The organism is Ramlibacter sp. GS1-15, from assembly GCF_057785015.1.
Genome location: NZ_JBYNTU010000001.1, coordinates 398,871 through 510,475, shown reverse-complemented (window position 1 = coordinate 510,475; position 111,605 = coordinate 398,871). Strand labels below are relative to the sequence as shown.

Below are 111,605 nucleotides of genomic sequence, written 5' to 3'. Positions count from 1 at the left end.
GGCATCTGAAGCGGCCGGTGAAATGGGTGTCCGAGCGCAGCGAGGAGTTCCTCGCCACCACGCACGGCCGCGACCTGCGCACCCATGCGCAGCTCGCGCTCGCTGCCGACGGCCGCATCCTCGCCTTGCGCCTGCGCTCGCGAGCCAACGTCGGGGCGTACGCCACCGGCGCGGGCGTGGCGATCCAGCTGCTGATCGGGCCATGGGTGCAGACCAGCGTGTACGACATCCCGTTGATCGACTTCCGGCTGCAGGCCGTGCTGACCAACACCGCACCGACGGGCCCGTACCGCGGCGCCGGCCGGCCGGAGGCGATCTACAACATGGAACGCCTGATGGACGAGGCCGCGCGGCAGACCGGCATAGCCCGCGTCGAGCTGCGCCGTCGCAACTTCATCCGTCCGGAGCAGATGCCTTACCGCAACCCGATGGAGCAGGTGTACGACGTCGGCGAGTTCGAAAAGATCATGGACGAGGCGCTCGTGCTCGCGGACTGGAGCGGCTTCGAGAAGCGCTTCGCGCACAGCAAGGCGCAAGGCAGGTTGCGCGGCCTCGGCATCGCGACTTTCCTCGAGTGGACCGGCGGCAATGCGCTGGAAGAGCGCGTCACCGTGGACGTGCGCAGCGACGGCGTGATCGAGGTGTTCTCGGCGGTGAACCAGATGGGCCAGGGCATCGCCACCTCGCTCGCGCAGCTCGTGGTCGACGCGTTCGGCGTTCCGCTCGAGCGTGTGAAGGTGGTGCTGGGCGACACCGACCGGGGCGACGGCTTCGGCAGCGCCGGCTCGCGCTCGATCTTCACCGGCGGCTCGGCCCTGAAGATCGGCGCGCAGAAAACCATCGCGGAAGGACGCAAGCTCGCGGCGCAATCGCTGGAGGCGGCGGAAGCGGACATCGACTACGCCGCGGGCCGCTTCGTCGTGAAGGGCACGGACGTGGCGATCGGCCTGTTCGAGCTCGCCGGCCGCCAGCAGGGCGGGCGCATCCACGTCGAGAGCACGAGTGCGGTCGCCGGCCCGAGCTGGCCCAACGGCTGCCACATCAGCGAAGTCGAGATCGACCCCGCCACCGGCAGCGTGCAGGTCGAGAAGTACACCAGCGTGAACGACGTCGGCCGCGTGGTGAACCCGATGATCGTGCGCGGCCAGCTCGAGGGCGGCGCCGTGCAGGGCATCGGGCAGGCGCTGTGCGAGGGCATCGTGTACGACGCGGGCAGCGGACAGCTGCTGACCGGCACGCTGATGGATTACGCCGCGCCGCGCGCGGACATCGTCGCCTGCGAGTTCGTCACCGAGATGGACCAGACCGTGCCGTGCACGAACAACCCGCTGGGCGTGAAGGGCGTGGGCGAGCTCGGCACGATCGGCGCGACGCCGTGCATCGTCAATGCGGTCGCGGATGCCTTCGCGCGCGCCGGGCATGCGGCACAGGCTTCAAGGCTGCAGATGCCCTTGACGCCGCCGAAGGTGTGGCAGGCGCTGAACGGAGGCGCTTAGCAAGCCGTGCGCATTTCAGAACTCAGACGGCAACTCCGCGAAGCCGGCGCGGGTGCCTCCCACGAATTCCGGGTGTTGCGCCTGTGGTCGCAGGCACTGCCGCAGGACAGCGGCAAGCGCCGCATCGAACACTTCCTGCCCCACTCGCTGCGCGAAGCCCTGCCGGCCATCGAATCCACGTTCGAAGGGCTGGCGCGTGTCGTGTCCGTTCATCCGGCAAGCGACGGCTCCGAACGCCTGCTGGTCGGCCTCGCCGACGGCCAGACGGTCGAAAGCGTCCTGTTGCCGCGCGACGGCTTGTGCGTGTCCTCGCAGGTCGGATGCGCGGTGGGCTGCGTGTTCTGCATGACCGGCCGCAGCGGCCTGCTGCGCCAGCTCGGCAGTGCCGAGATGGTCGCGCAGGTCGTCCTGGCCCGCCGGCGGCGGCCCGTGAAGAAGGTCGTCTTCATGGGCATGGGCGAGCCCGCGCACAACATCGACAACGTGCTGGAGGCGATCGAGCTGCTCGGCACAGCGGGCAACATCGCGCACAAGAACCTCGTCTTCTCCACCGTGGGTGACCCGCGCGTTTTCGAGCGGCTGCCGCAGGGCAAGGTCAAGCCCGCGCTGGCCGTGTCCCTTCACACGACCAAGCCGGAACTGCGCGAGCGCCTGTTGCCGCGCGCACCTCGCCTGTCGCCCGAGGAACTCGTGGCGCGCAGCGACGCCTACGCGCGTGCGACGGGCTATCCGATCCAGTACCAATGGACCTTGCTGGAAGGCATCAACGACGGCGACGATGAAATCGAAGCCGTCGCGCAGCTGCTCTCCGGAAGGTACGGCGTGCTGAACCTGATCCCCTTCAACAAGGCGGACGGCCTGGATTTCCAGCGTCCCTCGTGGGAACGCGCGGCCGCCATGGCGCGCACGCTGCATCGGCGCGGGATCCTCGCGAAGCTGCGGCAGTCGGCCGGGCAGGACGTCGATGGCGGCTGCGGCCAGTTGCGGGCGCGGGCAGTCGAGCGGAAAGTCGTTCAGCTCGAGATCGAGCGTTCCTGATCGCCTGCAGGCCAGCGGGCCGCGCCCGCTTCGAGCGGAAGCCTGAGCGAATTCGTGAGATAGCTCACCGTGCGATAGAAGCCGGCCAGCAGCAACAACTCGAGCATCGCGCCCTCGCTGAACACCGAGCGCAAGTCCTCCCACAGGTCGTCATCGACGCTGCAGGTCGCATGCAGCGCGTCACACAAGCGGATCAGGAGCGCGTCCTGCGGTGACCAGCACGCGTCGGCCGCGGAGCCGTGCACCAGCGAATGAACCTGGCCGGGGTCCAGCTCCGCCTTCTGCCCGAATGTGGCGACGTGCACGCCCCATTCGTATTCCGACCCGCATAGCGCCGTCGTGCGGTCGATGACGATCTCACGCTGGCGCAGCGTGAGATGACCGCGATCCAGGAGCCCGCCGGCGAAGAACTTGTGGAACAGGCGAGGATCGCGTGCCAGGGTCGTGAAGAGCACGAGCGGCGGGCGACCGCGCATCACGGCGTCGAGCGCCGCCTGCACGTCAGCGGGGTAAGGGGTTTCGGCGGGAGCGATGCGCGCGGTCATGGGAAGCCTGTTCAATCCACGAAGAAATCCGGGATGAACTTCTTCGTTCCCGGCTTCACCGCGTACTTGTCCAGGTCCGTCACGCCGTGCGCGGCGAGCAGCTCGTCGTCGATGAAGAAGTTGCCGGTGTTCGCGGACGGGCTGGTGAGGATGTAGTAGGCCGCATCGGCGAGGATCCCGGGCGTGCGGCACAGGTTGACGTCCACGCCCGGAATCATCTGCAGCGCGGCCGTCGCGATCGCCGTGCGCGGCCACAGGCTGTTGACGGCGATGCCGTACTTCGCGAACTCGCCCGAGTGGCCCAGCGTGCACATGCTCATGCCGTACTTGGCCATGGTGTAGGCCGTGTGCGGCGCGAACCAGTGCTGCTTCATCGACAGCGGCGGCGACATGTTGAGCACGTGCGGGTTGCGCCCGGCTTCGGCCGCTTTCTTCAACTGGGGCAGGCAGGCCTGCGTGCACAGGTAGGTGCCGCGCGCATTGATCCCGTTCATCAGGTCGTAGCGCTTCATCGGCGTGTGCTCGGTATCGGTGAGGCTGATCGCGCTGGCGTTGTTCACCAGGATGTCGATGCCGCCGAATTCGGCGACGGCCTTCGCCACCGCGCCGAGCACCGCTTCTTCCTCGCGGATGTCCACCGCCAGCGGCAAGGCGCGCCCACCGGCGGCGCGGATCTCTTCGGCCGCGCTGTAGATGGTGCCGGGCAGCTTCGGGTTCGGATCGGTCGTCTTCGCGGCGACCACGACGTTCGCGCCATCGGCCGCCGCGCGCCTGGCGATCGCGAGGCCGATGCCGCGCGAGGCGCCGGTGATGAACAGGGTCTTGCCTTTCAGGCTCATGGCGTGCTCCTCAGACCTTGGAGAAGTCGGGCGTGCGCTTTTCCATGAAGGCGCCGAACGCTTCGCGCGCAGCGGGCTCGCCCAGCATCCGCGAGAAGGACAGGCCTTCCTCGTCCATCTGCTGCAGCACGCGCTCCTGCTGGCCCTTCTTCATCAGCCGCTTGGTCTCGGCCAGCGACGTCGCCGGCTTGGCCGCGAGCTTGGCGGCGATCTTCTGCGCGTAGGCGTTCACCTCGGTGGGCGGCAGCACGCGGTTGACCAGGCCCACTTCGAGCGCCGCTTCAGCCATGAAGGGCTCGCCCAGCAGCAGCGCCTCGGCCGCGCGGTGGTAGCCCAGCATCTGCGGCACGAGCAGGCTGGACGCCGCCTCGGGGCACAGGCCCAGATTCACGAAGGGCATGGAGAACGCCGCGTTATCGCCGGCGTAAACCAGGTCGCAGTGGAACAGCATGGTCGTGCCCACGCCCACGGCCGGGCCGCACACCGCCGCGACCAGCGGCTTGGGAAAGCTGGCGATGCCGCGCAGGAAACGGAACACCGGCGAGTCCTTGCCGGCGGGCGGCTGGTTGAGGAAATCGCCGATGTCGTTGCCCGCCGAGAACACCGTCTCGTGCCCCTGGATCACCGCGACGCGCACCGCGTCGTCGGTTGCGGCGCGCGCGAGCCCGTCGGCCAGCAGGCCGTACATGGCCGAGGTGATCGAGTTCTTGCGCTCGAGCCGGTTGAACGTGAGGGTCATCACGCCGCGCTCGGTGTTGACGAGGATGTCGCTCTTCATGGTCATGCCTTGCTAAGCTCCTGCTGGACGAAATCGAGCCGGTCCTGGCCCCAGTACATGCGACCCTCCACGAAGAAGGTGGGCGCACCGAACACGCCGCGCTGCACCGCCTCCTGCGTCTGGGCCTTGAGTCGTTCCTTCACCTGCGGATCGGCGGCGAGCGCCACCAAAGCCTCGGGATCGAACCCGGCTTCCTTCAGGACGCCCGCGACGACGGCGGGATCGTTCATGTTGCGGCCCTCCACCCAGATCGCGCGGTACACCGCATCGACGTACGGCACCATCCGCGGCTCATCGCGCATCTGCAGCCCGGTGGCGCCGCGCATCAGCGTGAGAGTATTGATCGGGAAGAACGGGTTGTGGCTGAACGCGACACCGTCGAGCTGGGCGAAGCGTGCGAGGTCCGCCTGCACGTAGCGGCCCTTGGCCGGCACCATCATCGGCGACTGGTTGCCGGTCGCCTGGAACACACCGCCGAGCAGCATCGGCCGGTAAGCGATGGCCGCGCCCGCTTCGGCGCAGAGCCTGGGGAGGCGCTGCCACGCGAGATAGGCCGCGGGGCTGCCGACGTCGAACCAGAACTCCACCGTCTTGGCCATGCGTCACTCCTTGAAGTAGTAGACCTGGCTGGTCGTGACGAGCAGTGTGCCCTGCTCGTTCCACAGCTGGGCGGTGTGGTCGAAATAACCGGAACCGAAACCCTGACCCTGCGCCTGGCCGAGCAGGTAGCCGTTGCCGGTCTCGCGCAGCTGCGCTTCGGTCGCGTGGAAATACGTCGTCATGGTGATCGTGCCGAGCGGCCCGAAGCTCGCGCGGCGCAGCCAGATGCGCGGAAAGAAGATGTCGCTCATCGCGGTGAGCGACGCGAAGTCCAGCGGCCGTGGCGGGTTGTCGCGCACCCACAGGCGTGTGCGGCTCGCACCACTGTCGCTGCCATCCCAGCTGTGCGGACGCGCCCCATCGATGAAGCGCATCTCGTAGCGCTTGATCCATTCCACGCCGGCTGCGATCGTGTTCATCGGCACGTCGGCAGGGCGCGGCACTTGCGGTGCCTGCGCTTCCTTCGCGCCCCAGGTGTCGCGGCGCACTGCAGTCAGCGCCGTGGCCGTCGCGACCACCTCGCCGTTCTGCTCCATCGTGACGATCCAGTGCTGCGTGGAACGATTGGTGCGCACGGGTTTCGCGATCACGTCGAAGCCACCGTCTTCGGTCGCCGCGGCAAAGTTGACCGTGAGCGCGACCGGATCGCCCAGGCGCTGCGGATGCGTGAGCACCGCATGCATCATCTGCGCGGCCGTGAGTCCGCCGAACGGCCCGATGAAATTGCGCCACGCCGGATGCGTCCGGCCTTGCGCGAGGGCTTCGTCGAACAGGTGGACGTCGCTCATTGGATAACCTCCGCCCTGCGGGCTGCGGTGCTATGAGCCTTCGGAACGGCCGGGCGACTCATGCCGCGCGCGCCTGTCCCAGCCCTGCGAGCCACTGCGCGAGCCGCGGCCACAGGCGCTGCTCGTGCTCGCTGCGGAACGGGCCGAAGTGGCCGAGCCGTCGCACGCCGATGTCCGCGGGCGACAGGCGCTCCACCGCGCGCGGCGCATTCTCGTAGAGATCGACGAGGCTGTGCGTGCCGCGCAGCGTCATCAGCTCGTCGTCGGTGATCGACAGCGCATGCACCGGGAAGCGCGCGCTGGCGTAGCGCTGGCGCACCGCCTCGCCTTCGGCGCTTACGCTGTAGCGCGGCGAGAGGCACCACTTGCGCCACTGCATCATCACGCCGGCCGGCAGGTCGCCGACCTTGCGCAGTCTGCGGCCGGGGAAGTAGCCGAACAGGCGCGTGGCGATCGGCACCAGCACGAACCAGAAGTAGAGGATGGAGCGCTTCAGTTGCGGCGCGTTCTCGCGCCAGTAGCCGCTGCCCGCGGCCACGCTCAGCAGCCCGCTCACCTTGTGCTGGTTCTCCAGCAGCCCCGGCAATTGCGCGCCCAGGCTGTGGCCGAGCAGGTACAGCGGCCGGTCGGGCAGCGCGGCGTGCGCGTGGTCGACCACCGCTTCGTAATCGCGCGCCCAGTCGAACAGGTCCGCACGGAAGCCCCGCAGCGACTTCGGCGCCGAATCGCCGGCGCCGCGGTAGTCGAAGGTGGTGACGCGCCAGCCCTGGGTCGCCAGCCACTGCGCGAAGGGCGCGTAGTAGTCCTGCCGCACGCCCATCGCGCCGCCGATCACGACACTGCCGCAGTCCGGGCTGTCGGGTTCGAACACCCGGGCCGCGATCTTCGTTCCATCTTTCGATTCGATGACCTCGGCCCGCATGCCCGTCTCCTTGTCTCAGACCCGCTCGAAGATCCCCGCGGCGCCCTGGCCCATGCCGACGCACATGGTGACCATGCCGTACTTCAGATTCTTGCGCCGCAGCGCGTGCACGACTGTCGCCGACCGGATAGCCCCGGTCGCGCCGAGCGGGTGGCCCAGCGCGATCGCGCCGCCCATCGGGTTGACCTTCTTCGCGTCGAGCCCGAGCGTATTGATCACGGCCAGCGACTGCGCGGCGAACGCCTCGTTCAGCTCGATCCAGTCGATCGCATCCTGTTTCAGGCCCGCGTTCTTCAGCGCCGCGGGAATCGCCTCGATCGGGCCGATGCCCATGATGTGCGGCGGCACGCCGCGGCTGGCGTAGCTCACGAAACGGGCCAGCGGCGTCAGGCCGAAGCGCTTCACGGCCGCTTCGCTCGCGACGATCAGCGCGCCTGCGCCGTCGGACGTCTGCGAGCTGTTGCCCGCCGTCACGCTGCCGCGCGCGGCGAACACCGTACGCAGCTTCGCGAGGCCTTCGAGCGTCGTGTCGGGCCGGGCGCCTTCGTCGAGGTTCACCGTGCGCTTGTTGATCTTCACTTCCGCCGATTCGAGATCGACCGAACGATCCTCGACCTCCACGGCCGTCATCTCGTTCGCGAACTCGCCGGCCTTCATCGCCGCAATGGCCTTCATGTGCGACTGCCAGGCGAACTCGTCCTGCGCCTCGCGCGAGACCTTCCACTGCTGCGCGACCTTCTCGGCCGTCAGGCCCATGCCGTACGCGATGCCGTAGCTCTCGATGTCATCGGGGTTGGAGAAGATCGTCGGCGACAGCGACGGCGAGTTGCCCATCATCGGCACCATCGACATGCTCTCGGTACCGGCGGCGATCATCACGTCGGCCTCACCGACGCGGATGCGGTCGGCCGCGATCTGCACCGCCGCCAGGCCCGACGCGCAAAAGCGGTTGACGGTGATGCCGCCGACCGACTTCGGCAGCCCCGCCAGCACGGCGCCGATGCGCGCGACGTTCAGGCCCTGCTGGCCTTCCGGAATCGCGCAGCCGCAGATCACGTCCTCGATCGCTTTCGGGTCCAGCCCGGGCGCCTGCGCCAGCGCGGACCTCAGCGCCGTCGCCAGCAGGTCGTCCGGCCGCGTGTTGCGGAAATAGCCCCGGTGCGAGCGCCCGATCGGCGTGCGCGTCGCGGCGACGATGTAAGCATCTTGAATTTGCTTGCTCATGTTCAATTCCTCAGGGGCTTGCCGGTGGACAGCATCGCCATGATCCGCTCCTGCGTCTTCTCGCTCGTCAGCAGTTCGCAGAAGGCCTTGCGCTCCAGCGTCATCAGGTATTCCTCGGTGACCAGCGTGCCGGCGTCGACGTCGCCGCCGGTGACCACATTCGCGATCAGCGAGGCGATGCGGAAATCGTGCGCACTGATGAAGCCGCCATCGCGCATGTTCACGAGCTGGCCCTGGATCGTGGCCTTGCCGCTGCGGCCGGCGACGGGGAACAGGCGCTTGTGCGGCGGACGGTAGCCGGCGTCGAACATCGCCCGGGTCTCGCGCAATGCGACGTAGAGCAGCTCGTCCTTGTTCGGCACGATGATGTCGTCGTCCAGCAGGTAGCCGAGCTGGCGCGATTCGATCGCGCTGGTGCCCACCTTCGCCATCGCCGCGGCGGTGAAGCCTTCGGTCAGGAACGGCAGCAGGTCCTTGTGCGTGGACTTCGCCTGATTCTCGGCGGCACGGCGCGCGATGTAGGTCAGGCCGCCCGCGCCGGGCACCAGGCCGACGCCGACTTCGACCAGGCCGATGTAGCTTTCCATCGCGGCGACACGCTTCGCACAATGCACCGCGATCTCGCACCCGCCGCCCAGCGCCATGCCGCGGATCGCGGCGATCACCGGCACGTTGGCGTAGCGCAGGCGCAGCATCGTCCGCTGCAGGAACCCTTCGGCGTCCTCGATCGCGCTGACGCCCACGGCGACGAACGCCGGCAACATCGCCTGCAGGTCCGCGCCGACCGAGAACGGTTCGTCGCCCGACCAGATCACCAGGCCCTGGTAGTCCTTCTCGGCCATGTCGACGGCCAGTTGCAGGCCCTCGGCCACCTCGGGGCTGATCGCGTGCATCTTGGTCTTGATGCTTGCGATCACCACTTCGTCGTCGAGCGTCCACAGGCGGATCGCGTCGTCCTCGTGCAGCGTCTTGCCGGCCGTCTCGTAGCCCGGCGCGTTGCTGCCCAGCACGGTCTCGGGGAACAGCTGGCGCGCCGACACCGGCAGCACGCGCCTCGGCTCGAACTTCTTCGTCGTCGGGTTCCACGAACCTTGCGGCGTGTGCACGCCGCCTGCCTCGGCGACCGGGCCCTTGAACACCCATTCCGGCAGCGGCGCCTTCGAGAGGGCCTTGCCCGCGGCGATGTCTTCCTGGATCCACTGCGCGACCTGCAGCCAGCCGGCTTGCTGCCACAGCTCGAACGGGCCCTGCTTCATGCCGAAGCCCCAGCGCATCGCGAAATCGACGTCGCGTGCCGTCTCGGCGATGGACGCCAGATGCACGGCGGCGTAATGGAAGCTGTTGCGCAGGATCGCCCACAGGAACTGCCCTTGCGGCCCTTCCGATTTGCGCAGCAGCGCGAGGCGCTCGCCCGCAGGCTTCTTCAGCATGCGGCCGTAGACCTCGTCCGCCTTCTCGGCGCCCGGCACGTACGCCTTGCTGTCGAGATCGAAGCGCAGGATGTCGCGGCCGACCTTCTTGTAGAAACCGGCCTTGGATTTCTGGCCGAGGTTGCCCATCTCGAGCAGCGCCGCCAGCACCTTGGGGGTGGCGAAGCTGTCGTAGAAGGGATCGGTGTCCGCGCTCAGGTTGTCCTGCAGCGTCTTGATCACGTGCGCCATCGTGTCCAGGCCCACGACATCGGCGGTGCGGAAGGTGCCCGAACTCGCGCGGCCCAGCTTCTTGCCGGTGAGGTCGTCCACCACGTCGTACGTGAGGCCGAACTTCTCGACCTCCTTCATCGTCGCCAGCATGCCGGCGATGCCGACGCGGTTGGCGATGAAGTTCGGCGTGTCCTTCGCGCGCACCACGCCCTTGCCGAGCGCCGTGGTGACGAAGGTCTCGAGGTCGTCGAGGATGTGCGCCTCGGTGGTCGGCGTCGCGATCAGCTCGACCAGGTACATGTAGCGCGGCGGGTTGAAGAAATGGATGCCGCAGAAGCGAGGCTTGATCTGGGCCGGCAGCGCTTCGGACAATTTCGTGATCGACAGGCCCGAGGTGTTGGACGCAAGAATCGCGTGCTCCGCGACGAAGGGCGCGATCTTCTTGTACAGATCGAGCTTCCAGTCCATGCGCTCGGCGATGGCTTCGATGACGAGGTCGCACTCGCGCAGAAGCTCCATGTGCTCTTCGTAGTTCGCAGGCTGGATGAGGGCTGCATCGTCGGCCACGCCCAGCGGCGAAGGCTTGAGCTTCTTCAATCCTTCAACGGCCCTGGTGACGATGCCGTTCTTCGGCCCCTCCTTGGCGGGAAGGTCGAACAGCACGACCGGCACCTTCACGTTGACGAGATGCGCCGCGATCTGCGCGCCCATGACGCCTGCGCCGAGCACGGCGACTTTCTTCACATTGAATCGACTCATGTCTTTCTCTCTCACTGGGCGCGGAGCCAGGTTTGCGTGCGGTAGAACGGGCCGAAGAAGCCGCGCACCTGCAGCTTCCTGCCGCCTTCGAGGGGCGTGAGCTGCAGGCGGTATTCGCGGCCGTTCTCGGGATCGAGGATGCGGTCGCCGCGGATGATCTCCAGCCCGTTCACCGGCTGGTTCCTGCGATCGTCCTCGCACTTGTCGCAGACGGCGTCGGGTTTGGCGTCCTTCTTCAGGACTTTCTCGATGCGGCCGCGCACACCCGTGGACGTCTCGAGGATGCGGATCTCGGCCTTCACTTCGCCGGTCGTGTCGTCGACGTTGCGCCACAGGCCGGTGGGCGATTGCTGCGCGAAGGCGCTCGCCGCAGCGAGCGCCGCCGCTGCGAAGGCGATCTTCCTCATGCCAGCGCCAGGTCCGTGTCCATCAGCACCTTCGAGCCCGCGCGTGCCGTGCGCATCAGCGTCGCCGTCTCGGGGAACAGCTTGGCGAAATAGAAGCGCGCGGTCTGCAGCTTGGCCGGGTAGAACGGATCGGTGTTGCCGGCGGCGATCTCGCGCAACGCGACCTGCGCCATGCGTGCCCAGAAGTAGCCGAACACCAGGTGGCCGGCGACGCGCAGGTAGTCCACCGCGGCGGCGCCCACTTCATCGGGGTTCTGGAAACCCTTGAAGCCGATTTCGGTGGTGAACTTGGTCATCTGGTCGCCGAGATATGCGATCGGATTGATGAACTCGGCCATCTTCTCGTTCACGCCTTCTTCCTCGACCAGTTGCGCCACGAGCTTGCCGAACTTCTTCAGCGTCGCGCCGTTGTTGCCCAGCACCTTGCGGCCCAGCAGGTCCAGCGACTGGATGGTGTTCGTGCCCTCGTAGATCATGTTGATGCGGGCGTCGCGCACGAACTGCTCCATGCCCGATTCGCGGATGTAGCCGTGCCCGCCGAACACCTGCATGCACGCCGACGTCGCGATCCAGCCGTTGTCCGTAGTGAAGGCCTTGACGATGGGCGTGAGCAGTGCCACCAGTTCCGCGCTCTCCTGGCGCACCTTCTCGTCGGGATGGTGCAGTTCACGGTCGATCAGCAGCGCGCAGTAGAGGGCGAGCGCACGGCCGCCTTCGGCGTAGGCCTTGGCCGTGAGGATCATCTTGCGCACGTCCGGGTGCACGATGATCGGGTCGGCCGGCTTGTCCTTGGCCTTGGGGCCGGACAGCGAGCGCATCTGGATGCGGTCCTTCGCGTAGGCCAGCGCATTCTGGTACGCCACTTCGGTCAGGCCCAGCGACTGCATGCCGACGCCGATGCGCGCCGCGTTCATCATCACGAACATGGCCTGCAGGCCCTTGTTCGGTTCGCCCACGAGCGTGCCGATCGCGCCGTCCAGCGCGATCTGCGCCGTGGCGTTGCCGTGGATGCCCATCTTGTGCTCCAGGCCCGTGCAGTAGACCGGATTGCGCGAGCCGAGCGAGCCGTCCTTGTTCACATTGAACTTGGGCACGACGAAGAGGGAAATGCCTTTGCTGCCCTTGGGCGCATCGGGCAGGCGCGCGAGCACCAGGTGCACGATGTTCGAGACGAAGTCGTGCTCGCCCGCGCTGATGAAGATCTTGTTGCCGGTGATCTTGTAGGTGCCGTCGGCCTGCGGTTCGGCCTTCGTGCGCAGCATGCCCAGGTCGGTGCCGCAATGCGGCTCGGTCAGGCACATGGTGCCGGTCCACTCGCCGCTGGTGAGCTTGGGCAGGTACATCTGCTTCTGCTCGGGCGTGCCGTGCTCGTGCAGGCACTCGTAAGCACCGTGCGTCAGGCCGGGATACATCGTCCAGGCCTGGTTGGCGCTGTTGAGCATCTCGTAGAAGCATTGGTTCACCACGATGGGCAGGCCCTGACCGCCGTATTCCGGGTCGCACGACAGCGCGGGCCAGCCACCTTCCACGTACTTGTGGTACGCCTCCTTGAAGCCTTTCGGCGTGGCCACCTCATGGGTGTTGTTGTCCAGCCGGCAACCCTGCTCGTCGCCGATGCCGTTGAGCGGGAAGGTCACTTCCGATGCGAACTTGCCGCCTTCGTCGAGGATCGCGTTGATCGTGTCGACGTCGACCTCGGCATGGCGCGGCATGGCCTTGTAGTCGTCGGTGACCTTGAGCACTTCGTGCATCACGAACTGCATGTCGCGCAGCGGCGGGTTGTAGACAGGCATGGTTTACTCCTTCGAAGCCTTGCTGGATTTCTTTGGGGGGGCGCCGTACTGGCGCAGGATGTTCTCGAAGCCGCGGTTGGCGCGCGCGATCGCGCCGGCATCCTTCAGGAAGCGCGCTTCGTAATGCAGCGCGAGGATCAGGCCGTGGATCTCGAACAGCATCTGCTCCTCGTCGACGTCTGGCTGGATGTGGCCTTCGGCCTTCGCACCCTGGATGGCCCGCTTCATCGCCGAGTGCCACGTTCTCACGGAACTCGCGAGTGCGTCGCGCACGGGGCCGGGCCGGTCATCGAACTCCACGGCGCCCGAGATGTAGATGCAGCCCGAATCGATTTCGACCGAAGTGCGCTTCATCCAGTTGGCGAACAGCGCCCGCAGGCGTGCCAGGCCGCGCGGCTCCTGCATCGCCGGGTAGAACACTTCTTCCTCGAAGCGCGTGTGGTATTCGCGGATGACGGAGATCTGCAGTTCCTCGCGCGAGCCGAAATGGGCGAACACGCCGGACTTGCTCATCTGCGTGACCTCGGCCAGCGCGCCGATGGACAGGCCCTCGAGGCCGATCTGGGTGGCCAGGCCGAGCGCCGCGTCGACGATGGCGGCCTTGGTCTGCTGGCCTTTCTGCAGCGCACGGCCATCGCGCGAGGCGCGCGCTCCCTTGGTGGGCAGTTCGGTGACGGACATGGACGGGATTCGCGGGCAGCGAAATAAAACGAACGGTCGTTCTATTTTGCATGAAACCATGTCCGCCGTGCGACGGAATGCGCTTCTAGAGCGGAATTCCTAGGCGGATGTCGGGAAAACCCGGATGCCTCAGCCATACCCGGCCTTCACCGCGGTCAGCCCAGTCCTATGGGAGACCGGACGGATTGCACGCGCTGAATCGCCCCTCGCCGAGGGCGACGGTCGGCTTCCGCCGATGCGAAGCCCGGCACGGGCCAACCATCATTCACGCATACCGAACGCAAACGAGCGGAGGCAGGAAATGAACGAGTCGTCCACCCACTTTCAGCTGCGCTTCACGTCGCTGTTCGACCCGGGCCGCGGATTCGCCTTTCCTTGCGACCGGGAAGGCCATGTCGACATGGACTGCATGAGCGAGCAGGCGCGCAACAACTACCTCTATGCGCGCGCCATGATCGGCCGCGAGGTCGGCACACCGTCGGTCTGCGCGACGGTGCATTGAGAGTCGATCAGGCCTTGAAGCCGATCACTTCCTGCCGCTGCTCGCCCAGGCCCTGGATGCCGAGCGTGACCACGTCGCCCTTCTTGAGGTAAGTCGGCGGCTTCATCCCGAGGCCCACGCCGGGCGGCGTTCCGGTGGTGATCACATCGCCGGGCATCAGGGTCATGAACTGGCTCACGTAGCTCACGAGCTTGGCGCAGTCGAAGATCATCGTGCGCGTGTTGCCCTTCTGCATGCGCTTGCCGTTCACGTCCAGCCACATGTCCAGGCGATGCACGTTGTCGATCTCGTCAGTCGTCACGAGCCAGGGCCCGATCGGCCCGAAGGTGTCGCAGCCCTTGCCCTTGTCCCACTGGCCGCCCGGCTTCTCGAGCTGGTACTCGCGCTCGCTCACGTCGTTGATGACGCAATAGCCCGCGACGTGGTCCAGCGCGTCCTTCTTGCTCACGTAGCGGGCCTTGGTACCGATGACGACACCGAGTTCCACTTCCCAGTCCGTCTTGGTCGAGCCCTTGGGCAGCATCACCGGGTCGTTCGGGCCCTGGATGCAGCTGGTCGCCTTCATGAACACCACGGGCTCCTTCGGAATCGGCACGCCCGACTCCGCCGCATGGTCCGCGAAATTCAGGCCGATGGCGATGAACTTGCCGACGCCGTTCACCGGGCAGCCGTAGCGCGGGTTGCCGCGCACCAGCGGCAGCTTCGCGGGGTTCACCTTGCGCAGCTTCGCCAGCGCGGCGCTGCCCAGTTGCGCCGGCCCGATGTCCGGGACGACGCCCGACAGATCGCGCAATTTGCCGTCGGCATCGACGAGGCCCGGCTTTTCCTTGCCAAGGTTGCCATAGCGGACCAGTTTCATTCTTCCTGCCTTTCGTGTTTGTGATTCAGTATGTGATTCAGTAGGTGGAGCGGCCGCCGGAGAGGTCGAACACGGCGCCGGTCGAGAACGAGCATTCCTCGGTGCACAGCCACGCGACCAGGCTGGCGATTTCCTCGGGCGTGCCGAAGCGGCCCATGGGGATCTTCGAGAGCATGAACTGGATGTGCTGCTCGGTCATCTGGTCGAAGATCGCCGTCTTCACGGCGGCGGGCGTCACGCAGTTCACGCGGATCTGCGTGTCGGCCAGCTCCTTGCCCAGCGACTTGGTCAGCGCGATCACCGCCGCCTTGCTCGCGCTGTAGGCGCTGGCGTTGGGGTTGCCGTCCTTGCCCGCGACCGACGCGATGTTGACGATGCGGCCGTACCCCGCATCGCGCATCACCGGCACCACTTCGCGGCAGCACATGAACAGGCCCGTGAGGTTCACCTCCATCACCTGCCGCCAGGCGTCGACCGGGTACTCCCAGACTTTCGTGTTCGGCCCGGTGATGCCGGCGCTGTTGACGAGCGCGGCTATGCGTGGCGACGCCTTCAGCGTCTCCTGCACCGCGCGTTGGACCTGCTCGTGCGAGGAGACGTCCACCGCGACAAAGGACGCGCCCTTTCCCAGTCGCGCGGCGGCCTCGGCACCACTCTTCGGATCGCGGTCCCACAGGGTGGCCGTGCCACCGGAAGCCAGCAACCGCTGGGCAATGGCAAAACCCAACCCGGTCGCGCCGCCGGTGACCACCGCGTGGCGGCCCTTGAAATCGAGCTGATTCATATCGTGATGCCGCCGTCGATGGCGTAGGTCTGGCCCGTGACGAACGTGGATTCGTCGCTCGCGAGGAAGACGACGAGCGGCGCGATCTCCTCGGCTTTCGCAAGGCGGCCCATCGGCTGGCGCGCGATGAAAGCCTGGCGTGCGGCCTCGGGATCGGCGTTGGCGTTGATGCGGTCATGCAGCGAGGGCGTGTCCACCGTGCCGGGGCAGATCGCGTTGCAGCGCACGCCGTCGGCCACGTAGTCCGCCGCGATGCTCTTGGTGAGGCCGATCACGGCGGCCTTGGTCGTGCCGTAGATGAAGCGGTTGGGCAGTCCCTTGATGCTGGAGCAGACGCTGGCCATGTTGATGATGCTGCCGCGCCCGGCCGCGAGCATGCGCGGCAGTGCCGCCTGGATGGTCCAGAACTGCGCCCGCACGTTGATGTTCAGCGCGAAGCTCCACTCTTCGTCGGTCGCCTGCAGCGCGGTGCCGTTGTGCACGAAACCCGCGCAGTTGAAGAGCCCATCCACCGCGGGCATCGCAGCGATGGTCTTGGCGATGGCCGACTTGTCGAGCACATCGAGCCGCTGCGCGCGCACGCGCTCGACGCCTTCGTAGGCCGCGAGCAGCTTCTCGTTCACGTCGGTCGCCCACACCTGCGCGCCCTCGGCCGCGAGGGCCAGCGCACTGGCGCGGCCGATGCCCTGGCCGGCCGCCGTGACGAGGATCGTTTTCCCTTCCAGTCGCATGAGATGCCCTCGGGTTTTGCCGGATGCCCGGCGATGCGTTAGGCTCGATATTAATTGGCCTGACCACTTGGCCAATCAGCGACAACCCGTAGGGTCGCCATTTCCCGCATGCCCATCCAGACTTTAGAGCCGCAACGCCTGTACCGGCAGATCGCCGAGCAGCTGCGTACGCTGATGACGAAGGGCGAATTCAAGCCGGGCGCGCGCCTGCCGGCCGAGCGCGACCTCGCCAGGCAGCTGGGCGTGAGCCGCCCGTCGGTGCGCGAGGCCCTGATCGCGCTGGAGGTCGAGGGCTGGGTCGAGGTGCGCACGGGCGCCGGCGTGTTCGTGCTCCAGCGTGCCCGCCGCCCGATCGTGACGCGCCCGAAGGTGCCCGACAACGAATGGGGTCCGCTCGAATTGATCCGCGCGCGCCGGGTGATCGAGGGCGAGATCGCCGCGCTCGCCGCCACGCACGCCAGGCGCAAGCACCTGCAGGCCATCCGCGACGGGATCGACCTGATGCAGGAAGACACCGAACGCGGCGTCGCGCCGGTGGAGGGCGATCACGCGTTCCACTCCGCGATCGCCGAAGCGGCGGGCAACGCCGTGCTCGTCGACATGGTCCACGCCTTCTGGCGCTCGCGCCGCGGGCCGCTGTCCGAGCGCCTGGGCGACTACTTCGAGAATGTGCCGTCGTGGCGCACCGCGATCGGCGAGCACGAGGCGATCCTCGAGGCGATCCGCGCTCACGACGCCGATGCCGCGCGCGAGGCGATGCAGGCGCACATGGACAAATCACACGCGCGCTTCACGGCGAGCTGGAAGCGCGCGAACCCCTCCTGAACCTTTTCGCATGACACCATTCATCCGCCTCCACCCCCACGACGACGTCCTCATCGCCCGCACCCAGCTGGTGGGCGGCACGATGGTCGAGAACGTCGCCGTCAAGGGCCTCATCCCGCCCGGCCACAAGGTCGCGACGCACGACATCGCGCAGGGCGCGCCGGTGCGCCGCTACAACCAGATCATCGGCTTCGCGAGCAAACCGATCGCCGCCGGCGAGCACGTGCACACCCACAACCTCGTGATGGGCGATTTCGAGCGCGACTACGCCTTCGGCGCCGACGTGAAGCCCGAACCGCCGCTGCGCGAGGCGACCTTCCTGGGCATCCAGCGCCCGGACGGCCGGGTGGCGACGCGCAACTACATCGGCATCCTGTCCAGCGTGAACTGCTCGGCGACCGCCGCACGCGCGATCGCCGACCACTTCTCGCGCCAGACGAACCCGCGCGCGCTGTCCGACTTCCCGAACATCGACGGCGTGGTCGCGCTCACGCACGGCACCGGCTGCGGCATGGACACCGAGGGCCTGGGCATGCGCGTGCTCGAGCGCGTGCTGGCGGGCTACGCGACGCACGCGAACTTCTGGGGCGTGCTGGTCGTGGGGCTGGGATGCGAGGCCAACCAGATCAACGCGTGGCTCGCGCATTCGTCGCTGCGCGAAGGCGAGACGCTGCGCGTCTTCAACATCCAGGACACCGGCGGCACGCGCAAGACGGTGGAGCGCGGCATCGCGATGGTCAAGGAAATGCTGCCGCACGCGAACAAGGTGAAGCGCGAGCCCTGCTCCGCCTCGCACATCACGATCGGCCTGCAGTGCGGCGGCTCGGACGGCTATTCCGGTATCAGCGCCAACCCGGCGCTGGGCGCGGCGGTGGACCTGCTGGTCGCGCACGGCGGCACGGCGATCCTCTCGGAGACGCCCGAGATCTACGGCGCCGAGCACCTGCTCACCCGGCGCGCCGTGAAGCGCGGTGTCGGCGAGAAGCTGATCGAGCGCATCCGCTGGTGGGAGGACTACACGCGCATCAACAGCGGCGAGATGAACAACAACCCGTCGCCCGGCAACAAGGCGGGCGGGCTCACGACCATCCTGGAGAAGTCGCTCGGGGCCGTGGCCAAGGGCGGCACGACCAACCTGAAGGCCGTCTACGAATACGCCGAGCCCGTGAAGGAGCACGGCTTCGTCTACATGGACACGCCCGGCTACGACCCGGTGAGCGCCACCGGCCAGGTCGCGGGTGGCGCCAACATGATCTGCTTCACCACCGGCCGGGGTTCCGCCTACGGCTGCGCGCCCTCGCCGTCGCTCAAGCTGGCGACCAACACGGCCCTGTGGCAGCGGCAGGAAGAGGACATGGACATCAACTGCGGCGAGATCATCGACGGCGGCTGCTCCATCCAGGAGATGGGCGAGCGCATCTTCCGCCTGGTGCTCGCCACCGCGTCGGGCGAGGCGAGCAAGAGTGAGAAACACGGCTACGGCCAGAACGAATTCGTGCCGTGGCAGATCGGCGCGGTAATGTAGGAAAGAAATGACCAAAGTTTTCCAGGCGCAGGCGCTGCGCACCCAATGCGCCGCCATCCTCCAGGCCGCCGGCAGCAGCGCGGACGAAGCCAGGCAGGTCGCATCCAACCTGGTGCTGGCGAATCTCTCCGGCCACGATTCGCACGGCATCGGCATGATCCCGCGCTATGTCGACGCCGTGCTCGAAGGCGGCTTGCATCCGAACGCCAGTGCGAAGGTCGTGCTCGATTCTCAGGCGCTCCTCACCGTCGACGGCCAGCGCGGTTACGGGCAGGTCGTCGGCGAGCAGGCCATGCGGCTGGCGATGGCGCGCACGAAAACCACCGGCAGCTGCATCCTCGCGCTGGCCAACGCGCACCACCTCGGCCGCATCGGCCACTTCGCCGAGATGGCAGTGGCCGAGGGTTTCGTCTCCATCCACTTCGTCAACGTCCAGTCGCGCCCCGTGGTCGCGCCCTGGGGCGGGGCCGACGGCCGCTACGGCACCAACCCGTGCTGCATCGGCATCCCGCTCAAGGGCCGCGATCCCTTCGTGCTCGATTTCGCGACCAGCCGCGTCGCGCAGGGCAAGATGCGTGTCGCGCACAACGAAGGCCGCCGCGTCGAGCCGGGACTCCTGATCGACGAACGCGGTCGGCCCACGACCGATCCGGGCGTGGTGGTCGTGCCGCAATCGAACGGCCTGTTCGGTGCGCTGATGCCGTTCGGCGAGCACAAGGGCTACGGCCTCGCCGTGGCCTGCGAGCTGCTCGGCGGCGCGCTCACCGGCACGGGCACCTGGCACCGGCCGGCCGACGCGCGCCGCGCCGTCATCAACGGCATGCTGGCGATCGTGATCGACCCCGAGCGGCTCGGCACGCGTCCGCAGTTCGAATCGGAAGCGCTCGCCTTCGTGGACTGGCTGAAGCAAAGCCCGCCGGCGCCGGACAGCGAAGGCGTACGGGTCGCCGGAGAGCCCGAGCGCCGGGCGCGCGCCGAGCGCGAGAGCGCCGGCATCGAGGTGGACGACACCACCTGGACGGAAATCGTCGCCTCGGGCGCGAAAGTCGGCGTGAAGTTCTAATCCCGTTGCGGGCAGCAAACAGGCGCAAGTAACACCCGACCACTCGGCGGCGGATGCCGACCGCCGGTCGGAAAGGCCCCCGCGCTGTCGCGCGCACGGGACGCGGATACCGCGTCCTCCCTCATCATTAGTAGTTACTAACGGTGACATCTCTTGAGGGGCGGGCTACAAAGCCTGTCGAGTTCCCAGCCACGGAGACAAGGCAGGGTGCCGGCGTCCTTGCGGCGGCGGCATGCCGCAATGAAATGAACATGTCGGTCGAGTCGATCCAGCCGGCGGATACGCACTTCGCTCCCACGGAAGCAGCGCCCTTCGACGCGTTGCCGCAGTCCGTGCCAGCGGCGGCCCAGGCCTCGGCACAGGCGGGGGCCGAAGGGCAGCTCGCGACCATCATGTATGCGCGCGTGCGCCACTTCGCCGCGACCTGCCACACGATGGCCGGCGACGAGCTCACGAATTTCGTCAACGACGTGCGCCGGGTGCTGCAACGCGCGGCGCTCGAGCTGGGCGGCGAAGTCGCGCAGCGCAAGCCCGATTCGATCCTGTGCGTGTTCTCGCACCGGCCCGAGGACCGCTTGCCCGCACACGCGAAGCGCGCGCTGCACGCGGCCATCCTCACCGTCCATGAATGCGCGCAGCTCGCCAACCGGATCGCGGCACGGGCGCAGTCCGAAGGCTTGCCGCCATTGTCGATCGCCGTGGGCGTGCATCTGGGCCCGGCCGAAATCACGCCGCGCCCGAAGAAGCCGGGCATGGTGCACGCGACCGGCGAAGCCGTGGAGATCGCGCGGCTGCTGGAGGTGGTCGCGGCCGACCTGCACTGGAGCGTCGCGGCCTCGTTCAGCACGCGCCAAGCCGCCGGCACGCGCGTTGACTCGGGGCGCAGCGGCACGCTGGGACTGCCCGACGAAACGTTCCTCGAAGTAGTCGAGGTTTCCGGGCTCGTGCCTCGCCTGGGTTCGCGCACCCCGGAGAGCCACTACGCGGCGCTGCGCCAGTCGCTGCTGCGCAACCAGCAGTTCTCGCGCGCTGGATCCGATCCGGGCGCGAGCCCGCACATGCTGATCGAGGGCTATCGGCTGCTGCGCAAGATCGGCGAAGGCGGCGTGGCCACCGTCTACCTCGCCCAGCCGATGGCCGGCGGCGCGGCGCAGGTGCTGAAGGTGCTGCGCATGGACCGCGCCTCCAGCGGGGAAATGGACCTGCAGCGCTTCATCCAGGAATTCGCGCTGCTGGCGCAGATCGAGCACCCGAACGTCGCGCGCATCTTCAAGCAGGATTTCTCCGCGGGCTGCGCCTACATCGCGATGGAGTATTTCCCGCTGGGTGACCTGCGCTCGCACATGCGCAAGGCGCTCGACCCGGCGATCGGCCTGTACTATGTGCGGCAGGTCGCGGCGGGCCTGGAGGCGATCCACCAGGTCGGCATCGTGCATCGCGACCTCAAGCCCCACAACGTGATGCTGCGCCAGGACGGCATCCTCGCGATCACCGACTTCGGCATCGCCAAGCAGATGTCGATGAACCTCACCGACACCGGCGCGGGCGAGGTCGTGGGCACGCCCTATTACATCAGTCCCGAGCAGGCGCTCGGCCACCCGGTGGATGCACGCAGCGACATCTACAGCCTGGGCGTGATGATGGTGGAGCTGCTCACGGGCAAGCGCCCCTACCACGCCCCGACCGCACAGGAGCTGCTGGACATGCACATCCAAGCGCCGGTGCCCGTCCTGCCGGATGCGCTGCGGCACCTGCAGCCGGTGCTCGACCGCATGATGGCCAAGGACCCGCACCAGCGCTTCGCGTCGGCGACGCTGTTGCTGGACGCCCTGACGGAGCTCGGGGCATGAGCCGCACGGCCGCTCCGAAGGCTCATAGCACCGCAGCCCGCAGGGCGGAGGTTATCCAATGACCCCGCGCTACCGGCTTGAACGCGTGCTGGGCCGCGGGCGCCATGCGGGCCTGTGGCTCGCGGCCGACCTCGAGCGCCGCGACCAGGTGGCTCTGAAGATCGCGCCGCGCGGGTGCCTGCGCCGGGAATTCGACGCCTTGCGCACCCTGGAGAGCGAGTTCGTGCCGAAGGCGCGCGACTGCGGCGCGCTGCCCGACGGCCGGCCTTTCCTGGCGATGGAATACCTGGCCGATGGCGACGCGGCGCATGCCCGCTTGCCGCCCGATCGGATCGAGCGGGTGCTGCGCGGCGCAGCCGCGGCGCTGGCGGACGTGCATCGCCACGGCTGGGTGCACCGCGACGTGAAGCCCGCGCATTTCCTGCTGCGCGCAGGCGATGCCGTGGCCTTGTGCGACTTCGGCACCGCCGCTCGCGACGGCACGCGCGAGCCACGCAGCGCCCCCTGCGTCATCGGGACGCCGCGCTACGCCGCGCCCGAACAGATCGAAGGGGCTGCTGCCTCCACCGCGGCCGACGTGTACAGCTTCGGCGTCTGCGCCTTCGAGCTGCTCGCGGGCAAGCCGCCATTCCGGGGAGAAACATTGACAGAACTGTTCAGCCAGCACCTGCGCGCGCCCGTCCCGCGCCTGCCGCGCGAAGCCGCGCATTGGCAGGCGCTCGTCGACGCACTGCTCGCCAAGGAGCCTGCGCGGCGGCCCGCCGACGGCGGGGCCGTGGTCGCCCGGCTCGAGCGGTTCGCACCAGTGGTAGGAGAAGTATCGTGAACCTGGGTGACCAGTACCTCGTGGACGTGATCGGTTTCAACGACGTCGAGCGCTCCATGCTTTCCAGCATCTTCGCCCTCGCGGCGCGGCGCGACCCCGGCTTCGCGCAGTTCGAACCCGGCACGGCCGGCAGCAGCCCCGACCTGTACCTCATCGATGCCGACGATGCGGCCGCGTTCAGCGAGTTCCGCGCCTTGCACCGCCGCGCGACGCTGCCCGCCGTGCTGGTCGGCGCGAACGCGCAGGGCACCTCGCATGCCCTGCTGCCGCGGCCGCTGCAGTGGGCGCGACTGCTGCAGGCGCTCGAGGACGCGCTGCCCGGCGCGGACGACGACGGGACGATGCCCGGCTTCGCCAAGTCGCTGCCGGCGCCGGAGCCCGACCCGCGCCGCAGCCTCTCGGGCACCGATTCTTTCAGCCGCTCCCGCTCCAACACCGACACGCGCTCGAACACGAACACGCCTCGCGCCGCGGCGCCCACGCCCTCGCAGAAAAGGCGGCCGGTCACCGACAGGGTGCTGGTCGTCGACGACAACGCCACGGTGCGCGCCTTCATGGAAGCCAAGCTGGAGCCCTACGGCTTCGACGTCGACTTCGCCGAGACGGGCGAGGAGGCGATCGGCCTGTCGGGCAGCAACGAATACACCTGCGTGTTCCTCGACGTGGTGCTGCCCGGCATCGATGGCTACCAGGTCTGCAAGCTGATCAAGTCCAACAAGCAGGCGATCAGGAAGACGGCGGTGGTGATGCTCACCAGCCGCTCGTCGCCCTTCGACAAGCTGCGTGGCTCGCTCGCCGGCTGCGACGAGTACCTCACCAAGCCGCTGGACGAGGACCGGCTGCTGGAAGTGATCGCCAAATTCCTTCCCTCCGGCCGCAAGCACGCCGAACGCACCGAGGGCCGCTGAATGTTCACCCCCACGCTTTTCACTTCGTGTAATGCGCTGCCCCCCGCGGGGGCTTCAGCCTCCTTCGGGCGGCCGTGCGGAGGCTGACATGAAATCGATCCTGGTCGTGGACGACACGCGCTCGATGCGCAAGATGGTGGCCGCGGTGCTGGCGAACGCGGGTTACGAGGTGGCCGAGGCCGGCGACGGCGTCGAGGCGCTCGAACTCGCGAAGGGAAGGCGCTTCGACCTGGTCGTCACCGACCACAACATGCCCCGCATGGACGGCGTGACGCTGGTGCGCGAGTTGCGCGGCATGTCCCATTACGACCCGGTGGCGCTGATCGTGCTCTCCACCGAAGTCGACCCGGCGCTCAAGCAGAAGGGCCGCGATGCGGGCGCGACGGGCTGGATGGCCAAGCCGTTCGATCCGCAGCGCATGCTCGACATCGTCGCCAAGTTCATCTGAGGCACCGCATGTTCCAGGCCGCCGGCGCGTTTGCCGACCCGAAAGCGTACCGGGCGATCTTCTTCGAGGAAACGCAGGACCACCTGGCCGACGTCGAAGCCATCCTGCTGCGGCTGGAGCCGCACGCGCCTTGCCAACCCGAGCTGAACGCGATCTTCCGCGCCGTCCATTCGATCAAGGGCAGTGCGGCCATGCTCGATTGCGGCGACATCGCGCAGATGGCGCACCTGCAGGAGAACCTGCTGGACATCCTGCGCAAGCAGGAGCGCCCGGTCGAAGCCGGCGACATCCAGGCCATGCTCAAGGCCGGTGACGTGATCCGCGCGCAGACGCTCAGGCATCGAGGCGCCATCGACCACGCGCCCGATCCCTCGCCGGCCGAAGCGCTGCTGCGCGAACGGCTCGCGCGTCCGCGCGCCGATGCGAAGGACGGCGCCGCCGGCCCGGTACGACGCCAGTTCGCGGTGCGGCTCGGCCCGCTGGAACAGCCGATCGAGGACACCGACCTCGACATGATGCTCGCGGGCCTGGCCGAGATGGGCACGATCACCTCGCCCGCGATCGACAACGCGGCAGGCGGCAGCGTCGCGTTCGAGGTCGAGCTCGAAGGCACCGCCGACGACCTGCGCAGCGTCCTGTCGCTGCTGGTGGCGCCCGAACTGGTGTCCATCGAGAAGCCGGGGGCCGCCGGGACGTCGGCGGCCGCGCCCGTGCCGAACTGGCGGCCGCACGACGACCATGACGAATTCTTCATCGACCCCGAGGAGTTCCGGCGCAAGCGCGAGGAGCTGCTGAAGGACGACGGCGCCGATGAGGTGCCTGCGCCGGCCGTTGCAGCGGCCCCCGTCCCCGTGGAAGAGGACCTGCCCCTCGCGCCGCGCGACAGCGGCCTGATCCGCGTCTCGACCGAAAAGATCGACCAGCTCGTGAACCTCGTGGGCGAGCTCGTGATCACCGAAGCGATGCTGGCCCGCAGCGTCACGGAAAACGGCCTGGCGGACCTGGCGCGCCACACGCGCAACCTGCAGGAAGCGGTGCTCGCGATCCGCATGCTGCCGATCTCGCACGCCTTCTCGCGCTTCCCGCGCCTCGTGCACGAGCTGTCGGCGCGCCTGGGCAAGCAGGTGGAGCTGCGACTGGAGGGCGAGACGACCGAACTCGACCGCGGCCTGATCGAGAAGATCAGCGACCCGCTCACGCACCTCGTGCGCAACGCGGTGGACCACGGCCTGGAAACGCCGGGCATCCGCGTCGCCGAAGGCAAGGACCCGACGGGCACCTTGCGCCTGGCGGCGCGCCAACGCGGCGGCAACATCGTGATCGAGGTGAGCGACGACGGCCGCGGGCTGGACCGCGAACGCATCCTGGACAAGGCCGCGGAGCGCGGCATCCCGATCGCGGCGCACGCGCCGGACGAGGACGTCTGGGAACTGATCTTCGCGCCGGGTTTCTCCACGGCCGACCACGTCACCGACCTCTCGGGCCGCGGCGTGGGGATGGACGTGGTCCGGCGCAACATCAAGGCGCTGGGCGGCGCGATCGAGCTGGCGTCGCGACCGGGCGAAGGCACGACGGTGACGGTGAGCGTGCCGCTCACGCTCGCGATCATCGAGGCGATGATCATCTCCATCGCAGGCGCGATCTACGTGCTGCCGATCGCGGCCGTGATCGAGACGCTGAGCGTGCAGCCGGGCGACATCCACACGCTGCCGGGCCAGGGCGACACGCTGCGCGTGCGCGAGAGCTACCTGCCCGTGATCCACCTCGCGCGCGTCTTCCCGCCGCCGAACCCGTCCGCGCTGCCGGGCGGCATCGCCGTGATCGTCGACGCCGACGGGCGCCAGGCGGCGATGATCATCGACGAAGTGGTCGGCCAGCAGCAGGTCGTGGTCAAGAGCCTCGAAGCGAATTTCCGCAAGGTGCCGGGCCTGTCCGGCGCCACCGTGATGGGCGACGGCTCGGTCGCGCTGATCCTGGACGTCGCGCACATCATGCGCATGTGATTCGGAGACGACATGCAACCCGCAATGCAAGCATACAACTCGCGCGACGCGCGCCAGGCCGTGACGCCGAAGAAGGAATTCCTCACCTTCCGGCTCGGCGCGGAGAGCTACGGCATCGACATCCTGAAGGTGCAGGAGATCCGCGGCTACGAGCAGCCGACCACCATCGCCAACGCGCCGCCGTTCATCAAGGGCGTGATCAACCTGCGCGGCGTGATCGTGCCCATCCTCGACCTGCGCGTGAAGTTCCGCCTGCCCGAGACCCAGTACGACGAGTTCACGGTGGTGATCATCCTCAACGTCGCCTCGCGCGTGGTGGGCGTGGTCGTGGATTCAGTGTCCGACGTGCTCTCGCTGGACCCGGAGGCGATCCGCCCGACACCGGAATTCGCCTCGGCCACCTTCGACACGAAGTACATCACGGGCCTGGCGAACCTCGACGACGGCATGCTGATCATGCTGGACATCGAGAAGCTCATGACCTCCTCCGACATGGCGCTGGTCGACGCCGCGATGATGTAAGGGCCCGTGCGATGCTGAAAAGAGTGAGTCCCGAATTCGTCCTGCGGATGATCTTCGTCACCTTCCTGGCCGGTGCCGCGCTGACGGCGTGGGTCGGCTACCACGCGATGCAGGAAGCCCACGAGAGCGCGCTGATGGTGCTCAGGCGCGCGCAGCCCGCGCTGGCGCCGCAGTTCGCCAGCGACGCCGCACTGCGCGAAACCGCCGTCACCTGGGTACTTGGCGCGCTGCTGGCGATCGGCTTGGGCCTGGCCTTCTTCTTCCGCTGGTGGATCACCAGTGTCAACTCGGGGCCGCTGCGGATTGCACTGAAGCTCGTGCGGCGCGTGGCCGACGGCGACCTGACGGCGTCCACGCAAGGCGCGGACTTCCGTCATGTGCAGAGGTTCGCCGAGGCGCTCGACCGCATGACGGCCGGCCTGCGCAGGCTCGTCACGGACGTCGCGCACAGCGCGCGCACGGTGGCGGACACCAGCGCGCAGATCGCCCACGGCAACCTGGACCTGTCGCAGCGCACCGAGGAACAGGCCAGCACGCTGGAAGAAACCGCCAGCTCGATGGAGCAGCTCACCTCGACGGTCGCGCAGAACGCGGAGAACGCGCGGCAAGCCAGCCAGTTCGCGGTGGAAGCGTCCGAAGTGGCGCGCCGCGGCGGCCAGGTGGTGGGCCAGGTCGTGTCGACGATGAACGGCATCTCGGCGTCCTCGCGCAAGATCGAAGACATCATCGGCGTGATCGACGCGATCGCGTTCCAGACCAACATCCTCGCCCTCAATGCCGCGGTCGAAGCCGCGCGCGCCGGCGAACAGGGCCGCGGCTTCGCGGTGGTCGCCTCCGAGGTGCGCAACCTCGCGCAGCGCAGCGCCGCGGCGGCCAAGGAGATCAAGACGCTGATCGGCGACTCGGCCTCGCGCGTCGAGGCGGGCACGAAGCAGGTCGACGCCGCAGGCAGGACGATGGAGGAGATCGTCGACTCGGTGCGCAAGGTGAGCAACCTCGTCGCCGAGATCGCGGCGGCCAGCAAGGAACAGAGCGCGGGCATCGGCCAGATCAACACCGCCGTCGCCCAGATGGAACACGTCGTGCAGCAGAACGCCTCGCTGGTGGAGGAAGCCAGCGCCGCGACCGAGTCGATGAAGGAGCAGGCCGCCATGCTGCTGCAGGCGGTCTCCCGCTTCCACCTCGGCGAGGAAGCGTCGGCCCGCCGGCTCGAGCCGGCGCCGAGGGCGCAGCCGCTCACGCCGATCAAGGTCAAGCCGGGCGCGGTCGCGCTGCCACCCGCGTCCGTCGGCCTGAACGGCGCGCGCGTGCAGCGTCCCGCGGCCGATACATCGGGCCAGTGGGAAGAGTTCTGAGCCTGCCATGACGCTGCGCGACGTCGAGTCCCCGGCTCCCTTGAGGGAAGCCGACTTCGCGCTCGCCCGCCAGTTGATCGCGCAGTACGCGGGCATCAAGCTCAGCCCGCACAAGCGCTACATGGTCTACAACCGGCTCGTGCGGCGGCTGCGCGCGCGCGGCATGTCGGATTTCGGCGAATACCTGCGGCTGGTGCAGACGGACGTGACCGGCGAGCGCGAGGCCTTCGTCAACGCGCTGACGACCAACCTCACCGCGTTCTTCCGCGAGCCGCACCACTTCGAGCTGCTGGCCGGGCGCGCGAAGCTGCACCGCGAGCGCGAGCGCCGGCCGATGCGCGTGTGGTCCTCGGCCTGCTCGACCGGCGAGGAGCCGTGGTCGATCGCGATGACGCTGCGCGACGCCGGCTGCGAGGCGCAGATACTGGCCAGCGACATCGACACCGACGCGCTCGAGACCGCCGCTGCGGGCGTGTACGTTGCCGAGCGCATCGCCGACCTGCCGGCGCAGCAGCTGCGCGCGCATTTCCTGCGCGGCATCGGCGCGAACGAGGGCTGGGTGACGCTGCGTCCCGAGCTGCGCGGCATGGTGAAGTTCACGCAGCTGAATCTGCAGTCGCCGCAGTGGCCGGCGATGGAAGCCTTCGACGCGGTCTTCTGCCGCAATGTCGCGATCTATTTCGATCGCGAGGCGCAGAAGAAGCTGCTCGAGCGCTTCACGCGCGTGCTGCGCCCCGGCGGCCTGCTCGCCGTCGGCCACGCCGAGAGCTTCCCGGCGACGCATGCGTCGTTTCGCGCGTGCGGCCGCACGGCCTACGACTACCTGCCGGCCTGAGCGCATGGACCACCTGCCCGTCACGCGCCATCTCGACCGCGAGCTGCAAGTCGAGACCGTGAAGATCCTGCCCGGCCAGTACTACGCCGCGACGGGCGAAGGCTCGATTTCCACGCTGCTCGGCTCCTGCGTCTCGACCTGCCTGTGGGACCCGCTGCGCCGCATCGGCGGCATGAACCATTTCATGCTGCCCGGCGAGCCGGCGCAGGCTGCGTCCTCGCCCTGGGCGGTGTCGGCGCGCTTCGGTGTGTACGCGATGGAAGTGCTGATCAACGAGATGATCCACCTCGGCGCCGACCGCCGCCGGATGGTCGCCAAGGTGTTTGGCGGCGCGCAGGTGCTGCAGGGCTTCGACAAGCTCGACGTGGGCGCGATGAACGCGCGTTTCGTGCTGGAGTTCCTGCGCGAGGAAGGCATCCCGATCGCCGCGCAGGACCTGCTGGGCGTGTCGCCGCGCAAGGTGCACTTCTTCCCGGCGACCGGCAAGGCGCAGGTCAAGCGCCTGCACCTGCAGCCGGGTGACGGCGTGGAACAGCAGGAGCGCGAGTACCTGCAGCGGCTGGGCAGGTCGGCCGGCGGCGAGATCGAGATGTTCGAGGCGCCGCGATGATCCGCGTTCTGGTCGTCGACGATTCCGCCGTGATGCGCAGCATGCTCGCCGGCGTGATCGGGGCGCAGGCCGACATGGAGGTGGCCGGCGTGGTCTCCGACCCGGTGCTCGCGATCGACCGCATCCGCCGCCAGGCGCCCGACGTGATCACGCTGGACGTCGAGATGCCGCGCATGAACGGGCTCGATTTCCTGCGCAACCTGATGGCCGTGCGGCCGCTGCCGGTCGTCATGGTCTCGTCGCTCACGCGCGACGGCGCCGAAGCGACGATGCGTGCGCTGGAGCTCGGGGCGGTGGACTTCGTCCCCAAGCCGGCGTCGGCCGCGGAGTTCGACGGCCTGGGTCCGGTGATCGCGGACAAGATCCGTGCCGCGGCGCAGGCCCGCGTCGTGCGCCGGCATCGGCCCGGTTCCACCGCGCCGCTCGCGCAGCAGCAGAAACCGCTGCCGGCGACCGCGGGCACGCTCGGCTCGATCATCGGCATCGGCGCGTCGACCGGCGGCGTGGAAGCGCTGCGCGAGATCCTGCCCCAGCTTCCCGCGGGCATTCCGCCCGTGCTCATCGCGCAGCACATGCTGCCCGGCTTCACGCCCGCCTTCGCGCGGCGCCTGGATTCGCTGTGCGCGATCGCCGTCAAGGAAGCGCAGGACGGCGAAGTCGCGCTCGGCGGCGTGGCGTACGTCGCGCCGGGCGGGCGGCACTTGCTGCTCGCCCGGCGAGCGGCCAGTTACGTGCTGCGGCTGTCGGACGAGCCGCCGGTCAACCGGCACCGTCCTTCGGTCGACACGCTGTTCCGCTCGATGCTGCAGGCCGCCGGCAGCGATGCCATCGCGCTCCTGCTCACGGGCATGGGCGACGATGGCGCGCGGGCCCTGCTGGCGCTGCGCACGGCGGGCGCCACCACGCTCGCGCAGGACCAAGCCACCAGCGTCGTTTTCGGCATGCCCCGGCAAGCCATCGAACTGGGCGCGGCCGGCGAAGTGCTGGCGCTCCCCGACATTGCCCCGCGGCTGCGCGCCATCACCGAAATTTGAGAGGAGATCCCATGTTCCGACAGACCACCATCACGCAACGCCTGCTCCTGGGTTTCGGCACTGTCATCGGCTTGCTCGTCGCGGTGATCGCCGCGGGGCTGGTCTATTTCAACTCGCTGACGCGCCAGGTCGACGTGCTCGCGAACGACCGCATCCCGCAGGTCACGGCGGCAGGGCGATGGGAAGCTTCCGTGCTGCGCGCGGCGCGCGACATGCAGACCGTGTTCGTGCTCACCGAAGAGACGGAACAGCAGCAGCAGATCGCGGCGCTGAAAGTCGCGCGCGAGGAGCAGGCGAACCTGGCGGCCCAGATGCGCGAGCTCGCCACCACCGAGCAGGCACGGGCGCTGCTCGCCCAGATCGAGGAGGCTCGCAAGAACTGGGTGGAAGCGGAGTCGGAGGTGATCGCGCAGGTCGAGGCCGGTCACATCTTCGAAGCCCGGGTGATCCTGCTCGGGAAGGCGCGCAGCAGCCAGGGCGAGTACCAGGCCGCGATCACCAAACTGTCGGCGTTCTTCGGCGAGGACGCGCGGCAGATGGCGAGGAATTCCTCCCTGGCCTACCAGCGCAGCATCGGCGTCTTCGTGATCGCCGCCCTCCTGTGCGTGGCCGCGGCCATCGCGATCGCGCTGGCGATCTCGCGCAGCATCCGCCGCCAGCTGGGCGGCGAGCCCGATTACGTCCGCTCGGTCGTCAAGCAGGTGGCGGGCGGCGACCTCACGGTGGATGTCCGGCTCGAGGCCGGCGACCGGCACAGCCTGCTGTCCGCGATGCGCGAGATGGTCGACAGCCTGCGCATGACGGTGGGCGAAACGACGCGCGGCGCCCAGTCGGTCGCCGACACCAGCGCGCAGATCGCACAGGGCAACCTCGACCTGTCGCAGCGCACCGAGGAGCAGGCCAGCACGCTGGAGGAAGCGGCCGCTTCGATGGAGGAGCTCACTGCCACCGTGCAGCACAACGCGCAGAACGCGAAGCAGGCCAGCCAGCTCGCGATGGAAGCGTCGGACACGGCGCGCAAGGGCGGCGCCGCCGTGGACGACGTCGTCAACACGATGGACGACATCCTCGATTCGTCCCGCAAGATCGGCGACATCATCGGCGTGATCGACGGCATCGCTTTCCAGACCAACATCCTCGCGCTGAACGCCGCGGTGGAAGCCGCCCGCGCCGGCGAGCAGGGCCGCGGCTTCGCGGTGGTCGCCACCGAGGTGCGAAATCTCGCGCATCGCAGTGCCGCCGCGGCCAAGGAAATCAAGGCGCTCATCGCCGATTCGACGCAGAAGGTGCAGGCCGGCTCGAGTCGCGTCGATGCGGCCGGCCACACCATGACGGGCGTCGTGCTGTCGGTCAAGAAGGTGACCGATCTCATCGCCGAGATCGCGGCCGCCAGCCAGGAGCAGAGCATGAAGATCGCGCAGGTGAGCACGGCCGTGAAGCAGATGGACACGGTGGTCCAGCAGAACGCGTCGCTGGTGGAGGAAGCCGCGGCCGCGACCGAATCGATGAAGGACCAGGCGAACACGCTGCTGGGCATCGTCTCGCGCTTCCAGCTCGGCGAGGCACCGACGATGGACATCGGCGACCCGCATGCGTTGCTCGAAGCGGCCAAGGCCGTGATGGAGCCCGCGCCGATCCGCGTGCGTCCGGCCGCTGCCGTGCCGTACTCCCCCGGAATCAGGAAGGTCGGCGCCAACGGCTGGAAAGAGTTCTAGGAGCCTGGGCTCCTAGGCGACCGGCAAGGCGGGCAGCGCCCGCACGACCTTGTCGGCCACCGGGAAGATCCGGTCGCCCGCGCGCGGCTCGATCCGGTGCATGCCGGTGAAACTGCCGAAGGCGGGCAGCACGCCAACGGCGTTCTGGGGCAGCGCGCCGCTGTCGTCGCCGAACCAGAAGCACGGCAGCCGCAGCCGCTCGAACGCGCGGCCGCTCACGCTGATGCAGGGATGCCAGTGGCCGGCGACGACATAGGCGCCCGCGACCGGCCTTGGGTGATGGCACAACGCGAACGGCCCGAGCGGCAGCGGCTCGTCGACCACGCGGATGTCGAGTTGCGGCGGCGGGTCGCCCGCACGGTCGTCGTGGTTGCCGCGCACCAGCGTGAGTTCGAGCGCGGCGTTGTCGTCGCGCCAGCGCGCCAGCGTGGCCAGCGTGTCCGCCGCATGCGAGCGCCTGGAATGCAGGAAGTCGCCCAGGAACACGATGCGCCGGGCGCCGGTGTCCTGCACGGCCTGCGACAGCGTGGCCAGCGTCCCCGCGGTCGTGCCTTCGGGCACGGGCACGCCGAGCTGGCGGAAGCTGACGGCCTTGCCGAAATGCGCGTCGGCGACCAGCAGCGTGCGATGGGCGGACAGGCAGGCTGCGCCGCTCGGATGGAGAACGACATCGGCGGCGGCGACCGAGACGCGGAGCATGGACTGCTTGCTCCCTGGCGAATCAGAGCATGCGCGTGAGGCAGGCGTCCAGGTGTTCCGAAGGCGCGCGCCTGAAGCCCGAGCGGGCGAAGCGCTGCAGGCGACCGACCACGAAGGCGGTGAGCAGCGAGGCGCGCACCTGCGCATCGACGCTGGGCGTCGCCGATTCGGGATCGGCCGCGGCGCGCAGGCTCTGCTTGAGCGCCGATTCCACCTTGTCGAAGAACAGGTTCATGCGCTGCTGCAGGCGTTCGTTCTCGTACACCAGCGCGTCGCCGACCATGACACGCGTCATGCCGGGGTTCTTCTCGGCGAACTGGAGCAGCATCGCCACCGTCCTGGCGGCCTGTACGGCGCCGGCCGGCTCGCGCTCGGCGATCTGGTTGATCAACGTGAAGACGCTCTGCTCGATGAATTCGATCAGGCCTTCGAACATCTGGGCCTTGCTCGCGAAATGGCGGTACAGCGCGGCCTCGCTCACCTCGAGCTTGGCCGCGAGGGCGGCCGTCGTGATGCGCTCGGCCCCGGGCTGCTCCAGCATGGTCGCCAGCGCCTCGAGGATCTGCACCCGCCGCTCGCCCGGCTTGGGCCGCTTGCGGGCCGGGGCCGCTTCGGGGGCCACGGAGGAATCGGGGGGGCTCAGGGGCGCGTCGGACATGAGGTGGTGCTCTACAGTTGAGTCCATTCTCGCACAGCCCCTACGCGGGTTTCTCCGGATAGTGCGCGCTTACCCCGGCAGCGCCAGCGAGACCTTCAGTCCGCGGCCTCCCGCGCCCTCCGACAGCTCCAGGTGCCCGTGATGCAGGCGCGCGATCTCGTTGGCGATCGCCAGGCCCAGGCCATTGCCCTCGCCCTGCGTGCCTTGCACGCGATAGAAGCGCTCGAGCACGCGCTGGCGCTCGCCTGTCGCGATGCCGGGACCGTCGTCCTCGACCTCCATGAAGGCGACGCCCTGGCGCGCGCCGCAGCGGATCGTCACGGTGCCGTGGGCCGGCGTGTACTTGACGGCGTTGTCCACGAGGTTGGCCAGCGCTTCGCGCAGCAGCCATTCGTGACCATGCACGGTCGCGGCCTGCGCATCGAGGCCCAGGTCGATCTGCTTGCTGGTTGCCGCGTCGAGGCGATGCTCCAGGATGTCCTCGCACAGCGCCTTCAGTTGAACCTCCTGCGTCGGCTGCGCGTGCATCGCGCGGGCGTCGGCACGCGAGAGCGCCAGCAGCTGGTTCGCCAGTTGCGAGGTCCGGCGCGTGGCATTGCGCAATTTGGTGACCTCGTCGGCCACGAGCCGAACCGTGCCGTCGCCGCCCGGGTTCGCCTGCGCCGCCTGCGCCCAGGCCTCGACCTGCGCCTGCAGGCCCGCGAGCGGGGTGCGCAACTGGTGCGCGGCGTCGGCGATGAAGCGGCGCTGGCTGTCGGCCTGTGCGTTCACCAGCTCGAACAGGCGATTGAGCGAATGCACCAGCGGGCGAACCTCTTCGGGCGACGCGCGCTCGTCGATCGAGGACAGGTCGCGCGGCGATCGGGATTCGACCGCCTCGCGCAATTGGAGGAGGGGCCTGAGCGCGCGCTCCACGGCCCAGCGCATCCCGAACGCCGCCACCGTGAGGAGGACCAGGTTGGGCAGCAGCACCTTGATCAGGATCGAGCGGGCCCATTGCTGGCGCGCGTCGGCGCCGTCGGCCAGCGCGACCACCACTTCGCCGATCACCGCCGGCTCGCGCTGGCGCACGATCCGCCAGGTCGCGCCGCCCTCTTCCTCGCTGTGGAACTCGGGCTCGGGCGAGGTCGGCGCGAGGTCGCACAGCCAGGCGTCGCCGCGCAGGATCTTGCCGTCGAGGTCGCACACCGCATAGGCGGACGAGCGGCCCAGCAGGAATTCCTCCACCGGCGGCGCCAGCAGGAGCACCGGCGGCGCGCCGGGCGCCTGCCCTTCGCCGATGATGGAATCGGCCAGCAGCGGCAGCAAGGCGAGCAGGCGCTGGTCCTGCTGGCCCGCCACGCTGCCGGCCGCGCGGTAGTCGAACCACGCATTGATCATCGCGAGCAGCAGCAGGGGCACGAGCAGCAGGATGAACAGGCGCCGGCGCAGGCCCGAGGTCATGCCGAGCGCCGCACTCGCGCGGCGCCGCGGCGGAACGAAATGCAGCGTCACGAGGCGGCCAGCTCGAGCCGGTAGCCGAAGCCGCGGATCGAGCGCAGCGCGACGCCGTGCGGCTCGAGCTTGCCGCGCAGGCGCGAGATGTAGACCTCCACGGCGTTGGGCGTGATCTCGCGGTCCCAGCCGGTCAGCGCCTGCAACAGCTTTTCCTTGCTGGCCGGCTTGGGCGCATTGATCAGGAGGTACTCCAGCACCGTCCATTCGCGCGGGCCGAGCTCCAGTGCCGTCTCCTGGTCGTCATGCTTGGCCAGCGCGCGCCGGTTCGCCGTATCGAGTTCGATCGGACCGAAGGTGAGCACGGCGCTGGTCGCCGCCTGCGACCGGCGCAGCAGCGCGCGCAGGCGCGCGAGCAGCTCCGGCAGTTCGTAGGGCTTGACCATGTAGTCGTCGGCGCCGAGGTCCAGGCCCTGCACGCGGTCCTGCAGCGCGTCGCGCGCGGTGAGGATCAGCACCGGCATCGCCGGGTTCGCCATCTCCGGGCGGCGCAGGCGTTTGGTGAGCTCCAGGCCGTCCATGCGCGGCAGGCCGATGTCGATGATCGCGGCGTCGAACACCTCGGTGCGCAACACCTCCTCGGCGCGCTCGCCGCTGCCGACCCAGTCGACCGTGTAGCCGGCGTCGGTCAGGCCCAGCTTGATGCCGCTGGCGACCATGACATCGTCTTCGACGAGCAGCAGACGCATGGGAAGAAAACCGCGCTCAGTGCGAGCGGATCATGGTGCCGTACGCCTGGTCCGTGAGGATTTCCAGCAGCATGGCATGCGGCACGCGTCCGTCGATGATGTGCACGGCGTTGACGCCGCTCCTGGCCGCATCGAGCGCTCCGCTGATCTTGGGCAGCATACCGCCCGAGATGGTGCCGTCGGCGAAGAGCTCGTCGATCTCGCGCGCCGACAGCTCGGTGAGCAGGTTGCCCGACTTGTCCAGCACGCCCGGCGTGTTCGTGAGCAGCATCAGCTTCTCGGCCTGCAGCACCGTGGCCAGCTTGCCGGCGACCACATCGGCGTTGATGTTGTAGCTCTCGTTCTCCTCGCCGAAACCGATCGGCGAGATGACGGGGATGAACTGGTCGTCCTGCAGCGCCTTCACCACCGAGGGGTCGATCGCGATGATGTCGCCGACCTGGCCGACGTCGTGCTCCTTGGTCGGGTCCTGGTTGTCGACCATCTTGAGCTTGCGGGCGCGGATCATCCCGCCGTCGCGGCCCGTGAGGCCGACGGCCTTGCCGCCGGCCTGGCTGATCAGGCCGACGATGTCCTGCTGCACCTCGCCGGCCAGCACCCATTCGACCACTTCCATCGTCTCGGCATCCGTCACCCGCATGCCCTGGATGAACTGGCCCTTCTTGCCCAGGCGGTTGAGCGCCTGCTCGATCTGCGGTCCGCCGCCGTGCACGACCACCGGGTTCATGCCCACCAGCTTGAGCAGCACCACGTCCTCGGCGAAGTCCGCCTGCAGCTCGGGATCGGTCATGGCGTTGCCGCCGTACTTGATGACGATGGTCTTGCCGTGGAAGCGGCGGATGTAGGGCAGCGCCTGCGCGAGGATTTCGGCCTTCTCACGCGGCGTGATGTGCTTCAGGTCGGTCATGGGCGTCAGTGAGCGGTGACTGACCGGGATTATCCGGGATCAGCGCCTCAGCCAGCTCGGGACCTTGAACCGCACGATGCTCACATAGGCCCAGACGTAGCTCACCACGAACAGCGCGGTGAAGAACACCAGCACCGGCGTGTTGCGCCAGAAGAGGACCGCCGGGACCACCGTCAGCAGGGTGAAGCCCCAGAGGTAGGGCGACGTGCGGTTATTGCGCATCAGCATGCGCCGGGCTTCGTCGTCGTCGAACACGCCGCGCACGATGCGGCGATAGATCAACTGGTGGAAATGCAAGGCATCGGCCACGCCCGGCGATTGCCCGCGCATGATCTTGCGCCAGATCGAGAACAGCGTCTCCCACACGGGGTAGATCAGCAGCAGGATCGGGAACCACGGCGAGACCTGCGGGTAGCGCTGGACCAGCTGGATGCTCGCCACGGCAATGACGACGCCCCACAAATAGGCCCCACCGTCGCCCGCGAAGATCAAGCCGCGGGGATAGTTCCACAGAAGGAAACCGGCGGTCGACCCCGCCAGCACCATCGCGATGCCGGCCAGCTGCCGGTCGCCCACCAGCAAGCTCACGTACGCCAGCGCAAAGCAGCAGATCACCGCGACGATGCCCGCCAAGCCGTTGTAGCCGTCGATGAGGTTGAACGCGTGCGGCAAGCCGCCGACGGCGAGGATCGCGAGCACGATGCCGGGCCACGGCGTCGCTGCCCAGAGCGGCTGTAACGCCTCGATGCCCAAGGAAGGGATCGACAGGCCGAGCAACCAGGTCGCCGTCGCGCCGGCCAGCATCGTGAACGCGAGCCGCCAGGCTGCCGTGAGCCGATGTGTGACGTCCTCGGCCACGCCACCCGCCGTCGCGATGATGGCCACCGCCCACCAGGACAGCGCCATGCCGAAGGGGAGGTGGATCTGGTTCGGCACGCCCAGGAAGCGCTCCGCGCCCACGATCCAGCACCAGCCCGCCGTGCACGCGACCATCATCGCCACCCCGCCCAGGCGCGGCACGTGGCCCGCGTGGAAACGCTGCGGCATGGACAGGCCGTAACGGCGCCCGCTGGCGCGGCCGATGCGAAGCAGGACGGCACAGGCAATGGCGGCAACCGCACCGCACAGGATCAATAGAATGAGCATTCCGCCCGGGCTCCCCTCGTCACTTGGGCGCGATTGTCTCATTCCATGAAGATCGTCCGGTCATGAGTCCGCCTTCGCCCACCCGCCGATCGGTCACCGTTTCCATCGTGAGCCACGGCCACTGGGGACACATCCAGCCTCTGCTGGGGCAGCTGAGTGCCCTATGCGGCCTCTGGATCGATCGCGTCGTCCTCACCTTGAATGTCCCCGAGGACGTGCACATAGCCGAGGACTTGGCGTTCCCGGTCGATGTCGTGCGCAACGTACGTCCACATGGCTTCGGCATCAACCACAACGCCGCCTTCGCTCGCTGCGGCACGCCATGGTTCCTGGTGCTGAATCCCGATATTCGGATCGATCAGGATGCGATCGGCAGCCTTCTGGCAAGCGCAGATTCCCAGGCTGGCCTGATAGCGCCACGCGTGCAGGAGCCGGGTTGCGGCCAGCCCGAGCCCTACCGCAGCCTGGTCACTCCGGTCGAATTGATCCGACGGCGCCGCTCGGGCTACGGGCCGCCACCCGTCCCGAACTGGATTGCCGGCATGTTCATGCTGCTGCGCGCCTCCGCGTACGCTCACGTCAACGGTTTCGACGAGCGCTTCTTCATGTACTGCGAGGACGTCGACCTTTGCCTACGCCTGCAGCTTGCGGGGTGGAAACTGCAGGTGATCACGGATCTCATGGTGCACCACGAGGCGCAGCGGGACAGCCACTCGTCACCGCGCGCGTTGGTATGGCATTTGAGCAGCCTCGCCAGGTTATGGACATCGCAAGCCTTCTGGAAGTACATCGACGTGCAACGCCATGTGGACGCACAGTCGCCTTCGGTGATGCTCCGCCGGGCAGCGCCCGCCGCCTCCGAAGTCAGAGGCGCTTGAGCGCACCGCCCAACCAGAGCATCAGCTGCTGCGGCAACGTTTGGCGATAGACACCGCTGCGCCACAGCCACGCTGCACGTTCCCAAGGTGTCGCTGCACTCCTGGCACGCTCAAATGCCTCCAGCGCATTGCGATTGGCAGGCGTCAGCACGGAACAGCATTGCCGCAGTACCGCCGTATTCCTTGCATTCCATTGCCTGCGGTCCCCACGCAGCATTCGCAGGAAGCGCTGCCGCCGGGCTTTCCACCCGAGGTGGCTGCCGACGACGTTCTCGCGATGCTGCCGGTAGTGGACGAAAGCCTGCGGGTCGAAATGAATATACCCACCCGCCCCGCTCACAAGCAGGTAGGTGAGCCAGTCATGGGCAACGACATCCCCGTGCGCCGCGGCCGCCACCAGTTGTGCGGCCGCACGGTTCATCAGCATCGTGTTACCGCCCATGATGTTCTGCGTCAGCGCGTTCCGGAAAGACGGCGGACGAACAAAGTTCGGCGACAACCCCGCCTCGCGCCCGCTGTCGTCCACAGCAAGCGTGCGCCCGCCATAGAGGGCCGGGCGAGTGGACTGCGCGAACGGCGCAAGCTGCGCATGCGCGGCTGCCAGCTTGCCCGGCAGCCAGATGTCGTCCTGGTCGCAGTAGGCAAACCAGGCCGCCTCGGGACAGCGCCGCACGGCGTCCGCGGTCAACAGCAGGAAGCTGCGCGTGGCAGACCGGCGCGGCGGCGCCTGCAGCCAGTGCGCCGCGCGAACCGCGCCACGCGGCTGGCGCGCACGCTCCTCCAGCCAGGCCACCGTCTGATCACCGGATCCGTCGTCGGCGATGTGCACGACCAGCTCCACGCCTTCCTGCGCCTCGAGGCTGGCCCATTGCTGCGGCAGATAGCGTGCGCCGTTGTAGGTGGCCAGCAGGATGTGGATCGTTGGGAGAGCGCTCACCGCCGGCCGTAGGTGTCCTCGAACCGGACGATGTCATCCTCTCCCAGGTAGCTGCCCGATTGCACCTCGATGATTTCCAGTGGCACCTTGCCGGGGTTGTGCAAACGGTGCTTCTGGCCCAGCGGGATGTAGGTGCTCTGGTTTTCCGTGAGCACAAGCACCTGGTCGCCGCAGGTCACCTCAGCCGTGCCGCTGACTACGATCCAGTGTTCGGCGCGGTGGTGATGCATCTGCAGGCTGAGACTGGCGCCGGGCTTGACCATGATGCGCTTGACCTGGAAGCGCGCGCCCGAATCGATGCAATCGTACCAGCCCCAGGGGCGGTACACCTTACGGTGCAAGTTCAGCTCTGTCCGCTGGTCGATGTCCAGCCGGTTGACGATGCGTTTGACGTCCTGGCTACGGCCGCGGGTGCTGACCAGCACCGCGTCCGGCGTTTCCACCACCACCACGTCGTCCAGCCCCACGACCCCCACCAGGCGGCTGGTGGCATGGACGAGAGTATTGCGACTGTCATCGAGGACGGCATCCCCTACGACGGCATTGCCCTGCGCATCCTTGCCCGCCACTTGCCACACGGCGTCCCAGGCACCCAGATCGCTCCAGCCCGCGGCCAACGGCACCATGCGCAAAGGCGTGCTGCTGCCAGGGCAGTGTTCCATCACCGCGTAATCCACCGACTCGCCAGACACGGCCTCGAATTCGGCCTTGCCTGGGCGCACGAAGCGGTCGTCCCGGGTGCCAGCGGCGAACGCAGCGCGTGTGGCGGCCGCGATGTCGGGCCGGAAGCTCTCCAGCGCCGCCATCCAGCGCGAAGCACGCAGCACGAACATGCCGCTGTTCCAGTAGTACCCGCCCGCGTCCAGGTAGCCTTGCGCCGTCGCAGCGTCGGGCTTTTCCACGAACTGCATCACCGCGGTGCCCTCGGCACGGATATAGCCATAGCCCGTTTCGGGCCGATCTGGCGTGATGCCCAGGACGACGATGGCACCTTCGGCCGCCATGCCCACAGCCTGGCGCACGGCTGCGGTGTAGGCGGCGACGTCGGCCACGGTCTGGTCCGCGGGCGTGACCACCAGCACCGGGTCCGCCCCGCCCTTAAGAGCCTGCAGGGCCCCCAGCGTCAACGCAGGCGCCGTGTTGCGGCCCACCGGCTCCAGCAGCAGCGCCGCGGGCTCGGCACGGATCTCGCGCAGCTGGTCCAGCACCAGAAACCGGTGTTCTTCGTTGCAAACCACCAGCGGGTCCGACAATTCGATGCCCTCGCCGGCCAACGGCTGCAGCCGCATGACGGTCTGCTGGAATAGGCTGTGCTGGCCCGAAAGCACCAGGAACTGCTTGGGATAGCCCGCGCGCGAAAGTGGCCACAGCCGTGTTCCGCTACCGCCGCAGAGGATGACGGGAGTCACTGAGATCATGGTGTTGGAAGCCCCGATTGTTTTTCACCAATCCACATCTGGAAAGGCCCAGCTTTCAGTTCGCAATGAGCAGATCATGCAGCATGAACATGCGCCCGCTAAACCAGTTGCGGTATTGGACCGCACCGCCAGTGGTGACCGCGCGGTCCAAGCCAAGCGGGCGCGTCGAGTTAGTGGACATCCTGCAAGTCTGCGCGATCACCCTTATCGATCGGCTCCAGCACCTGTGGCTGCGGCAATGTGCCCGTGGGTCGTTGCGGCCGATCCTCGTAATAGGCGAGCAACTCGTCCACGTATGAGGCGATCGACTTGGGAGGGCGGCAGCTTGCGCTCAGTCGCGGCAACAGTTCCGGGTCGACCAGCAGCTCGCCCAACCGGCGCGCCAAGTCGGCGCTGTCGCCCGGCGTGAACAGCAGGCCGTTGGCGCCGTCATGCACTACTTCGGCCATGCCTGCGAAATTCGAGGCGATCACGGGCCGGAACGCGGCTAGCGCCGAATAGACCACCAGCGGCGTGTTCTCGTACCAGACGGAGGGCACGACCAGCGCATCGATTCCCTCCAGCACCTTACCGATCTGCGGGTTCGGAAAGGTCCCGCAGAACTCGATGTCCTCGCGCCCAACGGCGGTCTGCTGCAGCTCGGCCACGTAATCGGGGAACTGGGTCAGGTCGCCGTAGATCTTCAGCCGCGCGCTGCCCTTGGGCAACTGCAGGAAGGCGGCCAGCAGCACGTGGCAACCCTTGTGTGGCGCCAAGGTGCCGATAAATCCCAGTCGCAATGCGCCTTCACGGGCGGGCAGCGGTGCTGCCCCTTCGAACGACGACACATCGATGCCATAGGCAGACTGCACGATGTGCTGCGGTGCCACGCCCTGCCGCAGCAGAACCTCAGTCATCAGCTTCGTTGGCGAGAAGATGCCCCGAAGCGCATTCAGCCGCGGCACGGTGAATGCCGTACGGCGGCTGAGCGCCGCCACCTGGCGCCTATAGGGCACCCGCAGACCGGCCTTCGCAGCGATCGCGCCGAGCTCGATGACCTGCACCGGCAGCCGCTTGGCAACCGACGAATAGCGCCAGCCAGTGAGGGTGGCGACGTGCCGGATGCAATTGCCCCCGTGGCGCGTTGGGCCCATGCAGACGTTTCCATCCGGCAGCAGCAGTTGGCTGGTGGGGCATACGGCCCAGAAGTCTGTGGGTGTGTAGTAGGCCGGGACGCCCGCCTGTACCACTGCGTCCACGAGGCCCGCGCCCAGCCGGCCCAAGTGGAAGAAATGCACGAGGTCCGGCCTGAGTTCCGCCAACAGCCCGGCGAAGTGGCGGGCGGCCAGACGGTTGTTGTATTCGACTTCGGAAACCACCTCCTGGTCCCCCATCGGGACGAACGAATGGTGGAAGCGATGAACCTGGATCCCACCGACCTCATACTGGTCGAAGCGCTGGGCATCCGCCAGCGCGACGCGCGCAGGATAACCGGTAAAGACCGTCACGCGATGGCCACGACGCATCAGCTCGCGGGCAGTGCTAAGCGTCAGTACCTCGGTACCGGCCTGGTATTCCGGGAAAAACTGGTGGACGGTGAGCAGAATGTGCATGGAACTAGACTCCCGCCACCTGGCGCTGGCGGCCGGCTGCCTCATCGCGGGCCGCCCTGTACTGTGCGATCGCGCTGCACAGGTTGAGCACCGGCACCTTGGCCCACAACTTCAGCTTGTCGACGAACGGGGCTCGCTGGGCGGCGATATAGCGCGCGTCCTGCAGCGTGCTGTAGGCCCAGGAGCGGTGGATGCCCGCGAGGCTCGGCACCAGCCGAAGCCCGAATTGCTGGTACAGCTTGCGGTGGCAGACGTAGGTGCGCCTGTACTCGTACGACAACGGGCGGTCGTGCGAGTGCACCACCGCGGCAGCGGGCTCGTACACGATTCGCCAGCCAGCCTTGAGCACCCGCTCGGCCCAGTCGATGTCCTCGCCGAAGTTGATGCGGCCGAACCGATGCTCGGTCCACACCGACTTGCGAAGCGCCGAGCACACGTTGTCGAAATTGCAGAACAGATACTTCTCCATCGGTGGCAGCGCCTGATACCACTCCACACTTTGCAGTTTGCGGTTCTCGCGCTCCTGCCGGCCGGTCAGCCAGCCGGTGAGGTTGCGCTTGGTCAGCAGGTCGGCATCGGGACGCGGGATCTGCCGCGCATACACGCCCGCCACCTCAGGATCGTCGAAGGCCTCCACCATCGCTGCGAGCATGCGGTCGTCCCGGGGCAGTGCATCCTGCACCAGCAGGATGACAGTTTCCGCGCTCGCCAGCGAAATGCCGAAGTCGCGCGTGGCACCATGGTTGAATTCCTTCTGCGGGATCCCGATTACCCGCGCGCCGACAGCGCGCGCAGCCTGCACGGTACCGTCGCTGGAGCCGGAGTCCACCACAATCAGCTCGGTGTCCGCCCAGATCGTCTGGCGCTGGAGGGCTTGCAATGCCTCCTCGAACATCCAGCCACCGTCCTTGGTAGGGATCACGACCGAGCAGCGGTAACTGCGGCTGGGTACATGCTCGGCCTGGTCGGCCAACAGGTCCGCCTCGCTGAAAGCGCCGAACTTGTCGTCGATCACACCTGAACACCTGCGGATAACTTCGTCGCCTGCCTCGCGTCCGCGCTGCCGGCAGGCATGCCCGGCGCCTTCCTGAACAGGTCGACGTACAGGGAGGCCACCGCTTCGATGCGGTAGCGGTTGGCGATTCGCGGCACCAGCGCCTTTGCAGCCATGTACATCGCCTGGTCGGTCGCGAACGCTGCGATCATCTGAGCTGCCTCTTCTACCGGAACCTGCCAATCTTTCAGTTCAATCACCCCGCCCGCCATGCCTTCCGGCGACGACAACATGTTGGGGATGTCGCCCACGCTCGTGGCGATGTAGGGGTTGCCAGCGAACAGGCAGTCGACGATCGTCAGCGGGAAGCTTTCGGAACGGAAGCGTGTCAGCATGATGCCCATATCGGCCGAGGCGTAATGACCCGCCGCGTTCTCGCTGAAGCCCGCCAAGTGCACGAAGTGAGGCACTCCCCCCACTCGGTAGTCGTCATAGACAGAGCCGTTGCCAACCAGAACGAGACGGATGTCCCGGCCGGTGATCTCCCGGGCGCGTTCAACCGCCGCAACCGTTTCCGCCCAACCCTTGTCCGGAATGGCACGACTCACGCAGCAGAGGACGAAAGCGTCCTCCGGGATGCCCCAGTGTGCACGGGGCACCGGCTCGATGCGCGGAGTCTGGATGCCGTTGGGCATCTTGACGAAGCGGCTTTCGTTGCCTTGCACCATCCCGAACTCGCGGAAAGGGCCCAGGTTCTTGTCGGCCGTGTACACCCAAGTGGAGACGCTCCTGTCTGCCGTACGAAGCTCCTTCTCGGTCACCGAGAACGCGTTCCCATGCTCGATCATCCCGTGCAGCGTTGCCACATGAGAGCGAAGCCCGGCGAAGACGTCCGCCACCTGCACCGGGTACTTCTGCACGTGCCACTGGTGCGTGTTCAGGACCTCCAGGCCGAACTGCTCGATGATCTGTTTCACCGGCTCCACGTCGGAAGTTTCCAAGAGCGGCACATCGTTCCTGAGCATGCGCCGGACACCGTCCTCGCGCGGATTCAATCCCGTACTCAAGAGGAGAACCGACACGCCCTGCCGCTTGAACTCGTTGGCAAGCCGGATGGGAAAGATCTCCGCCCCCCCCGGGAAGAAACCCATCGTGGAAACAAGCACGTTCGGCAGGCGCTCCTTGCGCGCCCGCAGGACGGCATCAAAATCGAACCACTGCTCGAATTCCTGCTCGGTGGCCGCCGGGACCCTCTCGTAGTAGAACTTCCGGTAGCCGTCGCGGCAACGTTCGAGGATGTGCAAGGGGACGTTGTACAGGCGGGCGGCCGTGCGGCAAGCGAAGCCGACTTCGCGATAGAAGTCAGCTTTGGAGTAGGTCGTGTGCGCCGCGCTGCCGTCGTAGCGGCGGAAGTAGTTCGTCGCCTGCGGATCGAAAGCGATCTTGCCACCGCGCATCGCATGGAGATAGAACACCCAGTCGCCCGCGACCTTCATGGACAGCCAGGAGGGGTCGTCGAGCAGGGCCATGTCGGCCGGCCGCCTGAACAGCACGCCGCTGGCGTTGGGGATCGTGTTCTTGATTCCCAGTGAGGCGCGCACCTCGCGGTGGGCGGTCTCCACATACGGTCCGTTCCACTTGTGGGCGCATTCGAGGTCGCGCACATAGACCTCGAAATTGTTCGCCATCGGCGCGCCATCCGCGTCGACGAACTCGCTGCGTCCATAGGCGAGGAGCACCGCCTCATCGTCGAAGCTGCGCACGAGCACCTCCAGGAAGCGCTCGTCGCAGTAATCGTCGCTCTCCGCAATCCACACCAGGTCACCCCGTGCTGCCTTGATGCCCCTGGCCCATTGCCGGAACGCTCCGCCGGAATTGCGCTCGTTGTACAAGGTCCGGGTGATTTCCGGGTGCATCGCGGCATATTCGTCCAGCACCGACCGGCTCTCGTCGGAAGAACAGTCATCCAACAGGATCACCTCGATGTTCCTGTAGGTCTGTCCGTAGATGCTGTCGAGCCTGCGGCGCAGGAAGCGCGCATGGTTGTAGTTCGGAACGATGACCGAGACCTTGGGCATCGACGATTCGCAGGTGATCTCGAGCAGCGCCCTGCTGGTCTCGTTCAACCGGCCATAGCCCCCTTGGCGATCGGGCTCGAGGACCTGCCCCTCATTCCAGTCGTTCCACGCCTGCAGGAAGACGAAGCGCCGGTCCGCATCGGGCACCGCGCGGGCCGCGCCGATCGCGGCATCGAGCCAGCGGCGATAGTGGTCCGCCCGGAAGCGCTTGTAGACCAGGGGGTGCGCGGCCTGGCTGCCGGTGCCGTCACGTCCGACGGAAACCGAAGGGTAGATGGTGCACCCATGCGCGTGGACAGCTTGCGCCCTGGCCACGCCCTGGGCCGCGACAACTGAATACGGCACGGTACCGATCCCGCTGCCTTCCACCAGGACATGGTCGCCGGTCTCGCGCGGCACGGGTGGATCCGGCAGATCGAGGATGGCGTCGCAGGCGCCGGCCGCGCACGCGGCTGCCAGCATATGCTCGGTGCCCTGACTCCAGCAGACCACCAGGAACACCGGCCCCACCCCCTGCTTGATAAGCGCATCGCGCATACGCAAGAGAGGCATAGTGGCATCGTCCTTGCCGCTACGCACCCTGGTCACGAGCAAAGGCATGCCCTGGACGCGGATTGCCCGGGGATCCTTGAGCGCTCGGTGAAGGAAGCTGGCCTCCATGTCGCCCCATGGGTCGAGGTTGACATCCAAGACCGGGCAGAACGCGATGTCCACCTCCGGCAATTGGAGCAAGCGCGCCAGCGTGCTGTTGGTCCGGATGCCGGCCTCATCCGCAGACAAACCGAAGCAGAAACCATGAATGCCGTGCCGCTTGGCAAGCGCCGCCTGCTGCCTCAGCACATCCGCCGACAAGGGGTCATAGAAACCCACGTCCGCGTGCGGCAGCAAAGGCTGGTTGTCTCCCCTGATCAGGGGCCGCTCGCCGCGCAGCAAGGACCAGTCGGGAGACGCGTAGAAGGCCAGCAGCTTGACGTCGCCGCCAAACCGGCCGAACCACACATCGTCCTCATACCGAGCCAACGATCCGGGATGCGGCTGTCGAAGCTCGGATGCTCCCGCGATGACATAGTGCCAGAAGGGATTGATGCCCGCTTCACGAATATCACGATAGGCCGCCAAATAGGCTTTCGTGTCGAAGTCGTCGGAGGGGTTCCTTCCCTCGTGCCAGCCGTATTCGCAGTAGTGGCGAATGGGATCAACCAGCGGCTGAACATCCGGGTTCATCGCCCGGTAGTACGCCTCGTCGAATCGGCCGGACTTGCGGATTGCCTCCACTTCGGCGGCCAGCACCGCTTCAGGTCGCCGGCCGTCGCCCCGGCGAGCGGGGCGTCCTTCCAGCACGCCGGCGGTGACGTAGTGAAGAAAAGGATTCATCCCCGCTTCGCGGATGTCAGGGGCTGCCGCTAGATAGAAAGAAGTGTCGAAGTCGGGTGAAGGATTCCTGCCCTCGCGCCAGCCGTGCTCGCAGTAGTGGCGGATGGGATCACGGATGGTCGCCAGGTCCGGGTACTCGCCCCTGTAGTAGCCCTCATCGAACATCCGGCTGGCGCGGATAGCCGCCACCTCGGCATCGAACGCACGACGCGAGCGTCGCCGCTTCCGCCCTATGTGCGGTTCGGGCTCCCGCTCCGGACGTGTCGCAGGTCGGCTGTCATCCGCTGCGCGTTCCTCCTTGGAGTCCGAGCGGGGCATCCTCCGTTCGGCCGCTCCCGCAACGATGTAGTGGACGAAGGGGTTGATCCCGGCTTCGCGGATGTCCGGGTTGGTGTCGAGATAGTACCGGGTGCTGAATCCCGGCGAGGGATCGCGGCCCTCGCGCCAGCCATGCTCACAGTAGTGCGCGATCACGTCAATGGCCGCAGGCAGGTCTGGATTCGCGGACCGGTAGAAGGCTTCATCAAATTGGCCGGACGCTCGTATGAGGGCGCTGTCCGCCGCCGTCGTCGCAACCGCCGCCCGGCCGAGGTGCGCGGCGAGCGAACGGACTTTCGATCGCACGGCCCTTGCTGCGTCCAGCATCTTCCGCGCGGGCGCCATGAACTTCCATGAACGGGAATGGAGGATCTGCTCGAGCCGCTCGTGCGCATTCCGGATCTGCGTCTCGTAGGCGCTGCGGGTTTCCGTCTGAACGGACAGTTCTCGTTCGAGGGCGGCCAGCGTCTGTTCTCGCTGGGCGAGCTGCTCGCGCAGCACATCGCCGGCGCGCGTCAACTCCTCGTTGGTTCGCTGCATGGAGGCTACGCGCTCCTCAGCCGTGGCATGCTCCCGGCGCAGTGCGGTGATCGTCTTCTCGTGAGCAACCAGCTCACCATGGTCCGGGCTCAGGAACTCGGGCCGGCTCTCCGCGCCCGTGCGCGAGTCGTAGCCATTGGAATACACCTGCAGGGCGTCAAGCATCCGTGCGGGGTACATGGCGGCGTGCCGACCGTCCTTAACGAACACCGCCACGAAATCGTGCCACGCACCTCCGCTCTCGTAGCTGTCGGGCGAGCGCTCGCCGACGAAGGATTCCATAAGCTGCGCTGAGTAACCGTTGCGGACCGCCCAAGCCTCCAGCGCGCGGCCCGAGTCCGGATAGAACCGCCAGCAATCGACCGGGTAACGATGGATGCTGCCGTTGCTCGGCACGTTGAGGTAAAGCAGCCCACGGGGTTTCAGCACCCGCAGCATCTCCAGGAAGACGAGCCAGAAAAACTGCGAGTGCTCGAAGCACGAGCTGCAGACCAAGACGTCCAGGCTTCCGTCCGCGAACGGCAGCTTGTACGGGTCCTCGAGGACGATGTCGACACCGTTGCCCGCGACGAAGTCGACGCCCACATAGCCGAGGTGCTGTGGCAGGACGTCTTTCAGCGAGCCATTGACGTTCTGTGCGCCTACGTCGTGGACCACCGCACCCTGCAGGCCGGAGCAATAAGCGTCGAAGAACAGTTTGCCGAATTTCAGGGCGGAGGGATGCATGCTTGGTTGTCTGGTGGATCGTGTGCCGGGCGCATCTTCGCGCGACGCATTCCGGATAGGCGCAGGGCGCCGCGGTCAGCGGTCGACGGCCGCGATGGTCATCCGCAAGCCCTCGGCGAGCGAGATCGCGGGGCTCCACTGCAGCTCAGTACGGGCCAGCGAGTTGTCCAGCACGCTCACTGGTACATCAAAACTGCGCCCCGGTAGGTAGCGCCGGGTCACCTGGCGGCCGAGCTGCGCCTCTATGGCGGTGGCGAGGTCGTTCAAACTCAAGCCTTGACCGGCGCCGATGTTGAACACCTGGTGCGCGCCACCATAGCGCAGCGCGCATGAAAATGCAGTGGCCACGTCGTTCACGTGCAGGTAATCGCGCGTGACGGAGCCGTCTCCCCAGATTTCTATCGGCTCGCCGCGCAGCGCGCGATGCAAGAATGCGGCCACGACGCCTTGCGCAGTGTCGATTCTCTGCCCGCCGCCGTAGGGGTTGGCGATCCGCAGCGAGATCGGCTGCAGGCCGTGCAGGCGCCCGTACAGATACAGGTATTTCTCGATCATCAGCTTGGTGATGCCGTACGAGACTTCGGGCTGCGTCGGGTGCTGTTCAGTGATCGGGATCTCCCGGGGCACACCATAGACGGTGCCGCCGGAGGAAGCGAACACGATCTTGCGGATTTGGCGCTCCACCATCAAGGAGAGCAGCCGCAGAGTTGCCGAGACATTGGTTTCCACGTCCCGGATCGGTGCTTCGTTCGAGCTCTTCGGAAGCGTGGTGGAAATGAGGTGGATGACTGCGTCGACCCCATCGAGCGCGTGGCCGAGATCCACCGGAAGCTGGAAATCGGCGGAAACCCAGTCCAGCCCTTTCGCACCCGCGAGCTGCTGCGGCACCTTCACCCCCGGCCGGTCAAAGACCCTGACCTGCCAACCGTCGGCCAGCATCTGCTCGGCCACCGCTGCACCGATGAATCCGCCTCCGCCGAGGACCAAGCACTTCTTTCTCACAGAACCTACCCCCCCTCTTTCGCGTTCACCGGGCTCTTGCAGAGCCGTTCGCGCCCTTCCGCCATCATGCCAACATACGCGCGCCCGTCCGTTGCCGAATGGAAGATCGGCCCGAAATGGCCCCCCAATTTGATGCGCAAGCTTCTTCCAGGGCGTGAATGTTCACCACAGCGACGACTCGCAGCTGAGGCAACGGCGTGCCACGAGCGGGGCTCCAGCTGCAAGGGCCGACCGGCCGTGGGGGTCGTCCACGCCATATAGCGGCCGAGCACCGAATCCCGACTCAAGACACGCCCCTGGCGGCAAGCTCAGCTTCCAATTCCGTTCGGTCGGCCAGACCCAGCCGGATATCGAGCATAGGGATGCCGATGAGTCCCGTGGCGATCGCCTCGTGGTGCGCCCGGATCACCATCGCATCATGGATCCAGTGCAGCTGCCGGTGGTCCTGCTGGGTGCCTTCGGCGAGCGCGACCTGGAACACGTAGTCGCCTTGCGCCAGCCAAGGCATATAGAAGTCGAATTCCGCGGCGAACGTGTCACCTGCCTCCACCCGTAGCGGCCCCGCCGTCGATGCGAGATAGCTGTTGTCGCCGAAGAGACTCTGGCCGAGCCGGTCTCGCAGCATGAAACCGAAGATGGGGCTGTGTAGCGCGATCCGCGTGCGTGCCTCGATGCGCATCGTGACCTTCTCGCCGCCCACGACCCAGTTGAGGGGATCGCCGTTCGAATCAAGCAGCCGCACGTCCGTGATGGTCGCGTCAGTGCCACCGAATTCCGCGTTCTCTTCCTCCTCGAAGCGGAACACCTGGAGGTCGTTACGCAGATTGCTGGCATTGATGACGGCAGCGCGCTGGTCACGCCAGACAAGCCCCGGCTGCCGCAGGCGTTCGATCCTGGCCGGCAGCGGCCGATCCGCGGAAGGCTCGGGCTCGGGCTTGGGCGCGCTCACTTCCAACGAACTGAACAGGTCATCGAGGTAGTGCTCGCAGACCTCTTTGGCCGTACCGTGCTGCTTCACGCGACCGGATTGCAGCCAGATCGCGTGGTCGCACAGGTTCATCACCGAAGCTGAGTCGTGGCTGACGTACAGCAAGGAGCCGCGCTCGCGGAACCTGCGAATGAAACGCATGCACTTCTGCGTGAACAGCGCGTCGCCGACGGCCAACGCCTCGTCAACCACAAGGATATCGGCATCGACGTGCGCGATCACAGCGAATGCGAGGCGCACAAACATGCCGCTGGAGTACATCTTGACCGGCTGCTCGAGGAAGTCCCCGATGTCCGCGAAGGCAGCGATCGCGTCGAACCGCTCCTCGATCTGCTCCCGTGTCAATCCGAGCAGCGCACCATTCATGAAGACGTTCTCGCGGCCGGTGAACTCGGGATTGAAGCCCGCCCCCAATTCGAGCAGGGCCGCGATCCGGCCCGAGGTCTCGACCGTGCCGGCCGTAGGCGTCAGCGTGCCGCACAGGACCTGCAGCAGCGTGGACTTGCCCGAACCATTGCGGCCAATGATGCCCATCGCCTCGCCGCGCTTCAGCTCGAACGAGACGTCGCGCAAGGCCCAGAAATCGCGGTGGTACTGCCGCTGCGGCAGTCCGGCAAGGCGGCGTACGCGGGGCAGGACGAACTGCTTGAGCCGGTCACGCGGAGTTTCGTAGATGTGGTAGCACTTGCCCACTCCCGCAACACACACGGCCACATCGCTAGAGGACATCGGCGAAGCCCTTCCTCGTCTTCTGGAACCATGCATAGCCCGCCCAGGCGAACAGGCCCGCGACGACCGTGTAGGCCAGCCACGCTTCCCATACGGGAGCCTCTCCGAAAATCAGCACCGCCCGGCTCTGCTCGATGACAAACGTGAGGGGATTGAGCTGCATCCAGGGCCGGAAGAATTCCGGGACGGCAGTGATCGGGAAGAACACCGGCGAAAGAAAGAGCAGGACCGTGGTCAGCAATCCCACCACCTGCCCCACGTCGCGCATGAACACGCCCAAGGACGCCAGCATCCACGCCACACCAAGCGTCAGCATGAGAAGGGGAAGCAGCACCAGCGGGAACAGCACTGCCGTCCATGGGATCGACCCGCTGGTCACGAACACGGCCCCGAGCAGGACCATGAGACTGACTGCGGCGTGGAACAGCGCCGCCCCGGCCGTCACGACCGGCAGAATTTCCAGCGGGAACACCACCCGCTTGACAAAGTTCACGTTGCCAAGAACCAGCCCGGGGGCCCGGTTAACCACCTCGGCGAACAACCCGTGCACGATAAGGCCCGCGAACAGCAGGATTGCAAACTGCGCCCGCGTCTCGCCCCCCGCACTGCCGCCGGACCAGCGGGCCTTGAGGACCACCGAGAAGACGAAGGTGTAGACGACGAGCATCAAGAGCGGCGTGAGCAGCGACCATAGTAGACCCATGATCGATCCGCGGTACCGACCCACGACCTCGCGCTTGATCATTGCGAGGATCAGCTCGCGGTTCATCCATAGGCCCTTCGCCAGTGCCATCGGCGAGGTCCTTAGAGCCGCGTGAGGGTTCACGCAAACACCTCTGCGTCATGCAAATGCACGCCCGCACTGTCCTTGGCGGAAAGCTGGGGCGTCAGCCCCGCTGGCCACCGAATACCGATCTCGGGATCATCCCAGACAATGCAGCGCTCGTGCTGGGGAGCGTAATAGTCGGTCGTCTTATAGAGGAACTCGACCGACTCGCTCACGACAAGGAAGCCGTGGGCGAAGCCGCCCGGGATCCACATCTGCCGCTTGTTCTCGGCAGACAGAGACATACCCACCCAGCGGCCAAAGCTGGGCGAGCTGCGGCGCAGGTCCACGGCCACGTCGAACACCTCGCCCTGCACGACCCGCACCAGCTTGCCCTGGGGCTGCGTCACCTGGTAATGGAGGCCCCGAAGCACCCCCTTGACCGAGCGAGAATGGTTGTCCTGTACAAAGTGCACATCCAGTCCCGTTGCCTCACGGAAGACCTTCTCGTTGTAACTCTCAAAAAAGAAGCCGCGCGCGTCCCCAAACACCTTGGGCTCGATGATGAGGACCTCCGGAATCTCAGTGCGCGTGACCTTCATAGCGCCCGGCTCCCTTCACGCAGCACGTGCTGCAGGTACTTCCCGTATCCGTTCTTCTTCAACGGCTCGGCCAGCCGCTCGAGCTGCGCGCCGTCGATAAAGCCGGCGCGCCAAGCGATCTCTTCCGGGCAGGCAATCTTCAAGCCCTGCCGGTGCTCCAGGGTCGCGATGAACTGTCCCGCCTCCAGCAGGCTTTCATGCGTACCGGTGTCCAGCCACGCATAGCCGCGCTGCATGATCTGCACCGACAGCTGCTGCTTTTCCAGGTAGGCGGCGTTCACCGCCGTGATCTCCAGTTCGCCGCGAGCGCTGGGCTTCACCGCCTTGGCGATGTCCACCACCTGGTTGTCGTAGAAGTAGAGGCCGGTCACCGCGTAATGGCTCTTCGGCTGTGCGGGCTTCTCTTCGATGCTGCTGGCCTTGCCGTCCTGGCTGAACGCGACCACGCCGTAGCGCTCGGGGTCTTGCACGTGGTAGGCGAAGACCGTCGCGCCCTCCTGCTGCTCGTCCGCCTTTTTCAGCAGCACCTGCAGGTCGTGCCCATAGAAGATGTTGTCGCCCAGCACCAGCGCACTGGGATCATTGCCCACGAACTTGTCACCGATGATGAAGGCTTGCGCGAGACCGTCGGGGCTCGGTTGCACCGCGTACTGCAGGTTCATGCCCCATTGGCTGCCATCGCCCAGCAACTGCGTGAACCGCGGCGTGTCCTGCGGCGTGCTGATCACCAGAACGTCGCGAATGCCCGCCAGCATCAGCGTGCTGAGCGGGTAATAGATCATGGGCTTGTCGTACACCGGCAGGAGCTGTTTGCTCATGGCCAACGTAGCGGGGTGCAGGCGCGTGCCCGAACCTCCGGCGAGGATGATTCCCTTGCGTTGCTTCATATCCTGTTGTCCTCCGCTGAAATCACTTCGACCAGCATTCGGTCGACCCCCGCTTGCCAGGCCGGCAACACCAGCCCCGTAGCCCGCCGCAACTTGCCGGTATCAAGCCGGGAATTGAGCGGGCGGCGGGCGGGCGTCGGATAGCTGCTGGTGGGCACAGGGTCTATGGCGTCAGCGCCGGCCTTGAGTGCGACACCCGCGGCGGCGGCCTGCTGCAGCACGAACTGCGCGTACCCATGCCAGCTCACTTCGCCGGCGGCGGCCGCGTGGTACACGCCCGCCAACTCCGGGTTCGCGGACGTGGCGCGCACCAGGTGGGCCGTGAGGTCGGCCAGCAGGTCGGCCCCCGTGGGCGCGCCGACCTGATCGGCCACCACCGACAGGCGATCCCGCTGCTTGGCCAGCCGCATCATGGTCTTGGCGAAGTTGCCGCCGCGCGCACCATAAACCCAGCTGGTGCGCAGGATGACGTGGCGATCGGTCTGGCGACGAATCTCGGCTTCGCCTTCCAGCTTGGTCGCACCGTAAACGCTCAGCGGGCCCGTCGGATCGGTCTCCACCCACGGCTTGCTGCCGCTGCCGTCGAACACGTAGTCGGTGGAGTAATGGAACAACCATGCACCACAAGCCCGCGCCTCGCGCGCGATCGCGCCAGGCGATACGGTGTTCACCAGGCGCGCGGTGTCGCGGTCTGCTTCGGCCTTGTCGACTGCGGTGTAAGCCGCGGCATTGACGATGACGTCGGGCCGAACGGCACGCACGGTCGCCGCCACAGCCTCGGGCTGGCCGAAGTCGCCGGCGAGGTCGCCCGAGCCGGCCGTGCCCAGGGCAATCACCTCGCCCAGCGGCGCGAGGCTGCGCTGGAGTTCCCAGCCCACCTGGCCGCCCATGCCGAACAGCAGGATCTTCATGCCGCCTTGGTTACGCCCTCGTAATGGCGCTCGACCCACTCGCGGTACGCACCGCTTTGCACGCGCTGCACCCAGCCAGGATTGGCCAGGTACCACTGCACCGTCTTGCGGATGCCGGTTTCGAACGTTTCGGCCGGCTTCCAGCCCAGCTCGCGTTCGAGCTTGCGCGCGTCGATGGCATAGCGCCGGTCGTGGCCGGGGCGGTCGGTGACGTACGTGATCTGCTTTGTGTACGACTGCCCGTCGCCGCGCGGGCGCAGTTCATCGAGCAGCGCGCAGATCGTGCGCACGATCTCGATATTGGGCTTCTCGTTCCAGCCCCCGACGTTGTACACCTCGCCCGGCTTGCCGGCTTCCAGCACGCGCCGGATCGCGCTGCAATGGTCGCTGACGTACAGCCAATCGCGAATCTGCATGCCGTCGCCGTAAACCGGCAGGTTCTTGCCGGCCAGCGCGTTGACGATCATCAGCGGGATCAGCTTCTCCGGGAAGTGGTAGGGCCCGTAGTTGTTCGAGCAGTTGGTGGTGAGCACCGGCAGCCCGTAGGTGTGGTGGTAGGCACGCACCAGGTGGTCGCTGCCCGCCTTGCTGGCGGAGTAAGGGCTGTTGGGTTCGTAGCGGTTTTGTTCGGCGAAGGCCGGGTCACCGGGGCCGAGCGAGCCATAGACCTCGTCGGTGGAGACATGCAGGAAGCGGAAGGTCTGGCGCGCGTCGCCTTCCAGGGCGCTCCAGTAAGCGCGCACGGCCTCCAGCAGCCGGAAGGTGCCGACCACGTTGGTCTCGATGAACGTGCCGGGGCTGTGGATGGAGCGATCGACATGCGATTCGGCCGCAAAGTTGACGACCGCGCGCGGTCGATGGCGGGCGATCAGGTCCGATACGAGCTGCTGGTCGCCGATGTCGCCCTGCACGAAGACATGGCGCGAGTCACCGCGCAGCGATGCGAGGTTCTCCGGATTGCCGGCGTAGGTGAGCTTGTCGAGGTTGATGACGGGCTCGTTACCCGCAGTCAGCCAGTCGAGGACGAAATTGGAGCCGATAAACCCGGCGCCTCCGGTCACGAGGATCATGGTCTTGTTTCACTGGCGCAGATGGAGTGGCGGCGCCGTCTCCGTGGGCCCGCGATTATCCCATACGCAACAGGTTGAACCCTGTGCGCCGGGTCACATCCGGATACAGCGCTCAGGCGATCGAAGGGACGTCCATGCCGCGCCGCGCCAGCGCGACGAAGAACGGATTGAGCACCGGCCGGTCCGCGCCGTACGTCAGCTCCCGCCCATGGGCATCGAGCACGACGCCGCCGGCACATTCGAGCACGGCTTGCGCCGCCGCCGTATCCCACTGGCAGGTGGGTCCCAGCCGGGGATAGACGTCAGCCGCACCTTCGGCAATGCGGCAGAACTTGAGTGAACTGCCCGCGGGAACGAAGGTGTGCTCCACGCGCAGCTGCTGCAGCCACGCTTCAAGCGCCGGCCCGCCATGCGAGCGGCTGCCGATCACGCGCAGCGGTTGACCCGGCAGGGGCGCTGCAGTGCGCAGGCGCGTTTCGCCGCCGGCATCGCGGCGAAACGCTCCTCGTCCCTGCGCGGCGAAATACAGCTGGTCGAGCGCCGGCACGAACACCACGCCGGCCACGGCCCGCCCCCCGCGCACGAGCGCGATGTTGACCGTGAATTCATCGCTGCCGGCCAGGAACTCCCTGGTGCCGTCGAGCGGATCGACGAGGAAAAGCTCCGCGCAGGCCGGACCGTTGGCGAGTGACGGGCCCTCTTCCGACCACACCGGGATGCCGGGAAACGCCGCGCGCAGGCCCGAATCGATCACCTCGTGCGACCGCAGGTCGGCCTGGCTCACCGGCGTGTTGTCGTTCTTCGACCAGTGCGCCGCGTGCGGGTCATACAGTGCGCGGATCTGCCGTCCGGCTTCGCGCGCGATGGCGCACAGCGGCTCGATGTTGAAACCGGAGGACGACTTCATCAGAAGTGGATGCCCCGCATCATCTCCTGCAGCGCGATCGCCTCCGGCGACAGCTGCGGCTTCGCCACCTTCTCGCCCTTCGCCGCCGACGAATCGGGGAACATGCGAAAGCTCGTGTTCATCACGATCTGCGCGACCCGCGGCAGCAGGGCGTGCAGCACCTCGCCCGAGACCCCCAGGCGCGTGGCGATGCGCACCGGCCGCAGGATGCAGGCTTCGGCGATCATGTCCGCCGCCTGCTCGGGCGAGAGCGTGGGCACGTTGTTGTAGATGTTGGTCGGCGCGATCATCGGCGTGCGCACCAGCGGCATGTTGATGGTCGTGAAGGTCACGCCGCGGTCGGCGAACTCGCTCGCCGCGCAACGCGTCCACGCGTCCAGCGCCGCCTTGGAGGCGACGTACGCCGAGAAGCGCGGCGCGTTCGTCAGCACGCCGATCGAGCTGATGTTGACGACGTGGCCCCGGTGCTTTTCCACCATGCCGGGCAGCAGGCCCATGGTGATGCGCAGGCAGCCGAAGTAATTGAGCTGCATGGTGCGCTCGTAATCGTGGAAGCGGTCCCAGCTCGATTCGATCGCGCGGCGGATCGAACGGCCGGCGTTGTTGATCAGGAAATCGACGCCGCCATGTTTGGCCCGCAGCAGCTGCACGAAGCGGTCGCAGTCGGCCATGTCCGACAGGTCGGCGGGGTAGGCGACGAACTGGTAGCCCTTGGCCTTGGCTTCCGCGCACGCCTCGTCCAGCTTGTCCTGGTCGCGGCCGCAGATGATCGTGACCGCGCCCGCCTCGGCGAACTTGTGCGCGGCCGCCAGGCCGATGCCTGACGATCCGCCCGTCACCAGCACCACCTTGCCGCCCACCGTGCCCTTGAGCGTGCGGTCGATGTGCAGGTCCGGGTCGAGGTGGCGCTCCCAGTAGTCCCACAGGCGCCAGGCGTAGTCCTTCAGGTTCGGGCATTCGATGCCGGAGCCTTTCAGCATGGCTTGCGCATCGCGCGCGTCGAAGCGCGTCGGGTAGTTCACGAATTCGAGGATGTCCTCGGGCAGGCCCAGGTCCTTCATCACCGCGTTGCGGATGCGGCGCACCGGCGCGAGCGCCATCAGGCCCTTCTTCACGCTTCGGGGAATGAACCCGAGCAGCGCCGCGTTGATGAACAGGCTCATCTTCGGCGCATGCGCCGCACGGCTGAAGATGTCCAGCACGTCGCCCACGCGGTAACCCACCGGATCGACCAGGTGGAAGCAGCGCTTGTCGATACCTTCCTTGTGGCTGATGTGGTCGAGCGCATCCACGACGTAGTCGACCGGCACGATGTTCACGCGCCCGCCTTCCAGGCCCACCGTCGGCATCCACGGCGGCAGCAGTTGCCGCATGCGCTGGATCAGCTTGAAGAAGTAGTACGGGCCGTCGATCTTGTCCATCTCGCCCGTGCGCGAATCGCCGACCACCATCGCCGGGCGGTACACCGTCCACGGCACCTTGGCTTCCTTGCGCACGATACCCTCGCTCTCGTGTTTGGTGCGGAAGTACGGGTGGTCGTAGTTCTCGGCCTCGTCGAACATGTCCTCGCGGAACACGCCTTCGTACAGGCCCGCGGCGGCGATCGACGAGACGTGGTGCAGGTGGCCCGCGTCGATTGCCCTGGCGAATTCGACCGTGTGGCGCGTGCCCTCGATATTCACGGCGACCTGGCTGTCCTCGTCGGCCGAAAGGTCGTAGACGGCGGCGAGATGGTAGAAGTGGTCGACCTCGCCCTTGAGCTTCTTCACGTCGTCGGCCGCGACGCCCAGCTTCTTCTGCGTGAGGTCACCGAACACGGGGATCGCACGTGCGGCGCCGACGCCCCAGTACTCGCGCAATTCGTCGACCTTGCCTTCGCTCTCCCGGCGGATCAGGAAGTGCACGATCGCGCCCTTGCGCTCGAGCAGCTTCCTGACCAGGCGTTTGCCGATGAAACCGGTGGCACCGGTGACGAAATATCGCATGGGGTCTCCTCTCTCCTGAACCATTCTGCCCAAAGCGGGCCGGCCGTCCAGCCTTTTAGGAGGCGGCCTCTAAACGGCGCGGCGCGGCGGGCTTAAATTGCAGCCATCGCAAACTCACTGGAGGCCACCATGGTCACGAAGACGAAGAAGAGCACCGAGACCGGCGCCGCCGACGCGAAGCTCGCCGGCACGGTGAAGGAGTCCGCCCAGCAGATCTGGCTGGCCGGCCTCGGGGCGTTCTCCAAGGCGCAGGAAGAAGGCGGCAGGGTCTTCGAGACGCTGGTGAAGGAAGGCGTGGCGATCCAGCGCAAGACGCAGGCAGCGGCCGAGGAGAAACTCTCCGAAGCGACCAGCCGCATGGCCAGCATGGCGAACGACCTCAGCTCCAAGGCCTCGGGCCAGTGGGACAAGCTCGAGAACATCTTCGAGGACCGCGTCTCGCGCGCCCTCAACAAGCTGGGCGTGCCGACCTCGAAGGACATCGACATGCTGGTCGCACGCATCGACGAACTCAATCGCAACGTCGCGAAGTTGAGCGCCCGCTCCGGCGCGGCCAGGGCCGCGGGGCCGGCCGCGAAGAAGTCGCCGGCCAAACGCGCGTCGGCCCGCAAGGCGGCTTGAGCGACGTCCGCTTCGCATCCAGGGGCGCTGCGGCGCCCTTTTTCATGTCCGCATTGCTGCAACGCACAAGGCGCCGGCCGGCAAGCTGCCTACACTGGCCCGATGACAACGCGAACAAGGAAGTCCCCGCGCATCGCGCTCGCCCTGGCAGGTGGCGGGCCGCTCGGCGCGATCTACGAGATCGGCGCGCTGTGCGCCCTGGACGAATCGCTCGACGGGCTGGAGCTCACCGGCCTGCAGCATTACGTCGGCGTGTCGGCCGGCGGCTTCATCGCGGCGGCGCTCGCCAACGGCATGACCCCGCGCGAGATCTGCTCATCCTTCATCGAGAGCGCGGGCGATGACCTCGACGTGTTCGATCCCGCCTGGCTGCTGGTGCCCGCATGGGGCGAACTGGCGCGGCGCGCGATCATGTTCCCGGGGCTGGCGGCTTCGGCCTTGTGGCGCGCGACGCTCGGGCGGCGCTCGCTGTCGCATGCGCTCGAGCACCTCGGGCGGAGTCTTCCGACCGGCATCTTCTCCAACGACCTCGTGGACACGCAGCTGGCCAAGGTGTTCTCCCGTCCGGGCCGCAGCAACGATTTCCGCGAGCTGCGCACGCGGCTCACGCTGGTGGCCACCGACCTCGACACCGGTGAAGCCGCCCCCTTCGGCCGCCCGGGCTGGGACCACGTGCCGATCTCCAGGGCCGTGCAGGCGAGCTGCGCGCTGCCGGGCCTGTTTCCGCCGGTGCGGATCGGAGAGCGCTCCTACGTCGATGGCGCGCTGAAGAAGACGATGCACGCGTCGGTCGCGCTCGAGGAGGGCCTCGACCTGCTCCTGTGCATCAACCCGCTGGTGCCTTTCAAAGCGCCCCGCATGGCGGATGGCGGCTTGCCGGCCGTGCTCTCGCAGACCTTCCGCTCGATGATCCATTCGCGGTTGGAGCTGGGCATGAAGCATTACGAGCGCGTGTACCCGCGCACGCACATCGTGCTGGTCGAGCCGGACCACGGCGACCCGGAGCTGTACCTGGCCAACACCTTCGGCTACGGCCAGCGCAAGCAGCTCGCCGAACACGCGTACCAGCAGACGCGCGCGATGCTTCGCTCACGCCGCGCGGAGCTTGCGCCGAAGCTGGCGCGCCACGGCATCGCGTTCGACGATCGTACGCTCGCCGACCTGTCCCGCCATCTCGTCACGCCGCAGAAACCGAAGACGCGCATCGCAGGCGCTGTCGCCACGCTGCACTCGACGCTCGACGAACTCGGGCGCGCCTTGCAAGCCGCCTGACGATATGTGGACCCCCACGCTTCTCACTTCGTGTAGTGCGCTGCCCCCCGAGGGGGCCTCAGCCTCCTTCGGGCGGCCGTGCGGAGGCTGAATGGCCAAGAAGGCGCCGCGCCGCACCGCCGAACGCATCCTCGAGGTCTCGCTCGATCTCTTCAACCGCTTCGGCGAGCCCAACGTGTCGACCACGCTGATCTCGGCGGAACTGAACATCAGCCCGGGCAACCTGTACTACCATTACCCGGCCAAGGACGAGCTGATCAACGCGCTGTTCGACCGTTACGAGCGCGCGTTGAGCGAGCTGCTCAACGCGAGCGACGGCGTGCGCGACGTCGAGGACGCGTGGTTCTTCATGCACACGCTGTTCGAGCTGATCTGGCAATACCGCTTCCTGTATCGCGACCTGAACGACCTGCTGTCGAAGAACCGGCGGCTGGAAACGCATTTCCAGGGGGTGCTGAAGAACAAGACGCGGGCGGTGCGCGCAATGCTCGACGGCATGAGCCGCGCCGGCGCCGTCTCGATCGACTCGCGCGAAGTCGAGGCGACGGCCACCAGCATGGTGGTCGTGCTCACCTACTGGCTCAGCTACGAGTACGTGCGCGACCCGCGCCGCGCGCTCGAGCCCGAGAGCGCGCAACTGGCTTTGCTGCGCGGGGCTCACCACGTGCTCAATCTGCTGGTACCCTATCTCGAACCGGGCCAGCGCCTGCACCTGTTGAAGCTGGTGACGGCCTACAACAGTCCACCGGCGGACCGGTAGGAAGGAAGAACAAGGACATGGAGACAACGATGGCCAAGTGGACGGCATTTCCGCATGCCGGCGAGTTCAGCTACGACGCGGCCAGCGTGAAGAAGCACTGGAAGCGGCTGCACGCGGGGGACGCCGAGCCGTTGCCGGAGAACGGCGACGTGCTGCAGGCCTGGACGCTGTTCCACAACGGCGAATTCCAGCGCGCGGCCGAGGCCGGCCTGAGGGCCGGCGATGCCGGCATCACGGTTGCCAACAAGGCGACGGCCATCTATGCGAACTACCTGGAGAAGAAGGAACGGGTCAAGCTCGAGCTGCTGATGGAAGTCGCCGAGCGGGCGCGGCAGCAGGTCGCGCAGGACGACCGCAATCCCAACGCGTGGTACTGGCAGGCCTACGCGCTCGGCCGCTACAGCCAGGGCATCAGCGTGGCCAAGGCGCTGGCGCAAGGGCTGGGCAACAGGGTGAAGGAAGCGCTGGAGACGACGATCCGCCTGCAGCCGCGCCACGCCGACGCGCATGTCGCACTCGGCGCCTTCCATGCCGAGGTGATCGACAAGGTCGGCGCGCTGATAGGCGGCATGACTTACGGCGCCAAGAAGGACGCGGGGCTGCGCCTGTTCCAGCAGGCCCTGGAAATCCATCCCGGGTCGGCCATCGCGATGATCGAGTACGCCAACGGCTTGCTGATGCTCGAAGGCGACCGCAAGATGAAGGACGCGACGCGCCTGTACCAGCAGGCCGCCGCCTGCAAGCCGATGGACGCGACCGAGCGGCTGGATGTCGAGCTCGCGAAGGCCGAGCTCGACGAGTAGGCTCCGGAATCCGCCTACACGGAGATCGCCAGTGGCCGCGTAGCCTCGCGGCCATGGACATCTTCGACGCCCTCCTGAAGAGCCACGAGCTGCAGCGCTCCATCGCCCGGCGATTGCTGTCGGATATCGGCGAGCGCAAGCAGCGCACGCAGGACTTCGAGCAGCTCAAGGCCGAACTCTCCGCGCACGAGACGGCGGAAGAACGCGCTTTCTACATTCCGCTGATGGAACACGACGAGGCGGTGGAAGCCGCGCGGCATGGCATCGCGGAACACCACGAAATGGACGAGATGGTCGAGTGCATCGACAAGCTCGAGCAGGGCTCGGCCGAATGGCTGGAGCAGCTCGGCGCGCTCGTGCACAAGCTCGAACACCACCTGAAGGAAGAAGAGGACAAGTGGTTCCCGCTTGCGCGTCGCATCCTGCCGCGGCAGGAACTGAAGGACCTCGGCGAGCCCTACCAGGAAGAGCACGATCGCCTGAAGGCGAAGGAAGAACAGTCCTCCTGAGCGATCACTCGCCCCAGGGCAGCATCAGCGTCACCAGCGAGAGCTTCGCGAACTCGGGCTCGAACTCGTCGATGATCTTCTGCGGCTCCGGGCACAGGGCAGTGTCGGTGATCACGCCGAACTGCACGCCCCCGCCGTAGCTCAGGATGGAGACGCCCAGGCCGATGTCGCCCGACTGCGGCACCCAGAACATCGATTGCTCCAGCGTCGCCCCCAGGAGCTTGAGCTTCTCGCGCGGGCCGGGCACGTTGGTCATCACCGCCGTCGTCTTGCGCCCGAACAGCCCCGTGATCGCGTCCTGCGCCGGCTTGATCAAGAGGCCCGAGATCGCCAGCACCAGGAAGGCCAGCACCGGCTGCGTGCTGCCCTTGAGCTGGTTCATGCGCCGGCGCACCTCGTAAATTCGCTCGATCGGGTTCTCGATGCCGATCGGCAGCACCAGCGGCACCAGGCCGAAGCGGTTGCCGAGCTTGTGGGCTTCCTCCATCGGCCGCAGGTTCACCGGCACCATCGCGCGGATCTCCTGGCCCGCGACGTCGTCGCCTAGCCCGCGCAGGTATTCGCCGATGGCGCCCGCCACGCACGACAGCAGCACGTCGTTCACCGAGCAATTGAGCGCGCGGCCCACCGCCTTCACCTCGTCCAGCGGCACCGGCGGGCACCAGGCCACGCGCTTGCGGCGGCCCGGCTTGCCCTTCAGGCGCGTCTTCGAATCGTCGGGCATCAGCAGCATGGCCGCGGCGTCGTTGACGACCTGCAGGCCGAGCTTGGCCATGTCGAACGATCCCATGCCGAACGCCTTCACGGCGATGTCGGTGAGGGGCTTGATCAGCGTGTCGGCGATCCAGTCCTCGGGAGACGCCGCGGCCTGCTTGCGCCGCCGCTCGGGCGGCGGCGCGCCGCCGTCCACCAGCGACATCGTCACCGCGATCAGCGCGATGCCGTCGGCGATGCAGTGGTGGATGCGCACGATCATCGCGCTGCCGCCGTCGTAGTCCTCGACCAGGTGGATGCGCCACAGCGGGTGCGCGCGGTCCAGCGGCTCCATCGCGAGCTGACCGACCCGGTCCTGGAGGGCGGCCTGGGCCGAAGCATCGCGGTGCCGGGGCAGCTTCTCGCGCACGACGTGATGGCGGATATCGAAGTCGCTGTCCTCGACCCAGGTGGCACCGGCCGCATCCTCGACCACCCGCTGGCGGAAGCGCTCGTATTTGAGCAGCCGCTCCTGCACGCGCTGGCACAGGTCCCCGTACCGGATGGCGGGCTTCAGCGTCCAGACCCCCACGATCACCATCAGGTTGCTGGGCGAATCCATGCGCAACCAGGCCGTGTCGACCTTGGACATGCGCTCGCCCGCCAGCCCCAGCACGCCGGTGGCCGCGCGGGCCACTTTCGATGCGACGATGCGGGTCACCATGGCCTGTCTCCGTTCACGTTCTGGACGCGTGCCCCTACTGCACCGGCGCGCGCCGACTTAAGATACCGCGACCATACCGCAGCGCCCGCGCCGCGGGTAGACCCGTCACCCCAACCTGAATTGCCAAGGACCCTCATGGCCGACCTGCAAGCCCGATTCGAAGCCGCCGTCGCCAATTCGAAGAACCTGAGCGAGCGGCCCGACAACGCCACGCTGCTGAAGATCTATGCGCTGTACAAGCAGGCCACGGCCGGCGACAACGCCGACAAGAAGCCGGGCTTCGGCGACATGGTCGGCCGCGCCAAATGGGACGCGTGGAACGGCGTGAAAGGCACGTCGAGGGACGACGCGATGCAGCAGTACGTCGACCTGATCGAATCGCTCAGCTGATCACGCCGCGCGCACGCAGCTGCGCGATCTGCTCCGCGCCGAGCCCGATCTCGCGCAGCACTTCGTCGGTATCCTCGCCCAGCTTCGGCGCCTTGGTGCGTTGCGCGCCCGGCGTCGCCGAGAGCTTGGGCACGATGCCGGGCACCATCAGCCGGCTGCCGTCTTCCATTTCCACGTCCTGCAACATGCCCCGCTCGCGGTAATGCGGGTCGGCGGCGATGTCGGCCACCGTGTAGATGCGTCCCGCCGGCACCGAAGCCGCCTCCAGCGCGGCGAGCACCTCGCCGACGGTGCGCTGCGCCGTCCAGGCGCCGATCGCCGCATCGATCTCCTCGACGCGCTGCACGCGCCCGGCGTTGTTGGCGAGTTCCGGATCGCCGGCCAGGTCGGGCCGGCCGATCACGCCCATGAGGCGCTTGAAAATGCTGTCGCCGTTGCCCGCGACGATCGCGTAGCCGCCGTCGCTGCAGCGATAGGCGTTCGTCGGCGCGATACCGGGCATGGCGCTGCCGGCCGGCCCGCGCACCGCGCCGAACGCGCTGTACTCGGGCAGCAGGCTCTCCATGCAGTTGAAGACGGCTTCGTACAGCGCGACGTCGACCACCTGTCCGCGCCCGCTCCTGTTCCGCTCCTGCAGGGCGAGCAGGATGCCGATCACGCCGTGCAGCGATGCCAGCGTGTCGCCGATGGACACGCCCACACGCACGGGCACGCGGCCCGGCTCGCCCGTGAGGTGGCGCAGCCCGCCCATCGCCTCGGCCACCACGCCGAAACCCGGCCGGTCGCGGTACGGCCCGGTCTGACCGTAGCCGCTGATGCGCAGCACGATCAGGCGCGGGTTCGCCTCGAGCAATTGCTCGGGCCCGAGCCCCCAGGCCTCGAGCGCGCCCGGGCGGAAATTCTCGACCAGCACGTCGCTCTCGCGGGCGAGCTTGCGCACGATCTCCTGCGCCTGGCCGTCCTTCAGGTCCAGCGCGATCGAGCGCTTGTTGCGCGACTGCACCTGCCACCACACGGAGGTGCCGTCCTTGAGCATGCGCCAGTGGCGCAGGGGGTCGCCGCTGCCGGGCGGCTCGACCTTGATCACGTCCGCGCCGAAATCGCCCAGCGTCTTGGCCGCGAACGGGCCGGCGATCAGCTGCCCCATTTCGAGGACCTTGAGACCTTCGAGCGGGCCGGCCATGGGATCAGGCCTTCTTTTTCTTCGCAGCCTTCTTGTCGAAGGCCTTGAGCGGCTCCTCGTGCGCGAGCAGCTCGTCCAGGTTCTTCACGATTTCGGTCTCGATGCGTTCCTTGAACGCGCCGAGCAGCACGCCCAGCCGCGCATCGAGCTGGAAGCGGTCCCGCGTGACCTTCAGTTCGCCGTTGACGCCCGAGCGCGTGAAGGACACCAGGTCCGAGGCCTTGCCCTCCTCGTACACGCATTCCATGCCCAGGCGCTCCTCGGCCTCCTCGGCCCAGCGGAACGCCAGCTTGCGCGCGGCAGCAAGGCCCAGCGCGTGCTCACGCGTGATGTGGATGTCAGGCACCGGCGATCTCCTTGAGCATTTGATGACGCTGCTTCTTGGGCAGCTCGGCCAGCTTTTTGGCTGCATCATAGAACCGCTGGAAATCGCGCCCTTCGCGCACGAAGAGCGCCTCGAAACCGGGCACCAGCTCGTCGTACGCGGCCTGCGCGCCGAAGGACGCGTTGTTCGCCTCGGCCACCCAGCGGTCGTAGGAGCGGAAGCGCGTGGGGTCGCCGGGCCAGGTGGCCTTCAGCTTCGCGTAGCGCTCGCGGAAATCGCGCATCGCCTCCTGCTTCAGGCGCTCGCGCTCCTCACCGCTCGTGTGCTCGTAGATGTCCTGCAGCCGCTTGCGCGTGTCGGCCGTGAGCGCCCGGAACTGGTTGCGCCGGCCGTCGTACTGCGCATAGTCGATGCGCGCCTGTTCGTTGGCCTGCGTGTTCAGCCACATTTCGCCGCCGATGCGTTCCACCGCCGTCGCGAACGACTCGTTGAACATCGTGTCGTCCTTGGCGTAGACCACCTGGTGCGCCAGCTCGTGGAAGATGATGCGCGCCAGTTCGCCTTCCGGGTAGTTGATGAAGGTGTTGAGCAACGGATCGCCGCCCGCCCAGTTCATCCAGCCGAGCGTCGAATAGGCCGGCACCGGATACACGCTCACCTCCAGGCCGTCCTTGACCAGGCGCGCGGCTTCCGCCCGGGCTTCGGTCTCGTCGAAGTAGCCGCGGTAACCCACGCAGCCGGTCACGGGAAAGCAGGACTTCTTCAGTTCGATCGAGTACGGCGGTGCGGCCACCACGTTCCACACGACCGCATTGCGATGCAGGTCCGCATAGCGGCTGTAGCTCGGGTTGCTGGGGAGCTTCAGCTGCGTGAAGGCGAACTTGCGGATGCGCTGGCTCAGGGCCAGGCGCGCCTTCAGCTTCTGGGGCGCCATGCCGTCCACGAGCCAGTCGTCCACGGGACGCGCCGCGCCCATCACGCGCAGGTGGCCGGTCGCGGTCTGCCAGTAGTAACCCAGGTTGGAGCAGCCGGACAGCGCCAGGGCCGCAGACCCGAAGACGGCCAGCGCCGCCCACGTCATGGCACGTTTCGAGATCACGCCTTCGCGACTTCGACCAGGCAGTCGTAGAACACCGGGCCGCGGCCGATGTCGGTGAGGTTCTGGCTGGTGAGCTGATTCACGTTGGTGCCGGCGAGGCCGAACTTGCGCCACCACACGCCCAGGCCGTTCACGACGCCCGGCCGCGCGCGCTCCGTCACTTCGGCCTTGCAGACGTATTCGCCGCGGTCGTTGAACACGCGCACGGTGCTGCCCGTCGCGATGCCGCGCGCAGCTGCGTCGCTCGCATGGATTTCCAGCACCGGTTCGCCCTCGCTCGCGCGCAGGCTGGGCACGTTCACGAACGAGGAGTTGAGGAAGTTGCGGTGCGGCGGCGAGATCATGGCGAGCGGATAACGATCCGACGCGCCCGGCTGCTCGTAGTTCCCGACGTGGTCGGGCAGGCCGTCCAGCCCCAGGCTGGCGACGCGCTCGCTGAAGAACTCGCATTTGCCCGAAGGCGTGGCGAAGCCGCCATCGGCAAAGGGCGCGTCGGGCAGGTGCAAGGTCGTGAAACCCTGGTCCATCAGTTCGCCGAAATCCACCTTGTTGCCGTAGGCCGTGACGCACAGGCTGGCGTCGTCCTCCTCGAAACACGGCTCCAGGAACCCCATGCGCTTCGCCAGGTCGCGGAACACCTGCGTGTTGGGTCGCGCCTCGCCCAGCGGGGCGATCGCCGGGCGATTGAGCAGCACGTCGGTGTGGCCGTAGGCGAGGTGGATGTCCCAGTGTTCCAGCTGCGTGGTCGCCGGCAGGATGTAGTCCGCGTAGTCCGCGGTGTCCGTGCGGAAATGTTCCAGGACCACGGTGAACAGGTCCTCGCGCGCGAAGCCGGCCACGACCTTCGCCGAATGCGGCGCGATCGCCACCGGGTTGCTGTTGTAGACGACCACCGCCTCGACCTTCGGGCCGAACGAGGGCGAGGCTTCGCGCAGCAGGTCGTTGCCGATGGTGGCCATGTTGATCGTGCGCGGCGTGCGCCCGCGCAGCAGGTCGGGGCGCTGCAACGCCGCCTTGTCCACCGGAAAGTGGCCCGAGCTCGAAAGCAGCACGCCCCCGGCGCGGTGGCGCCAGGCGCCGGTGAGCGCGGGCAGGCAGGCGACGGCCCGCACGGCATTGCCGCCGCCGTGCACGCGCTGCATGCCGTAGTTCAGGCGGATCGCGGCCGGCCGGATCGTGCCGTAGTCGCGGGCCAGCGAGCGGATCTGCGCCGCGTCGATGCCGCAGATCTCCGCCGCCCGTTCCGGCGTCCAGCGCATCGCGCGCTCGCGCAAGGCCTCCCAGCCCAGCGTGTGGCGCGCGATGTAGTCGTGATCGAGCCAGTCGTTCACCACCAGCTCGTGCATCACCGACAGGGCCAGCGCCGCGTCGGTGCCGGGCCGCAAGGCAATGTGCTCGTGGCATTTTTCCGCGGTTTCCGTGCGGCGCGGATCGATGCAGATCAGTTTCGCGCCATGGCGCTTGGCGGCCTGGGCGAGCTTCCAGAAATGCAGGTTGCTGGTGATCGAGTTGCTGCCCCAGATGAGGATCAACTTCGCTTCGGCGAAGAACTCCACCTTCATGCCGACCTTGCCGCCCAGCGTGTACGCCAGTGCCTCGCCCCCCGCACTGGAGCAGATCGTGCGGTCGAGGAAGGAGGCGCCGAGCCGGTGGAAGAAGCGGGCGGCCATGCTCTCGCCTTGCACCAGGCCCATGGTCCCGGCATAGCTGTAGGGCAGGATGGCCTCGGGATCGCGCGCGGCGATGGCCTGCAGGCGCCGGGCGATGTCGGCCAGCGCCTCGTCCCAGCCGACCCGCTCGAAGGCGCCCGAGCCCTTGGGGCCGGTACGCCGCAGCGGATGCAGCACACGTTCGGGGTGGTAGGTCCGCTCCGTGTAGCGCGAGACCTTGGTGCACAGCACGCCGTCGGTGTGCCGGTGCTGGGGGTTGCCCTGGACTTTCACGGCCACCCCGTTCTCCACCGTCGTGAGCAAGGCGCAGGTGTCGGGGCAGTCGTGCGGGCATGCCCCCTTCACAACGGTTGAGTCATTCATCACACTGCCACTCGATAAGGCGCCGGCGCTGTTCATTGTTGGGTAAACCCTATGGTTTCACGGAACGGCCCAGCTATCCAATAAGGTCGCGAAGGAGACAAGCATGAAGTTCAGCAGGTCCTTGGCCGCTACCCTGATGGTAGCCGTGTTGGGAGTCGCCGGCGGGCTGCCGGCGCAAGCCGATGAAGGCATCACCAAGGCCAGCATCGTCGTCGGCCAGTCGATCTGCCTGACCGGTCCGGGCTCCTCGCTGTCCGTGCCCTTCCACAATGGCGCGAAGCTGTACTTCGACCGGGTCAACGCCGGCGGCGGGATCAACGGCCGCAAGATCGAGCTGATGACGCTGGACGACCACGGCAACGCCAAGCTCGCCGCGGAGAACACGAAGAAGCTCCTGGACCAGGGGGTCTTCTCGCTCTTCGGCTATTACGGCTCGCCGCAGGTGACCGAGGTCTACCCGATGATCAAGGACAGCGACATCCTGATGTTCGCGCCCATGGCCGCGGCGGACGAATTCCGCGGCGCCAATTACCCGAACGTGTATTCCGTCCGCCCCGGCTACGCCGAGGAGGCCGCGGCCATCGCCCGCCATGCGGACACGCTGGGCGCCGCCAGGAAGCTCGCGATCCTGCACGCCAACGACAGCGAGTCGACGGCGGCGCTCGATTCCGCGATCCGCACCATGACGAGCGCCGGGGCGAACGTGGTGGCCAATGCCCCGTTCCAGTCCGGCTCGGTCGCCGGGGCCGTGGACAAGGCGATGGCCGCGGGACCGCAGTCGGTGCTCGTGATCGGCGACGCGAACGGCGCCGCCGGCGCGATCCGCGACCTGCGTGCCAAGGGTTTCCGCGGGCCGATCTACGGGTTCTCCAACACGGGCGAAAGTCTCCTGGCCGAAGAGCTCGGCCCGCAGGGCGCGGGCGTAGTGGTCGTGCGCGTCGTGCCCAAGAGCGACACGGCGCGCATTCCGGTCGTGCGCGAACTGATGCAGGAAGCGCAGGCGGCCAAACTCGGCAAGACGAACGTCTACATGCTGGAGGGCTACATCGCGGCGCGCGCGTACGCCGAGGCGCTGCGCCGCTCCGGCAAGGAGCCCAGCCGCGCCAAGTTCAGGAAGTCCCTCGCCACCATGGATGACGTGAGCCTGGGCGGCTTCCGCGTGCACTTCGCCGACGAGCGCACGGGCTCCAAGCTGGTCGAGCTGAGCCTGATCGACTCGCAGGGGAAGGTGCGGGAGTAGCTTCCTTCAGCCGATCTCACGCGCGGCCGCCAGCCCGCGCATGAACTGCTCGCAGCGCGCGAGCTGCTCCAGCGTCACGTATTCGTCGGGCTGGTGGGCCTGGTTGATGCTGCCCGGGCCGCAGACCACCGTGGGGATGCCGCAGCTCTTGAAGATGCCGGCCTCGGTGCCGAAGGCGACTTCGGTGGTGCGCGACTCGCCCGCAAGGCGCTGCGCCAGCCGCGTGATGCCGTCCTGCGCCGAGCCGAGGAAGCTCGGGATCTCGCAGATCGTCTCGAAGGAAAAGCCGGCATCGGGCGCGATGCGCTTCATCGCGGGTTCGAGCGACTTCGCGTAGTCGACCACTTCGCGCTGCATCGCGCCCACGTCCGCGGTGGGCAGGTCGCGGAACTCGTAGCGGAACTCGGCGTCGCGCGGCACCACGTTGTCCGCGATGCCGCCATGGAACTGGCCGACGCTGGCCGTGGAGAACGGCACGTCGAAACCCTCGTAACGCTGCTCACTGCGCTCGAAGCCTTCGGCCATGTCGCGCAGCCGGGCGATCACGCGCGCCGCCATCTCGATCGCGTTCACGGACTGCGGCGTGAGCGACGAGTGCGCTTCCTTCCCGCGCACGCAGCAGCGGTAGCGGTACACGCCCTTGTGCGCGATGGCCGGGACCATGCTGGTGGGCTCGCCGACGATGCAGGCGAGCGGCTGGATGCCGGCGTCGCGCATGTCCGCGATCAGGTGGCGCACGCCGAAGCAGCCGACTTCCTCGTCGAAGCTGAGGGCCAGGTGGATCGCGAACGGGGCCTTGCTGTGCAGGAAGCTTTCGGCACTGGCCACCGCGATCGCGATGAAGCTCTTCATGTCGGCCGAACCGCGACCGTAGAGCTTGCCGTCGGCGATCTCGCCGCCGAGCGGATCGAACTTCCAGGCCTGCCCTTCCCAGGGCACCGTGTCCGTGTGGCCGGACAGGATCACGCCCGCCGGCTTGTCTTCCCCGATCGTCGCAAAAAGGTTTGCTTTCGTTCGCTCCTCGTTGAAGGTGAGGCGGCTCTCGATGCCCAGCCGGGCGAGCTCCGCACGCACGAGGTCGATGAGCGCCAGGTTCGAGCGACTGCTTTCGGTGTCGAGGCGCACCAGCGCCTGCGCGAGCTCCAGGGCCGCGGGCGACACGGTGATCGGTGTGGACTGCATCACGCGATTCTCGCGGAGATCGGCGCGTGGCGAGAAAGCGGCCGCGCAGCTAGACTGGCAGTTTCAAGCAACGCTTCTTCGCTTGTCATGAACATCCTCGACTCCGTCGTCACGCAGGCCGCGGCCATCACCGCGATCCGGCGCGACATCCACGCGCATCCCGAACTCTGCTTCGAAGAGAACCGCACCGCCGACGTCATTGCGGCCAAACTCACCGAGTGGGGCATCCCGGTCCACCGGGGCCTGGGCACCACCGGGGTGGTCGGCATCGTCAAGAACGGCAGCAGTTCGCGCGCCGTGGGCCTGCGCGCCGACATGGACGCGCTGCCCATGCAGGAGTTCAACACCTTCCAGCACGCCAGCAGGAACGCCGGGAAGATGCACGCATGCGGCCATGATGGCCATGTCGCAATGCTGCTGGCCGCGGCGCAGCACTTCGCGAAGCAGCGCAATTTCGACGGCACCGTCTACCTGATCTTCCAGCCGGCCGAGGAAGGCGGCGGCGGCGCGCGCGAGATGATCAAGGACGGCCTGTTCGACAAGTTCCCGATGGAGGCCGTGTTCGGCATGCACAACTGGCCGGGCGGCAACGTCGGCCAGTTCGCCGTCAGCCCGGGCCCGGTGATGGCCTCGAGCAATGAATTCAAGATCACCATCCGCGGGCGCGGCAGCCATGCGGCCCTGCCCCACAACGGCATCGATCCGGTGCCGATCGCCTGCGAGATGGTCAACGCCTTCCAGCTGATCGTGAGCCGCAACAAGAAGCCGATCGATGCCGGCGTGATCTCGGTGACGATGATCCACGCGGGCGAGGCCACCAATGTCGTGCCCGACAGCTGCGAGCTGCAGGGCACCGTGCGCACCTTCACGGTGGAAGTGCTGGACATGATCGAGCGGCGCATGAAGCAGGTGGCCGAACACGTGAGCGCCGCACACGACGCGACTTGCGAATTCGAATTCGTGCGCAACTACCCGCCGACGACCAACTGGCCGGACGAGGCCGAGTTCGCGCGGCAGGTGATGATGTCCATCGTCGGCGAGGAGAACGTGCTCAAGCAGGAGCCGACCATGGGCGCCGAGGACTTCGCGTACATGCTGCAGGCCAAGCCCGGCGCGTACTGCTTCATTGCCAACGGCGACGGCGCGCATCGCGAGATGGGCCACGGCGCGGGACCGTGCATGTTGCACAACCCGAGCTACGACTTCAACGACGAGCTGATCCCGCTCGGCGCCACGTACTGGGTACGGCTCGCCGAGGCGTGGCTGGCCAGGGACAAGGCATGACGGTTTCAGGGGAGGAGTCCTTTTCCGGGTCGTATTGGGAGGCGCGCCGGAAATTCATCGAAGCCGCCCAAGCGGCCGGCCTCCAGGTCGAAAGCAAGGTCCATCCGCTGCGCGGCGCGCAGGGCGAGGAGCTGGCGATGGACGTCGTGCGCGAGGGCCACCCCAATGCGCCGAACGTGCTGCTGCTCACCAGCGCCTGCCATGGCGCCGAGGGCTTCTGCGGCAGCGGCGTGCAGGTGGCTGCGCTGCGCGACGCGAGCTGGCGCGCCCGGGCGCGCGAACGCGGCGTGGCGGTGGTGTACGTGCACGCGCTCAATCCCTGGGGGTTCTCGCACCTGGGCCGCGCCACGCACGAGAACATCGACCTGAACCGCAACTTCCTCGACTTTCGCCAGCGACTGCCGGAGAACCCCGGCTACCGCGAACTGGACCCGCTGCTGGTGCCCCAGGAGTGGCCACCCACGCCGGCGAACCAGGCGGCGATCGCGCAATACATCGCAACCCGCGGCCTCGCGGCCTTGCAGGCCGTCATCAGCCGCGGCCAGCACGAATTTCCCGACGGACTGTTCTATGGAGGCCAGGCGCCGAGCTGGAGCAACCTGGCGATCCGCGAGGTGCTGCGCGCGCACGGACAGCGCGCGGCACGGCTGGCATGGATCGATTTCCATACGGGGCTGGGGCCTGCGGGTGTGGGAGAACGCATCCTGGCGGGCCCGGACGACGCGGCCACGCTGGCGCGCGCGCAGGCCTGGTGGGACAGCGGCGGCGCGACGCCGGTAACCTCGATCTACGACGGCTCGTCCAGTTCGGCCTTCCTCACCGGTCTCATGTGGACCGCGGCAGTCGAGGAATGCCCGCAGGCGGAGTTCACCAGCATCGCGCTGGAGTACGGCACGGTGCCCATGCTGGAAACCCTCGAGGTGTTGCGCGGCGAGCAGTGGCTGCGCGCCCACCCGCATGCCGAAACCGCGCTGGCCGCGCAGATCCGCCAGCGCATTCGCGACGCGTTCTACACCGACACGCCCCAGTGGAAGCAGAAAGTGCTGGCGCAGGCGCGCCAGGCCATGCGCCAGGCCGTCGACGGGCTCTCGGCCTAGCCGCCGAAGCGGCCCTGCGCGATCACCAGCAGGCCATCGAAGATCAGGCTCTCGATCAGCTCGAAAGGCAGCGACATGTGGGGCGCCATCTTCCAGCCCGCGCCGCCGGTCATGTAGCGCACCGGGTCCTCGCCGCAGCGCTGGCGCACGTGTTGCACCATGCGCTCGATCGCGCCGGAGATGGCGAAGGTGCCGCCGCTGGTCAGCGCGTCCGACGTGTTGGTGGGGAATTCGCGCACGTCGCCGGTGGGCACGTGCAGGCCGGCCGTCCCCGATTCGAGCGCGCGCAGCATGATGCCGTGACCCGGAAGGATGAAGCCGCCGAGGAATGCGCCGGTCGCGTCCACCGCTTCCACGGTGACGGCCGTGCCCACCATGACCACGACCATCGGCCGCGCCGGTCCGCAGGCGAGCATGCGCTGGCGCGCGCCGATCATCGCCACCCAGCGGTCCGCGCCGAGCCGGGTCGGGTGGTCGTAGCCGTTGACGATGCCCGCCTCGCCCGCGCTCGGGACGACCCATTGCGCGGGCACGTCCCACAGCTCCTCCATCTGCTCCTCGACGCGGCGCTTCACGGCATCGGCGGCCACCGCGCAGCCGAGCATCCGTTTCGGCGCCGGCAGGGCGGACCAGGTGCCCTCGGCGAGCTTGTCGATGTTCTCCAGGAACTCCGCGCCGTGCGCGAACAGCGCGGCGCCGGGACGCGGCGCGTCGTACAGCGCCCACTTCATGCGCGTGTTGCCTACGTCGACGGCGAGGAACGGCATGGGGCGCTCCGTCGGGCTTTCAGGACCTGGCGGCCTGCAAGTAGTCGCCGAGCGCATCCAGGCTTTCCGCGAGCGCCTTCTCGTGCGCCTGCAGCTGGCCGCAATCGGCCCCGGCCTGCTTCAGGCCCAGCTGCAGGTCGCGATGGCTATCCATCGCGCTTTCCACGCCCAAGGGCCGGCTTTCCCCCCTGCGCGCCGCGTCGGCCAGCGGTGACACCCGGGCATGCCAGTTCTTCAGCTGCGCGGCAACGCTTTTCTGGAGCACCTGGACGACGCCGGCGCGCCGGGTCGCCGTGGCCTGCGCCTGCTGGTGCGACTGCTGCGCGGCCGTGCTGAGCGCACGCAGCGCCTTCAGGCGCCCGACGAGCAGTTCGCAGCGCTTCGTGTCTTCGTCGATCTGCCGCCGTGCCGCCTCGTCACCGCCCTGCGCCTCGCGCGCCTTCAGCTGGTTGCGCATGTCCTGCAGCCAGCGCGCGCCCTGGTCGATGATCTTGTCGAGCGCGCGGAATTCCACCTCGAACTCCAGCAGCGTGAGGTCGGTGCGGCTCGCCTGGTCGCCCTGCTTGCCCTGCAGGACCCGGGCCTGTGCGTCGAGAGCGCCGGTGGCCGCCTGGATCGCATCGTATTGCGATGCGAATTCCGCCACCGCGTTGCGATCCTTGCCTGTCAGGCGCGCGAGCAGCCCGCCCTTTTTCTGGAACAGCCCGAAATCGAGCCCGGGCAGGGCCTCGCCGGCGCGCGCAATGGCCGCGGCCAGGGGAGCGAAATCGCGCTTGCCGGCCTGCGCCTGCAGGTCCACCCGCAACTCGGACAGGCGCCGCACGTGCTGGTGGCCCGCGTCGGTGGCCATCCGGTCCAGCCACGCGGCCGGGGTCCCCGGCGCCTTCGGCTGGACCTGGGCGAGCTTGGCCGGGGTCATCAATGAGGCGGTGCGGTCTTCGTCCTTCATGGGGCACTCGGGGAGTGGCCGTACTGTAAACCCATCGACGGGGTTTCCGCCCGGTCAGATCGCCCCGAACCAGCACGCGCGCTGGATCGCCGCCATCTTGTTGTCGACCTTGAGCTTGGACATCGCGTTCGCCAGGTGGTAGTTCACCGTGCGCTCGCTGCATTTGAGGACCTGCGAGGTTTCGCGTGCCGTGAGCCCCTGGAAGGCCAGCACCAGGCATTCCCTCTCGCGCGGGCTCAGGTTCGAGCGGTCGCTCGCGATGCCGCGCTTCACGAGCGGCCAGATGTTCAACGCCGACCAGGCGAGCGAGGCCGCTTCGGCGCGGTCCGTGAGCTCGCGCGGGCTGAACATGAAGCACTCGAAGGCGCGCCCCGCGGGCAGGGAGAACTCCACGCGCACGACGGTCTGGAAGCCATGGGCGAGCCACAGCATGCGCCAGCGGCTGGAACTCAGTTGCTCCGACTTCGCGATGTGCTGCCACGCGACCAGCGGCGCATCCGAATCGCGCCAGGGCGCGCCGAAGTCGCGGCTTTCGGCCAGGGCCCGCGCGGCGTCGGCGACGATGGGCGGATGCACGGCGACCACCTGCCGATCCTCGCTGCTGCCGAACGGATCGGGACCGAGGACGGTGACGGCCTCGACCGAGAATTCACGCAGGGCACCCACCCAATCACTCAAGAGGCCGTCCAGGCTCACACTGTCAAAGTTAACAGGTAGCTGCATCGACGTGATGTGGAAGAACCGGGACAATAGCATGCTCCCTCACAGTGTTTCGGACGTGCCGTTGGAGAGAACCCGGGATACGCGCTTCGCACCGACCGCGGCGACGCCACCGCGGCCGGCGCTGTCGCATGGGATCGCGCGCTGGCTGAAGGAGGAAGTGGTGACGGCACCGCTGGTGCCCGTGCTGCATCCCTCGCCCCTGCGCATGAAGGGCCTGGGCCTGTTCACGCTGTTTGGCCATCCGCTCTTCTGGTTCGTGTGGGCCGTGTGGCTGCCGCAGCCCTACGAGAACCTGCCGCTGCGCCTGTTCACCGCATCCCTGGGCCTGCTGCTGGTCAGCAATGCCGTCTCGAAGGACCCGACCAGCCGCCTCTCCGGCCAGGTGTTCACCGCCGTGTTCTGGTTCGAGCTGCCGTTCCTGTTCTCGTGGATGTACCTGTGCAACGGCGGCAACGCCGCCTGGCTCGCGAGCATGGCGGCGATGATCCTCACGTACTACTTCGCGACGGACTGGCGCATCGCCACCGTCGGCCTCGCGTTGGGCGGCATGGCCGCGCGCCTGCTGTTCGACATCACCGGGCCGGTCACGCCACCTTGGAGCCACGAACTGTTCTGGACGAACGCGATGGTCCTGGCCTTCTGCGTAAGCATGGGCATGCTGCTGGGCCTCTCGTCCGCCAATCTGCGGCGCGAGCACCTGGACCACACGCTCACCACCATGGGCATCATGGCGCACGAGCTGCGCACGCCGCTGGCGACCATGGCGCTGATCGGCGACGCGGTGCGCGGCGGGGCGAGCGAGTGCGAGGACGCGCACGCACGCATGAAGCTCGAGCAGCTCGCGATGCGGCTGCATACGCTCGTGCGCAACATGAACCACCAGATCGACATGCAGATCGCCAACGCGCGCCTCACGCGCCTGCCCACACGGCGCGAGTCGATCTCGGCCGGCAACCTGGTGGCCACCGCGGTGGCGAACTACCCGTTCCGCAGCACCCGCGAAAAGGAAAGTGTGCGCGTGCGCGTTCACCGCGATTTCGTCTTCCAGGGCTCGCAGGCCCTGTTCTCGCAAGTGATGGACAACCTGCTGAAGAACGCCCTGCGTTCGCTCGCTGCGGCGAGCAACGCGGTGCAGCCGGGCGACCTCTCGATCGAGGTCGGCGTGCAGCAGGGGCGCGGGCGCATCGTCATCGCGGATCGCGGCGTGGGCATCGACCCCGAGCTGCAGCCGCGCATCTTCGAGCCCTTTTTCTCCACCAGCCACGGCACGGGCCACGGCCTGGGGCTCGCGTTCTGCCAGCAGGTCGTGCACAGCACGCGCGGCAGCATCCGCGTGAAGTCGCAGCCTGGTCATGGCGCCGTGTTCACGATCGATTTGCCGACCTCGGAGCAGCCCTGACACAATGGCGTGCCCATGAGCTTTCCGCTGTTCCGCCGACCAGGCACCGTGGTCTTCCTCGACGACGATCCCGACTACCTGGAGATGCTTGCTCTCGTGCTGCCGCGCCAGTGGCACGTGAAACTGTTCCTGCGCCCGCTGGAATGCATCAACTACCTCCAGCAGGAGCCCCCGTTCTGGGAAGCCGACGCCTGGAACCAGCAGCAGCTGGTGGAGCAATGGCGCGCCGGCAAGCCGCTGATCCCGCAGCTGCTCGCCTACTGGTCCAAGTACACGGAGCGCTATGCCCTCACGCGCGTGTGCGTGGTCGACTATTCGATGCCCGCGATGGACGGGCTCACCGCGCTCGGCGAGCTGGTCGACTGGCCGGGCTCGCGTGTGCTGCTCACGGGCCAGGCGGACGAACAGGTGGCGGTGCGCGCGTTCAATCGCGGCCTCATCGACCAGTTCATCGCCAAGCAGACGCCCGACATCTCCAAGCACCTCATCGAGGCCGTGCAGCACCTGCTGGATGCGCCCAACGCGCGTCATGCGCAGATCTGGCGCGCCACGCTCAGCCCGGAGCAGAACGCCTTGATGCGCGCGCCGGCGATCAGCCGCGACCTCGCGAAATTCGCTGCAAAGCGCTGGGTCGAGTACGTGGTGATCGGCGATCCCTTCGGCGTCCTGGGCCTCGACGCGGAGGGCCAGGTGAGCTGGCTGCAGCTCGAGCCGCGCGAGGGGCTGGACGCGCTCGCCGAGCTGGCGGAAGGCGAAGGGCTCGGGGCGGATGCGCTGGCCGAGATCCGTGCCGGGCGAGCCCTGGCCGCACTCGAATTGCGCCAGGCGCTCGGGCGGCAGGGGCCGCCGCCGCTGAGGGCGGCGTTCGGGTTCGGCGACCAGTCGTCCCTGCTGGGTGCCCTGTTCGACATCGACCCGTCCCATGGCCCGGACCCGGCCGACAGCTACCGCCAGTGGCTGGCGCGCCAGGAAGGGCGCGCCGTGCAGGCCTGATGGCTCACGCGGCTGCGCGCGAGCGCTGCCGCCGCGCGATCGGCCAGTCCCAGGGTGCGAGCAGCGGTGCGGCTTCACGCGCGACGCACTCCACATGCTCCAGTTCGCTCTCGGTCAGGCCCGAGTTGAGCGTGAGCCGCAGCATCGCGCGGTTCCTGCTCGTCGCGGGCGCACAGAAGATTGCGCCGATCACCCCGCGTTCCTCGAACACGTCGCGCAGTCGCATCGCCGCGGGCTCGCTGCCCGCTTCCAGCGCGATGATCTGCTCGCTGCCGTGGTGGATCGGGTAGCCGGCATCGGCCAGGCTTCGTCGCAACCGGCGCGTGTTCGCGTGCAGGCGGTCGCGCGCCCGGCCCGCCTTGCGCACCACGCCCAGCGTGGCGGCGAGGCCGGCGATCTCGTGCGGCAGCAGCGACGAGCTGAAGATGTTCGGGTAGGCCGAGATCTGCACGTAGCAGCGCATCTCGCGCGGGGCCGTGAACAGGCCGGCGCGCCCGGCGAAAGCCTTGGCGAGGCTCGCGGTGATGAAGTGCACGCGATGCGTCAGCCCCAGCTGCGCGCACAGGCCCGCACCCTGCGGGCCATGCGTGCCCATCGAGTGCGACTCGTCGACGACGATCGTGCAATCGTGGCGCTCCGCGACGGCGACGACCTCCTCCAGCGGACACAACGCGCCGGTCGTGCTGTAGACGGAATCGACCACCACCACGCCCGGCCCATGGGCCTGCACCATGCGCTCGAGGTGGGCGATGTCGTTGTGACGGAACGCGTGGGCCGGCGCCTGTGCCGCGCGCGCGCCTTCCCACAACGACATGTGCGCGAGCGAATCGAGGTAGACCGGCGTCGATTCGTCGGCAATGATCTGCAGCAGGCCGAGGTTGGCCGCGTAACCCGACTGGCACAGGAACGTGTCCTCCTTGCCCAGCCACGCAGCCATCGCCTTCTCGAACGCGCGGGCGGGATGGTGATCGAGCAGGAACACGCCCGATTGCACGACCGCTTCGGTGTCCGCGCGCAATGCGCTCACTTGGGCCTGCACGACCTCGGGATGGCCGGTGACGCTCAGATAGTCGTTGCCATCCAGGCGCACGGCGCCCGGCAGCGGTGGCCGTCCATGCAGGATGAACCTGCCTCCCCACTGGTCACGCCAGCGGGCGGCAAATTCGCGCTCGATGCGCCGGCGCAGGGGGGCAGGCATGCGCGGCTCCGCGCGCGAAGGGTAAGCAGCTATCTCAACGACGTCCATGGGATGCACCTTGGTTACAAATTGGAGTGCCCCATTGAAGAGGTAAAGGCGAAGGCGCGCGTCTACCCCCCTGTCAACATTGACAGGGGGCGTGAGCAGATCGCGGAACTTTGCCGCCCGGTGCCGGGCGACCTTAAGAGGAAAGGCCTCGCGCCTCTCCGGGCCGTGCGCTACGCCAGCTTGCCGTGGCAGTGCTTGTACTTCTTGCCGCTGCCGCAGGGGCAAGGATCGTTGCGGCCGACGTGTGCCATGGCCGCGGCCAGGACCGGCGCTGCAGCGCGCGCCGTGTTCTCGTCGACCTTGGTCTCGACCTCGCCGGTTTCGGTCGGCGCGCTGTAGGTGACATTGGCGATGCGCTCGGCACGGTCTTCCATCTCGTCGGCCGCCTGCTCGAGCTGCTCGCCCGACTGCACCTGCACGGTCATGAGGACCTTGGTCACCTCGTTCTTCACCGAATCGAGCAGTTGCCCGAACAGCTCGAACGCCTCGCGCTTGTACTCCTGCTTCGGCTGCTTCTGCGCGTAGCCGCGCAGGTGGATGCCCTGGCGCAGGTAATCGAGCGCGGCGAGGTGCTCGCGCCAGTGCGTGTCTATGCTTTGCAGCAGCACGATGCGTTCGAACTGCGTGAAGTTCGTCGGGCCGATCTGCTGGACTTTGGCCTCGAACGCCTCGTTGGCAGCCCGCATCACCTTCTCGACGATGTCTTCGTCCGTGATGCTGGCGGCACCCTGCACTTCCTTCTGCAGATCCAGCCGCACCCCGTATTCCTCCAGCGCCTTTTCCAGGCCCGGCAGGTCCCACTGCTCCTCGACCGACTCGGGCGGCACGAACTGGTGGACGATGTCGGTGAAGCAGCCTTCGCGCAGCGACGCGATCTGCGCCGTGAGGTCGGCCGCGTCGATGATGTCGTTGCGCTGCTGGTAGATCACCTTGCGCTGGTCGTTCGAGACGTCGTCGTATTCGAGCAGCTGCTTGCGGATGTCGAAATTGCGCGCCTCGACCTTGCGCTGCGCGCTCTCGATCGAACGCGAGACGATGCCGGCCTCGATGGCCTCGCCGTCGGGCATCTTCAGGCGTTCCATGATCGCCTTGACGCGATCGCCCGCGAAGATGCGCATCAGCGGGTCGTCCAGCGACAGGTAGAAGCGCGACGAGCCGGGGTCGCCCTGGCGGCCGGAGCGGCCGCGCAGCTGGTTGTCGATGCGACGCGACTCGTGGCGCTCGGTGGCGATGATGCGCAGGCCGCCCTGCGCCACGACCAGCTCGTGGTCCTTCTGCCACTGCGCGCGCAGCTCGGCGATGCGCGACTGCTTCGCCGCCGCATCGAGCGTCTCGTCGGCCTCGACGGCCTCGACGGCCTTCTCCACGTTGCCGCCCAGCACGATGTCGGTGCCGCGGCCCGCCATGTTGGTGGCGATCGTGATCATCTTCGGCCGGCCGGCCTGCGCGACGATCTCGGCCTCGCGCGCATGCTGCTTGGCATTGAGCACCTGGTGCGGCAGGTTCTGCTTCTGCAGCAGCTCCGAGATCAGCTCCGAGTTCTCGATCGACGTCGTGCCCACCAGCACGGGCTGGCCGCGCTCGAAGCACTCCTTGATGTCCTTGATCGCCGCTTCGTACTTCTCGCGCGTGGTCTTGTAGACGCGATCGAGCTGATCCTCGCGGCGGCTCGGCCGGTTCGGCGGGATCACCACGGTCTCGAGGCCGTAGATCTCCTGGAATTCGTACGCTTCCGTGTCGGCGGTGCCGGTCATGCCGGCCAGCTTGCCGTACAGGCGGAAGTAGTTCTGGAACGTGATCGACGCGAGCGTCTGGTTCTCGGCCTGGATCGCCACGCCTTCCTTGGCTTCCACGGCCTGGTGCAGGCCCTCGCTCCAGCGGCGGCCCTGCATCAGGCGGCCGGTGAACTCGTCGACGATGATCACCTCGCCTTCCTGCACCACGTAATGCTGGTCGCGGTGGTACAGGTGGTTGGCCCGCAGCGCCGCGTTCAGGTGGTGCATCAGCGTGATGTTCGCCGGGTCGTACAGCGAGCCGCCCTCGGGGATCAGCCCGAGGTTGAACAGGATGCGTTCGGCGCTCTCGTGGCCCTGTTCCGTGAGGTAGACCTGGTGCGCCTTTTCGTCGACCGTGAAGTCGCCGGGCTTGGTGACACCTTCCCCCGTGCGCGGATCGGCCTCGCCTTCCTGCTTCGTGAGCAGCGGCACGACGCGGTTCATCGCGATGTACAGCTGGGTGTGGTCCTCGGCCTGGCCGCTGATGATCAGCGGCGTGCGGGCTTCGTCGATCAGGATCGAATCCACCTCGTCGACGATCGCGTAGTTGAGGCCGCGCTGCACGCGGTCGGCGACCTCGTACACCATGTTGTCGCGCAGGTAGTCGAAGCCGAACTCGTTGTTCGTGCCGTAGGTGATGTCGGAGCGATAGGCGGCCTGCTTCTCCTCGCGCGGCATGTTCGGCAGGTTGATGCCGACGCTGAGGCCGAGGAAGTTGTACAGCTTGCCCATCCACTGCGCGTCGCGATTGGCGAGGTAGTCGTTCACCGTCACGACGTGCACGCCCTTGCCGGCCAGTGCATTCAGGTACACGGGCAGCGTCGCCACCAGCGTCTTGCCCTCGCCGGTGCGCATCTCCGCGATCTTGGCGTTGTGCAGGGCGATGCCGCCGATCAGCTGCACGTCGAAATGCCGCATGCGCAAGGCGCGCTTGCCGGCCTCGCGCACCACGGCGAAGGCTTCGGGCAGCAGGTCGTCGAGCGTTTCGCCCTGGCCGAAGCGGGCCCGGAACTCGTCGGTCTTGGCGCGCAGCTCGGCGTCGCCGAGCTTCTCGAACTGGGGCTCGAGCGCGTTGATCCGCTCGACGGTCTTGCGGTACGACTTGAGCAGGCGGTCGTTGCGCGAACCGAAGATCTGGGTGAGGATGTTCTTGGACATGGACGGTGGACGCGGCCCAGGACTGCGCCCCGGCGGTGATGTGTCTTCCCAGGAGGTGGGGCTGCGGCGGGCCAAACCAATAGCCCGCTGCGGCGAAGAGCAGGATTTTACCTGCGGGCGCCCGCCGTCGCCGCGATGCGCCCCGCCTGCGCCATGGGCAGGTTGCTGCCCGCGGAAAGGAACTTGTGCGGGTCCTGCGGCACGCCTTGCACCAGCACTTCGAAGTGCAAATGCGGGCCGGTGGAGCGGCCCGTGGTGCCCACCGCGGCGATCTTCTGGCCGCGCTTGACCACGTCGCCCTGCTTCACGAACACGCGCGAAGCATGGGCATAGCGGGTGATGAGGTTGTTGCCATGATCGATCTCGACCATGTTGCCGTAGGCGGGATGCAGTTCCTGCGTGACCACCACGCCGCCTGCGGCCGCCAGGATGGGCGTGCCTTGCTGCGCCTCGAAATCCATGCCGGTGTGCAGGGCCGTGCGGCCGGTGAACGGGTCGATGCGCCAGCCGAACGGCGAGCCGAGCGGCGCGTTCGCGACCGGCTGCTGCGTCGGCAGCATCATCTTGCCGATCTTCTGGTCGATCAGGCGCGACTCGAGCACGGTGAGCAGGTCCACCTGGTGGCCGCTGGACTGCTCCAGCTGCGCGAGGGTGGACTGCAGTTCCTCCATCGACAGCGGCCGGGCGTCGATCAGCGCGCCGCCCTGGCCCGCCGGCTGGCGGAAGTCCGCGATGTTCACGCCCGCCAGGCCCGACACGCGCTCGCCCAGCGCGTCGAGCTGCACGAGCTTGGCCTGCATCTCGCCGAGCTTGCGCGCCATCGCATCGAGGTTCTCGCGCATGAAGCGGTCGCGTTGCTCGAATTCGTCGCGCACGACGAACTTCACCAGGGCGCCCACGACAGGCCAGCCTTCGCGCGCGCCCTTGAGGAACACCCAGTGGTACATGCCCGCGGCGCACAGCATGAGCGCGAGCGACATGGTCAGCATGGCGGCGACGAGCTGCAAGCCGCTCAGGTGCACCGCGCGGCTTCTGGCGAGCGATGCGTCCGTGATAATGAAATGCACTGCACTATCTCCCCATGACGACGCCTGCCCCGAACCGCCGATTCGTGCCCGTCCTCCAGGCCATGGAGGACGCACCGACCCTGGCGCGGCTCGTGCAACTCGCGCGCGAATCGCGCGAGCGGCTCGAGGCTGTCGAATTCCTGATCCCCAAACCGTTGCGGTCCGCCGTCCGGGCCGGGCCCATCGATGGCACCGGCTGGTGCCTGCTGGTGGACAACAACGCCGCGGCGGCGAAGCTGAGGCAGGTTCTGCCCGCTCTGACTGCTGAGCTTCAGCGCCGGGGTGCGCAGGTTAACGCAATTCGGCTCAAGGTCCAACTTGTTGGCAAGCGAACGTAACAGCCGGCCCGGCGAGCGGGACGGCGGGCGCAGGGGGATGGTGCCGATTGTCCGATTTGAACGGACGACCTACCGCTTACAAGGCGGTTGCTCTACCCCTGAGCTAAATCGGCCGGGTGCGGGTGGATTCTAGGCGTCGCACGCGTCACTTGACGCGTTTGAGCGCCGGGCGCGGGCCGCTGGGCGGGCGCGGCGGCTCGTCATCGGAGCCGGGGCCTTCGCCGGCCTCCGGATTCACGAGCTGCACGATCTTGTTGTCCTCGTCGACGCCGCCGGCCGCGGGCACGCTGGTCAGCGGTGACGACTTGCCCGCCGGCGCGTCCTGGGCCCCACCTTGCACCGGCACCGGGAAAGCCATGCCCTGCCCGTTCTCGCGCGCGTAGATCGCGATGACCCGGTTGACCGGCACCATGATCTCCCGGGCGGTGCCGGCAAAGCGCGCCTTGAACTCGATGAAGTCGTTGCCCAGTTTCAGCGACGAGGTCGCGTCGAAGCTGATGTTCAGCACGATCTCGCCGTTCTTGACGTACTCGCGCGGCACCTGCACCGTGTCGTCGACCAGCACGGCCACGTAGGGCGTGAGCCCGTTGTCCGTGCACCAGTCGTACAGGGCACGGATCAGGTACGGTCGGGTCGACGTCGATTCCAGCGCGTTCATCGTCTGCGCAGTTTATTTGCGCATCACCTTTTCGGAGGGCGTCAGCGCCTCGATGTAGGCCGGGCGCGAGAAGATGCGCTCGGCGTACTTGAGGAGCGGCGCCGCGTTCTTGGACAGCTCGATGCCATAGTAGTCCAGGCGCCACAGCAGCGGGGCAATGGCGACGTCCAGCATCGAGAAATTGTCGCCCAGCATGTACTTGTTCTTGAGGAACACGGGCGCGAGCTGCGTCAGGCGGTCGCGGATGTGCGAACGCGCCTTCTCCAGCGCCTTCTCGTTGCTCTTCGCCGCGCGCGACTCGAGCGTGCTCACGTGCACGAACAGTTCCTTCTCGAAATTGAGCAGGAACAGGCGCACGCGCGCGCGGTCCACCGGGTCGCCGGGCATCAGCTGCGGATGCGGGAAGCGCTCGTCGATGTACTCGTTGATGATGTTGGATTCGTACAGGATCAGGTCGCGCTCGACCAGGATCGGCACCTGCCCGTACGGGTTCATCACGTTGATGTCCTCGGGCTTGTTGTACAGGTCGACGTCGCGGATCTCGAAGTCCATGCCCTTCTCGAACAGCACGAAACGGCAGCGATGGGAGAAGGGGCAGGTGGTTCCGGAATACAGGACCATCATGATGGCGGTTCCTTAAACAGTAAGGGTGGACGCAAGTCCACCCGAGGCAAATTCAGCGTGGAAGGATGCGGCCCGGCTGCGGGCCGCGCTCCCTCATTTGATATCTTTCCAGTACGCAGCGTTCAGGCGCCAGGCCAAGACCGTGAAGAGCACGAGGAACAGCAGCACCCAGACGCCGACGCGCACGCGCGAGTTCTGCGCCGGCTCGCCCATCCATTGCATGTAGTTCACCAGGTCGCCGACCGCGTGGTCGTACTCGACGGTGGTCATCGTGCCGGGCGTCAGCTGTTTCCAGCCGGTGAAGACCTTTTCCGGGTGGCCGTGGACCTCGCGTTCGTCGAAGACCGGCTCGCGCTCGCCCTGCAGCTGCCACAGCGCGTGCGGCATGCCGACATTGGGGAACACCAGATTGTTCCAGCCCGTCGGACGCGACGGGTCGCGGTAGAAGGTGCGCAGGTAGGTGTAGAGGTAGTCCGCGCCGGTGCCGCCATGACCCGAGCGCGAGCGCGCGATCAGCGTCAGGTCGGGCGGGTTCGCGCCGAACCAGTCCTTGGCCTGCTTCGGGTCGATCGAGGCCTTCATGGTCTCGCCGACCTTGCCGGTGGTGAAGAGCAGGTTGTCCTTGATCTGCTGCTCGCTCAGCCCGATGTCGCGCAGACGGTTGTAGCGCATGTACGCGGCCGAGTGGCAGTTCAGGCAGTAGTTGACGAACAGCTTGGCGCCGTTCTGCAGCGAGGTCAGGTCGTTGAGGCTGTTGGGCGCCTTGTCCCAGGCGACGCCTTCTTCGTTGGCGAAGGCGCTGCCGGCGGCGAGGCCGAGGACGGCGACGAGCGCGAGGAGGATCTTCTTCATTCGTGTGCTCCGCTCAGTGCGCGACGTAGGTGATGCGGTCCGGCACGGGCTTGAATTCGCCCAGGCGCGTCCACCACGGCATCAGCAGGAAGAAGCCGAAGTAGAACAGCGTGCCGATCTGCGAGATCAGCTGGCCCGTCGGCGACGGCGGCTGCGTGCCGAGGTAGGCCAGCACGACGAAGTCGACCACGAACACCGCGTAGACCCACTTGTGCCAGCCCGGACGGTAGCGGATGGACTTCACCGGGCTCGCGTCCAGCCAGGGCAGGAAGAACAGGATGACCACGGCGGCGCCCATGACGACCACGCCCCAGAACTTCGGGTCGATGCCGTCCACGCCCATGAACGCGAACGCGCCGAACAGCCACAGGAACACCAGCGCGATCACCGCCAGGATGGCCTTGGCGGCCGCCGCGGCGCGGCCCTTGACGAACACCCAGGCCACCGTGACCACGAGGATGATCGAGAGCGCATACATCATCTGCGTCGTGATGGCGCGCAGCATCGAGTAATACGGCGTGAAATACCAGACCGGCGCGATGTGCGCGGGCGTCTTCAGCGGGTCGGCCGGGATGAAGTTGTTGTACTCCAGGAAATAGCCGCCGCCTTCGGGTGCGAAGAAGATGATGGCGGAGAACACCATCAGGAACACGCCGACGCCGAAGATGTCGTGTACGCTGTAGTACGGGTGGAAGGGGATGCCGTCCACCGGCTTGCCGTTCGCGTCCTTCGGCCCGGCCTTGATCTCGACGCCATCCGGGTTGTTGGAGCCGACGTCGTGCAGCGCCAGGATGTGCGCAGCCACCAGGCCGAGCAGCACCAGCGGCACCGCGATCACGTGGAAGCTGAAGAAGCGGTTCAGCGTCGCGTCGCCGACCACGTAGTCGCCGCGGATCCACGTGGAGAGGTCCGGGCCGATGAAGGGGATCGCGGAGAACAGGTTGATGATCACCTGCGCGCCCCAGTAGGACATCTGGCCCCAGGGCAGCAGGTAGCCCATGAAGGCCTCCGCCATCAGCGTGAGGAAGATCGCGCAGCCGAAGATCCACACCAGCTCGCGCGGCTTGCGGAAGCTGCCGTAGATCAGGCCGCGGTACATGTGCAGGTACACGACGATGAAGAACGCCGAGGCGCCTGTCGAGTGCATGTAGCGGATCAACCAGCCCCAGGGCACGTCGCGCATGATGTACTCGACCGACTCGAACGCCTTGGCCGCGTCCGGCTTGAAGTGCATCACGAGGAAGATGCCGGTGAGGATCTGGATGACCAGCACCAGCATGGCGAGCGAGCCGAAGAAATACCAGAAGTTGAAGTTCTTCGGCGCGTAGTACTCGGACATGTGGTCGCGGTACAGCGCGAACGCGGTGGGGAAGCGGTTCTCGAACCAGTTCGTGACCTTCGCGGTCGCCGAGGCGTTCGGGGAGATTTCCTTGAATTCAGCCATATGCCCTCCCTCAAGCCTTGTTGTCTTCGCCGATCAGCAGGCGCGTGTCGGACATGTACTTGTGCGGGGGCACCTCGAGGTTGTCCGGTGCGGGCTTGTTCTTGAACACACGGCCGGCCAGGTCGAAGGTCGAGCCGTGGCAGGGGCAGAGGAAGCCGCCCGGCCAGTCGTCCGGCAGCGAAGGCTGCGGACCCGGCACGAAACGGTCGGTGGGCGAGCAGCCCAGGTGCGTGCAGATGCCCACCACCACGAGGATCTCCGGCTTGATCGAGCGCGCCTCGTTGCGCGCGTACGCGGGCGTGAGTTCGTCGGGCTTGCGCTTGGACTGCGGGTCGGCCAGTTCGGCGTCGTGCTTGGCGAGATTCGCCACTTCCTCGGGCGTGCGCTTGACGATCCACACCGGCTTGCCGCGCCACTCCACGGTCATCTTCTCGCCCGGCTTCAGCGCGGAAATGTCCACTTCCACGGGAGCGCCGGCGGCTTTCGCGCGCTCGGAGGGCTCGAAGCTGCTCACGAAGGGAACGGCCACGAATCCGGCACCAATCGCGCCGGCGCAGCTGGACGCGATCAGCCAGGTTCGCTTGCTGGCGTCCATGGGAGTGTCACTCATGGGGGTCCTCGGGATTGTGCTTATCAGGGTCAACCCGCGATTGTATCTGAGCGCGTCTCTCGGATTCAACGCTGGCCGTGTTGCTGGACCGCATACTTCGGCTCTTCGAACCAAAGGAGTGCACGCATGGGCATGCTGAAGGAGTTTCGGGATTTCGCCGTCAAAGGCAACGTCGTGGACCTCGCGGTGGGCGTGATCATCGGTGCCGCGTTCTCGAAGATCGTGGACTCGCTGGTGGGCGACGTCATCATGCCGATCGTCGGCCGCATCTTCGGCTCGCTCGACTTCTCGAGCCACTTCATCGTGCTGGGAAACGTGCCGCCGGGCGTGGGCCAGACGCTGGCCGACCTAAAGAAGGCCGGCGTGCCCGTGCTGGCCTACGGCAGCTTCATCAGCATCGTGGTGAATTTCCTGATCCTCGCCTTCATCATCTTCATGATGGTGCGCGCGATCAACAGCCTGCGCCGCCAGCAGGAAGTGGAGAAGCAGGCCGGCACGGCCGCGCCCGTCGCGCCGCCCGAAGACATCCAGCTGCTGCGCGAAATCCGCGACTCGCTCAGGTCGCGCTAAGGGCTTTCGCCACGCGGATCGCCTCGACGAGGCTCGCCTCGTCGGCGCGCCCCGTCCCGGCGATGTCGAACGCGGTCCCGTGATCCGGGCTGGTTCGCACCAGCGGCAGCCCCAGCGTGACGTTCACGCCCTTTTCGACGCCGAGGTACTTCACCGGGATCAGCCCCTGGTCGTGGTACATCGCGACCACCACGTCGAATTCGCCGCGGCGCGCACGCATGAACACGGTGTCCGGCGCGACCGGGCCGTGCGCTTCGATGCCCTCCTTGCGCGCGGCCCCGATCGCCGGCGCGATCACCTCGATTTCCTCGCGGCCGAACAGGCCCGCCTCGCCCGCATGCGGGTTCAGTCCCGCGACGCCGATGCGCGGCGCCCGGCCCAGCGCGCGCGTCAGCGACTCCTGCGCGATGCGCAGCGTTCCCAGCACGTTGTCGAACGTCACGGCGGCGATCGCGTCGCGCAGCGACATGTGGATGCTCACGAGCACGGTGCGCAATTCGTCGTTGGCCAGCATCATGCGCACCGGCACGTCGCGCGTGTCCTTGCCCAGATGCGTCGCCGCTTCGGCCTGCAGCAGTTCGGTGTGGCCGGGGAACGGCAGGCCGGCCGCCGCGAGCGCCTCCTTGTGCAGCGGGGCCGTCACGATCGCGGCGATCTCGCCGTGCAGCGCGGCGCGCGCTGCCCACACCACACTGTCGGCGGCGGCCCGGCCCGCACCGGCGCTCACCTCGCCCCAAGCCGGCAGCGCATCGAGTTGCGCCACCGGCAGCACGGGAATGCAACGGGGCGGCACGGCGAAGGCTTCGCGCGGATCGTCGATGATCGCGACAGGCAGGCCCGGCTCCCCCTGCTTCGCGATCGCCTGCGCGCCGCGGCGGATGGCTTCGACATGGCCCGCCACGAAGCATGCGCGGGTGACGTCCGCATGCTCGCGGAAGGCCTTGGCGATGATCTCGGGCCCGATGCCCGCCGCATCGCCCATGGTGATCGCGACCGGCAGCTTTTTCATGCGGGGTTGTCGATCTCGATGAACTGGTGCTCGATGCCGAGCTGCGCCGCGACCTGCCCGGCCGTCGCGGGCGCGCCGTACCGTTCGCTCGCATGGTGGCCGCAGGCGATGAAGGTCACGCCGCATTCGCGCGCATAGTGCGCCTGCGGCTCCGACAGCTCGCCGGTGATGAACGCATCGGCGCCCGCCGCAATCGCGGCTTCGAAATAGCCCTGCGCGCCGCCCGTGCACCAGGCGATGCGCCGGATCGGCGCGCGGCCGCCGTCGATCCAGCGCGAGGCCACGCGCAGCGCGCCGTCGACATGCGAGGCCAGTGCCTTCGCATCGGCGAACGCGCCGCCGTCCGCGCGCTCGCCGATGAATCCCAAGTCCTGGTCACCGAAACGCGAGCCCGCGACCAGGGCCAGCTGAACGCCGAGCTGCGCGTTGTTGCCGAATTGGGGCTGTGCGTCCAGCGGCAGGTGGTAGGCGAAGAGGTTGACGTCGTGCGCGAGCAGCAGTGAGAGGCGCTGCTTCAGCCAGCCGGTCACGCGCCCGTCCTGGCCGCGCCAGAACAGCCCGTGGTGCACGAAGATCGCGTCGGCCCGCGCGCCAATCGCCGCCTCGATCAGGGCACGGCTGGCCGTGACCCCGGAGACGAGCCGTCGCACCTCGGGCTTGCCTTCCACCTGCAGGCCGTTGGGCCCGTAGTCCTTGAAGCGCTCGGGTTGCAGGAGGGCATCGAATGCCTGCAGGAGTTCTTGCGCGCTGGCCATGTCGGATCGGATGCGGGGAAGTCTACACTTGCAGCAACGATGCCCCCACGCTCCTTCACTTCGTGTAATCCGCTGCCCCCCGAGGGGGCCTCAGCCTCCTTCGGGCGGCCGTGCGGAGGCTGAATGCGTCGCTTCTGGCTGCTCTTCTCGCAATCGGTCACGGTCCTGCTCGCGGCGTACTTCGTCGTGGCGACGCTCAAGCCCGACTGGATCGGCCGCGGCGCACGCAGCACCGGTCCCGGCGTATCGATGGTGGAGGCGCCGTCCGTGCCGACCACCATCAGCGGCCCGCCGCCTGCCGGCAGCCTGCGCGTTGCCGCCCAGAAAGCCTCGGCGGCCGTGGTGAGCATCAACACCCTGAAGACGCCGGAACGCAACCCGCAGCTCAACGACCCGTGGTACCGCTTCTTTTTCGGTGAACAGGGCAGCGAGCCGGTGGCCGGCCTGGGCAGCGGCGTGATCATGAGCGGCGACGGCTACGTCCTCACCAACAACCACGTGGTCGAAGGCGCCGACGAGATCGAGGTCGTGCTCAACGACAGCCGCCGCGCGCGCGGCAAGGTGATCGGCACGGACCCGGACACGGACCTGGCCATCCTCAAGATCGCACTCGATCGACTGCCCGTGATCATGCTCGGCAACTCCGATGCGCTGCAGGTGGGCGACCAGGTGCTCGCCATCGGCAACCCGTTCGGCGTCGGGCAGACCGTGACGGCCGGCATCGTCAGTGCGCTCGGCCGCAACCAGCTCGGCATCAACGAGTTCGAGAACTTCATCCAGACCGACGCGGCGATCAATCCCGGCAACTCGGGCGGCGCGCTGGTCGACGTGAACGGCGCGCTGATGGGGATCAACACCGCGATCTACTCGCGCTCGGGCGGCAGCATGGGCATCGGCTTCGCGATTCCCGTGAATACCGCGCGCCAGGTGCTCGAGGGCATCGTGAAGGAAGGCAGCGTGAAGCGCGGCTACATCGGGGTCGAGCCGGCGGACCTGTCACCCGAACTGATGGAAACCTTCGGTGTGAAGGCGAACTCGGGTGTGCTGATCACCGGTGTGCTGCAGAGCGGGCCGGCCGCGCAGGCCGGCATCCGTCCCGGCGACGTGATCGTCCGACTGGGCGACAAGCCGATCGCCAATGTGTCGGAACTGATGACCAACGTCGCCGCGCTCAAGCCTGGCACGCCCGCGAAATTCCGGGTGCAGCGCCGCGACGAATCGCTCGACCTCACGGTGACCCCGGGCCTGCGACCGCGCGGGCGCCCCGGCCAGCGACGTTAGGAGCCTAGGCTCCCAGCCTACTTGTTGACGACCGGCGCTTGTTCTTCCGGCGCCTGCGTGTGCTTGATGAACACCTGCGCGGCCCACAGGCCCACCTCGTACAACAGGATCATCGGAATGGCGAGCGCGAACTGCGACACCAGGTCGGGCGGCGTGATCACCGCCGCGATGACGAAAGCGACCACGATGAAGTAGGAGCGGAACTCCTTGAGCTTGTGCACCGGCACCACGCCCATGCGCGCCAGCACGACGACCACGATCGGGACTTCGAAGGCCGCACCGAAGGCGAGGAACATCGTGAGCACGAACCCGAGATAGGCCTCGATGTCCGGCGCCGCCGTGATGCTCTTGGGGGCGAACTGCTGGATGAAGTGGAACACCCGCCCGAAGACGAAGAAATAGCAGAACGCCACGCCCAGGAAGAACAGCAGGGTGCTGGAAACCACCAGTGGCAGCACGAGCTTCTTCTCGTGGGTGTACAGGCCCGGCGCGATGAACGCCCAGGCCTGGTACAGCACCACCGGCAGCGCACCGAGGAAAGCGGTCATGAGCAGGATCTTCAGCGGCACCAGGAAAGGCGAGATCACCGACGTGGCGATCAGCGTCGCCCCTTGCGGGAGGTTCGCCACCAGCGGCGCGGCCAGGAAGTCGTACAGCTGGGCCGGACCCGGGTACACGAAGAGGGCGCCCGCGACGATGGCGACTGCGATCGCCGCCTTGATCAGGCGGTCGCGCAGTTCGACCAGGTGGGCGACGAAAGGCTGCTCGGTCCCCGCGAGCTCGTCATCGGGATCGGCCATGTGCTCGGTCTAGTTGTATTTCTGCGGACGGTAACGCGCCACGCGCGCCGCGCCCGACAGGGCCTTGGTGCGGATGCCGTTGCGGGCCTTGTACCACTGCGGGGTGGCGCCCTGCTTGAGCCGCCATTTCTTCTTCGGGTGGCGGTACTCGGGATAGACGATCTGTGTCGCGTCGGGCAAGGCGGCGGACGCGCCCGTCGCCACGGCCGCGGCGTCGCTCAGCTCGCGCTCGATGTCGCGCACGCCGGAATGGATCGAGGTCTCGACGTCGCGGGCGGCGCTTTCGACCTCGGTCTTCATCTTCTTGAGCTCCTCGAGCTCGATCGAGCGGTTGACCTCCGCCTTCACGTCGTTGACGTAGCGCTGGGCCTTGCCGATCAGTGCGCCGACGGTGCGCGCGACCCTCGGGAGCTTTTCGGGCCCGATCACGATCAGCGCCACGGCGCCGATCACCATCATCTTCTCGATGCCGAGGTCGATCATTCTTTCGAGTCAGCGCGCGCGCCTCGCGCCCGCGTCACGAACGGTTCTTGGCTTCGACGTCGATCGTGCGGTCGGACGGCGGCTGCTGCGACGACGTGACCTGGTTCTGCGTTTGCGGCGGCACCGGCGTCTCGGGCGCCTGGCCGTCGCGCAGGCCGTCCTTGAAGCCCTTCACCGCGCCGCCCAGGTCCGAGCCGAGGTTGCGCAGTTTCTTGGTGCCGAACACGAGAAGGACGATGACAAGGACGATCAGCCAATGCCAGATGGAAAAGGAACCCATGGAAATCTCTCCTGACTGTTGGGTGCGATTCTAGTCCGCGCCCAAGGTTCAACCTCCGCTGCTACGGGGCGTTGCAGCTCAGCCTTTTTTCCACGGGCGGGGGCCGCCGAACACGTGGATGTGGAGGTGGTGCACTTCCTGGCCGCCGTCATCGCCGGTGTTCACGACGATCCGGTAGCCGCCCTCGGGGTACGGGCGGCAGCCTTCCCTGACGGCCAATTTCGGCGCCAGCGCCATCATCCGGCCCAGCAGTGGCGCGTGGCGCTCCTCGACCTGCGCCATCGAGGGGATGTGCTCCTTCGGCAGCATGAGGAAATGCACGGGCGCCCACGGGTTGATGTCGTGGATGACGACCATCTCGTCGTCCTCGTGGACCTTGCGCGAGGGGATCTGGCCTTGCGCGATCTTGCAGAAGATGCAGTTCGGGTCGGTGTGCATTGTTGTCGGGTTCCGTGAAGGATTCACTGCATTCACTGGGGCGGGCGGTGGTCGTTGAACCGCAGCCAGCCGCGCACGCAGCGGTAGATGTACCAGAGCCCGACGATGCTGTAGGCGATCCAGCCGGGCACGACGAACAACAGCCACAGCGGCCCGGTCACCACCAGCCACAGCATCGTCCACCAGAACGTGGCGATCATGTAGCTGTGGTGCGCGGCGTACAGGGCGTCATGCTCGTCGGCGCGCTTGATGTAGTTGATCACCAGCGCCACCACCGCCAGCGACCACATCGTGAACGGCGCCACGGTGTGCAGGCCGTACAGCACGTGCATCGTGCTGCGGTCGGCCGGCGTCTTCATCTCGAACTCGGCGTAATCGGTCTGGGCCATTTCACTCCCCTCCTTGCTCGCGCTGGCGCACCTTGCGCAGCGCTTTTTCTTCGATGCCGCTGGTGCCGGCCCGCCGCTCGAGTTCCGCGATCACGTCGGCCGGCGACAGTCCGTAGCGCGCGAGCGCGATCATGCAGTGGAACCAGAGGTCCGCGACCTCCGACACGAGCTTCCCCGCGTCGCCGCCGTGGTCCGCATCCTTGGCGGCCATGACGACTTCGGTCGCTTCCTCGCCGACCTTCTTGAGGACCGCGTCCGAGCCTTTCGACAGCAGGCGTGCGACGTAGCTCTGGTCCGGATCGCCCCCCTTGCGGCTTTCGATCACCGCGGCGAGTTTGGCCAATGAATCGTTGGTAGACGTGCTCACTTGTAGATCTTTTCCGGGTCCTTCAGCACCGGCTCCACCGTGTGCCAGGCGCCGTTCTTGTACAACTGGAAGAAGCAGCTGTGGCGGCCGGTGTGGCAGGCGATCGACGGGTCGTGGCCCAGTTGCGTGACCTTCAGCAGCACGACATCGTTGTCGCAGTCGAGGCGGATCTCGTGCACGGTCTGCACGTGGCCCGACTCCTCGCCCTTGAACCACAATTTCCCGCGCGAACGGCTGTGGTAGACGGCGCGACCCGTCTCGGCCGTGAGCCTCAGGGCCTCCCGGTCCATCCACGCGAACATGAGCACGTCGCCGGTGGCGGCCTCTTGCGCGATCGCCGGCACCAGCCCCTGCGCGTCCCACTTGACTTCATCCAGCCAGTCCATGCGCCTATTGTGGCGCAAGGCGACTCACATCCGCATCGGGATGCCGCGCTGGGCCATCAGGGCCTTGGCCTGGCCGACCGTGTATTCGCCGTAGTGGAAGATGCTGGCGGCCAGCACGGCATCGGCGCCGCCCTGCTGCACCCCTTCGGCCAGGTGCTCCAGGTTGCCGACGCCACCGGAGGCGATCACCGGGACGGGGACCGCATCGCTCACGGCGCGCGTGAGTCCCAGATCGAAGCCGGTCTTGGTGCCGTCGCGGTCCATGCTCGTGAGCAGGATCTCGCCCGCGCCGCGACGCGCCATTTCGACGGCCCACTGCACCGCGTCCAGCCCGGTGTTCTTGCGCCCGCCGTGGCTGTACACATCCCAGCCCGGACCGCGTGCCTTCTCGTCGTCGACCGAACGGCGCTTGGCGTCGATCGCGACCACGATGCATTGCGCGCCGTACTTGCCCGACGCCGCGTCGATCACGTCGGGGTTGGCGATCGCGGCGGAGTTGAAACTGGTCTTGTCCGCGCCGGCGTTGAGCAGGCGCCGCACGTCTTCCACCGTGCGCACGCCGCCGCCGACGGTGAGCGGGATGAACACCTGCGCCGCGACGGCCTCGATGATCGGCAGGATCAGGTCGCGCCCGTCGCTGGTGGCGGTGATGTCCAGGAAGGTGATCTCGTCGGCGCCCTGTTCGTTGTAGCGCGCCGCGATTTCCACCGGGTCCCCCGCGTCGCGCAGCTGCACGAAGTTGACACCCTTGACGACGCGGCCGCCGGTGACGTCCAGGCAGGGGATGATGCGCTTGGCGAGCATTACGCGGAGAGTTCGTCGGCGCGCGCCTGGGCCTTGACGAAATCGAGGTCGCCCGAATAGATCGCGCGGCCGCAGATCACGGCCTCGATGCCTTCGTCCTCCACGGCGCAGAGTTTTTCGATATCGGGGATGCCCGCCAGGCCGCCCGAAGCGATCACCGGAATGGTGAGCGCCTGCGCGAGCTTCACCGTCGCGTCGATGTTGATGCCGGTGAGCATGCCGTCGCGGCCGATGTCGGTGTAGACGATGGCCTCCACACCCCAGTCCTCGAACTTGCGCGCGAGGTCGACCACCTCGTGGCCGGTGAGCTTGCTCCAGCCGTCGGTCGCGACCTTGCCGTCCTTCGCATCGAGCCCGACGATCACGTGGCCGCCGAACGCGGTGCAGGCGTCCTTGAGGAAGCCCGGGTTCTTCACCGCGGCCGTTCCGATGATCACGTAGCGCAGCCCGCCGTCGATGTATTTCTCGATGGTGTCGAGGTCGCGGATGCCGCCGCCCAGCTGCACCGGGATGTCGTCGCCGACGGCCTTGAGGATGGACTTCACGGCCGCGAAGTTCTGCGGCTTGCCGGCGAACGCGCCATTGAGGTCCACCAGGTGCAGCCGGCGCGCACCCTTTTCCAGCCAGTGGCGCGCCATGGCCGCCGGGTCTTCGCTGAAGGTGGTCGCCTGCGACATGTCGCCCTGCTTCAGGCGCACGCAATGTCCGTCTTTGAGATCGATGGCGGGGATCAGGAGCATAGGGGGCGGGCGCGGGAGGAAGCCGTCAGGGGACGGCGCCGCGCTCAGGGGTTCCAGTGGAGGAAGTTTCGATAAAGGGCCAAGCCTTGGTCCGCGCTTTTCTCCGGATGGAACTGGGTGGCGAAAATATTATCGCGGGCGATGGCGGCGGTAAAGCGCGTGCCGTACTCGGCCTCGCCGACGCTGTGGCGCGCATCCGACGGGCGGGCATAAAAGCTGTGGACGAAATAGAACCAGCTGCCGTCCGCCACGCCCGCCCACAGGGCGTGTGGCTGCGACTGCAGGACGCGGTTCCAGCCCATTTGCGGCACCTTGTAGCGGCTGCCGTCCGGCTGGAATTTTCCGGCCAGTTCGAACTTGATCACCTCGCCATGGATCAGGCCCAGGCCTTCGGTGGGTCCTTCCTCGCTGCGATCGAGCATCATCTGCATGCCGACACATACGCCCATCAGCGGCTTGCTGGCGGCGGCTTCGAGCACCGGCTCCAGCAGGCCGGAGTCGCGCAGTTCGCGCATGCAGTCGGGCATCGCCCCCTGTCCCGGGAGCACGACGCGTTCGGCTGCGCGCACCTCTTCGGCACGCGAGGTGACGATCACCTCGAAGGGGCTGCCCTGCGCGACATGGCGCACCGCGTTCGACACCGAACGCAGGTTGCCCATCCCATAGTCGACGACCGCGACCGTCCTCATCGCCCAACGCCCTAGAGCGATCCCTTCGTCGAAGGAATGGTGCCCGCCGCGCGCGGATCGAGCTCCACCGCCGCCCGCAGCGCGCGGGCGAAGGCCTTGAACACGGTCTCGCACTGGTGGTGCGCGTTCTCGCCGCGCAGGTTGTCGATGTGCAGGGTCACGAAGGCATGGTTGACGAAGCCCTGGAAGAACTCGTGTGCCAGCTGGGTGTCGAAGGTGCCGATCATGCCGCTCTTGAAGGGCACGTTCATGACAAGGCCCGGACGGCCCGAGAAATCGATCACCACGCGCGACAGCGCCTCGTCCAGCGGCACGTAGGCATGACCGTAGCGGCGGATGCCCTTCTTGTCCCCGATCGCCTTCGCCACGGCCTGGCCGAGCGTGATGCCGACGTCCTCCACCGTGTGGTGGCCGTCGATGTGCAGGTCGCCCTCGGCCTGGATATCCAGGTCGATCAGCCCGTGACGCGCGATCTGGTCCAGCATATGGTCGAAGAAGCCGATGCCCGTCGAGAGCTTGGCCTGGCCCGTGCCGTCCAGGTTCACGCGCACGGCGATCTTCGTTTCCGCGGTGTTCCGGACGATTTCGGCGGTGCGTGCAATGGTCATAGGGATGCCAGCAAGGCCTCGATCATGCGCGTGTTCTCGTCGTGGGTGCCGACGGTCAGGCGCAGGCAGTTGGCCAGCAATGGATGCATTTTAGAAACGTTCTTGACCAGCACGCCGCGGGTCTTCATGCCCTCGAAGGTCTTTGCGGCGTCCGGCACGCGCACCAGGATCATGTTGGCATCGCTGGGCCAGGACTTCAGGCCCGAAACGGTGTGCAGAACGCCTTGCAGCCGCTCGCGCTCCTCGCGCAGGTCGCGCGCCTGTCGCGCGAAGACGTCCGAATGCGCCAGCGCGACGAGCGCGCATTCGCAGTTCAGGACGCTGATGTTGTAGGGCGGGCGCACCTTGTCGATCTCGCCCACCAGCTCCTTCTTGCCGATGAGATAGCCGATGCGCACGCCGGCCAGGCCGAACTTGCTCATCGTGCGCATGAGCAGCACGTGATCGTGCCGGGTCAGCCGCCCGGCCCAGCTGCGGCTGGAGAACGGCTGGTAGGCCTCGTCGATGACCACCAGGCCCGGAGCAGCCTGGATGATCTTTTCGATCACGGCATCGTCCCACAGATTGGCGGTCGGGTTGTTCGGGTAGGCGATGAAGATGACCGCCGGCCGGTGCTCGCGGATCGCCTCGAGCATCGCGCGCTCGTCCAGCTCGAAATCCGGCGTGAGCGGCACGCCGACGAACCTGAGCCCCTGCAGCTTCGCGCTCATCTCGTACATCACGAAGCCGGGCACCGGTGCGAGGATGCTGGCGCCCGGAACGTCGCAGGCCATGGCGATCAGCGAGATGATCTCGTCGGAGCCGTTGCCCAGCATGATGTCGTAGCCTTCGGGCATGCCGGCGTGGGCCGCCAGCGCGCGGCGCAGGTCGTTCACCCGCTCGCCCGGATAGCGGTTCAGTGCCAGCCCGCCGAGGCGCTCGCCCAGTTCGGCCTGCAGTTGCGGGGGCAGCCGGTGCGGGTTCTCCATCGCATCGAGCTTGATCAGCCCTGCCGAGGGCTGGATGGCATAGGCGTGCATCGATTGCACGTCCTGCCGGAACACTTGCTTCGCCCGGGTCAGCGCTTCGCTCATTTCTTCAGTCTCATCTCGGCTGCGCGCGCATGCGCCTGCAGCCCTTCGCCGTAAGCCAGCTCCGCCGCGATGGCGCCCAGCACCTGCGCGCCCGCCTCGCTCACCTCGATCAGGCTGCTGCGTTTCTGGAAGTCGTACACGCCCAGCGGGCTCGAGAAGCGCGCCGTGCTGCTGGTGGGGAGCACGTGGTTCGGGCCTGCGCAGTAATCGCCCAGGGATTCGCTGGTGAACGCGCCAAGGAAGATCGCCCCGGCGTGCTTGAGCAACGGCTCCCACCGGTGCGGCTCGCGGCTCGCGATTTCCAGGTGCTCGGGCGCGATGCGGTTGCTGATCGCGCAGGCTTCTTCCATCGAGCGCGTATGGATCAGCGCGCCGCGGCCGCCGAGCGACTTCGCGATGATCTCCGCGCGCGGCATCTGCGGCAGCAACTTGTCGATTTCGGCCTGCACACGAGCGATGTAGTCCGAATCGGGACACAGCAGGATCGACTGCGCGAGTTCGTCGTGCTCGGCCTGCGAGAACAGGTCCATCGCGACCCAGTCGGGCGGGGTGGTGCCGTCGGCCAGCACGAGGATCTCGCTCGGCCCCGCGATCATGTCGATGCCCACCTGGCCGAACACGCGGCGTTTCGCGCTGGCCACGTAGGCATTGCCCGGGCCGGTGATCTTGTCGACGCGCGGGACGGTTGCCGTGCCGCAGGCGAGCGCGCCGACCGCCTGGGCACCGCCGATCGTGAACGCGCGATGCACGCCGGCGACATGGGCGGCGGCGAGCACCAGGGGGTTCTTCTCGCCGCGCGGCGTCGGCACGACCATCACGATTTCGCCCACGCCGGCGACGTGCGCCGGGATCGCGTTCATCAGCACCGACGAGGGATAGGCCGCCTTGCCGCCGGGCACGTAGATGCCGACTCGATCGAGCGGCGTCACCTTCTGCCCGAGCAGCGTGCCATCGGCATCGCGGTACGACCAGCTTTCGCCGCTCGCGCGCTTCTGGGCCTCGTGGTAGCTCCGCACGCGCGCTGCGGCCGATTGCAGCGCGTCGCGCTGCTTCGCGGGCAAGCCTTCGAACGCCGCCTTCAGCTCGGCAGGCTGCAGTTCGAGCGCGCGCAGGTCCTTCGCGTCGACGCCGTCGAAGCGCGCCGTGTACTCCAGCACCGCCGCATCGCCGCGCTTGCGCACGTCGGCGAGGATGCGCTCCACGGCTTGCTCCACGCCCGCGTCGGTTTCCGCGGACCAGTGCAGGCGCTGGGCGAATCGCTGCTCGAAGTCCCCTTCGGTGGTGGCGAGGCGCAGCGGCCGGGCGGTCCCGTTCATTTGGCTTTCCCGATCGCGCCGGCGAACGCGTCGATCACGCCGCGGATCGCTTCCTGTTTGAGCTTCAGCGCGGCCTGGTTCACGACCAGGCGCGAGCTGATGTCCATGATGCGTTCGACCTCGACGAGGTGGTTCGCCTTCAGTGTGTTGCCCGTCGAGACGAGGTCCACGATCGCGTCGGCCAGTCCCGTGAGCGGCGCCAGTTCCATGCTGCCGTACAGCTTGATCAGGTCGACGTGCACGCCCTTGGCGGCGAAGAACTCGCGCGAGATGTTGACGTACTTGGTCGCGACCTTCAGGCGCGAACCCTGGCGAACGGCGTTGGCGTAATCGAAATCCGAACGCACGGCGACGCTGACGCGACATTTCGCGATCTGCAGGTCCAGCGGCTGGTACAGGCCGGTGGCGCCGCCCCAGCCCGCGTTGTGCTCGATCAGCGTGTCCAGTCCCGTCACGCCGAGGTCGGCGCCGCCGTACTGCACATAGGTCGGCACGTCGCTCGCGCGCACGATCACCACGCGCACGTCGGGCCGGCTGGTCGCGAGGATCAGCTTGCGCGACTTCTCCGGGTCCTCGAGCACCTCGATGCCCGCGGCCCTCAGCAGCGGCATCGTCTCGTCGAAGATGCGTCCCTTGGACAGCGCGAGCGTGAGCATCACTTGGCCCGCTCGATGTCGGCGCCGATGGCGCGCAGTTTCTCTTCCATCTGCTCGTAGCCGCGGTCCAGGTGGTACACCCGGTCGACTTGCGTCTCGCCTTCGGCGACGAGCCCGGCGATCACCAGCGACGCGGAGGCGCGCAGGTCGGTCGCCATCACCTTCGCGCCCGACAGGCGCTCCACGCCCTCGATCAGCGCGAACTTGCCGTCGACCTCGATCTTCGCGCCCAGCCGCACCAGTTCGTTCACGTGCATGAAGCGATTTTCGAAAATGGTCTCGGCCACCTTCGACGTGCCGTTGGCGACGACGTTGAGCGTCATGAACTGCGCCTGCATGTCGGTCGGAAAGCCGGGGTACTCGGTGGTGCGGAAGCTCTGGGCCGCCAGGCGCCCCTTCGAGCGGATACGAATGCCGGCTTCGACTGCGCTCACTTCCGCACCGGCCTCGCGCAGCTTGTCGATCACCGCCTCGAGATGGTCGGCGCGACCACCGCGCAGCAGGATGTCGCCGCCGGTGGCCGCGACGGCGCACAGGAAGGTGCCGGTCTCGATGCGGTCGGAGACGACCCGGTGCGTGCAGCCATGGAGCTTCTCCACGCCCTGGATCGTAATGCGGCCGGTGCCCTGGCCTTCGATGCGCGCACCCATCTTGATCAGCATCTCGGCCAGGTCGGTGATCTCCGGCTCCTGCGCCGCGTTCTCCAGCACCGTCTCGCCTTCGGCCAGCGCGGCGGCCATCAGGAAGTTCTCGGTGCCGGTCACGGTGATCATGTCGGTGCGGATGCTCGCGCCCTTCAGCCGCTCGCGGCCCTTGGGAAGCTTCGCGATCATGTAGCCGTGCTCGACCACGATCTCCGCGCCCATCTGCTGCAGGCCCTTGATGTGCTGGTCGACCGGCCGCGAGCCGATCGCGCAGCCGCCGGGCAGCGAGACCGTGGCCTCGCCGAAACGCGCGAGCAGCGGACCGAGCGCCAGCACGGACGCGCGCATCGTCTTCACCAGTTCGTAGGGTGCCTCGGGAAAGTGCAGCGGCGCCGCGTCGATGCGCACCCGCTGCTCGTCGCGTTCCACCGCCACGCCCATGTTCCTGATGAGCGTGATCATGGTCGCGACGTCCTGCAGGCGTGGCACGTTCTCGAGGACGACGGGCTCGTCGGTGAGCAGGGCGGCGCAGAGCTCCGGCAGGGCGGCGTTCTTCGCGCCGGAAATCCGGACCTCGCCGTGGAGCTCACGGCCCCCGCGGATCAATAGCTTGTCCATGTCGGTCAGTGTTGATGGCTGGCGCTCGCCCACTCGGCGGGCGTGAAGGTCCGCATCGACAGCGCGTGGACCTCGTCGGTCCTCATTCTCTCACTCAGCGTGGCATAGACCCGCTGGTGCCGCTGGATCAGGCGCTTGCCCTCGAATTCGGGCGACACGATGACGGCTTCCCAGTGGCGGCCGTCCCCGGTCACTTCGAGGTGCTCGCAGGGCAGGCCCGCGGCGATGATGGTTTCGAGCTCGCTGGAAGTCATGCCCGGATTTTGTAGCCGATGCGAAGCAGGTGGACGGCCACGGCGCCCACCCCGACCATTGCGACGCCGACGATTCCCACGCTGAGCCAAGGGGAGACATCGCTCACGCCGAAGAAGCCGTAACGAAAGCCGTCGATCATGTAGAAGAACGGGTTCAGGTGGCTCACCCGCTGCCAGAAATCGGGCAGCGAGTGGATCGAATAGAACACGCCCGACAGGAACGTCATGGGCATGATGATGAAATTCTGGAACGCGGCCATCTGATCGAACTTCTCGGCCCACAGGCCCGCGATCAGGCCCAGCGCCCCCATCATCGCCGAGCCGAGCAGCGCGAACACCAGGATCCACAGCGGCTGGGCGAACCCGGGCTGGCCGAAGATCACCGTCACGACGAACACGCCCACGCCGACCATGATGCCGCGCGCCATCGAGGCGCCGACATAGGCGAGGAACCAGCTCCAGTGCGACAGCGGCGTGAGCAGCAGGAACACGAGGTTGCCCGTGATCTTGCTCTGGATCAGCGACGAGGAACTGTTGGCGAAGGCGTTCTGCAGCACGCTCATCATCACGAGCCCGGGCACCAGGAACGCCTTGTAGTCCACGGTGCCGTAAACGTTCTTCGTGCCTTGCAGGACATGGCCGAAGACCAGCATGTAGAGGACGGCCGTGAGCACGGGGGCGCCCACCGTCTGGAAACTCACCTTCCAGAAGCGCAGCACCTCCTTGTAGAAGAGGGTTTCCCAACCACTCATGCCGTGGCCGCCTTTTCGGACATCACGTCCAGGAACACGTCCTCGAGGTCGGCCTTGCGGATTTCGACGTCCTCGACGCGCAGGCCCGCCTGGCGGATCTCGGCGAGGTACTGCTCGATCTCGTGCGCGTCATGCGCAGGCAACTGCACGATGCGGCCGGTCACACGCGCCTTGCCTGCGAAGGACTCGGGCAGGGCCGAATCCATCTTGAATCGCAATACGTTGCTCGAGGCGGCCTTGAGCAGTTCGCTGGTGCGCTCCAGCGCCACCACGCGGCCGGTCTTGAGCATCGCGATCCGGTTGCACAGCGCCTCGGCTTCCTCGAGGTAATGGGTCGTGAGCAGCACGGTGTGCCCCTGCTTGTTCAGGCGGGCGATGAACTGCCACAGGGTCTGGCGCAGTTCGACGTCGACACCGGCCGTGGGCTCGTCCAGCACGATGACCGGCGGCTTGTGCACCAGTGCCTGCGCGACCAGCACGCGCCGTTTCATGCCGCCCGAGAGCTGGCGCATGTTGGCATGGGCCTTGTCGGCCAGGCCCAGGCTGGCGAGCAGCTCGTCGATCCAGTCGTCGTTGTCCTTCACGCCGAAGTAGCCGGACTGGATCCGGAGCGTCTCGCGCACGCTGAAGAACGGGTCGAACACCAGTTCCTGCGGCACGACGCCCAGCTGGCGCCGCGCCTGCGCGTAATCGGCCTGCACGTCGTGGCCCTGCACGGCGACGCGGCCCGAGGTGGCCTTGGCGAGGCCCGCGAGGATGCTGATCAGGGTGGTCTTGCCCGCGCCGTTGGGACCCAGCAGGCCGAAGAACTCGCCTTCTTCGATGTCGAAGCCGACGTCGTCCAGCGCCTTGAAGCTGCCGCCCCCGCGCGAGGGAAAGACCTTGGTGACGTTCTGGAACGAGATCGCGGGCATGGGGAACCCGCGATTTTACGGGCGAGGACTGAAAGCCGCCGCCGAGGGGGCTCTCAGGCCCGTGCGGGCAGCAGTTGCGCCACGCCGTACACCGACGCCAGCTCGCGCAGACGCGCCGGCATGTGCGCGACGGCGAACGACTTGCCCCGGGCCATTGCCTCGCGCCGGCAATCGAGCAACACCGCGAGTGCCGACGAATCGAAACGTTCGAGCGATCCGGCGTCGGCCACCACGGTGCCTTCCGTCTCCGAACGCAGCGCCTGCGCGAGCATGCGCGCGCAGGCGGGCGCATGCTCGTGCGTCAATTCGGCGGGCAGCACCAGCATCGCTGCGTCAACCCCGCTTGGGCGTTCCCGGGGGCGGCGTGGGCGTTTCGTTGGACCGGTTGCGCTCTTCCAGCGCGGCGATCAGGCCATCGATGCCCTTGCTGTTGGCAAGCTCGGCGAACTGGTTGCGGTACGTTTCCACCATCCAGACGCCCAGCACGTTCAGGTTGTAGATCTTCCAGCCCGCGCCTTCGCCCGGTGTCTTTTCCAGGCGGTAATCGAGCTGGATCGGGTCGCCCCGGCCGCGGATTTCCGTGCGCACCACCACTTCCTTGTCGTCGGCTGCGGCGCGCAAAGGCTTGACGGCGATGGTCTGGTCGTTCACCTGCGACAGTGCGCCCGAGTAGGTGCGCACCAGCAGGACCTTGAATTCATCCTCGAGCTTGCGCTTCTGTTCCGGCGTGGCCTGGCGCCAGGCCGGGCCCACGGTGGCGGCCGTCATGCGCGCGAAGTCCACGTTGGGCATGATCTTGGAGTTCACCAGCGCGAGGATGCGGTGGGTGTCGCCGGCCCGGATCTTGTCGTCCGACTTGATGGCGCCCATCACCTCGTCCGAGAGGCGCTTGATGAAGGCGTCCGGTGCCTCGTCGGCGAGCGCCCACTGCGGCAGGCCGAAAGCAGCCACCGCCGCGATGCAGGCGGCCCAACGGGCAAAGGTTCGTCTTTTCAAAATCTACTTCCTTTCGAAACTGAACAGGGTTGGAGCGCCCCCGTCGGACGGGGTTCCCTGCAACCTTAACGCGCGGGAGCCGATGCCGGTTGGCCTGGCGGGGCAGCGGGCTCGACAGGCGGAATCTGGCCCTCATCCGGACTGGGCTCGGCACCGTCGGTGTCGGACTGCTTGAAATCGAACACCTCCGCCTGACGTCGCTGCAGGTAGGCATCGCGCGTGAAACTGTACTTGTCGAGTGCCGCCTGGTCGATCAGGCCGCCCACACGCAGCAGGTTGGACCGCCGGTCGATCGCGCGCAACACATACAGTGACGTACGCTCATCCGTGTGCGGCATCCGCCAGACGAGGTCGCCCTTGGTGTCGACCGGCAGCGCCAGGGTGTCGCGCAGCGTGGACGGGCCCAGCAGCGGCAGCACGATATAGGGGCCCGCAGGCACGCCCCAGCGGCCCAGCGTCTGGCCGAAATCTTCGTGGTGCTTCTCGATGTTCAGGTCGCTGGCGATGTCGAAGAGGCCGCCCAGGCCCACGATCGTGTTGACGTGGACGCGCGAGAGGCTGTCGCCCGCGTCCTGGAAGCGCAACTGCAGCAGGCTGTTGACGAGGGTCCAGACATCCTGCAGGTTGCCGAAGAAGTTGGCGACGCCGGTGCGCACCAGCGGCGGCACGCTCTCGCGGTAAATGGTCGCCGCGGGCCGGAGTACGACTGAATCGACCTTGTCGTTGAATTCCATCGTCTTGCGGTTGAGAGGCTCGAGCGGGTCGCGTGGATTGGGGCCGGGAATGCCGGCGCAACCGGCCAGCACGGCGCCCGCCAGCAGCAGGCCCGCAATGCGCGCAATGCGCCGCGCGCTGCTCTTCATCGTTGCTCTCATTTCTTCGTCGCCTGCCCTGCCGGCGCGCCCTCAGCCGCCTTGTTGTAGAGGAACTGACCGATCAGGTTCTCCAGCACGACGGCCGATTGCGTCGTGCTGATGGTATCGCCGGCCGCCAGGTTCTTGTCATCGGCGCCCGGCTCGATGCCCACGTATTGTTCGCCCAGCAGGCCGCTGGTGAGGATCTTGAGCGAGCTGTCCTTCGGGAAGGTGTAGCGCGTCTCGAGCGCGAGCGTGACCCGCGCCTGGAAGCTCTTGTCGTCGAAGGTGATCGAGTCCACCCGGCCCACCACCACGCCGGCGCTCTTCACGGCCGCCTGCTTCTTCAGGCCGCCGATGTTGTCGAACTTCCCCATGACGCGGTACGTCGGCTGGAAGCTCAGGGACAGCAGGTTGGCGGATTGCAGGGCGAGGAACAGGATCGCCGCTGCCCCCAGCAGCACGAACAGGCCGACCCACACATCGCTTCGGGAACGTTCCATCTCTTGGCTCTTTCTTCCTCAGATACTGAACATCATCGCGGTGAGCACGAAGTCGAGCCCCAGCACCGCGAGCGAGGCCACCACCACCGTGCGCGTCGTCGCGCGCGACACGCCCTCGGGTGTGGGCTGCGCCTCGAATCCTTCGAGCAGCGCGACGAACGTGACCGTCACGCCGAACACGAAACTCTTGACGACGCCGTTGCCGACGTCCTTCCAGACGTCGACGCCGCCTTGCATCTGCCCCCAGAACGCGCCCGGGTCCACCCCGATCAGCGCCACGCCGACCAGCCAGCCGCCGAGGATGCCGACGGCGCTGAACACCGCGGCCAGCAAGGGCATGACGATCACGCCGCCCCAGAAGCGCGGCGCGAGGATGCGCTGCACGGGGTCCACGGCCATCATCTCCATGGCGGACAACTGCTCGCCCGCCTTCATCAAGCCGATCTCGGCGGTGAGCGAGGTGCCCGCACGCCCGGCGAACAACAAGGCCGTGACCACCGGCCCCAATTCGCGCACCAGGCTCAGGGCGACCAGCAGGCCGAGCGCCTCCGAGGACCCGTAACGCTGCAAGGTGTAGTAACCCTGCAGGGCCAGCACGAAACCGACGAACAGGCCCGAGACCGCGATGATCGCGAGCGAATAGTTGCCGAGGAAGTGCACCTGGTCGCGCACCAGCCCGAAGCGCCGCATCGCGGCGCCGAATTGGGCTGTCAGGCGCAGCAGCAAGCGTGCGCCGTAACCCAGGTCGGCCAGTTTGCGCCGGGTGGCGAAACCCACGTTGGCGGGATGCAGCCAGGCGATCATCGCGCGAGCCCCCGGTCGAAATCCTGCGCCACCGTGGGGCCGGGATAGTGAAAGGGCACCGGCCCGTCGGCACGCGCATGCACGAACTGGTCGATGAGCGGGTCCTTGGAGGCCCGGACCTCCTCGGGGGAGCCTTGCGCGGCCAGCTTGCCGTTGGCCAGGATGATCACGTGATCGGCGATGAGGAAGGTCTCTTCCAGGTCGTGCGAAACGACCAGGCTGGTGATGCCCAGCGCGTCGTTGAGGCTGCGGATCAGTTGCGCGATCGTGCCGAGCGAGATCGGGTCGAGCCCGGCGAACGGTTCGTCGTACATCACGAGCTCGGGGTCGAGCGCGATCGCACGCGCCAGCGCGATGCGGCGTGCCATGCCACCCGACACTTCGCGCGGCATCAGGTCGCGCGCGCCGCGCAGGCCCACGGCATTGAGCTTCATCAGCACGATGTCCCGAATGAGGTCCTCGGGCAGTTGCGTGTGTTCGCGCAACGGGAAGGCGACGTTCTCGAAGACCGACAGGTCGGTGAAGAGCGCGCCGAACTGGAACAACATGCCCATGCGCCGACGCGCCGAATAGAGACCCGCGGCATCGAGCGAAGCGACCTCCTGCCCGTCGAACCGGACCTGCCCGGCGCGCGGGCGGATCTGGCCGCCGATCAGGCGAAGCACGGTGGTCTTGCCGCCGCCGGACGCGCCCATGAGGGCCGTGACCTTGCCGCGGGGAACCGTGAACGTCAGGTCCTCCAGCACGAGCCGCTCACCGTAGCCGAAGCTCAGGTGACGACATTCGACGATGGGCCTCGGGTCGGGGTCCGTCATTCAGGGTGGGTTGGGTGGAAACCCTGAATGATAAGTGCTGAGCTGGATGCTTGCTTGGACCGGCTCAGCGAGGCAAGTCACTGAATCCCATCAGGAATTCATCGACAGCCCGGGCAGCCTGGCGCCCTTCGCGGATCGCCCAGACCACCAGCGACTGGCCGCGGCGCATATCGCCCGCCGCAAACACCCTGGGCACGCTCGTCGTGTAACCGCCGATGAAGTCGGTGCTCGCCTTCGCGTTACCGCGCGCGTCCTTGTCGACGCCGAAGCCTTCGAGGATGGTCTGCACGGGGCTGACGAACCCCATGGCGAGCAGCACGAGATCCGCCTTGTATTCCTTTTCGGTACCGGGAACCTCGTTGAACTTGCCGTCCTTGAACTCCACGTGCACCGTCTTGAGGCCCGTGACCTTGCCCTTGTCGCCGATGAATTCCTTGGTGGCGATGGCGAACTCGCGCTCGCAGCCTTCCTCGTGCGAAGAGCTCGAACGCAATTTGTACGGCCAGTACGGCCAGGTCAGCTCCTTGTTCTCCTGCTCGGGAGGCATCGGCATCAGCTCGAACTGCGTCACGCTCTTCGCGCCGTGGCGGTTGCTGGTGCCGACGCAGTCGCTGCCGGTGTCGCCGCCGCCGATCACGATGACGTGCTTGCCGGCCGCGGAGATCTGGCCCTTGACCTTGTCGCCCGCGTTGACGCGGTTCTGCTGCGGCAGGAACTCCATCGCGAAATGGATGCCGTCCAAGTCGCGGCCCGGCACCGGCAGGTCGCGCGACTGCTCGGCGCCGCCCGTGAGCAGCACCGCGTCGAAGTCCTTCAGCAGCGCCTTCGGGTCGACCTGCTCCTTGGCGAGGTTCATCACCTTCGAGCCTTCGGGCAGCTTGCCGACCATCACGCCCGTGCGGAACGTGACGCCTTCGGCCTTCATCTGCTCGACGCGGCGATCGATATGGACCTTCTCCATCTTGAAGTCGGGGATGCCGTAGCGCAGCAGGCCGCCGATACGGTCGTTCTTCTCGAACAGCGTCACGTCGTGGCCCGCGCGCGCGAGCTGCTGCGCGGCGGCCATGCCGGCCGGGCCCGAGCCCACGACCGCCACCTTCTTGCCCGTCTTGTTCCTGGCGACGCGCGGCTTGACCCAGTGGTGCTCCCACGCACGATCGATGATCGCGTGCTCCAGCGACTTGATGCCGACCGCCTCGTCGTTCACGTTGAGCGTGCATGCCGCCTCGCAAGGCGCGGGACAGATGCGGCCCGTGAACTCCGGGAAGTTGTTCGTCGAGTCGAGCACCGCCCAGGCGTTTTGCCAATCCTGCCGGTACACCAGGTCGTTGAAGTCCGGGATGATGTTGTTCACCGGGCAGCCCGAGTTGCAGAAGGGCGTGCCGCAATCCATGCAGCGCGCGCCCTGCACCTTGGCCTGCTCGTCGGTAAGCCCCAGGACGAATTCCTTGTAATGCTTCACGCGCTCGGGCACGGGCTTGTAGCCCTCCTCGATGCGCTCGAATTCCATGAAGCCGGTGATCTTGCCCATTCGTGTGCTCCGTCCTGTCCTCGACGCTTATTTGGCCGCCACGGCCGTTTCGTGCTTCATGGCCACGTGCGCGTTGTTGCCCGTGCTCGCCGCTTCCACTTCGCGGTCGTACATCTCGATGAGCGCGCGCTTGTATTCGTTGGGGAACACCTTCACGAACCTGGCGCGGGCGTTGGCCCAGTCATCCAGCAGCTCGCGGGCGCGGCGGCTGCCGGTCCAGCGGTTGTGCTCCTCCAGCAGCTTGCGCAGCAGTTGCTCGTCGGGCTGGTCCTTGTGCAGGCGCGTGCGCGACGTGGCCTTCTGCTCCGCCGCCGTGCCCACGCGTTCGAGCGACACCATCGCGGTGTTGCAGCGGCTGGCGAACTGGCCGTCCTCGTCGTACACGTAGGCGATGCCGCCCGACATGCCCGCCGCGAAGTTGCGGCCGGTCTTGCCGAGCACGACCACCGTGCCGCCGGTCATGTATTCGCAGCCGTGGTCGCCCGTGCCCTCGACCACCGCCGTCGCGCCCGACAGGCGCACCGCGAAGCGCTCGCCGGCGACGCCGCTGAAGAAGGCCTCGCCACTGGTCGCACCGTACAGCGCCGTGTTGCCGATGATGATGTTCTTCGTCGCCTCGCCGCGGAAGTCGATCGACGGACGCACGACGATGCGGCCGCCCGACAGGCCCTTGCCGGTGTAGTCGTTGGCATCGCCGATCAGGTACAGCGTGATGCCGCGCGCGAGGAACGCCCCGAACGACTGGCCGCCCGTACCTTCGAGCTGGATGCGGATCGTGTCGTCGGGCAGGCCCTCGGGGTGCACCTTCGTCAGCGCGCCGGAGAGCATCGCGCCCACGGTGCGGTTCACGTTGCGCGCCACCTCGATGAAATGCACCTTCTCGCCGCGCTCGATCGCCGGGCGCGACTTCTCGATCAGGATGTTGTCCAGGCTCTTGTGCAGGCCGTGGTCCTGCTCCTCGCACTGGTAGCGCGCGACGTCGGCCGGGACCTTCGGCTGCGCGAACAGGCGCGAGAAATCGAGGCCGCGCGCCTTCCAGTGCTCGATGCCGCGCTTGATGTCGAGCAGGTCGGAGCGGCCGACCAGGTCGTCGAACTTGCGGATGCCCAGCTGCGCCATGATCTGGCGCACTTCCTCGGCGACGAAGAAGAAGTAGTTGACGACGTGTTCGGGCTTGCCGGCGAACTTCTTGCGCAGCACCGGATCCTGGGTGGCCACGCCCACCGGGCAGGTGTTCAGGTGGCACTTGCGCATCATGATGCAGCCCTCGACCACCAGCGGCGCCGTCGCGAAACCGAATTCGTCGGCCCCCAGGAGCGCGCCGATCGCGACGTCGCGGCCGGTCTTCATCTGGCCGTCGGCCTGGACGCGGATGCGTCCGCGCAGGCGGTTCAGCACCAGCGTCTGCTGCGTTTCCGCAAGGCCGATCTCCCACGGCGAGCCCGCGTGCTTGATCGACGACCAGGGCGAAGCGCCCGTACCGCCGTCGTGCCCGGCGATCACTACGTGGTCCGCCTTGCACTTCGCAACGCCCGCGGCGATCGTGCCCACGCCCACTTCGGACACCAGCTTCACGCTGATCGACGAATGCGGCGCGACGTTCTTGAGGTCGTGAATGAGCTGCGCGAGGTCCTCGATCGAATAGATGTCGTGGTGCGGCGGCGGGGAGATCAGGCCCACGCCGGGCACGGAGTAGCGCAGCTTGCCGATGTACTTCGAGACCTTGCCGCCCGGCAGCTGGCCGCCTTCACCCGGCTTGGCGCCCTGCGCCATCTTGATCTGGACCTGGTCGGCCGACGACAGGTACTCCGCCGTCACGCCGAAGCGGCCGGAGGCCACCTGCTTGATCTTCGAGCGCAGCGAATCGCCTTCGTTCAGCGCGTAGTCGACTTCGACGATCTCCTTGCCGAGGATCTGCGAGAGCGTCTGGCCCTGCTTGATCGGGATGCCCTTGAGCTCGTTGCGATAGCGCACCGGGTCCTCGCCGCCTTCGCCGGTGTTGCTCTTGCCGCCGATGCGGTTCATCGCGACCGCCAGCGTCGTGTGCGCCTCGGTCGAGATCGAGCCGAGCGACATCGCGCCGGTGGCGAAGCGCTTCACGATCTCCTTTGCGGGTTCGACCTGGTCCAGCGGGATCGCCTTCGACGGATCGACCTTGAACTCGAACAGGCCGCGCAGTGTCATGTGGCGGCGGCTCTGGTCGTTGATCAGCTGGGCGTATTCCTTGTAGGTGTTCCAGTTGTTCGCGCGCGAGG

The 111,605-nt window shown here is 67.3% G+C and carries 111 protein-coding genes and 1 tRNA gene (2 of these 112 cut by a window edge); 32 read left to right on the top strand and 80 right to left on the bottom strand.

Annotation, left to right across the window (positions count from 1 at the left end):
* Positions 1–1,496, top strand: partial view of a xanthine dehydrogenase family protein molybdopterin-binding subunit gene (locus tag AC3EF3_RS02550; RefSeq protein WP_488530589.1) — the 3' portion only. The gene continues 835 nt to the left of window position 1, outside the view; only the last 1,496 of its 2,331 coding nucleotides appear in the window; its start codon lies off the left edge, out of view; it ends in the stop codon at positions 1,494–1,496.
* Positions 1,497–1,502: 6 nt separating this feature from the next.
* A complete protein-coding gene (locus AC3EF3_RS02545; RefSeq protein ID WP_488530588.1) occupies positions 1,503–2,534 on the top strand; it encodes an RNA methyltransferase in 1,032 nt (343 codons plus the stop codon).
* Here the strand turns inward: AC3EF3_RS02545 and AC3EF3_RS02540 are convergent.
* The 11 genes from AC3EF3_RS02540 to AC3EF3_RS02490 are packed head-to-tail and all read right to left on the bottom strand — an operon-like array spanning position 2,510 to position 13,513.
* Positions 2,510–3,079, bottom strand: a complete 570-nt coding sequence (locus AC3EF3_RS02540; protein WP_488530587.1) for a carboxymuconolactone decarboxylase family protein — start codon at positions 3,077–3,079, stop codon at positions 2,510–2,512. The genes AC3EF3_RS02545 and AC3EF3_RS02540 overlap by 25 nt on opposite strands.
* Before the next feature lie 11 nt (positions 3,080–3,090).
* Positions 3,091–3,918, bottom strand: a complete 828-nt coding sequence (locus AC3EF3_RS02535; protein ID WP_488530586.1) for an SDR family oxidoreductase — start codon at positions 3,916–3,918, stop codon at positions 3,091–3,093.
* Positions 3,919–3,928: 10 nt separating this feature from the next.
* Entirely contained in the window at positions 3,929–4,696 is a 768-nt protein-coding gene (locus tag AC3EF3_RS02530; RefSeq protein ID WP_488533719.1) for an enoyl-CoA hydratase, read from the bottom strand.
* Between the two features lie 2 nt (positions 4,697–4,698).
* Positions 4,699–5,295: a DsbA family protein gene (locus tag AC3EF3_RS02525; protein ID WP_488530585.1), complete on the bottom strand. Its 597-nt coding sequence runs from the start codon at positions 5,293–5,295 to the stop codon at positions 4,699–4,701.
* Positions 5,296–5,298: 3 nt separating this feature from the next.
* Positions 5,299–6,084 carry an acyl-CoA thioesterase gene (locus AC3EF3_RS02520; protein WP_488530584.1) on the bottom strand — a complete coding sequence of 262 codons (786 nt, stop codon included), beginning with the start codon at positions 6,082–6,084 and terminating at the stop codon, positions 5,299–5,301.
* A gap of 58 nt (positions 6,085–6,142) precedes the next feature.
* The gene (locus AC3EF3_RS02515) at positions 6,143–7,006 is read right to left on the bottom strand and encodes an alpha/beta hydrolase family protein (protein WP_488530583.1); all 864 of its coding nucleotides are present in this window, start codon (positions 7,004–7,006) and stop codon (positions 6,143–6,145) included.
* A gap of 15 nt (positions 7,007–7,021) precedes the next feature.
* Positions 7,022–8,230, bottom strand: a complete 1,209-nt coding sequence (locus AC3EF3_RS02510) for an acetyl-CoA C-acyltransferase (protein WP_488530582.1) — start codon at positions 8,228–8,230, stop codon at positions 7,022–7,024.
* Positions 8,231–8,232: 2 nt separating this feature from the next.
* Positions 8,233–10,632 (bottom strand): 3-hydroxyacyl-CoA dehydrogenase/enoyl-CoA hydratase family protein, encoded by a 2,400-nt coding sequence (locus tag AC3EF3_RS02505; RefSeq protein ID WP_488530581.1) that lies wholly within the window; start codon positions 10,630–10,632, stop codon positions 8,233–8,235.
* A gap of 11 nt (positions 10,633–10,643) precedes the next feature.
* Positions 10,644–11,039: a DUF2147 domain-containing protein gene (locus AC3EF3_RS02500; protein ID WP_488530580.1), complete on the bottom strand. Its 396-nt coding sequence runs from the start codon at positions 11,037–11,039 to the stop codon at positions 10,644–10,646.
* A complete protein-coding gene (locus tag AC3EF3_RS02495; protein ID WP_488530579.1) occupies positions 11,036–12,832 on the bottom strand; it encodes an acyl-CoA dehydrogenase C-terminal domain-containing protein in 1,797 nt (598 codons plus the stop codon). Before AC3EF3_RS02495 ends, AC3EF3_RS02500 begins: the two co-directional genes overlap by 4 nt.
* Positions 12,833–12,835: 3 nt before the next feature.
* Complete coding sequence (locus tag AC3EF3_RS02490; RefSeq protein WP_488530578.1) at positions 12,836–13,513, bottom strand: TetR/AcrR family transcriptional regulator; 678 nt, start codon at positions 13,511–13,513, stop codon at positions 12,836–12,838.
* 301 nt (positions 13,514–13,814) lie between these two features.
* On the opposite strand from AC3EF3_RS02490, the gene AC3EF3_RS02485 reads away from it, so the two are divergent.
* Positions 13,815–14,015, top strand: a complete 201-nt coding sequence (locus AC3EF3_RS02485; RefSeq protein ID WP_488530577.1) for a hypothetical protein — start codon at positions 13,815–13,817, stop codon at positions 14,013–14,015.
* Positions 14,016–14,022: 7 nt separating this feature from the next.
* On the opposite strand, the gene AC3EF3_RS02480 is transcribed toward AC3EF3_RS02485, so the two are convergent.
* The 3 genes from AC3EF3_RS02480 to AC3EF3_RS02470 are packed head-to-tail and all read right to left on the bottom strand — an operon-like array spanning position 14,023 to position 16,389.
* Positions 14,023–14,874: a fumarylacetoacetate hydrolase family protein gene (locus AC3EF3_RS02480; RefSeq protein ID WP_488530576.1), complete on the bottom strand. Its 852-nt coding sequence runs from the start codon at positions 14,872–14,874 to the stop codon at positions 14,023–14,025.
* A 37-nt stretch (positions 14,875–14,911) separates the two neighbouring features.
* Positions 14,912–15,658: an SDR family NAD(P)-dependent oxidoreductase gene (locus AC3EF3_RS02475; protein WP_488530575.1), complete on the bottom strand. Its 747-nt coding sequence runs from the start codon at positions 15,656–15,658 to the stop codon at positions 14,912–14,914.
* Entirely contained in the window at positions 15,655–16,389 is a 735-nt protein-coding gene (locus AC3EF3_RS02470; protein WP_488530574.1) for an SDR family oxidoreductase, read from the bottom strand. The genes AC3EF3_RS02475 and AC3EF3_RS02470 overlap by 4 nt, the downstream gene beginning before the upstream one ends.
* A gap of 108 nt (positions 16,390–16,497) precedes the next feature.
* Here AC3EF3_RS02470 and AC3EF3_RS02465 point away from each other — a divergent pair, with 108 nt between their 5' ends.
* The 14 genes from AC3EF3_RS02465 (at position 16,498) to AC3EF3_RS02400 (ending at position 31,908) form a co-directional block, all read left to right on the top strand.
* Positions 16,498–17,214, top strand: a complete 717-nt coding sequence (locus tag AC3EF3_RS02465) for a FadR/GntR family transcriptional regulator (RefSeq protein WP_488530573.1) — start codon at positions 16,498–16,500, stop codon at positions 17,212–17,214.
* 10 nt (positions 17,215–17,224) lie between these two features.
* Positions 17,225–18,739, top strand: a complete 1,515-nt coding sequence (locus tag AC3EF3_RS02460; protein ID WP_488530572.1) for a UxaA family hydrolase — start codon at positions 17,225–17,227, stop codon at positions 18,737–18,739.
* A gap of 7 nt (positions 18,740–18,746) precedes the next feature.
* On the top strand, positions 18,747–19,802 hold the full coding sequence (locus AC3EF3_RS02455; protein WP_488530571.1) for a malate/lactate/ureidoglycolate dehydrogenase: 1,056 nt from the start codon (positions 18,747–18,749) through the stop codon (positions 19,800–19,802).
* Positions 19,803–20,053: 251 nt separating this feature from the next.
* Entirely contained in the window at positions 20,054–21,652 is a 1,599-nt protein-coding gene (locus AC3EF3_RS02450; protein ID WP_488530570.1) for a protein kinase domain-containing protein, read from the top strand.
* Between the two features lie 58 nt (positions 21,653–21,710).
* A complete protein-coding gene (locus AC3EF3_RS02445) occupies positions 21,711–22,478 on the top strand; it encodes a serine/threonine-protein kinase (RefSeq protein WP_488530569.1) in 768 nt (255 codons plus the stop codon).
* Positions 22,475–23,386, top strand: a complete 912-nt coding sequence (locus AC3EF3_RS02440; RefSeq protein WP_488530568.1) for a response regulator — start codon at positions 22,475–22,477, stop codon at positions 23,384–23,386. The genes AC3EF3_RS02445 and AC3EF3_RS02440 overlap by 4 nt, the downstream gene beginning before the upstream one ends.
* Before the next feature lie 88 nt (positions 23,387–23,474).
* Positions 23,475–23,834, top strand: coding sequence for a response regulator (locus AC3EF3_RS02435; protein ID WP_488530567.1), 360 nt, complete (start codon positions 23,475–23,477; stop codon positions 23,832–23,834).
* A gap of 8 nt (positions 23,835–23,842) precedes the next feature.
* Positions 23,843–25,837: a chemotaxis protein CheA gene (locus tag AC3EF3_RS02430; RefSeq protein ID WP_488530566.1), complete on the top strand. Its 1,995-nt coding sequence runs from the start codon at positions 23,843–23,845 to the stop codon at positions 25,835–25,837.
* Between the two features lie 12 nt (positions 25,838–25,849).
* Positions 25,850–26,359, top strand: a complete 510-nt coding sequence (locus AC3EF3_RS02425) for a chemotaxis protein CheW (RefSeq protein ID WP_488530565.1) — start codon at positions 25,850–25,852, stop codon at positions 26,357–26,359.
* 23 nt (positions 26,360–26,382) lie between these two features.
* Positions 26,383–27,714: a methyl-accepting chemotaxis protein gene (locus AC3EF3_RS02420; RefSeq protein WP_488530564.1), complete on the top strand. Its 1,332-nt coding sequence runs from the start codon at positions 26,383–26,385 to the stop codon at positions 27,712–27,714.
* Between the two features lie 7 nt (positions 27,715–27,721).
* Entirely contained in the window at positions 27,722–28,549 is an 828-nt protein-coding gene (locus AC3EF3_RS02415) for a CheR family methyltransferase (protein WP_488530563.1), read from the top strand.
* Between the two features lie 4 nt (positions 28,550–28,553).
* Complete coding sequence (gene cheD, locus AC3EF3_RS02410) at positions 28,554–29,159, top strand: chemoreceptor glutamine deamidase CheD (RefSeq protein WP_488530562.1); 606 nt, start codon at positions 28,554–28,556, stop codon at positions 29,157–29,159.
* Positions 29,156–30,193 (top strand): protein-glutamate methylesterase/protein-glutamine glutaminase, encoded by a 1,038-nt coding sequence (locus tag AC3EF3_RS02405; RefSeq protein WP_488530561.1) that lies wholly within the window; start codon positions 29,156–29,158, stop codon positions 30,191–30,193. The genes cheD and AC3EF3_RS02405 overlap by 4 nt, the downstream gene beginning before the upstream one ends.
* 11 nt (positions 30,194–30,204) lie before the next feature.
* Entirely contained in the window at positions 30,205–31,908 is a 1,704-nt protein-coding gene (locus AC3EF3_RS02400) for a methyl-accepting chemotaxis protein (RefSeq protein ID WP_488530560.1), read from the top strand.
* A gap of 12 nt (positions 31,909–31,920) precedes the next feature.
* On the opposite strand, the gene pdeM is transcribed toward AC3EF3_RS02400, so the two are convergent.
* The 6 genes from pdeM to AC3EF3_RS02370 form a co-directional block, all read right to left on the bottom strand.
* Positions 31,921–32,607, bottom strand: coding sequence for a ligase-associated DNA damage response endonuclease PdeM (gene pdeM, locus AC3EF3_RS02395; RefSeq protein WP_488530559.1), 687 nt, complete (start codon positions 32,605–32,607; stop codon positions 31,921–31,923).
* Positions 32,608–32,629: 22 nt separating this feature from the next.
* Positions 32,630–33,265, bottom strand: coding sequence for a nucleoid occlusion factor SlmA (gene slmA / locus AC3EF3_RS02390; protein WP_488530558.1), 636 nt, complete (start codon positions 33,263–33,265; stop codon positions 32,630–32,632).
* A 69-nt stretch (positions 33,266–33,334) separates the two neighbouring features.
* Positions 33,335–34,708 (bottom strand): ATP-binding protein, encoded by a 1,374-nt coding sequence (locus AC3EF3_RS02385; RefSeq protein ID WP_488533718.1) that lies wholly within the window; start codon positions 34,706–34,708, stop codon positions 33,335–33,337.
* 47 nt (positions 34,709–34,755) lie between these two features.
* Positions 34,756–35,448, bottom strand: coding sequence for a response regulator transcription factor (locus AC3EF3_RS02380; RefSeq protein WP_488530557.1), 693 nt, complete (start codon positions 35,446–35,448; stop codon positions 34,756–34,758).
* Between the two features lie 16 nt (positions 35,449–35,464).
* Entirely contained in the window at positions 35,465–36,355 is an 891-nt protein-coding gene (gene argB / locus AC3EF3_RS02375; protein ID WP_488530556.1) for an acetylglutamate kinase, read from the bottom strand.
* 39 nt (positions 36,356–36,394) lie between these two features.
* Positions 36,395–37,501 carry a glycosyltransferase family 4 protein gene (locus AC3EF3_RS02370; RefSeq protein WP_488530555.1) on the bottom strand — a complete coding sequence of 369 codons (1,107 nt, stop codon included), beginning with the start codon at positions 37,499–37,501 and terminating at the stop codon, positions 36,395–36,397.
* A gap of 107 nt (positions 37,502–37,608) precedes the next feature.
* Between AC3EF3_RS02370 and AC3EF3_RS02365 the strand changes: the two genes are divergently transcribed.
* On the top strand, positions 37,609–38,379 hold the full coding sequence (locus AC3EF3_RS02365; RefSeq protein ID WP_488530554.1) for a glycosyltransferase: 771 nt from the start codon (positions 37,609–37,611) through the stop codon (positions 38,377–38,379).
* On the opposite strand, the gene AC3EF3_RS02360 is transcribed toward AC3EF3_RS02365, so the two are convergent.
* The 14 genes from AC3EF3_RS02360 to AC3EF3_RS02295 form a co-directional block, all read right to left on the bottom strand.
* The gene (locus AC3EF3_RS02360; protein ID WP_488530553.1) at positions 38,366–39,316 is read right to left on the bottom strand and encodes a glycosyltransferase; all 951 of its coding nucleotides are present in this window, start codon (positions 39,314–39,316) and stop codon (positions 38,366–38,368) included. The genes AC3EF3_RS02365 and AC3EF3_RS02360 overlap by 14 nt on opposite strands.
* A complete protein-coding gene (locus AC3EF3_RS02355) occupies positions 39,313–40,734 on the bottom strand; it encodes a mannose-1-phosphate guanylyltransferase/mannose-6-phosphate isomerase (protein ID WP_488530552.1) in 1,422 nt (473 codons plus the stop codon). Before AC3EF3_RS02355 ends, AC3EF3_RS02360 begins: the two co-directional genes overlap by 4 nt.
* 170 nt (positions 40,735–40,904) lie before the next feature.
* Positions 40,905–42,326 (bottom strand): glycosyltransferase, encoded by a 1,422-nt coding sequence (locus AC3EF3_RS02350; protein WP_488530551.1) that lies wholly within the window; start codon positions 42,324–42,326, stop codon positions 40,905–40,907.
* A gap of 4 nt (positions 42,327–42,330) precedes the next feature.
* Positions 42,331–43,341, bottom strand: coding sequence for a glycosyltransferase family 2 protein (locus AC3EF3_RS02345; RefSeq protein WP_488530550.1), 1,011 nt, complete (start codon positions 43,339–43,341; stop codon positions 42,331–42,333).
* The gene (locus tag AC3EF3_RS02340) at positions 43,338–48,356 is read right to left on the bottom strand and encodes a glycoside hydrolase family 99-like domain-containing protein (protein ID WP_488530549.1); all 5,019 of its coding nucleotides are present in this window, start codon (positions 48,354–48,356) and stop codon (positions 43,338–43,340) included. The genes AC3EF3_RS02345 and AC3EF3_RS02340 overlap by 4 nt, the downstream gene beginning before the upstream one ends.
* 75 nt (positions 48,357–48,431) lie before the next feature.
* A complete protein-coding gene (locus AC3EF3_RS02335) occupies positions 48,432–49,343 on the bottom strand; it encodes an NAD-dependent epimerase/dehydratase family protein (protein ID WP_488530548.1) in 912 nt (303 codons plus the stop codon).
* 298 nt (positions 49,344–49,641) lie between these two features.
* Complete coding sequence (locus tag AC3EF3_RS02330; RefSeq protein WP_488530547.1) at positions 49,642–51,075, bottom strand: ABC transporter ATP-binding protein; 1,434 nt, start codon at positions 51,073–51,075, stop codon at positions 49,642–49,644.
* Positions 51,065–51,868 (bottom strand): ABC transporter permease, encoded by an 804-nt coding sequence (locus AC3EF3_RS02325; RefSeq protein ID WP_488530546.1) that lies wholly within the window; start codon positions 51,866–51,868, stop codon positions 51,065–51,067. Before AC3EF3_RS02325 ends, AC3EF3_RS02330 begins: the two co-directional genes overlap by 11 nt.
* 29 nt (positions 51,869–51,897) lie before the next feature.
* Positions 51,898–52,443 carry a dTDP-4-dehydrorhamnose 3,5-epimerase gene (rfbC, locus tag AC3EF3_RS02320; RefSeq protein WP_488530545.1) on the bottom strand — a complete coding sequence of 182 codons (546 nt, stop codon included), beginning with the start codon at positions 52,441–52,443 and terminating at the stop codon, positions 51,898–51,900.
* On the bottom strand, positions 52,440–53,330 hold the full coding sequence (rfbA, locus tag AC3EF3_RS02315; RefSeq protein ID WP_488530544.1) for a glucose-1-phosphate thymidylyltransferase RfbA: 891 nt from the start codon (positions 53,328–53,330) through the stop codon (positions 52,440–52,442). Before rfbA ends, rfbC begins: the two co-directional genes overlap by 4 nt.
* Positions 53,327–54,241, bottom strand: coding sequence for a dTDP-4-dehydrorhamnose reductase (gene rfbD, locus AC3EF3_RS02310; RefSeq protein ID WP_488530543.1), 915 nt, complete (start codon positions 54,239–54,241; stop codon positions 53,327–53,329). Before rfbD ends, rfbA begins: the two co-directional genes overlap by 4 nt.
* Positions 54,238–55,311: a dTDP-glucose 4,6-dehydratase gene (gene rfbB, locus AC3EF3_RS02305; protein WP_488530542.1), complete on the bottom strand. Its 1,074-nt coding sequence runs from the start codon at positions 55,309–55,311 to the stop codon at positions 54,238–54,240. Before rfbB ends, rfbD begins: the two co-directional genes overlap by 4 nt.
* Before the next feature lie 112 nt (positions 55,312–55,423).
* Positions 55,424–56,218, bottom strand: coding sequence for a 3'(2'),5'-bisphosphate nucleotidase CysQ (cysQ, locus tag AC3EF3_RS02300; protein WP_488530541.1), 795 nt, complete (start codon positions 56,216–56,218; stop codon positions 55,424–55,426).
* On the bottom strand, positions 56,218–58,203 hold the full coding sequence (locus AC3EF3_RS02295) for an SDR family oxidoreductase (RefSeq protein ID WP_488530540.1): 1,986 nt from the start codon (positions 58,201–58,203) through the stop codon (positions 56,218–56,220). Before AC3EF3_RS02295 ends, cysQ begins: the two co-directional genes overlap by 1 nt.
* Before the next feature lie 129 nt (positions 58,204–58,332).
* Between AC3EF3_RS02295 and AC3EF3_RS02290 the strand changes: the two genes are divergently transcribed.
* From AC3EF3_RS02290 to AC3EF3_RS02270, 5 genes are all read left to right on the top strand, one after another.
* Positions 58,333–58,824 carry a phasin family protein gene (locus AC3EF3_RS02290; protein WP_488530539.1) on the top strand — a complete coding sequence of 164 codons (492 nt, stop codon included), beginning with the start codon at positions 58,333–58,335 and terminating at the stop codon, positions 58,822–58,824.
* A gap of 102 nt (positions 58,825–58,926) precedes the next feature.
* Positions 58,927–60,096: a patatin-like phospholipase family protein gene (locus AC3EF3_RS02285; RefSeq protein ID WP_488530538.1), complete on the top strand. Its 1,170-nt coding sequence runs from the start codon at positions 58,927–58,929 to the stop codon at positions 60,094–60,096.
* A gap of 91 nt (positions 60,097–60,187) precedes the next feature.
* Positions 60,188–60,856 carry a TetR/AcrR family transcriptional regulator gene (locus tag AC3EF3_RS02280; protein WP_488530537.1) on the top strand — a complete coding sequence of 223 codons (669 nt, stop codon included), beginning with the start codon at positions 60,188–60,190 and terminating at the stop codon, positions 60,854–60,856.
* Positions 60,857–60,885: 29 nt separating this feature from the next.
* Entirely contained in the window at positions 60,886–61,659 is a 774-nt protein-coding gene (locus AC3EF3_RS02275; RefSeq protein WP_488533717.1) for a hypothetical protein, read from the top strand.
* Positions 61,660–61,712: 53 nt separating this feature from the next.
* Positions 61,713–62,168, top strand: a complete 456-nt coding sequence (locus AC3EF3_RS02270; protein ID WP_488530536.1) for a hemerythrin domain-containing protein — start codon at positions 61,713–61,715, stop codon at positions 62,166–62,168.
* A 4-nt stretch (positions 62,169–62,172) separates the two neighbouring features.
* On the opposite strand, the gene AC3EF3_RS02265 is transcribed toward AC3EF3_RS02270, so the two are convergent.
* A complete protein-coding gene (locus tag AC3EF3_RS02265) occupies positions 62,173–63,585 on the bottom strand; it encodes a wax ester/triacylglycerol synthase family O-acyltransferase (protein ID WP_488530535.1) in 1,413 nt (470 codons plus the stop codon).
* Positions 63,586–63,720: 135 nt separating this feature from the next.
* Here AC3EF3_RS02265 and AC3EF3_RS02260 point away from each other — a divergent pair, with 135 nt between their 5' ends.
* Positions 63,721–63,975 carry an acyl-CoA-binding protein gene (locus AC3EF3_RS02260; protein ID WP_488530534.1) on the top strand — a complete coding sequence of 85 codons (255 nt, stop codon included), beginning with the start codon at positions 63,721–63,723 and terminating at the stop codon, positions 63,973–63,975.
* Here the strand turns inward: AC3EF3_RS02260 and AC3EF3_RS02255 are convergent.
* From AC3EF3_RS02255 to AC3EF3_RS02240, 4 genes are read right to left on the bottom strand one after another with little or no spacing between them, the layout of a single operon-like run.
* Positions 63,968–65,158: a CaiB/BaiF CoA transferase family protein gene (locus AC3EF3_RS02255; protein WP_488530533.1), complete on the bottom strand. Its 1,191-nt coding sequence runs from the start codon at positions 65,156–65,158 to the stop codon at positions 63,968–63,970. The genes AC3EF3_RS02260 and AC3EF3_RS02255 overlap by 8 nt on opposite strands.
* A gap of 4 nt (positions 65,159–65,162) precedes the next feature.
* Positions 65,163–65,504 (bottom strand): polyhydroxyalkanoic acid system family protein, encoded by a 342-nt coding sequence (locus tag AC3EF3_RS02250; protein ID WP_488530532.1) that lies wholly within the window; start codon positions 65,502–65,504, stop codon positions 65,163–65,165.
* Positions 65,497–66,564 carry an aminopeptidase gene (locus tag AC3EF3_RS02245; RefSeq protein WP_488530531.1) on the bottom strand — a complete coding sequence of 356 codons (1,068 nt, stop codon included), beginning with the start codon at positions 66,562–66,564 and terminating at the stop codon, positions 65,497–65,499. The genes AC3EF3_RS02250 and AC3EF3_RS02245 overlap by 8 nt, the downstream gene beginning before the upstream one ends.
* Positions 66,565–66,578: 14 nt before the next feature.
* Entirely contained in the window at positions 66,579–68,615 is a 2,037-nt protein-coding gene (locus AC3EF3_RS02240) for a molybdopterin-containing oxidoreductase family protein (protein WP_488530530.1), read from the bottom strand.
* 103 nt (positions 68,616–68,718) lie between these two features.
* Here AC3EF3_RS02240 and AC3EF3_RS02235 point away from each other — a divergent pair, with 103 nt between their 5' ends.
* The gene (locus AC3EF3_RS02235) at positions 68,719–69,855 is read left to right on the top strand and encodes an ABC transporter substrate-binding protein (RefSeq protein ID WP_488530529.1); all 1,137 of its coding nucleotides are present in this window, start codon (positions 68,719–68,721) and stop codon (positions 69,853–69,855) included.
* A 6-nt stretch (positions 69,856–69,861) separates the two neighbouring features.
* Here AC3EF3_RS02235 and argE read toward each other — a convergent pair whose 3' ends face one another.
* Positions 69,862–71,037 (bottom strand): acetylornithine deacetylase, encoded by a 1,176-nt coding sequence (argE, locus tag AC3EF3_RS02230; RefSeq protein WP_488530528.1) that lies wholly within the window; start codon positions 71,035–71,037, stop codon positions 69,862–69,864.
* An 87-nt stretch (positions 71,038–71,124) separates the two neighbouring features.
* Between argE and AC3EF3_RS02225 the strand changes: the two genes are divergently transcribed.
* Together AC3EF3_RS02225 and AC3EF3_RS02220 are read left to right on the top strand one after the other, a co-directional pair.
* On the top strand, positions 71,125–72,321 hold the full coding sequence (locus tag AC3EF3_RS02225) for a M20 aminoacylase family protein (RefSeq protein ID WP_488530527.1): 1,197 nt from the start codon (positions 71,125–71,127) through the stop codon (positions 72,319–72,321).
* Complete coding sequence (locus tag AC3EF3_RS02220) at positions 72,318–73,418, top strand: M14 family metallopeptidase (RefSeq protein ID WP_488530526.1); 1,101 nt, start codon at positions 72,318–72,320, stop codon at positions 73,416–73,418. The genes AC3EF3_RS02225 and AC3EF3_RS02220 overlap by 4 nt, the downstream gene beginning before the upstream one ends.
* Here AC3EF3_RS02220 and AC3EF3_RS02215 read toward each other — a convergent pair.
* Genes AC3EF3_RS02215 through AC3EF3_RS02205 form a run of 3 tightly spaced genes read right to left on the bottom strand, consistent with a single transcriptional unit; the run spans position 73,415 to position 75,812 of the window.
* On the bottom strand, positions 73,415–74,185 hold the full coding sequence (locus AC3EF3_RS02215) for a type III pantothenate kinase (RefSeq protein WP_488530525.1): 771 nt from the start codon (positions 74,183–74,185) through the stop codon (positions 73,415–73,417). The genes AC3EF3_RS02220 and AC3EF3_RS02215 overlap by 4 nt on opposite strands.
* A gap of 19 nt (positions 74,186–74,204) precedes the next feature.
* Positions 74,205–75,134, bottom strand: coding sequence for a hypothetical protein (locus AC3EF3_RS02210; protein WP_488530524.1), 930 nt, complete (start codon positions 75,132–75,134; stop codon positions 74,205–74,207).
* Positions 75,135–75,188: 54 nt separating this feature from the next.
* Entirely contained in the window at positions 75,189–75,812 is a 624-nt protein-coding gene (locus AC3EF3_RS02205; protein ID WP_488530523.1) for a helix-turn-helix transcriptional regulator, read from the bottom strand.
* 100 nt (positions 75,813–75,912) lie between these two features.
* Here AC3EF3_RS02205 and AC3EF3_RS02200 point away from each other — a divergent pair, with 100 nt between their 5' ends.
* Together AC3EF3_RS02200 and AC3EF3_RS02195 are read left to right on the top strand one after the other, a co-directional pair.
* Positions 75,913–77,256, top strand: coding sequence for a sensor histidine kinase (locus AC3EF3_RS02200; protein ID WP_488530522.1), 1,344 nt, complete (start codon positions 75,913–75,915; stop codon positions 77,254–77,256).
* Between the two features lie 15 nt (positions 77,257–77,271).
* On the top strand, positions 77,272–78,249 hold the full coding sequence (locus AC3EF3_RS02195; RefSeq protein ID WP_488530521.1) for a response regulator: 978 nt from the start codon (positions 77,272–77,274) through the stop codon (positions 78,247–78,249).
* Between the two features lie 4 nt (positions 78,250–78,253).
* Here the strand turns inward: AC3EF3_RS02195 and cqsA are convergent, their stop codons facing one another.
* From cqsA to AC3EF3_RS02180, 3 genes are all read right to left on the bottom strand, one after another.
* Entirely contained in the window at positions 78,254–79,495 is a 1,242-nt protein-coding gene (gene cqsA, locus AC3EF3_RS02190; protein ID WP_488530520.1) for an alpha-hydroxyketone-type quorum-sensing autoinducer synthase, read from the bottom strand.
* A 170-nt stretch (positions 79,496–79,665) separates the two neighbouring features.
* Positions 79,666–82,428: a preprotein translocase subunit SecA gene (gene secA / locus AC3EF3_RS02185; RefSeq protein ID WP_488530519.1), complete on the bottom strand. Its 2,763-nt coding sequence runs from the start codon at positions 82,426–82,428 to the stop codon at positions 79,666–79,668.
* Positions 82,429–82,535: 107 nt separating this feature from the next.
* The gene (locus AC3EF3_RS02180; protein ID WP_488530518.1) at positions 82,536–83,495 is read right to left on the bottom strand and encodes a M23 family metallopeptidase; all 960 of its coding nucleotides are present in this window, start codon (positions 83,493–83,495) and stop codon (positions 82,536–82,538) included.
* Between the two features lie 14 nt (positions 83,496–83,509).
* On the opposite strand from AC3EF3_RS02180, the gene AC3EF3_RS02175 reads away from it, so the two are divergent.
* Entirely contained in the window at positions 83,510–83,833 is a 324-nt protein-coding gene (locus tag AC3EF3_RS02175) for a hypothetical protein (protein ID WP_488530517.1), read from the top strand.
* Positions 83,834–83,871: 38 nt separating this feature from the next.
* Here AC3EF3_RS02175 and AC3EF3_RS02170 read toward each other — a convergent pair.
* From AC3EF3_RS02170 to petA, 6 genes are all read right to left on the bottom strand, one after another.
* Positions 83,872–83,946 (bottom strand) — tRNA-Thr (locus AC3EF3_RS02170).
* Between the two features lie 32 nt (positions 83,947–83,978).
* Positions 83,979–84,491 (bottom strand): ClpXP protease specificity-enhancing factor, encoded by a 513-nt coding sequence (locus AC3EF3_RS02165; RefSeq protein WP_488530516.1) that lies wholly within the window; start codon positions 84,489–84,491, stop codon positions 83,979–83,981.
* Between the two features lie 12 nt (positions 84,492–84,503).
* The gene (locus AC3EF3_RS02160) at positions 84,504–85,115 is read right to left on the bottom strand and encodes a glutathione S-transferase N-terminal domain-containing protein (protein ID WP_153584510.1); all 612 of its coding nucleotides are present in this window, start codon (positions 85,113–85,115) and stop codon (positions 84,504–84,506) included.
* Positions 85,116–85,208: 93 nt separating this feature from the next.
* On the bottom strand, positions 85,209–85,967 hold the full coding sequence (locus AC3EF3_RS02155) for a cytochrome c1 (protein WP_488530515.1): 759 nt from the start codon (positions 85,965–85,967) through the stop codon (positions 85,209–85,211).
* Between the two features lie 13 nt (positions 85,968–85,980).
* Positions 85,981–87,411, bottom strand: a complete 1,431-nt coding sequence (locus AC3EF3_RS02150) for a cytochrome b (protein WP_488530514.1) — start codon at positions 87,409–87,411, stop codon at positions 85,981–85,983.
* 10 nt (positions 87,412–87,421) lie between these two features.
* Positions 87,422–88,021: a ubiquinol-cytochrome c reductase iron-sulfur subunit gene (petA, locus tag AC3EF3_RS02145; protein ID WP_488530513.1), complete on the bottom strand. Its 600-nt coding sequence runs from the start codon at positions 88,019–88,021 to the stop codon at positions 87,422–87,424.
* A 126-nt stretch (positions 88,022–88,147) separates the two neighbouring features.
* Between petA and mscL the strand changes: the two genes are divergently transcribed.
* Complete coding sequence (mscL, locus tag AC3EF3_RS02140) at positions 88,148–88,591, top strand: large conductance mechanosensitive channel protein MscL (RefSeq protein WP_488530512.1); 444 nt, start codon at positions 88,148–88,150, stop codon at positions 88,589–88,591.
* On the opposite strand, the gene pdxA is transcribed toward mscL, so the two are convergent.
* Both pdxA and AC3EF3_RS02130 read right to left on the bottom strand, forming a co-directional pair.
* A complete protein-coding gene (gene pdxA, locus AC3EF3_RS02135) occupies positions 88,578–89,600 on the bottom strand; it encodes a 4-hydroxythreonine-4-phosphate dehydrogenase PdxA (protein ID WP_488530511.1) in 1,023 nt (340 codons plus the stop codon). The two genes, mscL and pdxA, sit on opposite strands and share 14 nt — an antisense overlap.
* Positions 89,597–90,355 carry a Nif3-like dinuclear metal center hexameric protein gene (locus AC3EF3_RS02130; protein ID WP_488530510.1) on the bottom strand — a complete coding sequence of 253 codons (759 nt, stop codon included), beginning with the start codon at positions 90,353–90,355 and terminating at the stop codon, positions 89,597–89,599. The genes pdxA and AC3EF3_RS02130 overlap by 4 nt, the downstream gene beginning before the upstream one ends.
* Positions 90,356–90,478: 123 nt before the next feature.
* Between AC3EF3_RS02130 and AC3EF3_RS02125 the strand changes: the two genes are divergently transcribed.
* Positions 90,479–91,636, top strand: a complete 1,158-nt coding sequence (locus tag AC3EF3_RS02125) for a S1C family serine protease (RefSeq protein WP_488530509.1) — start codon at positions 90,479–90,481, stop codon at positions 91,634–91,636.
* Positions 91,637–91,653: 17 nt separating this feature from the next.
* On the opposite strand, the gene tatC is transcribed toward AC3EF3_RS02125, so the two are convergent.
* The 26 genes from tatC to AC3EF3_RS01995 all read right to left on the bottom strand — a co-directional run.
* Positions 91,654–92,436 carry a twin-arginine translocase subunit TatC gene (tatC, locus tag AC3EF3_RS02120; protein ID WP_488530508.1) on the bottom strand — a complete coding sequence of 261 codons (783 nt, stop codon included), beginning with the start codon at positions 92,434–92,436 and terminating at the stop codon, positions 91,654–91,656.
* Positions 92,437–92,445: 9 nt separating this feature from the next.
* Positions 92,446–92,919 (bottom strand): Sec-independent protein translocase protein TatB, encoded by a 474-nt coding sequence (gene tatB, locus AC3EF3_RS02115; RefSeq protein ID WP_488530507.1) that lies wholly within the window; start codon positions 92,917–92,919, stop codon positions 92,446–92,448.
* Between the two features lie 34 nt (positions 92,920–92,953).
* The gene (tatA, locus tag AC3EF3_RS02110; RefSeq protein ID WP_488530506.1) at positions 92,954–93,199 is read right to left on the bottom strand and encodes a Sec-independent protein translocase subunit TatA; all 246 of its coding nucleotides are present in this window, start codon (positions 93,197–93,199) and stop codon (positions 92,954–92,956) included.
* 78 nt (positions 93,200–93,277) lie between these two features.
* Positions 93,278–93,637 (bottom strand): histidine triad nucleotide-binding protein, encoded by a 360-nt coding sequence (locus AC3EF3_RS02105; RefSeq protein ID WP_488530505.1) that lies wholly within the window; start codon positions 93,635–93,637, stop codon positions 93,278–93,280.
* Between the two features lie 32 nt (positions 93,638–93,669).
* The gene (locus tag AC3EF3_RS02100; protein WP_488530504.1) at positions 93,670–94,026 is read right to left on the bottom strand and encodes a DUF4870 family protein; all 357 of its coding nucleotides are present in this window, start codon (positions 94,024–94,026) and stop codon (positions 93,670–93,672) included.
* Between the two features lies 1 nt (position 94,027).
* Complete coding sequence (locus AC3EF3_RS02095) at positions 94,028–94,393, bottom strand: phosphoribosyl-ATP diphosphatase (RefSeq protein WP_488530503.1); 366 nt, start codon at positions 94,391–94,393, stop codon at positions 94,028–94,030.
* A complete protein-coding gene (hisI, locus tag AC3EF3_RS02090) occupies positions 94,390–94,779 on the bottom strand; it encodes a phosphoribosyl-AMP cyclohydrolase (protein ID WP_488530502.1) in 390 nt (129 codons plus the stop codon). Before hisI ends, AC3EF3_RS02095 begins: the two co-directional genes overlap by 4 nt.
* A gap of 24 nt (positions 94,780–94,803) precedes the next feature.
* Positions 94,804–95,583, bottom strand: a complete 780-nt coding sequence (gene hisF, locus AC3EF3_RS02085) for an imidazole glycerol phosphate synthase subunit HisF (protein ID WP_488530501.1) — start codon at positions 95,581–95,583, stop codon at positions 94,804–94,806.
* Positions 95,583–96,323: a 1-(5-phosphoribosyl)-5-[(5-phosphoribosylamino)methylideneamino]imidazole-4-carboxamide isomerase gene (hisA, locus tag AC3EF3_RS02080; protein WP_488530500.1), complete on the bottom strand. Its 741-nt coding sequence runs from the start codon at positions 96,321–96,323 to the stop codon at positions 95,583–95,585. Before hisA ends, hisF begins: the two co-directional genes overlap by 1 nt.
* Positions 96,324–96,367: 44 nt before the next feature.
* Positions 96,368–97,012: an imidazole glycerol phosphate synthase subunit HisH gene (gene hisH, locus AC3EF3_RS02075; protein ID WP_488530499.1), complete on the bottom strand. Its 645-nt coding sequence runs from the start codon at positions 97,010–97,012 to the stop codon at positions 96,368–96,370.
* 11 nt (positions 97,013–97,023) lie between these two features.
* Positions 97,024–97,620 carry an imidazoleglycerol-phosphate dehydratase HisB gene (hisB, locus tag AC3EF3_RS02070; protein ID WP_488530498.1) on the bottom strand — a complete coding sequence of 199 codons (597 nt, stop codon included), beginning with the start codon at positions 97,618–97,620 and terminating at the stop codon, positions 97,024–97,026.
* A complete protein-coding gene (gene hisC / locus AC3EF3_RS02065; RefSeq protein ID WP_488530497.1) occupies positions 97,617–98,693 on the bottom strand; it encodes a histidinol-phosphate transaminase in 1,077 nt (358 codons plus the stop codon). Before hisC ends, hisB begins: the two co-directional genes overlap by 4 nt.
* Entirely contained in the window at positions 98,690–100,009 is a 1,320-nt protein-coding gene (gene hisD / locus AC3EF3_RS02060) for a histidinol dehydrogenase (protein ID WP_488530496.1), read from the bottom strand. The genes hisC and hisD overlap by 4 nt, the downstream gene beginning before the upstream one ends.
* Positions 100,006–100,665: an ATP phosphoribosyltransferase gene (gene hisG, locus AC3EF3_RS02055; protein ID WP_488533716.1), complete on the bottom strand. Its 660-nt coding sequence runs from the start codon at positions 100,663–100,665 to the stop codon at positions 100,006–100,008. The genes hisD and hisG overlap by 4 nt, the downstream gene beginning before the upstream one ends.
* Positions 100,665–101,927 carry a UDP-N-acetylglucosamine 1-carboxyvinyltransferase gene (gene murA / locus AC3EF3_RS02050; RefSeq protein ID WP_488530495.1) on the bottom strand — a complete coding sequence of 421 codons (1,263 nt, stop codon included), beginning with the start codon at positions 101,925–101,927 and terminating at the stop codon, positions 100,665–100,667. The genes hisG and murA overlap by 1 nt, the downstream gene beginning before the upstream one ends.
* 5 nt (positions 101,928–101,932) lie before the next feature.
* The gene (locus AC3EF3_RS02045; protein WP_488530494.1) at positions 101,933–102,181 is read right to left on the bottom strand and encodes a BolA family protein; all 249 of its coding nucleotides are present in this window, start codon (positions 102,179–102,181) and stop codon (positions 101,933–101,935) included.
* Complete coding sequence (locus AC3EF3_RS02040) at positions 102,178–102,933, bottom strand: ABC transporter permease (protein WP_488530493.1); 756 nt, start codon at positions 102,931–102,933, stop codon at positions 102,178–102,180. Before AC3EF3_RS02040 ends, AC3EF3_RS02045 begins: the two co-directional genes overlap by 4 nt.
* Positions 102,930–103,847 carry an ABC transporter ATP-binding protein gene (locus tag AC3EF3_RS02035; RefSeq protein ID WP_488530492.1) on the bottom strand — a complete coding sequence of 306 codons (918 nt, stop codon included), beginning with the start codon at positions 103,845–103,847 and terminating at the stop codon, positions 102,930–102,932. The genes AC3EF3_RS02040 and AC3EF3_RS02035 overlap by 4 nt, the downstream gene beginning before the upstream one ends.
* 53 nt (positions 103,848–103,900) lie before the next feature.
* Complete coding sequence (locus AC3EF3_RS02030) at positions 103,901–104,173, bottom strand: STAS domain-containing protein (protein WP_488530491.1); 273 nt, start codon at positions 104,171–104,173, stop codon at positions 103,901–103,903.
* 7 nt (positions 104,174–104,180) lie between these two features.
* Positions 104,181–104,846: an MlaC/ttg2D family ABC transporter substrate-binding protein gene (locus AC3EF3_RS02025; protein ID WP_488533715.1), complete on the bottom strand. Its 666-nt coding sequence runs from the start codon at positions 104,844–104,846 to the stop codon at positions 104,181–104,183.
* A gap of 62 nt (positions 104,847–104,908) precedes the next feature.
* Positions 104,909–105,706 carry an MlaA family lipoprotein gene (locus AC3EF3_RS02020; protein ID WP_488530490.1) on the bottom strand — a complete coding sequence of 266 codons (798 nt, stop codon included), beginning with the start codon at positions 105,704–105,706 and terminating at the stop codon, positions 104,909–104,911.
* Positions 105,707–105,714: 8 nt separating this feature from the next.
* Positions 105,715–106,200 (bottom strand): outer membrane lipid asymmetry maintenance protein MlaD, encoded by a 486-nt coding sequence (gene mlaD, locus AC3EF3_RS02015; protein ID WP_488530489.1) that lies wholly within the window; start codon positions 106,198–106,200, stop codon positions 105,715–105,717.
* A gap of 18 nt (positions 106,201–106,218) precedes the next feature.
* Positions 106,219–107,004 (bottom strand): lipid asymmetry maintenance ABC transporter permease subunit MlaE, encoded by a 786-nt coding sequence (mlaE, locus tag AC3EF3_RS02010; RefSeq protein WP_488530488.1) that lies wholly within the window; start codon positions 107,002–107,004, stop codon positions 106,219–106,221.
* Positions 107,001–107,819, bottom strand: coding sequence for an ABC transporter ATP-binding protein (locus AC3EF3_RS02005; RefSeq protein ID WP_488530487.1), 819 nt, complete (start codon positions 107,817–107,819; stop codon positions 107,001–107,003). The genes mlaE and AC3EF3_RS02005 overlap by 4 nt, the downstream gene beginning before the upstream one ends.
* Before the next feature lie 64 nt (positions 107,820–107,883).
* Positions 107,884–109,350, bottom strand: coding sequence for a glutamate synthase subunit beta (locus tag AC3EF3_RS02000; protein ID WP_488530486.1), 1,467 nt, complete (start codon positions 109,348–109,350; stop codon positions 107,884–107,886).
* Between the two features lie 27 nt (positions 109,351–109,377).
* Positions 109,378–111,605 carry the final stretch of a glutamate synthase-related protein gene (locus AC3EF3_RS01995; protein WP_488530485.1) on the bottom strand. It continues 2,503 nt past the right edge of the window, so only the last 2,228 of its 4,731 coding nucleotides appear in the window; its start codon lies beyond the right edge, outside the window; it ends in the stop codon at positions 109,378–109,380.

Bases quoted from the DNA above. Each gene is read 5' to 3' on its own strand.
- AC3EF3_RS02275 (WP_488533717.1), top strand. From the start codon at position 60,886: ATGGCCAAGTGGACGGCATTTCCGCATGCCGGCGAGTTCAGCTACGAC.
- cqsA (WP_488530520.1), bottom strand. From the start codon at position 79,495: ATGGACGTCGTTGAGATAGCTGCTTACCCTTCGCGCGCGGAGCCGCGC.
- AC3EF3_RS02525 (WP_488530585.1), bottom strand. From the start codon at position 5,295: ATGGCCAAGACGGTGGAGTTCTGGTTCGACGTCGGCAGCCCCGCGGCC.
- AC3EF3_RS02280 (WP_488530537.1), top strand. From the start codon at position 60,188: ATGGCCAAGAAGGCGCCGCGCCGCACCGCCGAACGCATCCTCGAGGTC.
- pdeM (WP_488530559.1), bottom strand. From the start codon at position 32,607: ATGCTCCGCGTCTCGGTCGCCGCCGCCGATGTCGTTCTCCATCCGAGC.
- AC3EF3_RS02195 (WP_488530521.1), top strand. From the start codon at position 77,272: ATGAGCTTTCCGCTGTTCCGCCGACCAGGCACCGTGGTCTTCCTCGAC.
- rfbD (WP_488530543.1), bottom strand. From the start codon at position 54,241: ATGAAGATCCTGCTGTTCGGCATGGGCGGCCAGGTGGGCTGGGAACTC.
- AC3EF3_RS02475 (WP_488530575.1), bottom strand. From the start codon at position 15,658: ATGAATCAGCTCGATTTCAAGGGCCGCCACGCGGTGGTCACCGGCGGC.
- AC3EF3_RS02105 (WP_488530505.1), bottom strand. From the start codon at position 93,637: ATGCACACCGACCCGAACTGCATCTTCTGCAAGATCGCGCAAGGCCAG.
- hisC (WP_488530497.1), bottom strand. From the start codon at position 98,693: ATGAGCGAAGCGCTGACCCGGGCGAAGCAAGTGTTCCGGCAGGACGTG.
- AC3EF3_RS02485 (WP_488530577.1), top strand. From the start codon at position 13,815: ATGAACGAGTCGTCCACCCACTTTCAGCTGCGCTTCACGTCGCTGTTC.
- cheD (WP_488530562.1), top strand. From the start codon at position 28,554: ATGGACCACCTGCCCGTCACGCGCCATCTCGACCGCGAGCTGCAAGTC.
- AC3EF3_RS02155 (WP_488530515.1), bottom strand. From the start codon at position 85,967: ATGAAGAAGATCCTCCTCGCGCTCGTCGCCGTCCTCGGCCTCGCCGCC.
- AC3EF3_RS02455 (WP_488530571.1), top strand. From the start codon at position 18,747: ATGACCAAAGTTTTCCAGGCGCAGGCGCTGCGCACCCAATGCGCCGCC.
- AC3EF3_RS02400 (WP_488530560.1), top strand. From the start codon at position 30,205: ATGTTCCGACAGACCACCATCACGCAACGCCTGCTCCTGGGTTTCGGC.
- AC3EF3_RS02370 (WP_488530555.1), bottom strand. From the start codon at position 37,501: ATGCTCATTCTATTGATCCTGTGCGGTGCGGTTGCCGCCATTGCCTGT.
- AC3EF3_RS02330 (WP_488530547.1), bottom strand. From the start codon at position 51,075: ATGTCCTCTAGCGATGTGGCCGTGTGTGTTGCGGGAGTGGGCAAGTGC.
- AC3EF3_RS02160 (WP_153584510.1), bottom strand. From the start codon at position 85,115: ATGATGGTCCTGTATTCCGGAACCACCTGCCCCTTCTCCCATCGCTGC.
- AC3EF3_RS02240 (WP_488530530.1), bottom strand. From the start codon at position 68,615: ATGAATGACTCAACCGTTGTGAAGGGGGCATGCCCGCACGACTGCCCC.
- AC3EF3_RS02220 (WP_488530526.1), top strand. From the start codon at position 72,318: ATGACGGTTTCAGGGGAGGAGTCCTTTTCCGGGTCGTATTGGGAGGCG.
- rfbB (WP_488530542.1), bottom strand. From the start codon at position 55,311: ATGATCCTCGTGACCGGAGGCGCCGGGTTTATCGGCTCCAATTTCGTC.
- AC3EF3_RS02355 (WP_488530552.1), bottom strand. From the start codon at position 40,734: ATGATCTCAGTGACTCCCGTCATCCTCTGCGGCGGTAGCGGAACACGG.
- AC3EF3_RS02290 (WP_488530539.1), top strand. From the start codon at position 58,333: ATGGTCACGAAGACGAAGAAGAGCACCGAGACCGGCGCCGCCGACGCG.
- rfbA (WP_488530544.1), bottom strand. From the start codon at position 53,330: ATGAAGCAACGCAAGGGAATCATCCTCGCCGGAGGTTCGGGCACGCGC.
- AC3EF3_RS02435 (WP_488530567.1), top strand. From the start codon at position 23,475: ATGAAATCGATCCTGGTCGTGGACGACACGCGCTCGATGCGCAAGATG.
- AC3EF3_RS02495 (WP_488530579.1), bottom strand. From the start codon at position 12,832: ATGCCTGTCTACAACCCGCCGCTGCGCGACATGCAGTTCGTGATGCAC.
- hisH (WP_488530499.1), bottom strand. From the start codon at position 97,012: ATGAGGACGGTCGCGGTCGTCGACTATGGGATGGGCAACCTGCGTTCG.
- AC3EF3_RS02520 (WP_488530584.1), bottom strand. From the start codon at position 6,084: ATGAGCGACGTCCACCTGTTCGACGAAGCCCTCGCGCAAGGCCGGACG.
- AC3EF3_RS02130 (WP_488530510.1), bottom strand. From the start codon at position 90,355: ATGGCCAGCGCGCAAGAACTCCTGCAGGCATTCGATGCCCTCCTGCAA.
- AC3EF3_RS02270 (WP_488530536.1), top strand. From the start codon at position 61,713: ATGGACATCTTCGACGCCCTCCTGAAGAGCCACGAGCTGCAGCGCTCC.
- hisI (WP_488530502.1), bottom strand. From the start codon at position 94,779: ATGGACTGGCTGGATGAAGTCAAGTGGGACGCGCAGGGGCTGGTGCCG.
- hisF (WP_488530501.1), bottom strand. From the start codon at position 95,583: ATGCTCGCCAAGCGCATCATCCCCTGCCTGGACGTCACCGGCGGCCGC.
- AC3EF3_RS02350 (WP_488530551.1), bottom strand. From the start codon at position 42,326: ATGCACATTCTGCTCACCGTCCACCAGTTTTTCCCGGAATACCAGGCC.
- AC3EF3_RS02020 (WP_488530490.1), bottom strand. From the start codon at position 105,706: ATGAAGAGCAGCGCGCGGCGCATTGCGCGCATTGCGGGCCTGCTGCTG.
- AC3EF3_RS02510 (WP_488530582.1), bottom strand. From the start codon at position 8,230: ATGAGCAAGCAAATTCAAGATGCTTACATCGTCGCCGCGACGCGCACG.
- AC3EF3_RS02045 (WP_488530494.1), bottom strand. From the start codon at position 102,181: ATGACTTCCAGCGAGCTCGAAACCATCATCGCCGCGGGCCTGCCCTGC.
- AC3EF3_RS02235 (WP_488530529.1), top strand. From the start codon at position 68,719: ATGAAGTTCAGCAGGTCCTTGGCCGCTACCCTGATGGTAGCCGTGTTG.
- tatA (WP_488530506.1), bottom strand. From the start codon at position 93,199: ATGGGTTCCTTTTCCATCTGGCATTGGCTGATCGTCCTTGTCATCGTC.
- AC3EF3_RS02225 (WP_488530527.1), top strand. From the start codon at position 71,125: ATGAACATCCTCGACTCCGTCGTCACGCAGGCCGCGGCCATCACCGCG.
- hisG (WP_488533716.1), bottom strand. From the start codon at position 100,665: ATGCTCACGCTCGCGCTGTCCAAGGGACGCATCTTCGACGAGACGATG.
- AC3EF3_RS02450 (WP_488530570.1), top strand. From the start codon at position 20,054: ATGTCGGTCGAGTCGATCCAGCCGGCGGATACGCACTTCGCTCCCACG.
- AC3EF3_RS02445 (WP_488530569.1), top strand. From the start codon at position 21,711: ATGACCCCGCGCTACCGGCTTGAACGCGTGCTGGGCCGCGGGCGCCAT.
- AC3EF3_RS02210 (WP_488530524.1), bottom strand. From the start codon at position 75,134: ATGAAGGACGAAGACCGCACCGCCTCATTGATGACCCCGGCCAAGCTC.
- AC3EF3_RS02405 (WP_488530561.1), top strand. From the start codon at position 29,156: ATGATCCGCGTTCTGGTCGTCGACGATTCCGCCGTGATGCGCAGCATG.
- AC3EF3_RS02285 (WP_488530538.1), top strand. From the start codon at position 58,927: ATGACAACGCGAACAAGGAAGTCCCCGCGCATCGCGCTCGCCCTGGCA.
- slmA (WP_488530558.1), bottom strand. From the start codon at position 33,265: ATGTCCGACGCGCCCCTGAGCCCCCCCGATTCCTCCGTGGCCCCCGAA.
- AC3EF3_RS02530 (WP_488533719.1), bottom strand. From the start codon at position 4,696: ATGAAGAGCGACATCCTCGTCAACACCGAGCGCGGCGTGATGACCCTC.
- AC3EF3_RS02295 (WP_488530540.1), bottom strand. From the start codon at position 58,203: ATGCGATATTTCGTCACCGGTGCCACCGGTTTCATCGGCAAACGCCTG.
- AC3EF3_RS02005 (WP_488530487.1), bottom strand. From the start codon at position 107,819: ATGACGGACCCCGACCCGAGGCCCATCGTCGAATGTCGTCACCTGAGC.
- petA (WP_488530513.1), bottom strand. From the start codon at position 88,021: ATGAGTGACACTCCCATGGACGCCAGCAAGCGAACCTGGCTGATCGCG.
- murA (WP_488530495.1), bottom strand. From the start codon at position 101,927: ATGGACAAGCTATTGATCCGCGGGGGCCGTGAGCTCCACGGCGAGGTC.
- AC3EF3_RS02425 (WP_488530565.1), top strand. From the start codon at position 25,850: ATGCAACCCGCAATGCAAGCATACAACTCGCGCGACGCGCGCCAGGCC.
- AC3EF3_RS02540 (WP_488530587.1), bottom strand. From the start codon at position 3,079: ATGACCGCGCGCATCGCTCCCGCCGAAACCCCTTACCCCGCTGACGTG.
- argB (WP_488530556.1), bottom strand. From the start codon at position 36,355: ATGACCGACCTGAAGCACATCACGCCGCGTGAGAAGGCCGAAATCCTC.
- AC3EF3_RS02535 (WP_488530586.1), bottom strand. From the start codon at position 3,918: ATGAGCCTGAAAGGCAAGACCCTGTTCATCACCGGCGCCTCGCGCGGC.
- AC3EF3_RS02385 (WP_488533718.1), bottom strand. From the start codon at position 34,708: ATGACCTCGGGCCTGCGCCGGCGCCTGTTCATCCTGCTGCTCGTGCCC.
- rfbC (WP_488530545.1), bottom strand. From the start codon at position 52,443: ATGAAGGTCACGCGCACTGAGATTCCGGAGGTCCTCATCATCGAGCCC.
- AC3EF3_RS02325 (WP_488530546.1), bottom strand. From the start codon at position 51,868: ATGGCACTGGCGAAGGGCCTATGGATGAACCGCGAGCTGATCCTCGCA.
- AC3EF3_RS02100 (WP_488530504.1), bottom strand. From the start codon at position 94,026: ATGGCCCAGACCGATTACGCCGAGTTCGAGATGAAGACGCCGGCCGAC.
- AC3EF3_RS02515 (WP_488530583.1), bottom strand. From the start codon at position 7,006: ATGCGGGCCGAGGTCATCGAATCGAAAGATGGAACGAAGATCGCGGCC.
- mscL (WP_488530512.1), top strand. From the start codon at position 88,148: ATGGGCATGCTGAAGGAGTTTCGGGATTTCGCCGTCAAAGGCAACGTC.
- AC3EF3_RS02150 (WP_488530514.1), bottom strand. From the start codon at position 87,411: ATGGCTGAATTCAAGGAAATCTCCCCGAACGCCTCGGCGACCGCGAAG.
- secA (WP_488530519.1), bottom strand. From the start codon at position 82,428: ATGTCCAAGAACATCCTCACCCAGATCTTCGGTTCGCGCAACGACCGC.
- AC3EF3_RS02175 (WP_488530517.1), top strand. From the start codon at position 83,510: ATGACGACGCCTGCCCCGAACCGCCGATTCGTGCCCGTCCTCCAGGCC.
- AC3EF3_RS02490 (WP_488530578.1), bottom strand. From the start codon at position 13,513: ATGTCCGTCACCGAACTGCCCACCAAGGGAGCGCGCGCCTCGCGCGAT.
- AC3EF3_RS02480 (WP_488530576.1), bottom strand. From the start codon at position 14,874: ATGAAACTGGTCCGCTATGGCAACCTTGGCAAGGAAAAGCCGGGCCTC.
- AC3EF3_RS02245 (WP_488530531.1), bottom strand. From the start codon at position 66,564: ATGACGTGGGCGGCGCTGGCCGTCTTCGGGTCTGCGGCCCTGGCGCTG.
- hisB (WP_488530498.1), bottom strand. From the start codon at position 97,620: ATGACCATTGCACGCACCGCCGAAATCGTCCGGAACACCGCGGAAACG.
- AC3EF3_RS02505 (WP_488530581.1), bottom strand. From the start codon at position 10,632: ATGAGTCGATTCAATGTGAAGAAAGTCGCCGTGCTCGGCGCAGGCGTC.
- tatB (WP_488530507.1), bottom strand. From the start codon at position 92,919: ATGATCGACCTCGGCATCGAGAAGATGATGGTGATCGGCGCCGTGGCG.
- AC3EF3_RS02000 (WP_488530486.1), bottom strand. From the start codon at position 109,350: ATGGGCAAGATCACCGGCTTCATGGAATTCGAGCGCATCGAGGAGGGC.
- tatC (WP_488530508.1), bottom strand. From the start codon at position 92,436: ATGGCCGATCCCGATGACGAGCTCGCGGGGACCGAGCAGCCTTTCGTC.
- cysQ (WP_488530541.1), bottom strand. From the start codon at position 56,218: ATGAAGTCGTCCTCCGGTTTCAACATCGAGCCGCTGTGCGCCATCGCG.
- AC3EF3_RS02125 (WP_488530509.1), top strand. From the start codon at position 90,479: ATGCGTCGCTTCTGGCTGCTCTTCTCGCAATCGGTCACGGTCCTGCTC.
- AC3EF3_RS02035 (WP_488530492.1), bottom strand. From the start codon at position 103,847: ATGCCCGCGATCTCGTTCCAGAACGTCACCAAGGTCTTTCCCTCGCGC.
- AC3EF3_RS02030 (WP_488530491.1), bottom strand. From the start codon at position 104,173: ATGCTGGTGCTGCCCGCCGAATTGACGCACGAGCATGCGCCCGCCTGC.
- AC3EF3_RS02430 (WP_488530566.1), top strand. From the start codon at position 23,843: ATGTTCCAGGCCGCCGGCGCGTTTGCCGACCCGAAAGCGTACCGGGCG.
- argE (WP_488530528.1), bottom strand. From the start codon at position 71,037: ATGCAGTCCACACCGATCACCGTGTCGCCCGCGGCCCTGGAGCTCGCG.
- hisA (WP_488530500.1), bottom strand. From the start codon at position 96,323: ATGCTCCTGATCCCCGCCATCGATCTCAAAGACGGACATTGCGTGCGC.
- AC3EF3_RS02255 (WP_488530533.1), bottom strand. From the start codon at position 65,158: ATGGCCGGCCCGCTCGAAGGTCTCAAGGTCCTCGAAATGGGGCAGCTG.
- AC3EF3_RS02415 (WP_488530563.1), top strand. From the start codon at position 27,722: ATGACGCTGCGCGACGTCGAGTCCCCGGCTCCCTTGAGGGAAGCCGAC.
- hisD (WP_488530496.1), bottom strand. From the start codon at position 100,009: ATGAACGGGACCGCCCGGCCGCTGCGCCTCGCCACCACCGAAGGGGAC.
- mlaD (WP_488530489.1), bottom strand. From the start codon at position 106,200: ATGGAACGTTCCCGAAGCGATGTGTGGGTCGGCCTGTTCGTGCTGCTG.
- AC3EF3_RS02265 (WP_488530535.1), bottom strand. From the start codon at position 63,585: ATGGTGACCCGCATCGTCGCATCGAAAGTGGCCCGCGCGGCCACCGGC.
- AC3EF3_RS02215 (WP_488530525.1), bottom strand. From the start codon at position 74,185: ATGCCGTTCCTCGCCGTCGACGTAGGCAACACGCGCATGAAGTGGGCG.
- pdxA (WP_488530511.1), bottom strand. From the start codon at position 89,600: ATGAAAAAGCTGCCGGTCGCGATCACCATGGGCGATGCGGCGGGCATC.
- AC3EF3_RS02500 (WP_488530580.1), bottom strand. From the start codon at position 11,039: ATGAGGAAGATCGCCTTCGCAGCGGCGGCGCTCGCTGCGGCGAGCGCC.
- AC3EF3_RS02260 (WP_488530534.1), top strand. From the start codon at position 63,721: ATGGCCGACCTGCAAGCCCGATTCGAAGCCGCCGTCGCCAATTCGAAG.
- mlaE (WP_488530488.1), bottom strand. From the start codon at position 107,004: ATGATCGCCTGGCTGCATCCCGCCAACGTGGGTTTCGCCACCCGGCGC.
- AC3EF3_RS02470 (WP_488530574.1), bottom strand. From the start codon at position 16,389: ATGCGACTGGAAGGGAAAACGATCCTCGTCACGGCGGCCGGCCAGGGC.
- AC3EF3_RS02040 (WP_488530493.1), bottom strand. From the start codon at position 102,933: ATGAGTGGTTGGGAAACCCTCTTCTACAAGGAGGTGCTGCGCTTCTGG.
- AC3EF3_RS02340 (WP_488530549.1), bottom strand. From the start codon at position 48,356: ATGCATCCCTCCGCCCTGAAATTCGGCAAACTGTTCTTCGACGCTTAT.
- AC3EF3_RS02460 (WP_488530572.1), top strand. From the start codon at position 17,225: ATGACACCATTCATCCGCCTCCACCCCCACGACGACGTCCTCATCGCC.
- AC3EF3_RS02380 (WP_488530557.1), bottom strand. From the start codon at position 35,448: ATGCGTCTGCTGCTCGTCGAAGACGATGTCATGGTCGCCAGCGGCATC.
- AC3EF3_RS02165 (WP_488530516.1), bottom strand. From the start codon at position 84,491: ATGAACGCGCTGGAATCGACGTCGACCCGACCGTACCTGATCCGTGCC.
- AC3EF3_RS02465 (WP_488530573.1), top strand. From the start codon at position 16,498: ATGCCCATCCAGACTTTAGAGCCGCAACGCCTGTACCGGCAGATCGCC.